We start from the raw sequence: 112677 nt of genomic DNA on the forward strand, positions 1-112677 counted from the left end.
AGACCGCCGCCGCGCTCAGCAACTGCGCGGTCCGGTTCTCCGACGGAAAGAAATGCGGTGCGAAATAGAGGGTAAAGGCGGAGTAGACATACCAGTCGAACCATTCGACCAGATTGCCGGTCGACCCCCCGATGATGGATTTCAGGCGATGCCGATTGGAATCGGCGGTGGCGCTGGACATGGTCTACTCCCCTTTTTTGTCTGGTCGTTCTTATCGCTTAGAAGCGGAAGCTCAACCATCCCGCCCAGAAATCCGAGCTTTTCAGGTTGGCCCGCTGCAAGACGGTGTCCGCCTTGAAGTGCTCGTAACGCCCCACGAACGACAGGCGCGGCGTGATCGTCCAGGTCGCCTGCAGGCGGGCGACCTCGGCCACCTTCTTGCCACGGACGTTCTGCGTGCCGGGCAGGGCGGTGCCGTTGGCGCGGTAGACCGCGTCGAACTCGTCCGGCCGCCAGGCAAAGCCGTACTCGGTCGCCAGGCGAAGGCCCCTGACCGGGGTGAAGGTGAAATTCGGCGCGGTGTACAGCAGGTTGGTCGGCGTCAGGAACAGGCCATAGCTGTAATAGATATTGTTGCCGAACAGGCCGTTGGTCGTGTTGAGCTCACCCGTCCGCTGATACGCGCCACCACCCGAGCCATAGTCGAAGTGGACGCCGACCCGTGGCGCATCCGGCTTCTTACCCAGGCGATAGCTCTGCGCGATGAAGGTCTGCCATGCCGAGATCGGCCGGTTGTTGAAGGTGCCCCGCTGGTTGTTGACGGTCCAGTCGATATTGACCGGTCCGGCATCGCCATAGGCATGCAGGCCCAGGAAATACCGCTCCTCGAGCGCGGTCGTCGGCCCCCATACGGCCCGGCGGTTGCGCAAGCGCCAGATGAAGGGATCGAGATACAGTTTCGAATTGCCGAACAATTTGGGCGACAGGCGAAAACCGAAGGTCGCACCCGAAAAGCGCACATCGGGGTTCGTCTTGTCGTCGCCGATGCCCTTGAAGCCATAGGTGACGTAGTTCAGGTCGAAGATATCGACCCGCGCGTCCTTGCCACGGGCATAGGCCCGGACACCGTCCAGGACGAAGAACAGCGTGTTGTTGTCGCGGCCGACGGTCAGCAGCTGCGGCCCGTCGAAGAATTCCTGACGGCCCGCACGCACGCCGACGTCCAGGTCCAGGACCTTGCCCTTCACTTCGGCGAAGAGCTGTTGCACCGCCAACTGGTTGCGCAGATTGCCGCCGGGGGCGCCCAGGTTGATGCCCTGGAGCTCGGCTCGGCCGAGTTCGCCGAACACGCGGAAATGATCGCCCAGATGGACGTCGGCACCGCCGACGATGCGGGCGATGTCCTGCCGCTGCTGTTGGACTTCACGCAGATTGGGATTGGTCGTGATGTTGACCCGGGTGCGCAGCTCGCCCGAGAAGGTGACATAGGACTTTCCATCCTGGGTAAGCTTCACGCACTTCAGCGCGTCGATGGGATCGTCGCGCTTGGCGGGATCGCAATATTTGCGCCAGTCCTCGGCCCAGCGCGACTGGTTGTAACCCGCAACGGTGTTGCCGTCTCCGGCGGCGCTGGTCGGGTAGGCGGTGCTGGCCGGGCTGGCGGGTTCCGCTGCGGCCTTGGGCGTCACGGTCTGCGCCGTGGCGGGCGCAACGGCCAGCCCCGACGCCGCCAGGGCCGTCCCGGCGAGCCAAATGCGTTTCATGATGGTAGTCCCCCTCAATCGTAACGTTCTGCAATCACGGCAGTGGCATATCACCCGATGGTAAACCAAATGCCCGGCCGATCGTCAAAAGATCGGCGGGGCATCGTTTCGGTTCAGGCGATGACGGGCTGTGCTGTCGCGGGAAGGGCGGGGCGACCGTCCAGAGCGGCGTTCAGGGCATCCTTGTCGAGGGCGCCTTCCCAGCGCGCGACCACGACCGTGGCGACCGCGTTGCCGATGAAGTTGGTCAGGCTGCGGCACTCGGACATGAAGCGATCGACACCCAGGATCAGCGCCATGCCCGCGACCGGCACGTCCGGCACGATCGAGAGGGTAGCGGCCAGCGTGATGAAGCCTGCGCCGGTGACGCCAGCTGCACCCTTGGACGAGAGCATCGCGACGAGGAGGAGGGCCAACTGCTGGCCCAGCGACAGATCAACGCCGCAGGCCTGGGCGATGAAGAGCGCGGCCAACGTCATGTAGATGTTGGTGCCGTCCAGGTTGAACGAGTAGCCGGTGGGGACGACCAGGCCGACGACCGACTTTTCACAACCCGCCTTTTCCATCTTCACGAGAAGGTTGGGCAGCGCGGCTTCGGAGGACGAGGTGCCGAGGACCAGCAGCAGCTCGGCCTTCAGGTGACGGATCAGCTTCAGGACCGAGAAGCCGTTGGCGCGGGCGATGGTGCCCAGGACGACGACGACGAACAGGATCGAGGTGAGGTAGAAGGTCGCGACCAGCGCGCCCAGATTGACCAGGCTGCCGACGCCGTACTTGCCGATGGTGAAGGCGATGGCACCGAAGGCACCGATCGGCGCGGCGCGCATCAGGATGCCGACCATGCGGAAGACGACAACGCTGATCCGCTCCAGGCTGTTGAGCAGCGGACGGGCAGGATCGCCGACCAGTGCCATGGAAATGCCGAACAGGATAGCGACCATCAGGACCTGCAGGATGTTGCCCTGGGTGAAGGCGCTGATCAGCGTGTCGGGGATTATGCCCAGCAGGAAGCCGGTGACGGTCGTGTCATGCGCCTTGGCGGTATATTCGGCGATCGACCCGACCTTCAACGTGGCGGGATCGATGTTCATGCCGGCACCCGGCTGAACGACGTTGGCGACGATCAGGCCGACGATCAGCGCAAAGGTCGAGACGGTGATGAAATAGAAAAAAGCCTTGCCCGCGACGCGGCCGACCGAACCGAGTTCGCGCATGCCCGCAATGCCGGTGACGACGGTCAGGAAGATCACGGGGGCGATGATCATCTTCACCAGCTTGATGAAGGCGTCGCCGATGGGCTTCAGCGATTCGCCGAAGCTGGGCCAGAGATGGCCGATGATCGCACCCAATGCGATCGCGACCAGCACCTGGACATAGAGATGGGACCAGACGCGTGCCCGCTTGGGCGCCTCGGCTACGGCATAATCTTGAGCAATCACGGCTTTCATCATCCTCTGCAAAAGGGTCGGACGCGGTAAGCCGCGTTCCGGGTTGCATGCAGTGTGCGGAAGTTCCCCATTCCGTACAAAGGATTCCTTGAGATGATCAAGACACTGAAAAAAACGACAAAATATAAAACATTCGCAATGGATAAGCGAAATTTCGCATAGCGTAGGCGCGATGGTTGCGATATTCCGCACACATGCTGCCCCCGTTCACCCTGACGCGCCGTTACCTGCGCCGCTATGCACTGCCGCTATTGTGCGTGGGGATACTGGCCTTTGCCGCGGCGGTGGGCTTGCGGCTTTATGCCCATCGTCAGGCGATGGCCGATCTTCGTGCCGATGCGTCGCGGATCGCGCGTCAGCAGGAGCGGCTGCTCAACAGCGAGTTGCAACGTTTCCGCCTGCTGCCCATCGTCCTGGTCGAATATCCCGATGTCGGCGAGGCGCTGCGCAACGGATCGGAACAGGCCGCACGGCGGCTGGACGACAAGCTGCGTGGCCTGGCGGAGCGGACGGGGGCACCGGTCATCTATGTGATCAATCAAAAGGGGCGGACGATCTCCGCATCGAACGCGGGCGAGCCCGACAGTTTCGTCGGCCGCGACTATGGCTTTCGCCCCTATTTCCGACAGGCGATGCACACCGGCACGTCTGAATATTTCGCGCTCGGCAATACCAGCCACCGGCCCGGCCTGTTCCTGGCGCGGCGTATCGGATCGGCCAGCGCGCCCGATGGGGTCGTCGTCGTGAAGGTGGAGTTCGACCGGATCGTCCAAGCTTGGACCAGTGATCCGGGCGCGACGCTGCTGGTCGACAATCACGGCGTGACCGCGGTCACGACCGACCCCCATGCCCGTTTCGGCCTGCTTCGTCCCGTCAGTCCGGCGCTGCGTGCCGCGATCGAGGAAAGCCAGCAGTTCGGCGTCCAGCCGCTGCGCCCCGGCCCCTATCGCGTCTCCGGCGACCGGGCGACGGATCGGGATGGCGCGGTGTTCGTGGTCGGCGATGCCCCGGCGCCGCTGCCCGGCTGGCGATTGCTGCATATCGTGCCGACCAAGCCCGCGCTGCGTGAGGCGGACGGCTGGGTCCGCTCGGCCACAGCACTTCTCGTCATCGGGCTGTTCGGCCTGAGCGTCGTCTTCATCTGGCGGCGGACCCGTGCCGAGCGCGCCGTTCTGGCGCGCGAAGCGCTAGAGGAAGAGGTCGCACGACGCACCGCCGAGCTGCGCGCGACCAATGATCGCCTGACCGTCGAGATCACCGAGCGTATTCGCGCCGACCAGCGCTTTCGTGCCGCGCGAGAGGAACTGGCGCAGGCCAATCGCCTGGGTTCGCTGGGCTCGATCACCGCGGGCGTCGCGCACGAGATCAACCAGCCGGTCGCCGCGATCCGTACGCTGGCCGACAATGCCCGCACCTTCCTGTCGCGGACCCAGCCGGACAAGGCGGCGGGCAATCTGGCGACCATCGTTGAGCTGACCGAGCGGATCGGCTCGATCGTTCAGGAGATGCGGCGCTTCGCCAGACGGGGCACGCACGGGTTGGGCCCGGTGTCGCTGGACGAAGTGCTGGACGGCACCATGCTGCTAATCGGTGACCGATTCCGCACGGCAGGCGTCGCACTGGAGAGGCCGAGCGGACAGCGCCTGCCGGTGGTCAAGGCCGGGCGGGTCCGGCTGGAGCAGGTGCTGGTCAACCTGCTCCAGAATGCACTCGACGCAGTGGCGGGTCGGCCGTCGCCGCGTGTTCGGTTGACCGTATCGGACGGGCCCGACGGCGTCGAGCTGACCGTAGAGGACAATGGGCCGGGACTGGATCCGGCGATCGCGACCGAGATCTTCACGCCCTTCGTGACCGGCAAGCCCGACGGCCTGGGCCTGGGGCTGGGGATCGCGCGCGACATCATGACGGAGTTTGGCGGTATGTTGGAGATCACCCCCTCGACCCTGGGCGGCGCGGGCTTTCGCATTCGGATGCGTCGGGCATGAGCGAGGCGATGCGCGTCTTGCTGGTCGATGACGACACCGTCCTGCGCCAGGCCCTGGCCCAGTCGTTCGAACTTGCCGGGATCGAAGTCGAGGCGCATGGCGATCCCCTGACCGCGCTGGAGGCAATCACCGCCGATTTCGCCGGGATGGTCGTGTCCGACATTCGGATGCCGGGGATCGACGGTATCGAGCTGGCCCGGCGGGTGGCGGCGGTCGATACCGAAATTCCGGTCATCCTGATGACCGGGCATGGCGACGTGCCGATGGCGGTTGCCGCGCTGAAACAGGGGGTGTTCGATTTCGTCGCCAAGCCCTTTGCCGCCGATCACCTGATCGCCAGCGCCGAGCGCGCGCTGGAGATGCGGCGGCTCGTCCTCGACAATCGCCGGTTGCGGCTGGCGGCGGAGGAGGCGCAGGGCGCATATCCGCTGATCGGCGATACTCCGGTGATGATGCGGCTGCGGGAGACGGTGCGGCAGGTCGCGCAGGCCGATGTCGATGTGCTGGTTGAGGGAGAGACGGGGACGGGCAAGGAGCTGGTCGCGCTGCTGCTCCACCGGTGGAGCAGTCGCCGCACCCGGCCGTTCGTCGCGGTCGACTGCGCCGCGCTGCCCGAGGCGATTGCCGAGGACGAACTGTTCGGCCAGGCGCATGGCCGCCATCAAGGGCGCATCGCGGCGGCACATCGCGGCACGCTGTTCCTGGACGAGGTGGACAGCATGGCCCCGGCGTTGCAGGGCCGCATGCTGCGGGTCGTCGAGGAGCGGGAAGTGCGCGCGATCGGGGCCGAGGATCCGCAGATGCTCGACCTGCGGATCGTCGCGACGGCGAAGTCCGATCTGGCGCGTGCAGTGGCCGAGGGCCGATTCCGCGCCGACCTGCTCTACCGCCTGGATGCCGTCCGGCTGCGCGTGCCGCCCCTGCGCGAGCGGCGCGCCGACGTGCCGCTGCTGTTCGCCCATTTCCTGCGCGAGGCGGCGGAGCGGTTCGGGCGACCGGTGCCGATGATCGACGGCGCGATCCAGGCGCGGCTCTTGTCGCACGACTGGCCCGGCAATGTGCGCGAGGTGCGCAATTACGCGAACCGCGTCGCGCTCGGCCTGTTCGGCGACAGCCCGGAAAACGGCGATCCGCTGCCGCTGCCCGAGCGCGTGGAGCAGTTCGAGGGGGCGACGATCCGCTCGGTCCTGGAGGAGGTCGCGGGCGACGTCCGGGCCGCGCTCGCGATCCTCGGCATTCCGCGCAAGACCTTTTACGACAAGGTGGCCCGGCATGGCATCGACCTGAACGCCTATCGCCCCAATCGGGCCTGACCGCTATGGTCCTGCCCCCAATTTCCTTGACGCGACCGGCGGGGCGGGGGAGCATGACCGCCACGACGCCGCCGACAGGTGCGGTGCGGGGATTGGAGAATGCCATGGAGGATGCCGCAGACCGTCTGGCGCGCGATCCGCGCTACATCGCGCTGATACGCAGGCGAGGACGGTTCACCACGATCCTGACGATCGTCATGCTGGCCGTCTATTTCGGCTTCGTCCTAACCATCGCCTTCGACAAGGCGCTGCTGGCCGGGTCGGTCAGCGGTGGCGCGACGAGCTGGGGCATCCCGATCGGACTGGGCGTCATCGCCCTCGCGATATGTCTGACCGGCCTTTATGTCTGGCGGGCCAATCGCGATTTTGATCCGGTCATCGATGCGCTGCGGGCGGAGTATGGTGCATGAGGGCGCGTATCGCGATGGCGGCCGTGCCACTTGCCCTGCTGCCATGGTCGGCGGCGCAGGCCCATGCCATCGGCCCGACGACACAACAGGCGACGAACTGGACCGCGATCGGCATGTTCGCGGCCTTTGTCGCGCTGACCCTGGCGATCACCCGCTGGGCGGCACGCCGGACGAAGACGGCATCGGACTTCTATACGGCGGGCGGTGGCATCACCGGCTTTCAGAACGGGCTGGCGATCGCTGGCGACTTCATGTCGGCGGCATCGTTCCTGGGCATTTCGGCGCAGATCTATGCGGATGGCTATGACGGCCTGATCTACTCGATCGGTTTCCTCGTCGGCTGGCCGATCCTGCTTTTCCTGATGGCGGAGCGGCTGCGCAACCTGGGCCGTTACACCTTTGCCGATGTGGCGTCCTTCCGCTTCGCCCAGACGCCGGTGCGCATGGTCGCGGCCTGTTCGACACTGCTGGTCGTCCTGTTCTACCTGATCGCGCAGATGGTCGGGGCGGGGCAGTTGATCCGGCTGCTGTTCGGCCTGCCTTATGGCTATGCGGTGGTCATCGTCGGCGTGCTCATGACGATGTACGTGCTGTTCGGGGGCATGACGGCGACCACCTGGGTTCAGATCGTCAAGGCCATGATGCTGCTCGGTGCGGCCAGCTTCATGGCGGTCGCCGTGCTGGCCCGTTTCGACTTCAGCCCCGAGGCGCTGTTCGCCCGTGCGATCGAGGTGAAGACGGCGCTTGCCGCGCTGGCAGGCGCGGGACCGGACGAAGCGGTGGCGAAGGGCCAGGCGATCATGGGACCGGGCGGGTTCATCAAGGACCCCATATCGGCCATCTCGATCGGGGCCGCGCTGATGTTCGGGACGGCGGGCCTTCCGCATATCCTGATGCGCTTCTTCACCGTGCCCAATGCCAAGGCGGCGCGCAGCTCGGTGCTGTGGGCGACGGGTTGGATCGGCTATTTCTATATCCTGACCTTCGTCATCGGCTTCGGCGCGATCGTGCTGGTGGCGACCGATCCGGGCTTCCTGGACGCCGACGGCGCCTTGCGCGGCGGCAGCAACATGGCTGCGATCCATCTGGCGCAGGCGGTCGGCGGCAACCTGTTCCTGGGCTTCATCTCGGCGGTGGCGTTCGCGACCATCCTGGCGGTCGTCGCCGGCCTGACCCTATCGGGCGCCTCGGCGGTCAGCCATGACCTCTATGCGACGGTCATCAAGAAGGGGAAAGCCGACTCCGCCTCCGAACTGCGGGTGTCGCGGATCACGGTGCTGGTTCTTGCCGTCGTGGCGATCCTGCTCGGCATCCTGTTCGAGAAACAGAATGTCGCCTTCATGGTCAGCCTGGCCTTCGCCCTGGCGGCGTCGGCCAACTTCCCGGTGCTGTTCCTGTCGCTGTTGTGGTCGGGCTGCACGACGCGGGGTGTCGTTGCCGGTGGGCTGGTCGGGCTGTTGACCGCGCTCGTGTTGACCATCCTGTCGCCGGCGATCTGGGTCGCGGTGCTGGGTCATGCGGCGCCGATCTTCCCTTACGGATCGCCGACCATCTTCTCGATGCCGCTGGCGTTCCTGACGATCTGGCTGGTGTCGTTCACCGACCGGACGGGCCGTGCGGCGGTCGATCGCGCAGGATATCGGGCGCAGCGCATCCGGTCCGAAACGGGGATCGGCGCTTCGTCTGCGCACCAGCACTGAGTTGTCGTACCCGCTGTCCCTAAACGGGGCGGCGGGTACAAACACCCGGCAAATCCCCGGATGCCGGAATGGTCAACGCGGCGTTAACATCGCGCCATGAAACGCCGCCTCGTCCTGACCAATGAAGCTGCCCGCCACCCCTTTCGGCGCTCGCTTCCCCCGCCCGTGCTTCCACGGAGCCGTCGGGACGACGATCAGGATATTCGCCTGTTCGTCCTCAGCTTCACCGCCTTCTTCGTGTGTTTCTACAGCTTCATCTTCTGATCAGGCGGGGCGGACACAACCGTCGTCGCACGCCCGGTGCAGGCGAAGCGCCAGCCATGCCGAGACGAGGCACATGCCCGCGACCACGAACAGCATGTCGGCGGGCGTGACCCCCGCCGCGCTGATCCCGAATACCGCGACCGAGCCGACCGTCATTGCAAAGCAGTTGACGATGTTGTTCGCCGCCACCGTGCGCGCCGTCTGGTCCTTTTCGACGGTGGTCGTCAGAAACGCATAGAGCGGCACCACGAACATCCCTCCCGTCGTCGCGATGGCGAGCAGTGCGGCAAGGATGCCGATCGCCCGCGGCTGCGCCAGGAAGGCCTGCCAGCTATAGAGGCCGCCATCGGGTGCCGGCGTCCAGTTGCGGCACAGCAGCGAGAACAGGACGACGAAGGCCCCCATGGCGATGACCGACATCGGCGAATAGCGCGCCGAGATCTCGCCCTTCAGCATGGTGTTGATGACCACCGACCCGATCGCGACCCCGACCGAGAAGATCGCGATGGCCAGGCTCGCCACCTCCTTGTCGGCGGTCAGGACATTCTTCACCAGCGGCGGGAAGATGATGATGAGGACCGCACCGATCGTCCAGAAGAAGCTGATCGCCACGATCGCCAGGAACAGGCGACGGATGTGCAGCGTGGCGGAGATCAGCTGCCACGACGCGGTAAAGGGGTTGTAGTTCAGCTTGATCGGCGGCCCTTCGCGCGGGGCGGGGGGCACTTGGCGGCCGGTGAACCAGCCCAGCACCGCCACGATCAGCACCCCGATCGCCGCGGCCTCGACCGGGATCCACCCCGCCGCGACGGTGCCGAGCAGGATCGCCAGATACGTCCCCGCCTCGACCAGCCCGGTGCCGCCGAGAATATCCTCGGGCTCCAGATGCTGGGGCAGGATCGCATATTTGATCGGCCCGAAGAATGTCGAGTGGATGCCCAGCGCCAGGACCGTGCCGAGCATCAGCGACAGCCCGGTCATCGTATAGCCCGCCTTGGCGATCAGCAGCCCGGCGGCGCCGATCATCATGATCCCGATCTCGACCGTCTTCACGATCCGCACGATCCGCGCCTTGTCATGTCCATCCGCCAGCTGTCCGGACATCGCCGAAAGGAATACGAAGGGGAGGATGGCCGCGGCGGTCGCGGCGGAGTTGAAATAGAATTCGGCTTGGGGATCGGTGAAGATCGCATAGGTCGCGAACAACACCATCGACGTCTTGAACAGATTGTCGTTGAACGCCCCGAGGAACTGGGTGGTGAACAGCGGCAGGAACCGGCGCCGCTTGAGAAGCCCGAGGGCATTGAGCATAACGAAAAATGGCCCGATCGTGGCAACAGGATGACGACAACATAACCATGCGCGTGCGTGACGCCAACCGGTTAAAGCGGTTTGTCATGGGCGAACGAGCGGTTAGAAGGCGACATGCTGACGCTGCCCAACCTCCTGACGCTTTCCCGAATCCTGGCCGTGCCGCTGCTGGCGGCGCTGCTGTGGCAGCCGGAGTGGGCACTGGGATATGGCATCGCCTTCGCCCTCTACTGCCTGATGGGCATCACCGATTATTTCGATGGCTATCTCGCCCGTGCCCAGGGTGCGGTGTCGAAGCTGGGCGTTTTTCTGGATCCCATCGCCGACAAGATCATGGTCGCATCGGTCATCCTGGTGCTGGTCGCGGTTCAGGTCCTGAGCGGGTGGAGCGTGATCGCCGGGCTGGTCATCCTGCTGCGCGAGATCGCGGTGTCGGGCCTGCGTGAATTCCTGGCGCAGTTGCAGGTTTCCGTGCCCGTGTCGCGACTGGCCAAGTGGAAGACGACGTTGCAGCTGATCTCGCTGGGCGGCCTGATCCTGGGCGGGGCGCTGCCCAACTGGCCGTGGCTGCACATCGCCGCGCTTGCTGCCCTGTGGGGCGCGGCGGTGCTGACCATCGTGACCGGTTGGGATTACCTGCGCGTCGGCCTAAAACATATGGATAGCTGATGTCGTTGACGATCCTGTACTTCGCCTGGGTCCGGGAACGGATCGGGCAGCCCGAGGAAGTGGTGACCCCACCGGCCGAGGTCGTGACGGTCGCGGACCTGATCGGCTGGCTGGCCAAACGCGGCGGCGGCTATGCCGAGGCGATGGCGGAACCAGAACGGCTGCGCGCAGCGGTCGACCAGAATTTCGTCGGCACCGACGCATCGATCGTCGGTGCGCGGGAGGTCGCGATCTTTCCGCCGGTGACGGGCGGATGATCCGCATCCTGGTGTCCCGCGATCCCATCGACCTCTCAGCCGAGACGGTCCGGGTAGAAGGCGGCAATGTCGGTGCCGTGGCCAGCTTTTGCGGCCTCGTCCGCGCCGATGACGGTGTCGATCAGCTGGAGCTTGAGCATTATCCCGGCGCTACCGAGGCCGCGCTGGATCGGATCGCCCGGACGGCATCGGAGCGGTGGTCGCTTCAGGCGGCCACGATCGTCCACCGCGTCGGCCCGATGCGGCCGGGTGAGCGGATCGTCCTGGTCCTCACTGCCGCACCGCATCGGCGGGATGCGCTGGACGCGTGCGCCTATCTGATCGACCGGTTGAAGACGGACGCGCCTTTCTGGAAGCGGGAAACGCGCGGCGATGATGCACGCTGGGTCGAGGTACGGGATAGCGACACGGCGGCGGCGGAGCGCTGGAGTTAGAGTTTGATCCACCTGACCTGAACTATCGTCCAGCCACCCCGGCGGAGGCCGGGCTCCAGTTGCGAAGGCCTCATCAATGGAGGGCGCTGGACCATTGTAAGCACGCGCCCAACTGGACTCCGGCCTCCGCTGGGGTGGTTGCTTCAGCTTGGCCGGATCAAACTGTACCGAAAAAGGCGGAGCCGAAGCCCCGCCTTTCCCTCATTCGCGATAACCGGTCGGTCAGCCGATCTTCGGCACGTTGATGCCGTTGGTGAGGTGGACAACGCCATTGGTCGCGTTGACGTCCGCCTTGTCGACATAGGCCTTCTGGCCGTTCACGTCGGTCAGCATGATGTTCCCGTTCGGGCCGATCTGCGCCGTCAGCGGCTGGCCCGCCAGCGTGGTCAGCGTGGCGGTGCCGTTGCCCGCCGTGATCTGCGACTTAAGCTGCTCGGCGGTCAGCTTGCCCGGAACGACATGATATTTCAGGATCGTGGCCAGGACCGGCTTGTTCTCCGGCTTGCTCAGATTGTCGATCGCGCCTGCGGGCATGCGGCTGAACGCCTCGTTGCTCGGGGCAAAGACGGTGAAGGGGCCGGGACCCGACAGATCGGCCGTCAGACCGGCGGTCGTCACCAGCTTGGCCAACGTGCTGCGATCGGGCGTCGCGGCCAGGATCTGGACGATGGTGCCGGTCGCGGCCGGGGTCACGGCGCCCGCCGGTGCCGCCGGGGCGGGCATCGTCTGCGGTGCTGCTGGCGCTGCCGGCGCGGGCGTCGTCTGCGCAACAGCGACACCGCTCATGGCCGTGACAGAGGCGAGGATGGCAAAGGTCTTCAACATGAAAGCATACTCCCGTTCTTCTGGAGGCGCGGCGTAATCACCTGGCGCCACATGGTGAAGGGCAGGACAACCGTTCGGCAACCGAAACGGCCGTCCTGCCGGGAGTAACGCACTTAATCCAATTTCGGCACCAATACACCATTGACAATGTGAACGACGCCGTTGGCCTGGGCCAGATCGCCTGCCTCGACATAGCTTTTGTTGCCGCCCGCATCGGTCAGCGTGATGACCGATTGGGTCATGGTGACGGTCAACGGCTCGCCCTGCACGGTCATCAACGTGGCGGTGCCGTTCCCCGCGGCGATCCGCCGTTGCAGCTCGGCGACGCCGACCGTGCCGGGCACCATGTGGAACCGGATCACCCGGACCAGCGAGTCCCGGTTGGCAGGCTGGAGCAGCTGGTTGAGCACGCCGGAGGCCAGGCGGCCAAAGGCTTCGTTCGACGGCGCGAAGACGGTGTAGGGGCCGGGGCTGGCCAGCGTCGTCGACAGGCCCGCCGCGCGCACCGCCGCGACGAAGGAGGATAGCGACGCCGTCGCCGCCGCATTGTCCAGGATGGTGCGGGTCGGTGCCATGGCCTGATCCATGGGGGCGGGGGCCGGTGCCTCGATGGGAGCGCTGGCGGTCGACGGTGTCGCCGGGGCCGCCCGCTCGTCGCGCCCGCGCCCGCAGCCGCCGAGCCCGACCAGTGCGACGATCGGCAGAAGCGCGATCATGCGCCGTGCGTTGAGGGTCATGGGCGAAATCTCCTTCGGATGGACGGGGTCACGGGACTAGACGCGCCCGGCCCGTCTCGGGTTGCGCGGGTGGGGCTCAGGCCGCTTCGGAAAGAACCTGGGCGAGCAGGCGGAAATCCTTTTCGCGCGGGCTGGCACGACGCCATACCAGCGCGATCTTGCGCATCGCGTTCTCCGCATCGAGGGGCCGCGCGGTGATGCTGGTATTGTTCAGAATACCAGCACGCAGCGCCATTTCCGGCAGCATCGTCATGCCCAGCCCATTGTCGACCATCTGGACGATCGTGTGGAGCGAGGTGCCCAGCATCGTCGCCTCGGCGCGCAACTCGGGGCGGTTGCATGCGGCCAGGGCGTGATCCTTCAGGCAATGGCCGTCCTCCAGCAGCAGCAGTCGCGCTTCGTCGATCGCGGAGGCGGGAATGGCGGCGGGCGGCGTGAGGTTCTCGGCGGTCGGAAAGGCGACGTACAGGCGATCGTCGAACAACGGCTCGGCGGTCACTTCGCCACAGGCATAGGGCAGCGCCAGCAACACGCAGTCGGTGCGACCATTGTGGAGGCGTTCGCAGGCGGGGCCGCTCGGCTCCTCGCGCAGGAACAGCTTCAGGTCCGGAAAATCGCGGCGCAGGCGGGGCAGGATATGCGGCAGCATGAAGGGTGCGATGGTCGGGATGACCGACATGCGCATCTCACCCGACAAGGGGCGCCCGGCGGCGCGCGCCATATCGCCCAGCTCGTCCGCCTCGCGCAGCACTCGTCGCGCCTTGTCCGCGATCCGCTCGCCCAGCGGCGTGAAGCGCACCACGCGCCGCGTCCGCTCGACCAGGGTGACGCCGATCAGCGTCTCCAACTCGCGCAGGCCCGCCGACAGGGTCGACTGCGTCACGAAGCACGCATCGGCGGCCCGGCCGAAATGGCCATGGTCCTGCAGCGCCACGAGATATTGCAGCTGCTTTAACGTCGGTAGGTAGGTTGCGGCCATTGATCGCCTCAGTCGATTGCGATCTGACAAATAGCTTGTTGGATCGCAGGCGCCAGTCCCCATATCCGTCACCGCTACGAATACAGGCGGTCCACCGCCGATGCCGGACGAGGATGGCTGAAGCCGACTTTTGGGAAGAAATGGAGGCTATTGCCATGTTGACCGTTGGAGACAAGCTCCCCGCATTCACCGTTCCCGTCCAGCAGGGGACGAACGCCCTCCCCGCGGGCGAGACGATCAGCGACACTTCCTATCCCGGCAAGTGGAAGGTTCTCTTCTACTGGCCGAAGGACTTCACCTTCGTGTGCCCGACCGAGATCGTCGGCTATTCCGAACTGAAGGGTGATTTCGAGGATCGCGACGCCGTGCTGATCGGCGCATCGACCGACACCGCGCATGTTCACTTGGCTTGGCGCAAGTCGGACCCGGATCTGGCCGCCGCCGATTTCCCCTGGATCGCGGACAATGGCCGCGTCCTGGCCGACGCGCTGGGCATCGTCGACAAGAACGAGCATGTCGCCTATCGCGCGACGTTCATCATCGATCCCGACAATGTCATCCAGCACGTCACGATTAACGGCCTGAACGTCGGCCGCAACCCGGCCGAGACGCTGCGCGTGCTCGACGCGCTGCAGACCGACGAGCTGTGCCCGTGCAACTGGAACAAGGGCGACGACGTCCTCCAGCTCGCCGCCGAGTAAGCCTTTGGTTCGGGGGCGGTGACGCCCCCGAACTCCCATATTTTCCGACGCCCCGGCGAGGGTTGCCGATTCTGATCGATCGGCGGCCCGGACTGGGGCGTCGTTCATCCGGAGCATTTATCCATGTCGCTCAAGGAATTTGCCGGGCAGTTGCCCGACTTCGCCAAGGATATCCGCCTGAACGTCGGCTCGCTGCTGAACGAGCAACTGCTTAATGATCAGCGCAAATACGGCCTGTTGCTGGCCTGTGCCCACGGCACTGGGCACAAGCCGCTGGTCGAGGCGGCGGAGGCCGAATGCGCCCCCAAGCTGTCCGCCGAGGCGGCCAATGCGGCGCGGGCAGCGGCGGCGGTCATGGCGATGAACAACGTCTATTATCGCTTCACGCACCTGGCCGGGAACCAGGAATATCGCAACCTGCCCGCCAAGCTGCGCATGAACGTGATCGCGGCGCCTGGGATCGACAAGGTCGATTTCGAGCTGTTCAGCCTGGCGGTCTCGGCGATCAACGGCTGCGGCATGTGCATCGACGCGCATGAGGCGGTGCTGAAGAAGGCCGGGGTCTCGGCCGAGATCATCCAGAGTTCGGTACGGATCGCAGCGGTTATGCAGGCGGTTGCGACCGTTCATTCGGCAATCGCTTGAAACCCGATCCTCCCCAGGCCTGGCTTGGGGAGGGCGGTGACGGAGGGGCGTCGCCACTGGCCGTGACACCCCTCCATCAGCCTTTCGGGCTGCCACCCCTCCCGACAGGGGAGGAACGAGTCAGGCGGTGATCGCCTGGTACAGCCCCCAAAGGCTCGTCAGCGTCAGGATCGTGCCCACCAGGGTCAGCAGCGTGCGGGCCGGAACCCGCTTGGCCAGGATCGCGCCAAAGGGTGCTGCCAGGACACCGCCGATCAACAGCCCCACCGTCGCCATGGTGAACGCGCCCCAGCCGAGCTGGGTGATGAACGTTGCCGAGATGGTGGCGGTCAGGAAGAATTCGGCGGTGTTCACCGTGCCGATTGTCGTGCGTGGTGCCGCACCCTGCGCCAGCAGGTTCGAGGTCACGACCGGCCCCCAGCCGCCGCCACCCGCCGCATCCAGGAACCCACCGATAAAGCCCAGCGGCTCGACCACCTTCGGCTCGCGCGCGTTCGTCTTGTGACGCCATGCACGGATCAGCAGGTAGAGGCCGATCGCCGTGAGATAGGCCAGGATGAAGGGCTTCACGACGGCGGCGTCGATGTTCGACAGCACATAGGCACCCAATGCGCCGCCGATGACGCCCGGGATCATCAGGCGCAGGAACAGTCGCCAGTTGACGTTGCGATGCACCGCATGGCTGATGCCCGACACGGCGGTCGTGAACGTCTCGACGCTGTGCACCCCCGCCGAGGCGGCGGCGGGTGGCACGCCCAGGCTGATGAGCAGGGTATTGGAAATCACGCCAAAGGCCATGCCCAGCGCACCATCGACGACCTGTGCGGCAAAGCCCACGCCCACGAAGGGGAGGATATGGATCAGTTCGGTACTCGTCGGGTCCATCGTCTCTCCTTACGTGTCCTTCGCGGCGGGCCATGCCGTGTCGACAGCAACGCTGCAACAAAGATAGAGTTTGTGGCGGGGAGCCGCCGAGCGCGACTATCTGGATTTCAAGCGATAGCATGCCTAAATGCTCCTATCGCATCTGGGGACTGCTCATGCCGAGCCGATTGGCCGCCTATCTTGATTCGATCCGGGCGCGCGACCCTGCGCCACATTCGCGCGCGGAGATCCTGCTATACCCTGGTGTCTGGGCGCTGGCCGGTCACCGGATCGCGCATCGCCTGTACAAGGGGCGGGCGTTCTTCCTGGCGCGGCTGGTCAATCACTTCACCCGCTTCCTGACCGCGATCGACATTCATCCCGGCGCCAAGATCGGCCGCAATTTCTTCATCGACCATGGTTTCGTGGTGATCGGCGAAACGGCCGAGATCGGCGACGACGTCACCATCTATCAGTGCGTGACGCTGGGCGGGACGAGCCCGGACAATGGTGTGGCGGGCAAGCGTCACCCGACGCTGATGGACGGGGCGATCGTCGGTTCGGGCGCGCAGGTGCTGGGCCCGATCATCGTCGGACCGCGCGCGCGCGTCGGTGCGAATGCGGTCGTCACGCGTGACGTGCCCGAAGGCGCGGTCATGGTCGGCATCCCCGCCCGCCCGACGGTGGTGGAAGGCGGCGCGGCCCCTGAGCGGCGCTTCGTGCCCTATGGCACGCCCTGTTCGGAAATGTTCGATCCGCAGACCCAGAAGATCGAGATGATGCGCTGCGAACTGGAGACGATGCGGCGTCGGCTGGACGCGGTGCTGGCCGAACAGGAAGAGCGGCGCGACCGGGCCTGATGGGAGTTCTGCCGTTTCCGAAGGCCCCCGGCCAGGTCGGCTTCGAGCGGGCCGAGTTGAACCGTATCCTCGACCTCTATGGCCGCATGGTGGCGGCGGGCCATTGGCGCGACTATGCGATGGACCTGGGCCGGGACGCGGCGATCTTTTCCGCCTTTCGACGGGCTGCCGAGCGACCCGAATATCGCATCGAAAAGCGACCGGCGCTGCGCAATCGTCAGGGCATGTGGGCGCTGATCGGGGAGGGCGGGGCCGTGCTGAAGCGGGGCCATGAATTGGGCCCCGTACTCGCCCCGGTCGAGCGGCGGCTGATGAAACTGGTCGACGAATAAGCCAATGAAAAGCGCCGGTCCCCTGGGTGGGAACCGGCGCCTTATTACAGCCGGGTGAGGGCCTTTGGCTTAATTGCCGCCACGCTGGCGGCACTGGTCATACTGACCCTTTTTGCAGATCGGATAGCTCTTCAGCGGAGCCGGGGCGGGATAGGCTTGTGAGGGGCTCGGTGCCTGCTGGAACACGATCTGTGCGCCGGGGGCGGGTGGTGCGGCCATCGGCGGCTGGGCAGGCTGGTAACCGCCAGCCGTCATCGTCGCAGCCGAGGCCGCCGCATTGGCCTGCATCGCGCCAGGGGTTGCAGTGTCGGTCGACGTGCCGGTCTGGGCCGTGGCGTCGGTCGACGTACCCGTCTGGGCACCCGCCTGGGCGGTGGTGTCGGTCTGGGTCGTGGTCTGAGCCAGGGCGGGCGTCGCCATCAGCGCGGTGGCGGCAAGAAAAACGAGCTTCATGCGAATCTCCTATTCAGAAGCGCAAGTGCGTTAGCGCGTGGAGGAAACGCCCAATGCCGCACTTGGCTCCCTCGTTTCGCAAGCGACCCAATCCTGACACGCTTTTCAGGTCGCTGGCTCAGCCCCCCGCATCCAGCGAATAGCCCGCCGAGCGGACGGTGCGGATGATGTCCGGCCGATCGCCGATATTGATCGCCTTGCGCAGACGGCGGATATGCACGTCGACCGTACGGCTCTCGATGTCGGAGTCATGCCCCCAGACCGCATCGAGCAGCCGCTCGCGCGAGAAGACCCAGCCGGGATGCTCGAGGAAATGCTTGAGCAGGCGGAATTCCGTCGGCCCGAGCGAAACGACCTCGCCTGCGCGGCGGACCTTGTGGCCGACCGTGTCCATCTCGATATCGGCATAGGTCAGCGCCTCGCCCGCCAGCGCCGGGCGGACACGCCGCAGCACCGCGCCGACGCGGGCGACCAGTTCGCGCGGAGAGAAAGGCTTGGTGACATAGTCGTCCGCGCCCGTCTCCAGCCCGCGCACCCGGTCCTCTTCCTCGCCGCGCGCGGTCAGCATGATGATGGGCACGTTGGCCGTCTCGGGCGAGCGGCGGAGGCGGCGGCAGACCTCGATCCCCGAAATCCCCTCGACCATCCAGTCGAGCAGGACGATGTCGGGCGTGCTCTCGCGCGCCAGCAGCAACGCCTCCTCGCCGTCCGGCGTGTGCGTGACCTCGAAATCCTCGCGCTTGAAGTGGAAGACGAGCAGTTCCGCCAGCGCGGCGTCGTCTTCGACCAGCAGCATTTTTACGCGTGCCATGATGCCTGTTCCCTCAAGAAGGCAGAGTGCCGCCGCGATCCCGCTCACCCATCTGGGTGCCGGTGGCAGCGAAATAGACCATCTCCGCGACGTTCGTCGCATGGTCCCCGATCCGTTCGAGATTCTTGGCGATGAACAGCAGGTGCGCGACCTGCCCGATCGTCTTGGGATTCTCGACCATATGGGTGACGAGCGTGCGGAAGATGGAATCGTAGAAATCGTCGAGCGCGTTGTCGCTGTCGCGGACCCGCACCGCCGCCTCGGCATCGCGCGCGGCAAAGGCGTCGAGCACGTCATGCACCATCGCCGAGGCGATCTTGGCCATGGCGGGCAGGATAGAGACGGGCTCGATCCGGTCCTCGCTCTCGATCATCGGCACGCGCTTGGCGATGTTCTTGGCATAATCGCCGATGCGCTCGACGACGCTGGCGATCTTCAGCGCCGCGACGACCTCGCGCAGGTCGTTGGCCATCGGCGCCCGCAGCGCGATGGTGCGCACCGCCAGCCGCTCGACCTCGGCCTCGATCAGGTCGATCGCCTTGTCGTCATCGCGCACCTTGCGCGCCAGTTCCAGGTCGGAGCGCTGCAACGCGCGGATCGCATTGGCGATCGCCTCCTCGGCCAATCCGCCCATCTGGCTGATCAGCCCGCGCAGGCGGCCTATGTCGTTGTCGAAGGCTTTTACGGTGTGGTCCATGATCCTCGTCCTCAGCCGTAACGGCCGGTAATATAGTCCTTCGTCCGCTCTTCCTTCGGGTTCGTGAAGATGTCGGACGTCTTGCCGTACTCGACCAGGGTGCCGAGATGGAAAAAGGCGGTACGCTGCGAGACGCGGGCGGCCTGCTGCATGTTGTGGGTGACGATCGCGATGGCGTAGCGGCCGCGCAGGTCGTGGATCAGCTCCTCGATCCGCGCGGTCGCGATCGGGTCGAGCGCGCTGCACGGCTCGTCCATCAGGATGACCTCGGGATCGACCGCGATGGCGCGGGCGATGCACAGTCGCTGCTGCTGGCCACCCGACAGCGCGGTGCCGCTTTCGGACAGGCGGTCCTTGACCTCGTTCCAGAGCCCGGCCCTCGTCAGCGAGCGCTCGACGATCATGTCCAGCTCGGCCCGCGACCCGGCCAGCCCGTGGATGCGCGGGCCATAGGCGACGTTTTCGTAGATCGACTTGGGGAAGGGATTGGGCTTCTGGAACACCATGCCGACGCGGGCGCGAAGCTGCACCACGTCCATCTCCGGCGCATAGATGTCCTGCCCGTCGATCCGCACATCGCCGGTGACGCGCGCCGAGGGGATGGTGTCGTTCATCCGGTTGAGCGTTCGCAGGAAGGTAGATTTGCCACAGCCCGACGGGCCGATGAACGCGATGACGTGATCCATGTCGACGTCGATCGAGATGTCGTGGATCGCCTGCTTGGCGCCATAGGACACGCTGACGTTGCGCGCGCTTATCTTGGGAATGCTCACCAGCGTGTCTCGAACCGATTGCGAAGGTAGATGGCCAGCCCGTTCATCGCGAGCAGGAAGACGAGAAGGACGATGATCGCGGCCGATGTCCGCTCGATAAAGCCGCGGTCCACCTGATCCGACCACAGGAAAATCTGGACCGGCAGGACGGTCGCCGGATCGGTCAGCCCATGCGGGGGTGCGGCGATGAAGGCGCGCATGCCGATCATCAACAGCGGCGCGGTCTCTCCCAACGCGCGCGCCATGCCGATGATCGTGCCGGTCATGATGCCCGGCAGCGCCAGCGGCAGGACGTGGTGAAAGATCACCTGTACCCGCGACGCCCCGATCGCCAGCGCGGCGTCGCGGATCGAGGGCGGCACCGCCTTGATCGCGTTGCGCGCGGCGATGACGATGACCGGCATGGTCATCAGCGCCAGCGTCAGGCCGCCGACCAGAGGGGCCGAGCGCGGCAGGCCGAAACTGCCCAGGAACACGGCAAGGCCCAGCAGGCCGAAGATTATCGACGGCACCGCCGCCAGATTGTTGATCGACACCTCGATGATGTCGGTCCACCGGTTCTTTGGCGCATATTCCTCGAGATAGAGGGCGGCCAACACGCCGATCGGGAAGGCGAGGACCAGCGTCACCAGCATGGTGAGGAGCGAACCCTTGGTCGCGCCCCAGATGCCGACGCCGGTCGGATCGGTCGCGTCGGCATCGCGCAGGAAACCCACATCCCAGCCGGTCGAGAGCACGCCCTTCGCCTTCAGCCGCGCGACCACCTCCTCCGCATCGGGGGCGCCGTTACCCTTGGCGGCGACGTCATAGCGGCTGGCGATCGGCAGCGAGAAACGGGTCGTCCGACGGAGCAGCGCCGGGTCGGCCTTCACCGCATCGCGCACGAGTATCCAGGCGCTTGGCGACAGCAGGTCCGCTCCGTCGGGGCCGAAGGCCATGGTCGCGGCGCTATCGACCGCGTCCTCCAGCCCCGATCCGGCCAGCGCCAGATCCGCGCCACGCCCCTTCAGGCGGGCGGGCTCGATCGGTAGTTGCGCGGCGGCCAGATCGACGGGCAGCGTGACCCGCGTCTCGGTAAAGCCGCGAAGCCCTTGCGCGAGCATGGTGACGAGCAGGAACGCCAGGAACGCGGCGGACAAGGCGACGGCCGCCGCACCCAGCCGCCTGAAACGGCGCTCGGCGGCATAGCGACGTCGCAACCGCCGGGCCATGGCCGGGCTGTCCCACTTTCGGGGTGCAGGCGGCGGTGCGCTATTCATAGCTTTCCCGGTACCGCTTCACCACGCTGAGCGCGACGATGTTGAGGAGAAGGGTAATGACGAACAGCGTCAGGCCGAGCGCGAAGGCGGCAAGCGTCTTCGGGCTGTCGAACTCCGCTTCGCCCGTCAGCAGATCGACAATCTGACGGGTGACGGTGGTCGTGCTGGCAAAGGGATTGGCGGTCAGGGTGGCGACGCCGCTCGCCGCCATGACGACGATCATGGTCTCGCCGATCGCACGACTGACGGCGAGCAGGACTCCGCCGACGACGCCGGGCAGGGCGGCGGGCAGCATGACGCGGGTGATCGTCTCCGACGGGGTCGCCCCCATCGCCAGGCTGCCGTCGCGCATGGCGCTGGGCACTGCCGCCAGGCTGTCGTCCGCCATGGACGAGACGAAGGGAATGATCATCACCCCCATGACGAGCCCAGCGGCCAGCGCGCTTTCGGACGAGGCCCAGTCGATGCCGATCGACACCGCGAACTGGCGAACGGCCGGGGCGACGGTCAGCGCGGCGAAATAGCCGTAGACGACCGTCGGTATGCCCGCGAGCACTTCGAGCACGGGTTTCATGATCCGGCGCGCGCGGGGGGCGGCATATTGGGTCAGGTAGATGGCGCTCATCAGCCCGAACGGAATGGCCACCGCCATGGCGATGATCGCACCGATGAAAAAGGTGCCCCAGAACAACGGCACCGCGCCCAGCGATGCACCGGGATCGCGCGGGTCGATCACCTGCGGGCTCCAATGTGTGCCGAACAGGAAGTCGGTGACCGGTACGACCGAGAAGAAGCGGCCCGCTTCATAAAGCAGCGAGGCGACGATCCCCGCCGTGGTCAGGATCGCGATCAACGACGCGCCGAGCAGCAGGCCAAGGACCACCCGTTCGATCCGCGTCCGGGCCGAAAAATCGGGACGCACGCGCAAGTAGGCATAGGCGCCGCTCGCCAGGGCTAGCAGGACGACGATGGCGGTCGCTATCCAGTCGAACCGGGCCTGCGCGCGGGCATAGGCCGGTGCCAGTACGCGGGACAGGGCATGGAAGGCGCCGTGTGCCCGTCCACTCGCCAAGGCGCGGGCCTCGGACAGAATGGCGGCGCGTTCGAACCCCGGCGGGGGCAAATGCGCCGCGGCGGGGGTGCCAAGCACCGTATCGGTCACGAGGGCGGGCGAGGTCGCCGCCCAGACCGCCAGGAACAGCAGCGGGGGAAGGACGGTCCACAGCGCGACATACCAGCCGTGATGGTGCGGCAGCGAACTGACCCGCGCGGCCGCGCCGTGCCGGAAGCCGAGCGCACGCATCCGGGTGGTCGCCCAGGCGATGACGCCCAGCCCGACGATCAGGATCAGGAGGATCGCACCGTTCATGACGGCAACGTCGCCGGGTCGAGCGGGATTTCCCGCATGATAATCGCCCGCGATCGCGCCTCGATCGCTGCGGGAGACGCGATCAGGCCACGCCGGACCAGCGGCCCGTCCTTGCCCCAATTCGCCGCATAGAGCCGCAGAAAGGCGCGCAGGCCCGGAATGGCGTCGAGATGCGCCTTCTTCACATAGACATAGAGCGGGCGGGAGCCGGGATAGCGATCGGCGGCGATGGCGGCATAGGTCGGCTTGACCCCGTCGATCGCAACCCCGTCCACGGTCTGGCGATTTTCCTCGAGATAGGAATAACCGAATACACCCAGTGCGTCCGGGTTGGCCTGGAGCTTCTGGACGATGAGATTGTCGTTCTCACCCGCGTCGATATACGCGCCATCCTCGCGCACGCGGGCGCAGAGCAGGCGGTGCGCATCGGGATCGCGGCGGCTGAGCGCGATGGCCCCCGGTTCCACCGCATCGCATCCTTTCATCAGGATCAGCTCGGCGAGCGCATCACGCGTGCCGCTGGTCGCTGGCGGGCCATAGACCTGGATCGGAATGGCGGGCAGCGCAGGGTTCACGTCGGCCCAGGTCCGTGCCTGATTGGGCTTGCCGCCCGGATGGGCCGACAGGGCGCGGTAGAGATCGACGGTAGTTAGCGCCATGCGCGGCCCGCGCTTCGATTCGGCGAAGGCGATGCCGTCGATGCCGATCTGGATCTCGAGCAGTTCAGGCGCGCCGTGCGCGGCGCACTCGCGATATTCGCTGGCCTTCATCCGACGCGACGCATCTTCCAGATCGGGATGCGCGGCGCCGATCCCGGCGCAGAACAGCTTCATGCCCGCGCCCGTGCCGGTCGACTCGATCACCGGCGCCTTGGCCTCCGGATCGGCGGCCACGAACCGTTCGGCAATGATCGTGGTGAAAGGATAGACGGTGGACGATCCGACCGCCGTGATCTGCTCACGCACGCCCGCGCCGCCGCCATTGGCCTGATCGTGGCAGGCCGCCAGCGCGAACATCGCGGCGAGAAGGCAGGGCAGGCGCATCATGTTCCTTGGAAGAGGGCGAACATCGTGGTTGCGAACCGGCGCTGCCATGCTCACCGGACCCCCGTGTGACATTTTTATTGTGGTTTTGTGACACTGCCCTCGGAAACGGGTCGGTCGGCGGTTTTGAGCGTCGGCAGACGCACCGTGAAGGTGGTGCCGACGCCGACTTCGCTGGCGATCTCCAGCTTGCCGCGATGCCGCTCGACGATGTGCTTGACGATCGCGAGGCCCAGCCCGGTGCCGCCGATGCTGCGGCTGCGCCCGGAGTCGACCCTGTAGAAGCGCTCGGTCAGGCGGGGGATGTGGCTGGCCGCGATGCCTTCGCCGCGATCCACGACGGCCAGCTTCAGCATGGGGCCGTCGCGTTCCAGGATCACGCGGACGGGCGTCTTCGCTCGACCATATTTCATCGCGTTGCCGATCAGATTGTGCAGCATCTGCGACAGTTGCGCCCGGTCTCCCGCAATCGGTGGCAGGTCGGGCGCCAGTTCGCACGCGATGTCATCGGCGCGGGGCGATCCGGAGTCGAGGAATTCGTCCCAGACATGTTCGACCAGATCGCTCATGTCGACGGGCTGGGCCGGCTGGCGATATTTGTCCGCCTCGATTCGGCTGAGCGAGATCAGATCCTCGACGAGGCGTTGCATCCGCCGCGCCTCGTCGAACATCACCTTCAAGAAGCGTGCACGGATCTCGGCATCCTCGCCCGCCTCGTCGCCCAGCGTTTCGATAAAGCCGAGGATCGAGGCGAGGGGGGTGCGCAGTTCGTGGCTGGCATTGGCGACGAAATCGACGCGCATCCGCTCGGCGACGTCGTGCGCGGTCTGGTCGATCAGATGGACGATGCGCTGGCCGCTGCTGGTATCCGCGATCCGCATTTCCCAGCGCTGCTCAAGCGAACCCAGCCCGACCAGCGAGATGGGATGATTGGGGTCGGTCATGCCATCCCGCGCGAGCAGGCGTTCCGCGGCGGCAGGGTGGCGGATGGCGACGCGGGCATCCTCGCCCACGATATGCCCGCCGAGCAGCGTCCGCGCGGAGTGGTTAGCCAGGATCACCCGGCCCTTTTCGATCAGCAGGACCGGCTCGACGATGGCGTCCAGGGCTTCCTCCAGCAGCGGCGGCAGGGCGGCGTCCTGCTCCGGCATGGGCTCGCCATCGGGTTCGTTCGGCACGCCTTCGCTGGCGACCAGGGCAGCGGCGATCCCGCCGACCAGCGTGATGATCGCTGGCCCCGGCCCCGCGCTCAGAAAGACGACCAGTGCGGCGATCACCACCACCACCACGGCCCATAAGGTGCGAATGCCGAATCCCATGAGGTGTCGATGTAACGGTCGTCGGGGCGTCTGTCTTCCTCCGCTCGCACGGCCGACCGGGGGTCGAAATTTCGATCCAGCTTTGGGAAGTCCCGGGCAGCGCACAGCTTCTTGTCGGCGGGCAGCGAATATGGGACATCGCATAGACATGGATGACATGCCTATCGATCAGGGCCAGCTGCCCGAGGAACCGGCCGCCAAGCCTGCCTCCGCGACGCCGTCGAGCGCGACGAGCCGCCGGACGCTGATGCTGGGCGCTGTCGGCGCGAGTGCGGTCGTCGCGATCCGTCCGGCGCTGGCGCAGACGACGGGATCGGTCCAGAACTGTCAGATCCCGGTGCCGGACCCCGGCAATTCGGGAAAATATATCGCCAGCGACGGCTCGCTCGCACCTCCGAGCCTGTTGGGGCCGATCACCGGGCTGGGCCCCTTTCCGCCACCCGCTCGCCCTTTTACGGGCGCGGAGGTGTCCCGAGCGATGTTCCAGGGCTCCAATCTGCCCGGTGCGACCGCAAACAGTACCAAGGCCTATCTGGCATATATCAAGAAGCTGAAAATGGGGCAGAGCGGCTATACCTGCTTCCTGTCCGTACAGAATCCCCGGCACTGACGCCGTGCCCGGTCCGCGCTACCGCGCGGCGGACGAGGCGCTGCTGATCGTCGAGCCGCTCGATATCTTCACGGCGGTTTTCCATCGTCCGTCGGGCATCACCCATCTGCTGAACGAGCCCGCGCCGCAGATTTTGGAGGCGCTGGCGGATGAACCGCTGGATGCAGCCGCATTGTTGGACCGGCTGGCCGGGCAATATGAACTCGACGCAGTCGAAGGGATCGAGATGTTGCAGGCGCGGCTGGACGAACTGGAGGCGGCAGGGCTCGTCGATCGCCTGTGAGGCACCAGATCTTCTTGCGGGTCGGTCCGGTCGGTTTCCGGATCGGATCGGACTGGCACGCGCCGATCGCGGCCCTCGATGCGCTTTACCGGGATTATCCGCGACCGGATTTCGCCGACTATACCGTCCGGCTGGAGGCGACGTCGCCCTTGCGGCGGTGGCTTCGGCCATCAGTGCGGACATTAGGTGACTATAACCTGCCAGACTCGGCTCCGCTGCCGTTGGCGCAGGGGCTGCTTGCGGCCGAGATGGGGATGAACCTTCAGGTCGCGTTGGGCCATCGCCGTCACCTCCTGCTCCATGCGGCGGTCGTTGCACGCGGCGACCGGGCCGTCCTGCTCAGCGGGGTGTCGGGCGCGGGCAAGTCGACGCTGGCACTGATGCTGTCGCAGCGTGGCTGGCGCTTTCTGGGGGATGAATTCGCATTGATCGACCCGGTCAGCGGCTGGGCCCATCCTTTCCCCCGACCGATCAGTTTGAAGAATGAGAGCCTCGGCGTCATTCCATCCGACAGCCTGACGGGGCCGCGCCAGTCCGGCACGCCCAAGGGCGAAGTCCGCCACGTCGCTCCCGACAGTGCGGCGATCGCAGCGATGGACGTGCCCGCGCGTCCCGCCCTGTTGATCTTTCCCCGGTTCGGCCAGCCATTGGCGCTCCACGGCATGGCCCCGACCGAGACGTTCGTCCGCCTGACCCAGGCATCGACCAACTATGTCGCGTTAGGTGAGGCCGGGTTCCGGGCGCTGACCAGGCTTCGGTCGGAGGTGCCCGCCGTTGCCCTGGACTACCCCGATGGCGAGAGCGGGGTCGCGGCGGTCGAATCGATCTGGAGCAGGCTGTGAACGCGGTCGAGGCTCTGATCGACCTGCTCCGCCACCCTGAGGGATCGGCAGCGATCCCCCTCGGCGCGTGGACGCAAATCCTGGCGGTCGCGCGCGCCGAGACGTTGCTGGGCACGCTGGCCTATCGACTGGACGGGCGGAGATTGCCCGCCGTCGTGGCGGCCGTCCTGGCGGATGCGAAGGACGAAGCCGAACAGGTCCGCCGTGCCGCCCTGTGGGAAGCGAACCGGATCGCCCTTACCCTGGCGCCGCTGGGCCATCCGGTGATCCTGCTCAAGGGCACGGCCTTCGTCGCGGCCGGACTTGCCGCCGGACGGGGGCGTGGGATCGGCGATTGCGATATCCTGTTGCCGCACGCCCTGCTCGATAGGGCCGAAGCCTATCTGCTCGATGCGGGTTGGGAGTGGCTGAAATCCGATCCCTATGACGACCTTTATTATCGGCGATGGATGCACGAATTGCCGCCACTGGTTCATGGCGAGCGGGGGCATATGGTCGATGTGCACCACACCATCCTGCCGCCGACGGCGCGCCCTAAGCCTGATGCCGAGGCGCTGATCGCCGATGCCGAGATGCTGGCGGGCGGATTGGCGACGCTATGCCATACCGATATGATCGTCCACGCCGCAGCCCATCTGTTCGCCGATGGCGAGTTGAGCGGGGGCCTGCGCAACCTCTGGGATATCCATGCGCTGATCGAGGAACGGGGGATGGCCGGACTGAAGGAGCGTGCCCGGCATCACGGCCTGTCGAGCGCGGTCGGCCGGGCTTTGCGGTTGAGCCATGCGCTCTACGGCACCGCCGTGCCGGATGCCTGGCACAAGCTGAACGCCACCGACAAGCTTTATCGGCGGCGGATGACGGCACGCGACGGTTGGGCGCGCGAGCGACGGCGACTGACGCGCACGGCTTTCTACATCCGTTCGCACGCCATCCGTATGCCGCTACCGCTTCTCGCCCGGCACCTGTGGATCAAGTGGCGGAAGGGGAAAGCCGCGCCAGCGTCGGAATGAGCGCGTCATAGCCGTCGATGACCGCATCGGCGCCGAGCGTCTCGACCGGCTGGCTTAGAAATCCGAAGGAGCAGGCGACGACGGGCAGTCCGGCGGCACGGGCCGCCTCGACATCGAAGATCGAGTCACCGACAAAGGCGGCCGTCCCGCCACCGCACTGCGCGACCAGCGCTTGGATAGGGATTGGCGATGGCTTGGCGACACCCAGCGTATCCCCCCCGATGATCGTATCGAACCGGGCCGTCAGCCCCAGCGAGTCCAGGATCGACCGTGCAAAACGCTCGAGCTTGTTCGTCATGATGCCGAGGCGGACACCACGCGCCGCCAATTCGTCCAGCGCGGCAAGTGCGCCGGGAAAGGGCGCGGTGTGCACCGCCAGATGGGCCTCGTAATAGGCGAGAAGCCGGTGGTGCAACGTGTCGAGCGTCGTCTCGTCATAACCGCCGGTCGCGTCCAGCCCGTGTTTCAGCATCGCCCGTGCGCCTCCGCCGATCATCGGCTTGACGGCCTCGACGCTCAACGCGGGGCGGCCGATCGAGGCGAGCGCGTGATTGACCGCTGCGGCAAGGTCGCCGCTGGTGTCGAGCAGCGTACCGTCCAGGTCGAACCCGATGATGGCGAAGGGAAAACCCTGCGATGAATTGACGTCCATGTCTCGTTCCGGTGCAGCCTCGCGCTGGCAATGGCCCGAATTTCATGGCAGGCGCAACCATCATGACGAGACCGATCGCCGCCATCATCCTTGCCGCGGGCAAGGGCACCCGCATGAAGTCGAACCTGCACAAGGTTCTTCACCCGATCGCCGGACGCGCGATGCTGCTTCACCTGATCGACAGCGTGAAGCAATTGTCGCCCGAGCGCATGGTCGTGGTCACCGGGGCCGGACGCGAGCAGGTCGAGGCAGCCGTCACGCCGCTCGGCGTAGGCACCGCGTTGCAAGCGGAACAGCTGGGCACGGGGCACGCCGTCGCCCAGGCGCGCGAGGCCTTGGCGGGTTTCGATGGCGATGTCCTGATCCTCTATGGCGACGTGCCGCTGGTCGAGGCACGGACGATGCAGGCGATGATCGGCCGACTCGGCCAGGACGATGCGCCTGCGGCCGTGGTGCTGGGCTTCCGCCCCGCCGATCCCGCCGCCTATGGCCGGGTCGTGGCCGACGCCAGCGGCCGGATCGACCGGATGGTCGAGTTCAAGGATGCCAGCAGCCAGGAGCGCGCGGTCACGCTGTGCAATTCCGGCCTGATGGCGGTCCGCTCTGCGGATCTCTTTGGCCTGCTCGACCGGGTCGGCAACGACAATGCGGCCGGGGAATATTATCTGCCCGATATCGTCATGCTGGCAGCGGCCGATGGCCGTCATTCGGCGGTGATCGAGACGGACGCGAGCGAGGTCGCGGGCGTCAACAGCCGCGCTGAACTGGCGGTGGTCGAGGGCGACTGGCAGGTCCGCCGCCGTGCGCTGGCCATGGCCGAGGGGGCGACGTTGATCGCGCCGGATACGGTATGGTTCGCGCATGATACGCGTATCGGGCGTGACGTGGTCATCGAGCCGCACGTCGTCTTCGGCCCCGGCGTCCATGTCGGCGATGGCGTGACCATCCACGCCTTCAGCCATCTGGAAGGAGCGACCGTCGCGACCGGTGCCGATATCGGCCCCTATGCCCGTCTGCGCCCTGGTGCCGACGTGCGCGAAGGCGCGCGGGTCGGCAACTTCGTCGAAATGAAGAAGGCCGTTCTCGGCCCCGGCGCGAAAGCCAATCACCTGACCTATCTGGGCGATGCCGAAGTGGGCGCGGGGGCCAATATCGGCGCAGGCACCATCACCTGCAACTATGACGGGTTCCTGAAGTACAAGACGGTGATCGGCGAGGGGGCCTTTATCGGATCCAACTCCGCGCTGGTCGCGCCGGTCACCATCGGTGCAGGTGCGATCGTGGGGGCAGGGGCCGTGGTGACGAGCGACGTCGAGGCGGACGCGCTCGCGCTGGTCCGCGCCGAACGCCAGACCAAGCCGGGCTGGGCGAAGCGTTTTCGAGACATGATGACGGCCAAGAAGGCCGCAAAGAAGGCTGGGGAGTAAGACTATGTGCGGTATCGTGGGAATCCTGGGCGGTGACGACGTTGCCGAGCGTCTGCTCGACGGGCTGCGTCGCCTGGAATATCGCGGCTATGACTCGGCCGGCATCGCGACGATCGACCATGGCGCGATCGAGCGTCGGCGTGCGTCGGGCAAATTGGTCAATCTGGCCAAGGAACTGGCGGCGCACCCGCTGCCCGGCTCGATCGGCATCGCGCATACGCGCTGGGCGACGCATGGTGGCCCGACGACCAACAATGCCCATCCGCATGCGACCGATCACGTCGCGGTCGTCCACAACGGTATCATCGAGAACTTCAAGGCGCTGCGCGACGAATTGATCGGCCGCGGCCGCGTCTTCACCAGCGAGACGGACACCGAGGTCGTGGCACACCTGGTCAGCGAAAAGGTGGAACAGGGCCTCGACCCCGTCGCCGCCGTTCGCGAGGTGCTGCCGCGCCTGCACGGTGCTTTCGCGCTGGCGATCCTGTTCCGTGATCGGCCCGACATGCTGATCGGCGCGCGGCTCGGTTCGCCGCTGGTCGTGGGGTACGGCGACGACGAGACCTATCTGGGCTCGGACGCGCTCGCCCTCGCGCCGCTGACCCAGCGTATCGCCTATCTGGACGAGGGCGACTGGGTCGTCTGCACCCGTGAGGGCGCGCAGGTCTATGACCGCGACAATACGCCTGTCGACCGGCCCGTCACCCTGTCGGGCGTCACTGGGGCGCTGATCGACAAGGGCAATCACCGCCATTTCATGCAGAAGGAAATCTACGAGCAGCCGATCGTCGTCGCCCAGACGCTCCGCTCGTATCTCCAGCGGCTGGAAGGCAAGGTCGTGTTGCCCATTCCCGACTTCGACCTGTCGGGTATCAAGCGGGTCACCATCGTCGCCTGCGGCACCAGCTTCTATGCGGGCATGGTCGCCAAATACTGGTTCGAGCAGTTTGCACGGGTTCCCGTCGATTTGGATGTGGCGTCCGAATTCCGCTACCGCGCGCCGGTCATGGAGCCGGGGGGCCTGATGATCGTCATCAGCCAGTCGGGCGAGACCGCCGATACGCTGGCCGCGTTGCGCCATGCCAAGGCCGAGGGGCAGACGATCGCCGCCGTGGTCAACGTACCGACCAGCTCGATGGCGCGTGAGGCCGACCTGCTGTTGCCGACCCATGCCGGGCCGGAGATCGGCGTCGCCTCGACCAAGGCCTTTACCTGCCAGCTCAGCGTTCTGGCCGCACTCGCCGCCAACCTCGCCAAGGCCAAGGGGCGGCTGTCGGTCGAGGAGGAGAAGCAGCTCGTCCGCCACCTCGCCGAAGCGCCCGCCGCTATCAACGGCGCGCTGGCTTATGACGAGGCGATTGAGGGCATGGCGGGCACGGTCGCCGGTGCGCGCGACGTGCTGTATCTCGGCCGTGGCACCGACTATCCGCTGGCGCTGGAAGGCGCGCTGAAGTTGAAGGAAATCAGCTACATCCACGCCGAAGGTTATGCGGCGGGCGAGATGAAGCACGGTCCGATCGCGCTGATCGACGAGCATGTCCCAGTCATCGTCATCGCCCCGTCGGGCCCCCTGTTCGAGAAGACCGTCTCAAACATGCAGGAGGTGCAGGCGCGCGGCGGCAAGGTTATCCTGATCTCCGACTATGACGGGATCGAGGCGGCGGGTGATGGCTGCATCGCCACCATCACCATGCCCAAGGTGCATCCGCTGATCGCGCCGATCGTCTATGCGGTGCCGGTCCAGCTGCTCGCCTATCATGTGGCGGTCGCCAAGGGCACGGATGTCGACCAGCCGCGCAACCTCGCCAAGAGCGTTACGGTCGAATAACTGTCCATTTACGTCACTTTAAGTATCTTCGGCCACTATCCTTCCAACGATTGCATGATGTTGGAATGATGGTGGCCGGATGCGTATTCTGATTGTTGACGACGAACCGGCCGTTCACGAAACCTATTCCTACTGTTTCTGGGATTGCACGACGGATCATCGCGATCCGGTCGAGCATGGCGGTGACACCCGTGCGTTTCGTCCGCATCACTGTTATCAGGGCGCGGAGGCCGTCGCAGCGGTCGAAAAGGCCATGTCGGAGGGCAATCCCTTCAAGGTCGCCTTTATCGATATTCGCATGCCGCCGGGGATCGATGGGCGTGAAACCGCGCGGCGTATTCGCGCGCTCGACCCCGACATCCATCTGGTCATCGTCACCGGCTATACTGACTTCTCGCCCGCCGATATCAGCCGGGTGGCCGGCCCCGCCGACAAGATCTTCTACATCGCCAAGCCGTTCCAGTTGGCCGAGGTCACGCAGATGGCGATCGCGCTGTGCCACCGCTGGGACAATGACCGCGAATTGGCGGCGGCGCGCGCGATGCTGGCGGCACAGGTGGTCACGCTTGAGGAAAAGACCGCCGAGCTGGCGGCCAATGAAAATCGCGCCATGCATATCGCGATGCACGACGCGCTGACCGATGCGCCCAACCGCGTGGCGTTTCTGCGCGGGCTGCAGGAGCGGGGACGGCGGCCGGGTCCATTCGTCACCGGCATGATCGATCTCGACCGGTTCAAGCTGGTCAACGACACGCTGGGCCATCTGGCGGGTGACGAACTGATCCGCGAGGTTTGCGCGATGATCCACCGCCACGCACCGCGCGACGCCCTGGTGGCCCGGCTGGGCGGTGATGAATTCGGCCTCTTCTTCGATGCGGAGAATGAGGAGCAGGCGATTACGGCCTGCGAGCGGATCGTGTCGGCCTGTGCGACCAGCTTCAACATTCTGGGCCATGCCGTCCGCTGTGGTGCTTCATGCGGACTGGTGATGAGCGGGGAGGGTGTCGAACGCGACCCGACCGATCTGGTGCGGCAGGCCGACATGGCCTTGAACGATGCCAAGCGTTCGGGGCGCGGGGTCGTCCGGGTATTTGACGAAGGGATGGACGAGAGCATCCGGGTCCGGCGGGGGATCGAGGCCGGATTGGCCAGTGCGATCGCGAACGACGAGCTTAGCCTGGCCTTCCAGCCGATCGTCGGGCGCGGCGATCTGGAAATTGCCGGGTTCGAGGCATTGGTGCGTTGGACGACGACGGATCATGGCCCCGTCAGTCCGGCGATCTTCATCCCGATCGCCGAGGAAAGCCACCTGATCCACGAACTGGGCGACTGGGTGCTGGACCATGCTCTAGCCGAGTTGCAGCATTGGCCGGGCCAATATGTATCGGTGAACTTCAGCCCGGTGCAATTCCGGCGCTCTCATTTCGTCGCGCATGTCATGGACAGCGTTCGTCGTGCCGGGGTCGAACCCGGCCGTGTCCAGATCGAGATAACCGAGACGGCCATTTTCGACGATGCCGAACGTGCCTCGCAGACGCTGTGCGCGTTGCGGAAGCTTGGCTTCCGTATTGCGCTCGACGACTTCGGCACGGGCTATTCCAGCCTCTATAACATCCGCAAGTTCGCCCTCGACTGCCTGAAGATCGACCGCAGCTTCATCGACGGCATGGGCCGCGAGCGCGAGTCTGCCGCGATCGTCCATTCGATCATCCATCTCGGCCGCGCGCTGGGACTGGGCGTGGTGGCCGAGGGGGTCGAGACGGAGGCCCAGGCCCAGGCGCTGCGCGTCGCAGGCGCCAGCCATCTGCAGGGTTTTCTATTTTCCTGCCCGGTTCCTGCGGTCGAAGCCCGCGAACTGGCGACGCGGCGCGTCCTGCCGCTGCCGGGCGGCGATCATACAGAGCCCGCACTGGCGGTCGGTGCGCGGTACTGAGCGAAAGCGATGATCGTCACAGTGGCAGTTCGGGCTGCCGCGGTACGTTCCGATCCTCCTCCTGCTCGACCAAGCCCGACATGGTCAGGCCGAGCAGCCTGACGCCGCCCGTGACCGGCAACTGCTGGTCGAGTAGGTCCAGACCGATCGCCAGGAACTGCGCGCGGTCGCCAACGGGCTGGCTCGTCGAGCGTGCCCGGGTGATGGTTCGAAAATCGCTGTATCGCAGCTTCAGCGTCACGGTGCGCCCCGACACACCATTGCGCGCGATACGTGTCCAGGCGGCATCGACGACGCGCTCCAACGCGGCGTGCAGCCCCTCGCGGTCCGACAGATCTTCCTCGAACGTCCGTTCGGCCCCGACCGACTTCGCGATGCGCTGGGCACGAACCGGCCGATGGTCGATCCCCCGCGCTGCGCCATACAGATAATCGGCATAGCTGCCGAAATGACGTTGCAGAAAGTCGAACGGTCGGTCCCGCAGGTCCTGGCCCGTCAGGATTCCCAACGCCTCCATCTTGCGGGCGGTCACTGGTCCAACACCGTGAAACCGCTTGACCGGCAATGCGGCGACGAAGGCCGCGCCATGTGCCGGGGGAATGACGCACAGGCCATCGGGCTTGTTCTGGTCGGAGGCCAGCTTGGCGATGAACTTGTTGTAGCTGACCCCGGCGGAGGCGGTGAGCCCCGTCTCGGCCTTGATCGCGGCGCGGATCGCCGCCGCGATAGCGGTTGCCGAGCCCAGCCTGGCGCGGTCTTCCGTCACATCGAGATAGGCCTCGTCGAGCGACAGCGGCTCGATCAAATCGGTGTAGCGGGCAAAGACCGTGCGGATCTGCCCCGATACTTCACGATACACATCGAAGCGCGGCGGCACGAAGACGATTTCGGGACAGCGGCGGGCGGCGGTGACAGATGGCATGGCCGAGCGCACCCCAAATGTTCGCGCCTCATAGCTGGCCGCCGCAACGACACCCCGCCGCCGCGATCCCCCCACCGCCACCGGTCGTCCGCGAAGACTGGGGTCATCCCGCTGTTCGACCGAAGCATAGAAGGCGTCCATATCGACATGGATGATCTTGCGTCCATCCTGAGTCGCCATCGCATTGGTCGGACTGGAATAGTTTGGCACCGGGGAGCCCATGACGGTCACATAGTCGCTTGCTGCACGCCGGTAAAACGAAACAGGAACAGGGCTTCATCGTCAACCCCTTGATCATGTGGGGCCGAGATGGCCGTTCCCATTAACTTGCCCTTATAGGATCTGTCTTATGGAAATGGGCAGGACGATTGTTTGACACATCTTCGATCCTTGGGTGCCGCGGCCCTCTTGCTCCTGATGTCGATCCTGCCGATGACGGCCGGGGCCGAGCGGAGCGATCCTTGGGCGGCATGGCAATGGGCCACCTTCTCCCGGTTGGGGGACGCGGTGAGCCTGCCGCACGTGACTACCACGGCGGTGGCCCGCGCGCGCGACGGCACCATGTGGATCGGCACGCGCGGCGGCCTGACCCGCTATGATGGGCAACGCGTGCGCAGCTACAAGCAGCGCCTGTCCGACCCCTACTCGCTGCCCGACAATTACGTACGATCGCTGATGGCGCTGCCGGATGGCGGGTTGCTGATCGGAACGAATGTCGGAGGCCTGGCGCGCTACGATTCGAGGACCGGACGCTTCCTGCGCCTGAGCGCGAAGGGCCAGCGCGCGGGAACGCGTATCTTTGGTTTCTCACCCGACGGTGCGGGCGGGGCCTTTGTCGCATCGGACGGCGGGGTGCATCATGTCGCCGCGGGTTCGGACCGGATCGATCCGATGGCCGCCCATGCGATCCGCAATCGCAAAGGCGAGGTTCAGACCGTTTTCGCCGTTTACCGTGACACGGACGGCCGCGTCTGGGCGGGGGCGGAGGAGGGGCTCTGGTCGCGTGCGCCGCATAGCCGCACCTTCGTCCGTATCGTCATGAACACCAAGGCGCCAGACCGCGACGTCTGGGCGATCCAGCGTGACCGGCAGGGGCGGCTTTGGGTCGGGACGGGTTCCGACGGCATCTACACGACCTCGGACCGGGGAGGAAATCCGCGCTTCACCCAGTTGCCGGGACTGGCCGGGCAATCGCCGCTGGTCGGGCATCGGACCATCCGCGCCTTGCTGGAGGACGGGCATGGACGGATATGGGCGGCGACCGACGGCAGTGGGATCCTGCTGATCGACCCGGCGCGAGGGTTCGCCATACTGCCGATCCGCCATCTGGCCGCCAATCCGCTATCGCTCGCGGGTGATACGGTTCGGGCGCTGGCGCTGGACGGGTCGGGCGGAATCTGGGCGGCGACCGAGATGGGCGCGGCACGGACACGCGGGCCGGGCGGCGGCGTGCTGCGGATCGGATCGGCGATGCCCGACCCGCGCAAGTCGCTGTCCGAGGACAATGTCCGCGGGATCATGGTCGATCGGCGGGGCCTGATCTGGCTGGGTTTCAGCAATGGGTCGATCGATGCCCTGGACCGTGAACGGGGCCTTGTCCGTCACCTGACCCTGCCGGGGCAGCATGGCGGGCAGGATATCAAGGCGCTGCTCGAATCGAGTGACGGCTCCATCCTGGTCGGCGCGCGTGGGGTCATGGCGGTCGATCCTCGGACGCTGGCGACACACGCCATCGACGTCCCCGGACTGGGCGACCTGCCGGTCATCTCGCTGGCCGAGACGCCGGGAGCGTTGCTGATCGGAACCTATAAGGGGCTGTTCGTCCGCGATCGGGTCACTGGGCAGGTGCGCGTGTTCCATCACGATGCCTCCGATCCGACCAGCCTGCCCAACAACGAAGTCATCAACATCGTCGTCCGATCGCCGACATCGGCGCTGGTCGCGACGCCCGCCGGATTGGGATTGCTCGACCTGCGCACCGGGCGTTTCGTCCATTTCTCCAGCAAGGTCGGTCAAGCCGCCAACCTGCCGCAGGATTATGCGGGTTCGATCGTCTCCATGGGCCGCGATATCTGGGTCGGGACCTATGGCGGCGTCGGTATCGGGCGCGCGGTCGCGAACGGCTGGCGCTTTCACGCGATCACCGAAGCGGATGGTCTGGCGGGGGACAACGTCGCCTCGCTGACGCTCGATGCCCGTCGTCGGATCTGGGTGGCGAGCGCGGGTGGTATTTCGGTGATCGATCCCGCCGGGCGCCGGGTGCGCGTCATGAGCCAGCGCGACGGCGGCGGCACCAGCGCGTTCAACCAGCGCGCGGCGGCGCGGACCGATGACGGCTCGCTGCTGTTCGGATCGCCCGACGGGCTGATGATCCTGCAGCCGGATGTGCTCCTGAGCCGCGACAACCGGGTCGGCACCGCATCGCTGATCGTCAGCGCGGCCGAGATCGATGGTCGCCCCGTCACGATCGATTCCGCCGCGTCGTCCTGGGGGCTGCGTCTCGGGCGTGACGGACGGACCCTGCGCGTCAGTTTTGCACTGACCGATTTCGCGGCGCCCGAGGAGGTCCGCTATGGCTATCGGCTGGAGGGCTTCGACCGGAGATGGATGAACGTGGCGCCGGGGACGCCGGCGGACGCGACCTATACCAACCTTCCCGCGGGCAATTACTGGCTGCTGCTCAGGGCAAGCGTGCCGGGCCTCGCCGCGCAGACCGTGACCCAGCGCATCCTGATCACGGTCGACCCGCAATGGTATGAGACGTGGCCCGCACGGCTCGGCTTTGTGGCTTTGGGCCTGATGGTGCTGGCATGCAGCTTCTGGGCGGTCACCACCGTCGTCCGCCGCCGCGCCAGGGTATTGGAGGCGATGGTCGAGGAGCGGACCGGCGAACTCCGCCGTGCCAACGAACAGCTCGACCGTCTGGCCAGCACCGATCCGCTGACCGGCCTGGCGAACCGCCGAACGCTGATGACCCGGCTGGAGGCGGCGCGCGGGCAGGCCGTCGATCATGGCGACGCCTTCACCTTTGCCTTGCTGGACGTCGATCACTTCAAGCGGATCAACGATCGCCACGGCCATAGCGTAGGCGACGAGGTTCTCGTCCAACTGTCGGCGCGCCTGCAACAGGGGGTTCGGGTCGACGATACCCTGTCGCGCTATGGCGGGGAGGAGATCGCGATCCTGCTCCCCGGCACCACGCTGGACATGGCGACGGCTATCATCGAGCGGGTGCGGCAAGCCATAGCCGAGCGACCAGTCACCGTCGGCGACCAGGCCGTCGCCGTCACCATCAGCGCGGGGATCGCGGAGTGGCAGCCGGACGAACCGGTCGGGGCGATGATCCAACGGGCCGACGCGGCGCTTTACGATGCCAAGCGTGGCGGTCGCGACCGGGTTGCGCGGGCGGCGTGATCGGCGGCACGGAACCGGCGGCGAAGGGCCGTGTTGCCATGCCTCATGACGCCTGACGTATCACCCGACACCCTCGTCACCCGCAGCGGCCGCCTGATCCGGCAAGGCGGCGCCTTCATCCTACAAGGTGATGACGGATCATTGACCGAATTGCGGTTAATGCGGGTCCCGGTCGACCATGTTGGAAAGTCCGTCACGGTTACGGGGCGGATGCTGGGCGCCGGACTGATCGAGGTGGAGGGCGTTCGGGGCGGTTGACTGCCCCAAACCCTCAGTGGCTGGCGCCGCGCCGGGGTATGAGGTGCAGGACACCGACGATGACTGCGCCGACGATCAACCCGATGATCGCGGAGCCGACCGCACCGACGAACCATGCGACGGCACCGCCCGCCACCGGCGTGGCTTCTCCGGCATGATGGGCGGTGTCGTGGATCAGATGGGGCAGGGTGGTGAAGCCGAATTCTTCCATGCCGTGGACGATGATGCCGCCGCCGACCCACACCATCGCAGCGGTGCCGACGATGGCCAGGACCTTCAGTACGACGGGCATAGCCTTGACCAGGCCACGGCCGACCGATTGCGACACACGTCCCTCGCGGGCGGCGAGGTGCAGGCCGATATCGTCCATCTTCACGATCGCGGCGACCACGCCGTAGACGCCGACCGTAATGGCGATACCGACCAGGGCCAGCGCGATCGCCTGGGTCCCGATCGCCATATCGGGCAGTTCGGACAGAGCGATCGCCATGATCTCCCCCGACAGGATCAGGTCGGTACGGATCGCCCCGGATACCTGGCGGTCTTCCAGCACCTTGGCATCGACCGGCGCGGCGTCGGCCGCTTCCTCATGCCCGCCCGTCAGCGTCTCGAGGATTTTCTCGCTCGCCTCGAAGCACAGGAAGGCACCGCCCGCCATCAGGATGGGCGTGATCGCCCAGGGCGCAAAGGCGCTGAGTAATAGGGCGGCGGGCAGCAGGAAGATCAGCTTGTTGCGCAGCGACCCCAACGCGATCTTGCCGATGATCGGCAATTCCCGCTGCGGCGCCAAGCCGACGACATAGCGCGGCGTTACCGCCGTATCGTCGATGACCACACCTGCCGCCTTGGCACCGGCACGGGCCGAAGCGCCCGCAACGTCGTCCAGCGATGCCGCCGCCAGCTTCGCGATTGCCGCCACATCGTCGAGCAATGCGACAAGACCCCCTGCCATCGAACCGCTACTCCCTATGATCCATTTGGCCCGTGCCTAGAGCCTGGGCCGTGGCGATGCACGGAAAAATGACGAAGTCGTCATGTCAGCCACGTCGCATCGCGCCACTGCCTGGTCAGATGGTCGAGCAGCGCCGGTACGGCCGCAGGTGCCCCGACAGGCGCGTGCAAGGCCCAGATACCGACCGCCACCGACCCTTCATAAGCGGGCAGCACCCGGACAAGCCGCCCGTCGGTCAACGCATCGGCCACGTCCCAGAGCGAACGCAGCGCGATGCCGCCGCCCGCCAGGGCGAGTTCGCGCACCATCTCGCTGCTATGCGTTTCGACCGCGCTCTCGCCGTTGATCGTCGCGCCGGTCAAACGCCATGGCAGTTGGCCCTTGGCAGCCAGCAACCGATGCTGGCGAAGCGCCGCGATCGTCTCGGGTGTGCTCGCGGCTGTCAGATAGGTCGGGCTGGCGCACAATATGCGGCGATTGTCGGCCAGCCGAAACGCCCCCAGCCCCGGCGGCGGTGTGGCCGTGATGCGGATCGCCAGGTCGATGCCGCCATCCAGCAGGTCGACGAAATCGTCGCTGAGCTCGATCTTCAGCCGGACATCGGGAAAGCGGTCAAGAAAGGCCGGCATGAAGGGTGCGATCCACAGGCGGCCGAACGAGGTCGGCGCGCTGACCGACAAGGGGCCGGCCGGGCTGCCGGCCGTCTGTACCATCCGGGCCTGCGCCGTCCGAAGGCTCGCGATCAGCGGGGCGACTTCGGCATGGAAGGCGGCCCCCGCTGGTGTCGGCGACAAACGACGGGTCGTCCGGTGAAGCAGCCGGACCCCCATCCGCGCCTCGAGCCGCGCGATGCGCTTCGAGACCATCGCAGGCGACAAGAGCCAGACGCGAGCGCCGCCCGCCAGGCTCCCTTCGCGGATCACGTCGACGAACAGCGCGATATCGGGATCCATTCGTTCCTCCAGCGATCGACAGTCCTGCGATCATGCGCTCTATGACCCGCAATGGCGATGCCCTATCGTCCCGCACACGCCATGAGGGAGAGACGCCATGATGCAACGCCACGGCCTGTCGGTCGCACCTGCGCTGGTGCGGTTCCTGGAGGATCGGGCACTTCCGGCGAGCGGCCTGTCCGTCGACTCATTCTGGGCGGGGGTTGCAGGTATTTTCGGGCGTTTCGCACCCCAAAATGCCGCCTTGCTGGCCAGGCGCGACGCGTTGCAGGGGCGGATCGATGACTGGTATCGGCAGGGCGGTGGATGCGACGGGGCCAGCCAACGCGCCTTTTTGACCGAGATCGGGTATCTGGTCCCGGAACCCGCGCCCTTTACCATCACCCCGCACGACGTCGATGCCGAGGTCGCCCTGCTGGCCGGTCCGCAACTGGTCGTGCCGATGCTCAACGCCCGCTTCCTGCTGAATGCGGCCAATGCGCGCTGGGGCAGCCTGTATGACGCCCTGTACGGCACCGATGCCATCGCGCCGCCGTCCTCGGCCAAGGGCTATGATCCCGAGCGCGGGGCCGCGGTCATCGCCTGGGCCCGCGCCTTTCTCGACGATGCCTTGCCGATCGAGGGCGGATGGAGCGGGGTGACTGACATGGCGCAGGCGGTGGCGGCCTTGCGCGATCCGGGGCAGTTTCGGGGGCGCAGCGCGACGGGGTGGCTGTTCCGCAACCATGGCCTGCATATCGAGATCGTCGTGGACCCGAGCCATCCCGTCGGACGGAGCGATGCCGCCGGGATTGCTGACATCGTCCTGGAGTCGGCGCTGACCACGATCTGCGACTTGGAGGACTCGATCGCGGCCGTCGATGCCGAGGACAAGGTCGCGGGCTATGCGCACTGGCTGGGCCTGATCGACGGTACGTTGACCGCGCCGGTCGAAAAAGGCGGCCAGACGATCACGCGCAAACTGGCATCCGACCGAAGCTATCATGCCCCCGACGGTACGTCCTTCACGCTGGCCGGGCGCAGCCTGTTATTCGTGCGCAATGTCGGCCACCTGATGACGACACCCGCGCTCCGGCTGGCCGACGGGTCCGAAGCGCCCGAGAGTATATTGGACGCCATCGTGACCAGCCTGATCGCGATGCGGCGTCCCGGCTCGATCTATATCGTGAAGCCCAAGATGCACGGGCCGGAAGAGGTCGGCTTTGCCGACCGTCTGTTCGATGCGGTCGAGGATCTGCTGGGGCTGGAGCGGCATCGTATCAAGATCGGCGTCATGGACGAGGAACGGCGCACCTCGGCCAACCTCGCGGCCTGCATCCATGCGGTGAAGGACCGCATCGTCTTCATCAACACCGGCTTCCTGGATCGTACCGGCGACGAGATCCACACCGCCATGCTGGCCGGGCCGATGGTGCGCAAAGCCGCGATGAAGGCATGCGACTGGATCGCCGCCTATGAGGATCGCAACGTCCAGATCGGGCTGGCCTGCGGCTTTGCGGGGCGTGCTCAGATCGGGAAGGGCATGTGGGCGGCACCCGATCGCATGGCCGATATGCTCGCCCAGAAAGGTGGGCACCCCGGAGCAGGCGCCAACACCGCCTGGGTTCCGTCGCCGACCGCTGCGACGCTCCATGCCACCCATTATCACCGGATCGACGTTGCCGCCCGCCAGCAGGAGCGTGCCGTCGAACCGATCGCCTCGCTCGATCGGCTGCTGGCACCGCCCGTCGCCTCCGCGCCGGACTGGAATGCCGAGGAAATCGCCGCCGAGCTCGACAACAATGCGCAAGGGCTGCTCGGCTATGTCGTCCGCTGGATCGACCAGGGGGTGGGCTGTTCCAAGGTTCCCGACCTGGACGATGTCGGGTTGATGGAGGACAGGGCAACCTTGCGCATCTCGTCGCAGCATATCGCGAACTGGCTGCATCACGGTATCGTCAGCGCCGAACAGGCGGAGGCCGCGCTGATGCGGATGGCGGCAAAGGTCGATGCGCAGAATGGCGGCGATCCGGCCTATCGACGGATGTCGGACGATCCGGCCGGCCTTGCCCTGACGGCGGCACGGGCGCTGATCTTTCAGGGAATGGACCAGCCCAACGGATATACCGAACCATTGCTTCATCGATATCGACAGGCCGCCAAGCAGCGGGCCGATCAGGCGGAGATGGCGTGATGCCGCTATACGGCATTGGGGATGACCGTCCCGAGGTACACGACACCGCCTGGATCGCGCCGTCCGCCGACGTGATCGGCCGGGCGGTGCTGGGCGAACAGGTCAGTCTGTGGTTCGGCGCGGTCCTGCGCGCGGATAACGGCGTCATCCATGTGGGCGCGCGAACGAACATTCAGGACGGCGCCGTGCTGCATTCCGATCCGGGCAGCCCGCTGACCATCGGTGCGGATTGCACGGTCGGGCACCGGGCGGTCCTGCACGGCTGCACGATCGGCGAGGGATGCCTGATCGGTATGGGAGCGACCGTGCTGAACGATGCGGTCATCGGGGCAGGCTCGCTGGTCGGGGCGGGGGCGCTGGTGACGGAAGGAAAGGTCTTCGCACCCGGCAGCCTGATCGTCGGAGCGCCTGCGCGAGCGGTGCGGATGCTGGAGCCCGGGGAGGTCGAACGGCTGCGTGGATCGGCCGACGGCTATGCCGCGCGCGCCGCACATTATGCCGCACATTTGCGTCCATTGGACAAGGATCGTTCCGACCCGATCGTTGACGGCGGCGTCACACCTGCCTAGCCAAGCGGGGTGACCCCGCCCACCATCCTGATCGTCGAGGACGATCCCGCCCTTCGCACCCTGACCGCTCGTGCGCTTCAGGAAAACGGCTTTGCCGTCAAGCTGGCCAACGCCGCCCCTGAAATGTGGCAGGCCCTGGACGTCGGGCAGATCGACCTGATCCTGCTCGACATCATGCTGCCCGGCACCAGCGGCATCGACCTGTGTCGGCAGGTCCGTCAGAAGAGCAGCGTCCCTATCATCTTCATCAGCGCCAAGGGGAGCGAGGTCGACCGGGTCGTCGGGCTGGAACTGGGGGCGGACGATTATCTGGCCAAGCCGTTCGGGACCCGCGAACTGGTGGCACGCATCCGCGCCGTCCTGCGTCGCGGCGGCCTGGAGAACTCACCCGGCGAGCGCGAGGCAGGCATATTGGGCTTCGACGGCTGGACCGCCAATCTGCCGCGTCGCGAGCTGATGTCGCCGTCGGGCGCACAGGTCGAGTTGACGGGGGCGGAGTTCGACCTGCTGGTCGCGTTTCTCGACAACGCCCAGCGCGTCGTGGCGCGCGAGCGCCTGATCGAGCTGTCACGTGCCCGGATCGGCGACAGCTCGGACCGCAGCATCGACGTGTTGGTCAGCCGTCTGCGCCGCAAATTGTCGGGCGCGGGTGGGGCGGCCCCGATCGTCACCGTCCGCGGCGTCGGCTATATGCTGAACGTGCCGGTGGAGCGGCGGTGATCCGCCCCTCGATCGGCCTGCTCGGCCGGATCGTCGCGATCCTGCTGCTGGCGGTGACGATCGAATTCGCCGTCTCCACCTATCTCTACGAGCGTGCCAGCCACGTCTCGGTCCGCGATGACGAGGCGCGGCGGCTGGCCGAGCATCTGATCGTGGCGCGCCGCGTCCTGAACGAGCGTCCCGCCGTCGAACGGCCCGAGGTGGCCGAGGAACTGACCACCGACCGTTATATCGTCAGCTGGTCGCCGTCCGCCTTGCCGCGTCCGACCATCGCCCCGGCGATGGACAGCATGCGCCGCCAGATCGTCGACTGGGAGCCGACACTGGCGGCCACCGACATCCATCTGCGACTGACCTCGCCGGGGCGGACCTCGGTCGTCTCGGGTGATTTGCGGCTGGACGACGGCACGCTGCTCAGCTTCCGGATGCGCGAAGGGGTACGGACCCTCGACCTGGCGCTGGGCCGCGTGCTGCTGGCGCTGATCCCGGCGATCGCGCTGATGCTGCTCAGTGGAGCGCTGATCGGGCGTATCCTTCAACCGCTGCGGATGCTGGCGCGCGCCGCCGACAAGCTCGGTCGAGGGCAGGGCGGGCAGGGTGCTCCGCTGATCGTACCGGAGCGGGGGCCGGGCGAGGTCCGCCACGTCACCCGCGCCTTCAACCGGATGCAGGCGCGTATCGGCCGTCTGATTGACGAGCGCACCCGCGCGCTGGCGGCGGTCGGCCACGACCTGCGCACCCCGCTCGCCCGCTTGCGTCTGCGCGCCGATGCCATCCATGACGACGAGGTGCGCGAGGCGATCGGGACCGATATCGAGGAGATGGAAGCCATGGTCGCCTCGCTCCTCGCCTTTCTGGGCGGGGACGGGGATGCCGAGCAGCCGGAATTGACCGACTTGGCGATCCTGTGCGCCAATCTGGCCGACGATGCCGTCGATCACGGCCGCGACGTGCGTTATGTCGGGCCGGACCATTTCGACTGCCGCCTGCGCCGTTTCGGGTTCAAGCGGGCGCTTACCAATCTGGTCGAGAACGCCCTGCACTATGGCGAGCATGCCATCATCACCCTGCACGCCGCACCCGGCGACGATGTGCGTATCCGTGTCGAGGATGACGGTCCGGGCATTCCCGAGGAGTCGCTCGAACTGGTGCTCGAGCCCTTTGTCCGGCTGGATACCGCACGGCGGCGCGATACGGTCGGCTTCGGCCTCGGCCTGTCGATCGTGGCGCGGGTGGTGGCGGCCGAGGGCGGCGAACTGACGCTTGCCAATCGTCCGGAGGGCGGGCTTTGCGCTGAAATACGTCTTCCGCACTGTCGGACATGATTTGTCACGCTCACGCTGCACGACAGCAAAACTAAATGCGTATTACAGTTGGTAGAGATTGGCGGCGTCACTCCACCCCTTCGTGACAAAGCCGGTCTCGCCAATTTGTCGTTCGTTCGGTCACCCCAAGGGGCGCAGGACGGGCAGCGCGTGTGAGCCACCAACTCGGGAGGTATCCGATGACGATGGAGTTCGATTTGACCGCACTGGAACTGCAGGGTGCCCTGCTGGTGCTGGCCGTGATTATCACTTTCGCCGCCATCGAAGGTTGGAAGGCCCGCTAACCCTCCCCACGGCATTTTACGTTTTCACGAGTTTCGCAAGGACTCCCCTGCCGCCCCCCTCCGGCATGAGTCCGACCGGAAAGGGGCAGACGGCCAGCCTTATCGCTGGGCCGTCTGCTCCATAACTTCCAACCGGCCCCGGATCGCGGCGATCAACTGTGTCGCCGAATAGGGTTTGGTCAGCAGCGCCGCGTCCAGTCTTGCGGCCTCCGGCGCCATACCGCCATCGCCCGTCGCAAACACGATCGACAGCGTCGGTCGCATCTGGCGCGCGCGTCCCGCGAGTTCCACGCCCGACTCGCCCGGCAGGTTCAGGTCGGTCACCAACACATCGATCTGCGCGGTCTGCAGCGCGGTCATCGCCTCCTCGGCGGTCACCGCATGGACGACCACGAAACCCGCATCCTGCAACGTTTCCGCGGTGTTGGCGCGGATCAGGTCGTCATCCTCGACCAGTAGGATCGTGCGGCCGTCGTGCAGCGGCTGGCTGCGCGGTTCCTCGACGGGTGCTTCCTCGCGCGCGGCCGGCGCACTGCCCGTCGCCATTCGCCGCTGGCGCTGGTTGGCGAGCACATGGCGGAATTTCCGGGCCAGCGCCTCGCGGGTATAGGGCTTGGACAAAAGCTCCACGCCCTTGTCCAGGCGTCCGCCATGGACGATCGAATTCTCGGTATAGCCCGAGGTGAACAGCACCGCGATATCGGGCAGCCGTTCGCGCGCCTTGCGGGCCAGCTCGGGGCTTTTCAGCGTGCCGGGCATGACGACGTCGGTGAACAGCATGTCGATCGGAATGCCGCTCTCGATGACGTTGAGCGCACTCTGCGCATCGACCGCCTTGAGCACTCGGTAGCCCAGGTCGGACAGCAGCTCGACCACGGTCGCGCGGACTTCGGCATCGTCCTCGACCACCAGAACCGTCTCGGTGCCGCCGGTGACCGGTCCGGTGTCGACCGACACCTCGACATCCTCGGCCTCCATGGCGCGGGGCAGATAGAGCTTGATCGTGGTGCCGTGGCCGACCTCGGAATAGATCTTCACATGGCCGCCCGACTGTTTGACGAAGCCGTACACCATCGACAGGCCCAGGCCCGACCCCTTGCCCTCGCCCTTGGTCGAGAAAAAGGGTTCGAAGACCTTCTGGATGATATCGTCGGACATGCCGCTGCCGGTGTCGGACACCGCGAGCATGACATATTGGCCGGGCGACACCTCGTCATGGATGCGCGCATAATCGTCGTCGAGATGCGCATTGCCCAGCTCGATGGTCAGCTTGCCCTGGCCCTCCATCGCGTCGCGCGCATTGATCGCCAGGTTCAGCAGCGCATTCTCGATCTGGGCGGGGTCGATGAACGTGTTCCAAAGCCCGCCGCCGACGATCGTCTCGATCTCGACACCCTCGCCGATCGCCCGGCGCAGCATGTCGTCCATGCCCTGGACGAAGCGCGTGACGTTGACGACCTTGGGCTCCAGCGCCTGCCGCCGGCCGAACGCCAGCAGTTGCGCGGCAAGCTTGGACCCGCGCGCGACGCCCGCCATCGCATTGGCGACGCGCTGCTCCGCTCGGCCATTGCCCGCAATATCCTTCGCCAGCAGCTGAAGATTGCCCGACACCACCTGCAGCAGGTTGTTGAAGTCGTGCGCGACGCCACCGGTCAGCTTGCCGATCGTCTCCATCTTCTGCGATTGGGCCAGCTTCATCTCGGCCTGCCGCCGCTCCGCGATCTCTTCGATCACGCGGCTTTCCAGCGTCTCGTTCAGCTGGCGCAGTTGCGCTTCCGCGCGCTCGCGGTGGTGGACCTGACGTGCCAGGACGCTGGCCTGGTCGCGCAGCGCCTGTTCGGCTGCGCGCTGTTCGGTGATGTCGGTATGGACGCCGACCCATTCGACCAGCTCGCCGTCCTCGCCGATGATGGGCAGGCCCCGGATCGCGAAGGTCCGCCACTCGCCGTCATGGCGGCGAACGCGGTGTTCGTGCACGAACATACCCTTGACGGCGACGGCCTCGTTCCAGGCGATGATGGTGGCCGCGGCGTCCTCCGGGTGGACCGCGCTGGCCCAGCCAAAGCCCTGATACTGCTCGGGCGTCTGGCCGGTAATCGCAGCCCAGCCGGGCTGTTCGCCGACCATGCGGCCATCGGCGCTGTTGGTCCACAACACGCCGTGCACCGCATCCATGGCGGCGCGAAACCGCCGGTTGCTCCGTTCGAGCGCGTCCGAATGACGCATCCGGTCGTCGACGTCGAATACCAGAATATGGAAGCCCAATATCGTCCCGTCCTGGCCACGCCGGGGAATATAGCGGGTCTCGGCCCGGCGACGCGTCCCGTCGCGATGGTGCATGTGCACGTCGGCGACAATCGTCTCACCCGCCAGCGCGCGTTCGATCAGCGGCCTGCGCTCGGCATAATCCTCTTCGGTCAGGACATCGCTGATCCGCTGGCCCAGCATGGCGTCCGGATCGATGCCCAGAAAGTCACGGTAATAGCTGTTGGCAAAACGATAGCGCTCGTCGCGATCGACCAGCGCGACCAGCACGGGCAGCGAGTCGGTGATGACCCGCAATTCCGCCTCGCTTTCGGCCAGCCGCCGCTCGGCCGCAACGCGACCGGTATTTTCGACGACGGTGCACATCACGCCGCCGACATGGCCACGCTCGCAATAGACGGGCGTGTAATAAAGATCGAAAACGACCTCTTCTTTCACGCCTGCACGCGTCACCACCAACGCCTGGTCGCGATAGGCAATGTCTTCGCCCTTGAAGCCGCGCTCCAGAATATCGCGGTTCCAGTCCCAGATTTCGGGCCAGACCTGCGACACCAGCCCACCAAAGGCCATCGGGTGGCGCGGGCCCGCAATGCTGCGATAGGCGTCGTTATAGATCATGACATGATCCGGTCCCCACATCAGGACCTTGGCGATCGGCGAGTGCACGATATTGGCCACGGTCGTGCGCAGGACGCTGGACCAGTCGTTGATCGGCCCCAAGGGGGTGTCAGACCAAGTGCGTTCACGCACCAACTGCCCACATTCGCCACCACCAACCAGCCAGACGTCGGGGTCCGCAAATGGCCCGTCGGCCCGCATCCGTTCGATCGCGGCGACCAGCAGTGTCTGTTCGTCGGAAAAGTCACCTACGTCGATCGCCTGGGCGATGTAATGCTCAAGCTGCGGCGGGAGCGAAATGGTGCGCGACTGGGGAGAAGTCATAGGTTGACGCATGAGAAAGCTACACCATCAAGTCAATCGGTGAAAAGCGACAAATGCGTGTCGTTCCACGGGGTTGCCCTAAACCGTTGTTCCTGAGCGACCGGTCAAGGGCTGCGGATGATGCGGCTCCAGGATCAATGTCGAGCCCTCGACCCGCCAGCTTTTCAGGCGCGACAGGAAATTCATGCCCAGCACGTCGGTTTCTCCAAAGGCCGAGGAGACGACCACCGGCACGGCATCGGCGCGGATCGTGCCGATGCGCAGCGAATCGATCTTCGCCGTCTCGGCCCGGATCATGCCGTTGGCGGTGTTCAGAATGACGGGAAAAGCCGGTGTCGTCGGGCGCAGTCCAACGGCTCGCGCGGTGCCGGTCGACAGCGCGGTCAGCGTCGCACCGCTATCGACGAGCATCCGGCGCGTCACGTCGCCGATCGTCACGCGGGCCCAGAAATGCCCGTCGGGCGCCATACGAATGCGGACGGTGTCGCCGACGACATTCTGATCCTGGAGGTTCAGGACCTGAAGAGCTCGTTGGATATAGGGATCGAATTGCTGGCGTTGCTGCAAAATGACCAGCAGCAGGCCGCCCAGGATAAGCCAACTCGCCAGGTTGAGGGCGACCCGCAGGATGGGCACACGCCGTGCCAGCATGAGCGCCAGAACGATCGCGACAGCGGCAACGGCGACGGGCATCGAAATGCCCAGATCGGGTATCATGAAACGGCTTTCCTTCCGCGACCCGATATGGGTTGCGCGAAGGGGCGATCATAGGGGCGGACAGCTGTATGATCGCTGACCGCACCCGGATAGATCAGGCCTGTTCGGGGACGCCGACTTCGTCCGCGCTGAACCGCCGACCGCCATACCAGCGCCGAAAGCTGCCGTCAGGTTGGCGGAAATAGCGGGCGCCGTCATAAAGCACCGGAGATCCCAGCGACCGGTATGCGGCCCAGACGCCATAGACCATGGCAACCACCGCCAGGACCTTGATCCACTCCATCGACTCGCCCTTTTGTTATTATTTGTCGAACGCTCGCGATAAAACTCATCAAGGGCAAGGAAAATAGTTGCTGCGGCGCAAGAGGAATGTCCGATTAATTGCGCTGCGACGCGGCAGGAGTGTCGGAAAAAGGGCGGCTCAACCATGGCGAATCGCGCAATCCGAAACGACGAGGCCGATCGGCAGCCTTGGTGATGCCGATCCTGGGGCCGGTGACGACCGGCACCTGGCGTTCGGCCATGGTCAAGCGAAATGGCGGGGCGTCCAGCGGCGCACCGTTCAACGCCAGATCGATGGCCAGTGCTGCGCAAAGGCGTCCCGGCCCGGCACAAAGCTGTCGCAACGGCCGGTCGACACCACGCCGTTCCCGCATTCGCGCCAGTCCATGCCGGGGCTCGATCGCCCGGATCAGGACGGCGCTGCCCGGCGATCCGCACACGATGTTGAGGCAATGGTGCAGCCCGTAGATGCGATAGACATAGGCATGGCCAACCGCGCCGAACATGGCGGCATTGCGCGTCGTGGCTCCGGCAAAACTGTGCGAGGCGGGGTCGGCGACGTCATAGGCCTCGGTTTCGACGATCGTCCCGCCCACACCATCGACAGTCAGGTCGACCCCGATCAGCGCGCGTGCCGCATCCTCCACGTCCTGCGTATAAAAGGCGGGCGGAAGCGGCGGCATCACTGGGCCTTATGCGCCGTTCTTCATCATCTCGAACCAGATGGGCGCGGCGCCGTCCATTTCGGCCAGACGCACGGTGCCGTTATGCGTCTCGACGACCGTATCACGCCAGTCGATCGTTCCATTCGCCTCGATCAGCGGCATCAGCCTGAGCCCGAAGATACACGTCAGCACCTGGTCGGCGTGACGTCGCTCGAAAGCAATCACGCGGTCGCGGCCATGTCCCGTGACGGAGAGGGGCGTGTAGGTGCCCTCCAGAAACAGTGCGGGATTGTCCCGCCGCAGCGCGAGCAAGTCGGCGATCAGCTTCTGCTTCGGACAGTCGGCATCGGCGAGTGCGTCTTCTCGTGCGGCATAGTCGACGGGGCGGCGATTGTCGGGATCGACCAGGCTCAGATCGGGGAACTCGGTGCCCTGATAACAATCGGGAACACCGGGCACCGTGTACCGCAATGCGACCTGTGCCAGCGAATTGGCCTGGGCGGCGGGGGCGATTTGCTTGAGAAGCGCCGAAAGACCATCGCGGAAGGGCGATCCTGCGGCTTCGTCGATCAGGGTCTTGGCGAGCGCGTTGCAGCGCGCCTCGTAATCGGTGTCGGGGTCTTCCCAGGACGAACGCAGCTTTGCCTCGCGCAGCGACTTTTCCTGCCAGCCGGCGATACGCTCGGCAAACCCATCGCGTTCGTCGTCTTCTGGCCAGGCGCCGAACAGGGTCTGGATCAGCATGTACCAGTCGGCGGGATCGACGCCTTCGGCCAGATGGACCGTCTGGTTCCACCACGCCTCGACCTGCTGGCGCCAGGCGTCTGGCATCGCGCTGGCCACCGCCAGACGGGCGCGCACATCTTCGCCCCGCTTGTGGTCGTGGGTTGCGGTGGTCAGCATCGCGTGCGGGAAGCGTGCCGCCCGGTCCTTCATCCGCTCATGGAAGGCGGCGATGGACAGGCTCATGCGGCCCGCATCGAAACCGACATCATTGCGGGAGAGCAAGACGGCGTGGCGGTAGAAGGCGGTATCCTCGACCGCCTTGGCCGCGATCGGCGCGGACAGTTGCTGAAAGCGCCGCACCGCCTCGGCCAGCAAGGCCCGATCGCCGGGACCTTCCCCGGCGAGCCACGAAAGGACCTGGTCGACGACGAACCCCTCACCGGGGGGAAGCAGCGGCTCCACCCGTTCACGCGCCTGTACCCGGATGGCGGCGTCGCTGGACAGTGCATCGGGGCCATAGGTGCGATAGACCGGAAAGACCCAAAGCAAACGCTCGATCGCGCGGCGAAGCATCGGCTTCGTCAGCGATCCCCGGAGGGTGTCGGCCGAGGCAGTAAGTTGGGCAAACGCCTCAACACACTGGTCCATCTGCCCCGCGAACTGCCAGGCGAGGAGATCCTGACGTGCCTGCAATTCCTCGGGCGCGAAATGGGCCGAGCGACCGCTCAGTTGCGCCCAGAGTTCGGCCAATGGCCGGGTTCCCTCAGGCGCGTGGAGCAAGGCGGATACCTCTTCCATGAAGTCGTAGCCACTGGTGCCGTCGACGCCCCAGCCGTCCCCCATCGGCTCGTCGGCGCCCAGGATCTTCTCGACCACGATATAGGCGCGATGGCCGTCCGCTCGCGGGATCGCATCGAACCGCTCGCGCAGGGTGCGACAATAGCCGATCGGATCGGTGAGGCCATCGACATGGTCGATCCGTACCCCGTCGATCAGCCCTTCGGCGTAGAGGCGGAAATAAAGTGCGTGGGTTTCCTCGAAGACATGCTCGTCCTCGACCCGCAAGCCCGCCAGGTCGTTGATCGTGAAGAAACGACGCCAGTTGAGTTCGTCGTTCGACACCCGCCACGACGCCAGCCGATAACGCTGGCGGTCGAGCAGGTCGCCAAGCGCGGCATCCTCGGCCCCGTCCTGATCCTCGTCACGCAGCGGCAGGCGATGCTCGCCATAGGCCACGATTTCCGCGCGACCATCGCGTCGCTCGACCGCGATCTGGCCATCGTCCAAGACCTTGTCCAGGGGATCGCCCAGGATCGGCAGGACCAGCTTGCGCGACCAGTCGATGTCGAAGAAGCGCGCATATTCACTGGCCTCGCCGTGCCGAAGCACGTCGTTCCACCAGGCGTTGCCGCCGCCCGCGACACCCATATGGTTCGGCACGATGTCGATGATGACGCCCAGGCCGTTTGCCCGCGCCGCCTTCGCCAACGAGCGAAACGCATCCTCGCCGCCCAGTTCCGGATTGATGCGGGTCGGATCGATCACGTCGTAACCGTGCATCGATCCGGCGGCGGCCGTGGTGATCGGCGAGGTGTAGACATGGCTGATCCCCAGCCGGTCGAGATAGGGGATCAGTGCTTCTCCTTTCGCGAAAGGGAAGTCCTTGTGGAATTGCAGGCGATAGGTGGCGCGCGGCGTCATGAACGGCGTCCTTCGAATGGGATCAACGGGCGTTGAGCTGGGCGATGCGGGAGGCGACCGCGTCGGTCCTCACGGCAGCGGCCAGCGTGTCGGGCAAGCGGCGGCGCCAATTCGGATGCTCGTCGATGGTGCCGGGCAAGTTCGGCTGTTCCTCCAGGCCCAGCAGATCCTCGAGCGGGACGATGGCGAGCGGGCAGGGGGTGTGGGCGACCGCCGCCACAGCGGCGTCGACCACGGCGGCGGGAGCGTCGGGCAGAGGTTTCTCTCCACCGATCGTGTCCCAGAGCGCCGCCTTCTCTTCGTCACGATGCGCGACTTCGTCTAGTTCGACCGACCGATCCGCAATGCGTGCCCTCCATTCAACGTCGCGGCCTTTCCACCAGCCCGCAACCGTCGGAATGTCATGGGTCGCGGTCATCGCGATGGCCTGCTGGTCCCACTGCTCCGGCGCAGTGAAGGCACCTTGCTCGTCGCGCTCGAAGGGGAGGACGCGCATCCCGAGCATTCCGACCCGCGCCATGGTATCGCGAAAGCCGGGCGGTACCGTGCCCAGATCCTCGCCGATGACGATCGCGCCGCGCCCGTCATCGGCACGCTGTGCCTCGATGCGCAGAATGCGCAGCATATCGGCAAAGGGCATGGACAGATACGCGCCTTGATCGGCCGCAGCTCCCTCGGGAATGACCCACAGGCGGCACAGGCCGAGCGCGTGGTCGATCCGGACCCCGCCCGCATGAGCGAACACGGCGCGAAGCGTTCGGATGAATGGTGCGAACGCCTCTCGACGCATGGCAAAGGGCGACAGGGCGGTGATGCCCCAATTCTGTCCGTCCGGACCCAAGGGATCGGGCGGTGCACCAATGGAAAGACCGGTTAACAGCTCATCACGGCGGCTCCAGCTGTCGGCACCGTCGGCGGCGACACCGATGGCGAGGTCGGTGATCAGGCCGACCGCCATGCCTGCCTGACGCGCTGCCACCGATGCTTCACCCAGCGCACGGTCCGCCCACCACTGGGCAAAGGCGTAGAAAGCGATTGCATCCTGATGTTCCGCGGCAAAGCGTTCGACCGCTGCTCCGGTCGGATCATGGAAGTCGGACGGCCAGTCCCGCCAGCCTTTCGCCCGATTCCGCCCATGGAAATAGGCGTGGAGTGCATCGAAGCGTGCCTGTGCCTCAAGGAGAAGGCCCTGATCGCGCCGCCATTTCGCGAAGGTGGCCCGCTCCGCATCCGTCAGGCGATCATAGACCAGACGAAGGTCGCGCAGGCGCTCGCTCGCAGCACCGGGCCAGTCGATCAGTGGAGAATGGTCGGCGACCGGCTCACCGGCGGGGGCCAGCCAGATGTTGCGGAACAGACGGCTCGACGGGGCATAGGGGCTGAACCGTGCACCATCGACGGGAAACAGCGCGTGGACCGGACTGATCGCGAGGGCTGTCGCCCCCGCTTCCCCAAGCGTATGTGCGGCCGTGGCGAGGCTGGCGAAATCGCCATAACCGCCGCCGCCTTCGCGTAAAGACGGGATCTGGACGGCACTGCCCCAGTGGAGCCCAGCCGGCGGGGCTGGGCATCGGGGCGGCGCAACCGCGACGGTCAGCGCGCGGTCGCCCTGCTCGAGCCGATGATACCCGTCGGTGGACATACCCGGAAGCTTTCCAGCATGGAGCGTAACCGATTGGATGGCGCCACTTTCCAGGGTCAGCCGGGCAGGGCCGTCGCGCCATCCATCGGGCAGGGAGATTCCTTCCCCCTGATCACCCGACACGAAGGTGACCTCGCCGCTATCGGTGTCGAGCCGATCCAGAATGGCGGTCAGCGCGGCGTCGGAGACGCATTGGGCCTGTCCCTTGGCATCTTGCCATTCGCGGGCCAGCCCCGCCGCCTCGGCGCGGGCGTGAAGGTCGCTCACGATGTGATCCACGCTGCGAAGCGGTCACCCTCGCGATAGAGCATCGTGCCCTCCTCTTGGTCGAGTGGTTCGGCTTGCTCGCCAAGGTCGATGAGGATGGTCAGCATCGCGCCGTCCGCCATACGCCAGCGAGCCTTGACCCGCGCAGGACCGGTCGCTTCGGCCGACACGCCCACCGTACCCTTCAGCCGAGGGGAGATATGCACTTGCCGCAGCGTCAGCAATTCGCGGTAAAGCGCCCGCCATTCCCCCGCCGCCGGTCCCGGCTCGGGGATCGAGGCATCGAACGTGCTGCGGGCATTGGGGTCCGGGATACGCTGTCGCGCTTCCTCGTCGGCAAAGGCGTCGAACTTGGCGAATTCGCGACGGCGACCTTCGCGAACGGCGTCGGCCAGTTCGTCGTGGAAATCGGTGAAGAACAGGAACGGGCTCTCGCTGCCCTCGTCCTCGCCCATGAACAGCAACGGGATCTGCGGGCCGAGCAGCAGCAAGGCGGTCGCAGCACGCAACCGCCCTCGATCGGTCAGCTTGATCAGCCGCTCGCCCATCGCGCGATTGCCAACTTGGTCATGGTTCTGCAGAAAGGCGACGAACGCGGTGCTGGGCAAGTCGCCGGATGGCTTGCCACGGGGCTTACCGTCATGATTGGGCGATCCCTCGCCCTGATAGATAAAGCCTTCCTTCAGGCAGCGCGCGAGCCGTTCCGCCGGGCGGTCGGCGAAGTCGCCATAATAGGCGCTCGTCTCGCCGGTCAGCATGACGTGCAGGACGTTGTGGAAATCGTCATTCCACTGCGCGTCATAACAACCGGCGCGCAGCCGCTCGGCGTCGTTCTTCTCATTCTCGAGCACGAGATGCACATGCCGCTCGGGCAGGGCACTTCGTATCTCGCTCGCCATGCGGTCGAGGAAATCGTCATTGGCGATGGCATGGACCGCATCGAACCGTAATCCGTCGATGCGATAGTCGCGCAGCCACATCAGCGCATTGTCGACGAAGAAACGATGGACTGGATCGGCATCGACGGCCACTGCGCCGCCCCATGGCGTATCGACCTCCGGATGGAAGAAGGCACCGGCATAGGCGTTCAGGTAATTCCCATCGGGCCCGAAGTGATTGTACACCACATCGAGGAAGACCGAGAGGCCCAGGCCATGCGCGGTGTCGACCAGTGTCTTGAGCTCGGCCGGCGAACCATAGGGTTCGGCCACGGCATAGGGCAGGACGCCGTCATAGCCCCAGTTGCGCGTGCCGCCAAAGGCGTTGACGGGCATCAGTTCGATCGCCGTGATGCCCGAGGCGGCAATGGCGGGCAATCGCTGTCGGATGCCCTCGAACCCGCCCAGCGTCCCGGCATGCATCTCGAGGATGACCATGTCCTCCCACGGGCGACCGCGCCATTCCGTCGCACTCCAGGCGAATGTCGGGTCGATCACCACGCTCCAGCCATGGACCCCGCCCGACTGAAGCCGTGACGCCGGATCGGGCACCGCCAAGTCCTCGTCCAGCCGGAACCGATAGCGGGTGCCGGCAGGGGCAGGGGACGAGACGGCGAACCAGCCGTCATCGGCGCGGACCATGGGGACAGAGGGCGCACCGTCGATCTCCAGCACCACCGCCTCGCGGTCCGGCGCCCAGAGGCGGAAGCGGGTGTCGGCGCCGTCGCGCCACTCGGGGCCCCAGTGCGTCATGCCTCGACCGCGTCACGCCAGGTCAGCAGGACCGCGCTCTGCGGTCCGACCTCATAGGTGCCGTCGATCTCGATCTCACCCTGCTCAGGCTTGGCACTGTCGATCAGGACGGTGCGCGCGGCATGGGGCGGGGGCAGGGTGAAGGTGATCGGATCGGCCGACGCGTTGAGCAGCAGCGACACCGCCTCCATCTGGCCATCCGTAGTCGCGCTTACCCGGCGCATCATCAGGGCGCGGCCCTCTGGGTTGTTCCAGTCTTCCGAACTCAACTGCTCGCCGCGTTCATCCCACCATTCGATGTCGTTGATGCCATGGCCCGGCGTATCCTGACCGTAGAGGAAGTGGGGAGAACGCAGGACCTGGAAACGGCGACGCAGGTCGGCCAGCCGCGTGGTATAGGCGATCATCGCCTCGCCTTCCTCCGACGCGGCGGCTTTCCAGTCGAGCCAGCTGATCTCGTTATCCTGGCAATAGGCATTGTTGTTGCCTTTCTGCGTCCGGCCGAACTCATCGCCCGCGACGATCATCGGCGTGCCCAGCGAGGCGAGCAGCGTGGTCATCATCGACCGCATCACCCGACCGCGCGCCTCCTTGATGCTGGCATCGTCGGTCGGCCCCTCGGCACCCCAGTTCCGCGAGTAGTTTTCGGAATGGCCGTCGCGATTGTCTTCCTTGTTCGCTTCGTTGTGGCGCTCTTCATACATGACGGTGTCGGCCAGGGTGTAGCCGTCATGCGCGGCCAGCATGTTGAGGCTGGCCCAGGGCCGCCGCGCGCGCCGGTCGAACAGGTCGCCCGAGCCGGACAGCCGTGCCGCAAGGTCGCCGCGCTGGCCCGGATCGCCGCGCCAGTATTTGCGGACGGTATCGCGGTACTTGTCGTTCCATTCGGAAAAGCCGGGCGGGAAACTGCCGAGCTGATAGCCGCCCGGTCCGACGTCCCACGGCTCGGTCAGCAGCTTCAGGCGGCCGAGGACCGGGTCCTGGCGTAGTACGTCGAAGAACGCCGAGCCGGGATCGAAGCCGTCCGCCTCGCGCCCCAGTGTCAGGCCAAGATCGAAACGGAACCCATCGATACCGAAGCTGGTCGCCCAGTAGCGGAGCGAGTCCGCCACCATCTGGATCACCCGCGCCTTGGACAGGTTCAGGGTGTTGCCCGTGCCGGTGTCGTTGATGGTATAGCGCGGCTGATCCTGAACCAGGCGATAATAGCTGGCATTGTCCAGCCCGCGCCAGGACAGCGTCGGCCCCTTTTCCGACCCCTCGCAGGTGTGGTTGTACACGACGTCCAGAATGACCTCGATTCCCGCCTTGTGCAGCTTGTGGACCGCGCGGCGGAGTTCGTCCTGGGTATCGGTGGCGAAATAGGCCTGTTCGGGTGCGAAGAAGCCGAGGGTATTATATCCCCAATAGTTGCGCAGGCCCTTTTCCTGCAGAAATCGGTCCTGCGTGAAGCTGTGGATCGGCAGCAATTCGATCGCGGTGACGCCGATCCGCTTCAGATGCTTGATGACTGCCGGATGGCCCAGGCCAGCATAGGTGCCGCGCTCGCGCGGGGGCACCAGCTCCATCAGCTTGGTCAGCCCCTTGACGTGCGCTTCGTAGATGACCGTGTCGGACCAGGGGGTATTGGGCTTCACGTCGCGCGACCAGTCGAAATGGTCGTCCACCACCACCGCCTTGGGCATGGCGGCGGCGCTGTCGCGCTTGTCGAAGCTGAGATCCTCTTTCTTCGAGCGAATCTGATAGCCGTGCAGGGCGTCGGTCCACTTGATCTCACCGTGCAGCTTGCGCGCATAGGGATCGAGCAGCAGCTTGTTGGGGTTGAAGCGATGCCCGGCCTCCGGCTCATAGGGCCCATGCGCGCGGTAGCCGTAGAGGAGCCCCGGCCCGACATCGGGCAGATAGCCGTGCCAAACCTCGTCGGTGCATTCGGGCAAGGTGTAACGCTTCAACTCGCGCTTGCCCTGCGAATCGAAGACGCACAGTTCGATACGGTCGGCATTGGCGGAGAAGACCGCGAAGTTCACGCCTTCGCCGTCGAAGCTGGCGCCCAGCGGATAGGCGGAACCGGGCAGGATCTGGTCGGGCAATTCGGTCAAGAAATCTCTCCGGCAAAAGTCGGGCGACTATGCGATGGGTCCGTGCAGCAATGATGGTGGGGCCCGCCGACCCCGGGCGAGGTCAGGCGGGCTTAGCAGCGCGGGGCTTGCGCGGCTTGGGCTTCGCCGCGCCCGCCGTTTCGGTTTTCGGCGCGGGAGCGGCCTTCTTCGTGGCGGGTGTCACGGGAGCGCTGGCTTGAGGTTGATCGCCCTTGGGTTCGGCCCCTTCGGGAATAGCCAGTTCGCGTTCGGCCATTTCCCAATGCTCGCGATCACGGCCATGCGGTTCGCCCTCGGCCTGCCAAATGTCGTAAGCACGCGCGCGAAGCTGTTCCAGCTTGTTATCCACCGTCGACTCCCTGACGTAACCCAATCTGTTACCGCCAGCGTAACGATTATGGGGAGGATTCCGCTCCCCAAAAATCGATTGATGCTGTCAATTTCCGGTTGGCGACTTTGCCTTGACCTGTTCGGGCGGGGTGACCGCGGACAGCGTCTGGCGCTGGCTCTCCGGATCGATCCGGCGGGTACGGGTGAACGGCGGCAGTTCGACCCGGCCGCCGGTTTTCAGCGCCTTGACGATGCCCTCGATCACACGCAGATCGGACAGGCCTTCCTCGGCGTCCGGCTCGGGATCGCGATCGTTCAGGATACAGTCCGAGAAGTAGCGCATCTCGCCACCGAACTGGTCGGTATGCTTGAACGTCTCATGGCTCTGCTTGTCGCCGATCGTGACGTTATGCTCGATCCCGGACTGAAAGCCATAGGCCGGGCTCATATGGATCGAACCCTTCATGCCCGCGACGATCAGGCTGTCGATATTGTTCATCGCATAGCTGACCGTGAAACTCGCCAGCTTGTCGCCCGGCATCCGCAGCACGACCGCGAACGTATCGTCCAGGTCACCCAGACCCGCGCTCGGCTGGCGGGTAGCAACCGCGCTCTCGATCGCGACGGGTTCAGCGCCAAACAGATAGCGGATGGCGTTGATCGGATAGGGTGCCATGTCGAACAGCGGACCGGCTTCCAGCCCATGCTTTGCGCGGTGGTTGTCCGGGTCGAGCTTCTGCCCGAAGCAGGACGTGAAACCGACAAGCTCACCCAGTTCGCCGTTTCGGATCTTCTCGATCGCATCGAGCGTGCCGGGCTCGAAGTGCAGGCGATAGGCGGTCATCAGTTTGGCTGAAGAACGACGCTCGGCATCCTGGATCGCGCGAGCCTTTTCGCTCGAAATCTCCAGCGGCTTTTCGCACAATACGTGGATGCCCGCCTCCAGTGCGGGGATGGCGAATTCGGCGTGACGCCAGTTGGGCGTGCCGAGATAGATCGCGTCGCAAACCCCGGCGGTCAGCAGCTTGTCGAACTCGTCATACGAATAGACATGTTCGACACCGTATTTCTTCGCCAGCGCCTGGCCCTTTTCCGCGTCGCCGGTCACGATCGCAGTCAACTCGGAATTGCCGGTATGCTTGATGCCGGGCAGCATTGCCGACTGGGTGATGTCGCCCGCGCCTACGACGGCGTAGCGAACCTTTTTCGTGCCGAAACCAAATGCCGATGCCAGGCTCATGGCGATGCTCCCAAATGACGTAACGGATGCTGCAACGCGCCAATCTGCGGAAGGTCCCACGGAGACTTAATGGTTCTGGCGAGTTTTTAGCGCTTAACCTGCATTATTCCCCGTCCATCGGAGCCCGCGCCACCGTGACCCTTGCCGATCAGCATGCCGATCCCCTGCGCGATGCAGAAGGGTTCCTGGACCTAGAAAACTATGCCGCGCTGGGCGACGGACGCAGCATCGCCCTGAGCGGTGCGGACGGCGCGATCGACTGGTGGTGCGTGCCCAATATGGATTCCGCGCCGTTGTTCGACCGGCTGCTGGACGGCGAGCGAGGCGGGACATTCACCATCATCCCGGTCGAACCGTTCACCGTCGAACGACGCTATCGCACGCACAGCAACGTATTGGAGACAATCTTCACGACCGCAAGCGGCAGGGCTAAACTGGTCGAGTCGCTCAACAGTGGGCCGGCGGGCCGATTGCCATGGGCCGAGCTGGCGCGCCGGGTCGAAGGGTTGGACGGCACCGTCCGCTTCGCCATCACGCTCCGCTTCAGCCGCCGGGCCGATACGGTCAGCCCGTATTTCGCGCCCGCTGGCGGCCACAACGTATTCCATGTCGACCGGGTGCTGGGCATCTTTCGCCACTGCGCGCACGTCACGATCGAGCATGTCGAAGACGGGCTGGTGACCGGCACCGCATCGGTCGGCCCCGGCGACCGGGCCCGGATCGCCATCATCGCGGGCGAGGACGAACCTCTGGTCTGCCAGGATATCGAACAGATCGACGCCCGCATCGACCTGTCCGACTTTGAGTGGCGCGAATGGGCGGCCGGGCTGAAGGTGCCGGATCTACACAAGGATCGCATCCTTCGCAGTGCCTTGGCGCTCAAGCTGCTGCTCTATTCACCGACCGGTGCGATCACGGCGGCCGCCACTACATCGTTGCCCGAAGGAATCGGGGGCGAGAAGAATTATGACTATCGCTATGCCTGGGTCCGCGACGCCGGATATACGATCAAGGCATTCCTGCGCATCGGCGCCCATGCCGAGGCCAAGGCCGCCTTTACCTGGCTGCTCAAGCGACTGGGAGAAGGCGATCCGCAGGTCTGCTATACGCTGAACGGCGCGCCCGTGCCTGAAGAACGGGAGATTGCGGTCAGCGGCTATCGCCATTCCAAGCCGGTACGCGTCGGCAATCTGGCGGGTGGCCAGCACCAGCACGGCATCTATGGGGACATCTTCGAAACGGCGAGCCGCTTCGTGGCGTGCGGCAACTTCCTGGACACGTCGAGCGCCGAGACACTGTCGCATCTGGCCGATGCCTGTGCCGATCGCTGGCGATTGCCCGATGCCGGCATCTGGGAATTGCCCGAAGAACGGCATTATACCATGTCAAAGATCAGCTGCTGGCAGGCGCTGGCGCGCGCGGTCGAATTGGCCGATGACGGACAGATCCCGACGACATGCCGCGACCGTTGGGCGCGCGAACGCGATCGGATCGAGGCGTGGATCGGCGAGCATTGCTGGTCGGAGAAGCGGGGCGCTTACCTGATGCACCCCGACAGCGATGCGTTGGACGCAAGCCTGGCGCTTGCGGTGCGGTTTCGTTTCGATGGTCAGGATCGGTTGGCCCGGACGCTCGACGCGCTGGACAAGGAACTGGGCAGCGGCGCTTTCCATTATCGCTATTCCGGCGTCCACAAGGAGGAGGGGTGTTTCCTCGCTTGCACCTTCTGGATGATCGAGGCGCGCGCGATCCTGGGACAGACCGAGGCGGCACAGGCGGCGTTCGACAAGGCGACGGTTGCGTTGGATAGCCGGGGTGCCGGGCTTTACGCCGAGATGATCGATCCCCGCACCGGTCATTATCTGGGCAACATGCCGCAGGGCCTGACCCATCTTGCGGTGATCCAGGCGGCGGCAACCCTGGCTGGCGAGGAATTGTGACGGTGGCGGTCGCGCGTTCGACTTGCTAGCAGGGCGGCGATGACCGTCCTGCTTTCCGATCCGCGACTGGCCTTTCTGGAAGGGGGAGGCGAAGCCACACGCCTGATCCTGGCGCGTGACTGGACGGGGCACCCGCTCGGGGCGCCGCAAGATTGGCCGGAGTCGTTTCGCGTGGCCCTCAGCCTGGTCCTCAACTCTCCAGAGTCGATGATCCTCGCCTGGGGCCCGGATCTCCACTTCTTCTTCAACGAGACCTATTTTCCACTGCTCGGCCCCCGACTGTCCTGGGCGATGGGCGCGCGATTCGACGAGGTGTGGGCCGATGCGCTGGAACAAGCGCGCCCGATCATCGACGATGCGCTGGCCGGGCGGACCCAGCGTTTCGTCGACCTGCCCTGGAAACTCGATACCGACCGGGGGGAGGCGCACACTTTCTGGTCCTTTTCCTATTCGCGTGTCCTGGATGGGCAAGGCGACGTCGCCGGCCTTTTTATCTTCACCAACGAGACGACCGCGCGGGTCCATGCCGACGCGGCACTGCGCGAAAGTCAGGCGCAGTTGTCCCACGCGCTGGAAGAGTTGCGCGCGCTGAACGTCACGCTCGAGCAGCGGATCATCGAGCGGACCGCCGAGCGGGACCGGATGTGGGACGTCTCCCCCGATCTGCTGGCCGTCATCGACGCCGATGGGGTGATCCATCGGTCCAATCCTGCTTGGCGGACGCTGCTGGGCTATGAGGCTTCTGCGCTGGTCGGGCGCTCGATCATGGATTTCATCCAGGCGGACCACCGCGACGCCGCTCGAGAAGCGCTGCGGACCTCGTTGGAGGGGGAATCGTCGCGGATCGAGCTGCGGATGCGCCATGCCGAGGGGCATGACGAGTGGATCGCCTGGGTCGGTGCGTCGAGCGCGCGCGAGGTGTTTGCGGTCGGCCGCCACATCACACAGCAAAAGGCCGCCGAAGAGGCGTTGCGCGCGACCGAAGAACAGCTTCGCCAGGCACAGAAGCTGGAGGCGATCGGCCAGCTGACCGGGAGCGTGGCGCATGATTTCAACAATCTGTTGACCGTCATTCGCGGATCGATCGACCTCCTGCGCCGTGCCGATTTCCCGCCCGAGCGTCGCCAGCGTCAAATGGACGCGATCGCCGATGCCGCCGACCGCGCGGCGAAGCTGACCGCCCAGTTGCTCGCCTTTGCCCGCCGCCAACCGCTCACGCCCGAGATCGTCGATGTCGGGGACAGCATCGTGACGCTGTCGGACATGATCATCACCTTGTGCGGACCCGGCATTCGGCTCGACATAGATCGGCCGGAGACGCCGTGCCGTGCGCATGTCGACCGCAGCCAACTCGACACCGCGATCGTCAACATGGCGGTCAATGCGCGTGACGCCATGGCCGGACAGGGACAGCTGACTATCAAAATTCGGGCCGTGGATGGCCCGGCCGACAAGCATGAGGTGCGGATCGCGATCACCGATACCGGTGAGGGCATACCATCCGAGCGGCTGGAGCAGATTTTCGAGCCGTTCTTCACGACCAAGCGATTGGGCGCAGGTACGGGCCTTGGTCTCAGCCAGGTCTTCGGTTTTGCCCGGCAGTCGGGCGGCGACGTCCATGTCGTCAGCGCGCCGGGGGAAGGGGCGACCTTCACGCTCGTCCTGCCGCGCGTTGATGGCGAACCGCTGAGCGATGCACGGCCGGGCAGCATGGCCGGTCGGCCGCTGACCGATCGCTGCGTGCTGGTTGTCGAGGACAATATCGAAGTGGGTCAGTTCGCGGTCGAGGCGCTCCGCACGCTCGGCTGTCGGACAGTAATCGCCACCAACGCCGCAGCGGCTCTCGAGGAATTGAAGGCCGGGGCGGAACGGTTCGATCTAGTGTTTTCGGACGTCATGATGCCCGGCCAATCCGGTATCGAGTTCGCCCATGACATCACGGCGCTTTACCCCGAGCTACGTATCCTGCTGACCAGTGGCTATAGCCAGGTCATCGCAGACGAAGGCAGTCATGGTTTCGCGCTGCTGCGCAAGCCCTACACCCTGGCCGAGCTTGCGCAGCAGATGAACCGGTTGTTCGACGGCTGATCACAGCCGTCGGGGTCAGTCGAGATCGTTCTCGCTGACCACGACCAGTGCTTGGGCCATGTCACGGCCCAGCGCGGTTTGGGCAGCTTCCAATATGTCGTCGGAATATCGCTCGAACAGCTCGACGGCGTCTCCTTCCGGCACATCGCCGCTGAGTGCCTCGAGAAGATCATACTGGACCGCGAACTGATATTCCTCGCCGTCCAGCTCTCCGACGAACTCGACCTGCCGGTCGGATACGTTGTCCTCGACCGTGCCCTTGATGATTGTCAGCGCTTCGTCCGCCATGGCGTTCCTTTCTGATACCGGGTCGGGGACGCCGGAAACGCGCGAGGGTTCCACGGCGTCGTCTTATTTGACGCGCCGCCAGCGCTGTTCGCGGCATCCCAACCGCCCCAAAAGGCATCCTTCGCCGACCAAGGTCCGCGCGTCGATCTGGGTGATGGTGCCTTCCACCTCGCGACCAATATCTGGAATGAAGACGGTGCCCGCCCAACGGCCGGGTTCCTCCTCCTCGAAATCGGTGAAAAGCTGCGTCCCGACCAGGCGGGGCGAGCCGCCACGCTCGGCATCGGCCTTGGCCTGCTCGCTGGCCCAGGTGACCGTCCCGCACATCAGTAGCGCATCGCGCCCCCGGCCACAGGGCGCGAAGCGAACCTGCACCGTGTTAGAGGGATTGGCCCAAATTCCCGCCGGAACTCGCGCATCCGCGCTGGTGGCAAACAGTCCACCGCCAAGCATCGCGATCATCAGCGCAGCACCGCGCCTATTGCCTTTCATCATATCGCCTCCTGCCGCGGCCTATACCGGGTCGAGATGAATGTAGGATGGCATGGTCCAAAGCCAAACGGCCGACGGGTCGCCCCGCCGGCCGTTTGGTTTCGTCATCACGGTTGCGGTATCAGGAGGCGCGCTTGGCGAGCTCCTTATTGATGCCCAGCGCGGCCAGCGTCGCGACCGCACCCGACAGCAGGTAGACGCCGACCGACAGCAGCCCGAAGTTGCTCGACAGCAACAGCGCCGCCAGTGGGGCAAAGCCCGCACCGAGCAGCCAGGCCAGATCCGAGGTGATCGCCGCGCCGGTGTAGCGGCGCATCGGCGAGAAGCCCGCATTGATGATGCCCGACGACTGGCCGAAGCCCAGGCCCAGCAACAGGAAGCCGAGGACGATATAGATCGTCTCGCCGGTGCCGCCCTGGCTCAGCAGCTGCGGGGCGAACCCGGCATAGGCGGCGATCGCGGCGGCCGAAGCGCCAAGCAGCGTACGACGACCGACACGGTCGGCGATCTTGCCCGAGGCCAGGATCGCGAACACGCCGACGATGCTGCCGATGATCTCGATCATCATGAAGTCCTGCGGGCGTTCGCGGTTGAACAGCACGACCCACGACAGCGGGAACACGGTGACAATGTGGAACATCGCGAAGCTGGCGAGCGGCGCGAACGCGCCGAGCAGCACGGTGCGACCTTCGGTGCGCATCGTCTCGCCGACCGGTGCGGGCTGGAGCTCGCGGGTTTCGAACAGGCGCTGGAATTCCGGTGTCGCCACGATACGCAGACGGGCGAACAGTGCCACGACGTTGATCGCGAAAGCGACGAAGAACGGATATCGCCAGCCCCAGTCGAGGAAGTCGGCGGTGCTCAGCGTCGTCAGGAAGAATGCGAACAGGCCGTTGGCGACCAGCAGGCCGAGCGGTGCGCCCAGCTGCGGGATCATCGCATACCAGCCGCGACGACGCTCAGGCGCGTTCAGCGACAGCAGCGAGGGCAGGCCGTCCCACGCGCCGCCCAGGGCCAGGCCCTGCATGATGCGGAAAATGCCGAGCAGCACGGCGGCCGAAGTGCCGATCTGCTGATAGCCGGGCAGGAAGGCGATCGCCATGGTCGACCCGCCGAGCAGGAACAGTGCGATGGTCAACTTGACGCCGCGACCCAGGTTGCGATCGACCGCCATGAAGATGAAGGTGCCGATCGGGCGCGCGATAAACGCCAGCGAGAACAGCGCGAACGAATAGATCGTGCCGGTCAGCGCGTCGACATACGGAAAGATCAGCGACGGGAACACCAGCACCGATGCGATGGCGTAGACGAAGAAGTCGAAGAACTCCGACGTGCGCCCGATGATGACGCCGATGGCGATATCGCCCGGCGCGACATGGTGCGGATCGCGGGCATTGATCAACCGCGCGTCCCGTTCAAGGGGCGTCGAGGTCGATGCGGTTAACTCTGCGCTCATCGGCTGCCAGTCCTGACTTCTTGCTATTCCCATGCGGCGTTCCGGCTGCGGTGCAAAAAGACCGCACAGGACCGCCATACTGCTGCGCCTATGCGCCTTTCGATCGGGCAGGGGGATTGGACAAACTGTCCAATGTGCGCAGGTGCAGCAAAGGCGTAGCGGCCCTCACATATGTCTCATACGTCGAGCCTTGCGCGCCTGCGCCCTCTTCGCTGGGCCGCCTTGCCCCTCCTGGCCTTACTGGGGGGATGCGACGCGGTCGTGCTCAACCCTGCCGGCGATGTCGCCGTGCAGCAACGCGATCTGGTGCTGATCGCGACGGCCCTGATGCTGCTCATCATCATTCCGGTGATGGCGCTGACGGTGCTGTTCGCGTGGCGCTATCGCAAGAGCAATACCGAGGCCGAGTACGATCCCGAGTTCGACCACTCGACCATGCTCGAGTTGGTGATCTGGTCGGCTCCGCTGCTCATCATCATCTGCCTCGGCGCGGTCACGTGGACGAGCACCCATCTGCTCGATCCGTATCGCCCGATCGAACGTACCGCGCCGGGTCAGCCGGTTGCGGCCGGGGTCAAGCCGCTCGAGGTGCAGGTCGTCGCCCTCGACTGGAAGTGGCTGTTCATCTATCCCGAACAGGGCATCGCCACGGTCAACGAGCTGGCGCTGCCGGTCGATCGTCCGGTCGAGTTCCGCCTGACCGGCACCTCAGTGATGAACGCCTTCTACATCCCCGCGATGGCGGGCATGATCTACACCATGCCCGGAATGGAGACGAAGCTGCACGCGGTCCTGAACCGCGAGGGCACGTTCAAGGGGCTGTCGTCGCACTATAGCGGTGCGGGCTTCTCGGGCATGCACTTCCCCGTCTACGCGCTGCAGGCGAACGGCTTCGACCAGTGGGTCGAGACGGTGCGCAAGTCGCAGGCGGGCCAGGCCAAGGGCAAGGGGCAGCTCGACCGCGCGACCTTCCTGACTATCGAGAAGCCCAGCGAGTACGTGCCCGCCATGTACTTCAACGGGGTTCAGGGCGGCCTGTTCGACCGCGTCGTCAATCGCTGCGTCGCCGACAACACGCCGTGCATGTCCGAGGTCATGATGCATGACCGCATGACCGGTGGCGGCGACCCGCACAAGATGAAGGTCGGCGAGGGCAATCCGCCCGTCAACAACACCGGCCCGATGCACGGCCAGCGGACCAAGGGCGCGCTCGAAAAGTCGCCCGAGGAAATCGAAGTCTCGCCGCACAACAGCAAGGAACCGCTGCCCTCCAACGGCAACCAGGAACCGGGTGAGATGAAGAACCGTCGCATGACCCTCCTTTCCATTCCGCAGACCCCCGGCCCGCAGACCTTTGGTCATGCCGGTGCGGGTCGCGGCTGAGGCACGCCATCATGGACAACATCATAAAGACCATCTTCGGACGGCTATCGATCGAGTCGCTACCGATCCACGAACCCATCGTCGTCGGCACCTTCCTGGGTGTCGCGGTCGGCGGCCTCGCGGTGCTGGCGCTCATCACCAAGTTCAAGCTGTGGGGCTATCTCTGGAAGGAGTGGTTCACCACGGTCGATCACAAGCGCATCGGGATCATGTACATGATCCTGGGCATCGTGATGCTGCTGCGCGGTTTTGCCGACGCGCTGATGATGCGCGGGCAGCAGGCGATCGCGTTCGGCGACAATCAGGGCTTCCTGAATTCGCACCACTATGATCAGGTGTTCACCGCCCACGGCGTCATCATGATCTTCTTCGTGGCGATGCCGATCATCACCGGCCTGATGAATTATGTGGTGCCGCTCCAGATCGGCGCGCGCGACGTGTCCTTCCCGTATCTCAACAATCTGAGCTTCTGGATGACCGCTGGCGGCGTCGTGCTGGTCATGGCCTCGCTGTTCATCGGCGAGTTCGCGCGGACCGGCTGGCTGGCCTTCCCACCGCTGTCGGAACTGGACTTCAGTCCCGATGTCGGTGTCGACTATTATATCTGGGCACTTCAGGTAGCCGGTGTCGGCACCACCCTGTCGGGCATCAACCTGATCGCGACCATCATCAAGATGCGCGCACCGGGCATGACCATGATGAAGCTGCCGGTCTTCTGCTGGACCTCGCTGTGCGCGAACGTGCTGATCGTCGCCAGCTTCCCCGTGCTGACCGCCACGCTCGTCCTGCTGTCGCTTGACCGTTATGTCGGCACAAACTTCTTCACGAACAATCTCGGCGGCAACCCGATGATGTACGTGAACCTGATCTGGATCTGGGGCCACCCGGAGGTGTACATCCTGATCCTGCCGCTGTTCGGCGTGTTCTCGGAAGTGACTTCCACCTTCTCGGGCAAGCGTCTGTTCGGCTATACCTCGATGGTCTACGCCACGATCGTCATCACGATCCTGTCGTACCTGGTCTGGCTGCACCACTTCTTCACCATGGGCTCGGGCGCCAGCGTCAACTCGTTCTTCGGCATCACTACCATGGTGATCTCGATCCCGACGGGGGCGAAGATCTTCAACTGGCTGTTCACCATGTACAAGGGGCGCATCCGGTTCGAGCTGCCGATGATGTGGACCATCGCGTTCATGCTGACCTTCACCATCGGTGGCATGACCGGCGTCCTGCTGGCCGTTCCGCCCGCCGACTTCGTGCTGCACAACTCGCTGTTCCTGATCGCGCACTTCCACAACGTGATCATCGGTGGCGTGCTGTTCGGTGCCTTTGCCGCGATCAACTACTGGTGGCCCAAGGCCTTCGGGTTCAAGCTCAACGAGTTCTGGGGCAAGGTATCGTTCTGGCTGTGGGTCATCGGCTTCTGGGTCGCCTTCACGCCGCTCTACATCATGGGCCTGATGGGCGTGACGCGTCGCCTCCATCACTTCGATGATCCGTCGCTGCAGATCTACTTCGTCGTTGCGCTCATGGGCGCGCTGATGATCGCGGGCGGCATCGGGGCCTTCCTGGTTCAGATCGGCGTGTCGATCTGGAAGAAGGAAGAGCTGCGCGACACCACGGGCGATCCCTGGGACGGCCGTACGCTGGAATGGGCGACCTCGTCGCCGCCGCCGGACTACAACTTCGCGTTCACGCCCGTCATTCACGAACTGGATGCCTGGTACGACATGAAGGACAAGAAGGCGCAGGCTCCGATCGACGGCTACCGGGCGATCCATATGCCGAAGAATACGGGCACCGGCGTCATCATCGCCGCCCTGTCGACGGCCGCTGGGTTCGGCATGATCTGGTACATGTGGTGGCTCGCCGCCTTTGGCCTGATCGGTGTCGTCGTCGTCGCCATCTGGCACACGTTCAACTATGACCGCGATTATTACATTCCCGTCGAGGAAGTCGTGGCAACGGAAAGCGAGCGGCGTCGCCTGCTCGGGCAGGGAGCCTGATCCATGTCGACCGATGTTCTGAGCGCCGATCCGGCCAAGAACCCGACCTATTATCTGGTCGAGGACGAGGATCACCATCACGAATCCGGTGGCTCGACCGCCATCGGGTTCTGGATGTACCTGATGAGCGACTGCCTCATCTTCGCGATCCTGTTCGCCACCTACGGCGTGCTGGGCACTAGCTATGCGGGCGGGCCGACCCCGCGGGAGATCTTCGAACTCCCGCTGGTCGCGCTCAACACCTCGATGCTGCTGCTGTCGTCGATCACCTATGGCTTTGCCATGATCGCGATGGAGAAGAGCCAGAAGTCGAACACGCTGATCTGGCTGGGCATCACCGGCCTGTTCGGTCTCGCCTTCCTGTCGATCGAACTCTACGAATTCGCCAACCTCATCCATGAGGGCGCGGGGCCGCAGCGTTCGGCCTTCCTTTCGTCCTTCTTCACGCTGGTCGGCACGCATGGTCTGCACGTCACCTTCGGCTCGATCTGGCTGGTCACGCTTATGGTGCAGGTCGGCCGCTTCGGCCTGATCGAGGCCAACAAGCGTCGCCTGATGTGCCTGTCGATGTTCTGGCACTTCCTGGACGTCGTCTGGATCGGCGTCTTCACCTTTGTCTATCTGCTGGGAGTTCTCCGTTGAGCGCTCATACCCCCCACGGTCACGACGACCACGGCCATGATGACTCCCATGGCGGCCATGGTTCGATGAAGGGCTACATGATCGGGTTCGTGCTGTCGGTCATCCTGACCGCCATCCCGTTCTGGGCGGTCATGACCGGCGCGCTGGGTGATACCCAGACGACCGCGCTGGTCATCATGGCTCTGGCCTTTGTCCAGATCGTCGTCCACATGATCTACTTCCTGCACATGAACACCAAGTCGGAAGGTGGCTGGACGATGATGGCGCTGGTCTTTACCGCCGTGCTGGTGGTGATTACGCTCAGCGGCTCGATCTGGGTCATGTATCACATGAACACCAACATGATGCCCGACATGGCCGCCCAAATGGGCGGTGGCATGTAATGACGGACGCTGGCGGAAGGGGCGGGCGGCACGGTCGCTCGCCGCTGACGCTGGCGATCCTTACCGCGATCGGCGTGGCGCTGATCGCGGCCTTTGTCAGCCTCGGCGTCTGGCAGTTGCAGCGCCGGGTCTGGAAGCTGGACCTGATCGCGACGGTCGAGGCGCGGTTGCACGCTCCACCCGTTGCCGCTCCCCCGTCCGCAGGCCAGGCGGACGCTTATCGCCGGGTCACCATCGAAGGTCGTTTTCTCAACGATCGCGAGACGTTCGTCCAGGCGGTGACCGAACGTGGGCCCGGTTTCTGGGTGCTGACACCGCTGCTCGGCCCCGACTTCACCATCCTCGTCAATCGTGGCTTCGTTCCCGCCGAGAAACGCCAGGACCATAGCCGTGCGGATGCACCGGTGCGTGTGACCGGATTGATCCGCGTCAGCGAGCCGGGTGGCGCATTCCTTCGGTCGAACGATCCGGTCGCGGACCGTTGGTATTCGCGCGACGTGGCGGCGATCGCGAAGGCCAAGCGACTGGGGCCGGTCGCTCCCTATTTCATCGACGCCGATGCGACGCCCAATCCCGGTGGTTATCCGGTCGGCGGGTTGACCGTGGTCGCGTTCCGCAACAGCCATCTGTCCTACGCCCTGACATGGTTTGCCCTCGCGATCCTGACGGTGGTCGGCGTCGTCATCCTGTGGCGGCGGGGCCGGGCATGAACGCGGGCGAGCCGCCCTTCCTGCCCTTCACCATGCGCCCGCGTGAGCCCGACGCGACGGCGGGCACGGCCAATATGCGCCAGCTCATCCATCTGCGCTGGATGGCGGTTGCGGGCCAATTGTTCACAATCCTGTTCGTCAACCGCGTGATGGGGGTTCAGCTGCCGATCCCCGCGATGATGGGCGTGCTGGTGATGGCTATTGCCATCAATCTGCTCAGCCATTTCCGGCTGCGCTTTCATCGCATCACGAACACCGAACTTCTCTTTGCGCTGATGTTCGACGTCGGCACATTGACGCTCCAGCTTTTCCTGGCGGGTGGTGCGACCAATCCGTTCATCTCGCTCTATCTGATCCAGGTGGTGCTCGGGGCGGTGCTACTCGAGACCTGGTCGGCCTGGGCGCTGGCGGGGATCACCGGGCTCTGCTTCGGCCTCTTGTCGCTGCACCATCGGCCGCTCACCTTTCCGTCCTGGCTGTTCGGCGACATCGCTGGGCTCCATACCCTGGGCAACTGGCTGGGCTTCGCGCTCGTGGCCGGGCTGCTGATCCTGTTCGTCACGCGGATCAGCCACAATCTTCGACGCAGCGCCGCGCGACTGGCCGATCTACGCCAGCAGGCGTCGGAGGAGGAACATATCGTTCGGATGGGCCTGCTTGCCTCGGGCGCCGCGCATGAGTTGGGCACGCCGCTCGCGAGCCTGTCGGTGATCCTGAGCGACTGGCGCCGCGTCCCCAAGCTGCGCGACGATGTCGAACTGATGGGAGAGATTGCCGAGATGCAGGCCGAGGTGCAGCGCTGCAAGGCGATCGTCACCCGTATCCTGCAATCGGCCGGCGAACCGCGCGGCGAGGCTGCGGAATTGTCGGAGGTCGGGCGCTTCATCGATACGATCGTCGAGGAATGGCGGCTGACCCATGCGCAGGTGGCGCTCGACTATCAGCGGACCGATGACGATGCCGCCATCGTATCCGACCCTGCCATCAAGCAGGCGGTGTTCAACGTGCTCGACAATGCCGCCGAAGCGTCGCCCCACTGGGTTGGCCTCAGCGTCGCGCGAGAGGGTGACGCCGTGGCGGTGCGCGTCACTGACGTCGGATCGGGCTTTACCCCCGCCACGCTGTCGCAGGTCGGACGACCGCAGCAATCGACCAAGGGCGAGGGACACGGTGTCGGCCTGTTCCTGGTGTCCAGCGTCGTGCGCAAGCTCGGGGGGCGGGTCGAGGCTGCGAACCGGCCCGAGGGTGGCGCACAGGTCACGCTGACCCTACCTTTGAGCATGATCGGCGTATCGGATCGGGATTAGAAATGGATGACCAACGTTCCCTGGTGATCGTCGAGGACGACGAGACCTTCGCTCGCACGCTCCAGCGTTCTTTCGAGCGGCGCGGCTACCGCGTCTGGGTGGCGGCGAACCCCGATGCGCTGGTCGCGGTCCTTCGTGAAACCACGCCGCGTTATGCGGTGGTCGACCTGAAGCTGGGTCAGGCATCGGGCCTTGCCTGTGTACAGACCTTGCACGCGCATGATCCGGCGATGCTGATCGTGGTGCTGACCGGTTTCGCCAGTATCGCGACGGCGGTCGAGGCGATCAAGCTGGGCGCGTGCCACTATCTCGCCAAGCCGTCCAATACCGACGATATCGAGGCCGCGTTCCACAAGGCTGGCGGCGACACGACGACGGCGATCACCGACCGTCCCAGCTCGATCAAGACGCTGGAATGGGAGCGGATCAACGAGACGCTGGCCGAGACGAACTTCAACATCTCGGAGACCGCACGGCGGCTGGGGATGCACCGCCGGACGCTCGCGAGAAAGCTGGAGAAGCGCCACGTTCCCTGACGCGGCGTTATCTTCCGCTCTTTCCTTACGACGGGACTGGTGGGACCGTCACTCTTCTGTAGCCAATCGACATTCACTCATTCCTCCCCTGCAAGGGGAGGGGGGCCATGCGCAGCATGGTGGAGGGGTGTCGCTGGTCGCGGAATGTGACCGGTCTCTGAGGCCGCCCCCCCGTCAGACCTTCGGCTTGACACCTCTCCTTACAGGGGAGGAATGAAATGAATGCCGACCGGCCCTCGCCTGCATTGTGACTTGGCAGACCGGATGCCGACTCCGCCAAGCGACGATCCGAATGTCAGCGGCGCTTCTCGGCCATGGTCCAGTCCGCAATCTTCTTTTCCAGCACCGGCATCGGCAGCGCGCCGGTGTCGAGCACCTCGGCATGGAAACGGCGCGGATCGAATTTCGCACCCAGCTCCGCCTTGGCCTGCGCCTTGAGGCGGCTGATCGTCAGCTGGCCAATCTTGTAGGCCAGTGCCTGCCCGGGAATGGCGATATAGCGTTCGACCTCGGCGGTCGCGTCGGTGCGTGCCATCGGCGAATTGGCGAGCATATACTCGATCGCCTGGTCGCGGGTCCAACCCTTGGCGTGGATGCCGGTATCGACGACCAGCCGCATTGCGCGCAGCATCTCGTCATTCAGGCCGCCCATGCGCTGATAGGGGTCGGTTTCCATGCCAAGTTCGGGCCATAGCGTCTCGGCGTAAAGCGCCCAGCCTTCGGCATAGGCGGTATTGCCGCCGAAGCGCATGAAGGCGGGGAGGGCGGTGTTCTCCTGCGCCAGGCTGATCTGGAAATGATGCCCCGGCACGGCTTCATGGAGATAGAGCGTCTCCATTTCCCACATATAGCGCGAGGGCAGGTCATAGGTGTTGTAATAGAACACACCCGGCCGCGTCCCGTCCGGCGTCCCGCCCTGATAGGAACCGCCGGCATCCGTCTTTTCCTTGAAGGCGGGTACGGGGCGGATTTCGAGAGCGGTCTTGGGGATCAGCGAGAACTGCTCGCGGATGCGCGCATCGACGCGGCGGCCGATCGCCTCGTAACCTTCGCGCAACTGCGCCGCGCTCTTGGGTGCAAAGCGCGGATCGGTACGCAGAAAGGTGAAGAAATCCGCCAGACTGCCCTTGTAGCCCACCGCCTGCTTCTGGACTTCCATCGCCTTCAGGATGCGCGCGACCTCGGATAGACCGAGTTGATGCACGTCCTCGGCCTTGAGCGGCAGGGTCGTGTTCTGCTCGATCAGATAGGCATAGAGCCGGTCGCCGCCCTCCATCCCGGACAGTCCGACGCTATCGCGTGCGGCGGGAAGATATGTATCGGCGAGGAAGGTTCGCATCCGTTGTTCGGCGGGCACGATCACGTCGCGAATCTGCGCGGCATAGGCGGTCTTCAACCGGGCTTGTTCTGCCGTGGGAATGGTCGCGGGCAAACGCTTGATTGGGCCATAAAAAGTCGACTCCTCGACCGGCACCCCGAGCAGATTATCGAATTGCGCGATCATGTTGCGCACGACCAGCTTCGGCTGGACGACGCCGCTCGCCATGCCTTGGCGGAAGCGGACGATCGCCTCGTCGAGCAGATGCGCATATTCGACATTGCGCTTCAGATTATTGTCATAGTCCGCCACCGTGTTGAACGGTGCCGCACCCTGACCCGAGGAGAATTCCGGGTAGAAGGTCTGGATGCCGTAGAAATGGTCCATCGGCCTGACGATGGTCAGCGCAACGATGGCGGGATCATAGCCCTTGAGTGTCGTCTCGGTCTGCTGCTTGAAGACATCATAGGCAACCTGATTAGTCGGGGTCAGCTTTGCCCGGTCGATCTGCGCGAGGTCTTTCAGGTCCTTTTCGGCCGCCGCACGCTCGGCCGCGATATAGGCGTCGGAGAAGATGTCGCCGATCCGGTCGGCACGGCGCATGTCACCCCGAAACAGCCCGCTGATCGGATTGCGCGCCAGGCTCGCTTCGTCGCTCGCGTGGAACAGTTGCTTAAGCCGGGCATCCGCCTTTCCTTCACCCGGTTGAGGCGCGGCGATCGGGGTGGCCTGAGCAAGAGCAACGGAAGGGGAGGCCGTGGCGGCCAGAACGATGGCAAGGGAAAGAAGGCGCAAGCGGATGTCCCGACGAGAGAAGCGATGCTGCCTTGGTAGAAAGCCAAACCTCCACCTGCAAGCCATGGTCTCAACGAGAAACGCCCTGCGATCCGTGATGGATCACAGGGCGTTACCCGATCATTTCGACACCTGATGTCAGGCGGTGGTCTTGTTGGTAGCGGCCTTGGCCGCCGCCGAACCGGCGTTTCCGGCCGCCTTCACGACATTGTCGAACAGTGAACGAGCGCGGTCCTTGGCGTTGTCCTTGGTCAGGCCTGCCTCTTCCAGTTCACGAAGCCCGGTTTCCCGTGCGGCCTGGGTCGCCTGGCGTACGGTCTCGCCCAGCTTCTTGCCGAGCGGCGTGAGCAGTTCCTTTTCCCGCGCCGAACGCGGGATCAGCGCGCCGACGATCACGCCGACGGCGAGGCCGCCGACGAGGATGCCGAGCGGATTGGTTTCGATCGTGCGCGCGGTCTTCTGCGCCAGCTCGCCTGCCTTGTCCTTGGCGTCGTGATAGGCCTGCGAAGCGGCTTCGCGACCATGGTCCAGCTTTTCGCGGAGGTGGTCGGTCTGCTGATTGTGATGGGTTTCGATCGTCATAGCGAACATCCTTCTGGGGCTATGCCGCCGGGGTTGCCGCCCCGGCGCGCCTAATCAGCGTTTGCGTTTGAACAGGCCGGCAATCCGGCGACGGTTGAGGATCAGCCCAAGTACGGCGACGCCGCCCGCAACGGCGGCTGGGTTGTTCTTGGCGGATTCTAGACCTGAACAGGCGGCCGACATGCCGGCTTCCTTAGCCTGGGCAGCCAGCGCCTTTGGCTCGAGCCTGGCCTGGATACGAGAGACGGTGTGGTTCATCCGCTCTCGCGCTTCGGCCGCGCGGGCTTCGGCTTCGGTAACGGTCATGCGCGGTCTCCCGACAAACGCGATTTGCCGACCATCGCCAGGATTCCGGCAACGACCAGCACCGCACCGACCACGATTAACGTCGCCGCAAAGGGCCCGGTCATTGGGGTCAACGCCATGATCAGGCCGACGAGTAACGCGATAAGGGCCGCGAGACCCAATATCGCGGCGATCCCGAAGAACGTTGCCGCGCTGCGATAGCGGCCGACCTTGTCGGTGGCACGTGCCTTGGCCAGATCGATTTCCGCCGTGATGAACGAGCGACCGTCATCAACCAGCTGCGACATCAATGCCGTCAGCGTCTCCGGTTCGGGCGTTACCGCCGACAGGGCTTCACCGACGCGGCTCACGCGACGCCGTCAACCGACGAGCGGGTTTCGATACCCGACTGAAGCACGCGAGCCAGAACGAAGCCCAGCGCCGCCGCAACGCCGATGGCGACCGCCGGGCTCTTGGTCACGAACGCACGGGCATCGTCGAGCAGCTCTTCGACATCCTTATCCTTGATCGCGCCCGACAGGGACGTGACCGTATCGGCCGCCGAACGCGCATATTGGCCATATTGCTGGCCCAGCTTTTCGTCGACCTGACCGGCCGCGTCGTTCAGCAGCTGCGCGACCTGATCAAGCGCCGAGCCAGCCTTGGCCTTGCCGTCTCCGGCCAGCGCCTGGATCTTGTCGACCGCCTGCTGCTGCACCTTGGTCGCCCCGTCCATCACCTGCTGCTTGGCGTCGGCGATGCTGGCCTTTGCCTTGGACGTATCGCCCTCGCTGACGAACGAGCCATCGGGCGTCGCCACGGCAGGTGCAACGGGTGCGTTCCCGGCAAAAGCGGGTGCGCCGGTGTTGGCAGCGGGGAAATTGCTGTCGGTGTCGGACATCGGAAAACCCTTTCCTGGATCGGCCCGGGTAAACGGGCGGTTTTGCCTTTTAACCCCGGCGATGGAACCCGGGTTCCATGCTTTCCCGCAATTGCCCTTCGCACAGTCACAGGGTAGAGCCGCGCCGAGACCTTCAAGGCTGATGTAGGAGCATCGTTACGTGACCGCAATCATCGACATCCACGCGCGTCAAATCCTGGACAGCCGGGGCAATCCTACCGTCGAGGTGGACGTGCTCCTCGAAGACGGCAGCTTCGGCCGCGCCGCCGTTCCCTCGGGCGCATCGACCGGCGCGCATGAGGCAGTCGAAAAGCGTGACGGCGACAAGAGCCGCTGGATGGGCAAGGGCGTCGAAGCGGCGGTCGAGGCGGTCAATGACGAGATCACCGACGCCATCCTGGGCATGGATGCCGAGGATCAGGCCGATCTCGACCGTGCCATGATCGAGTTGGACGGCACCGAGAACAAGGGCCGCCTTGGCGCGAATGCGATCTTGGGCGTCAGCCTGGCGGCGGCCAAGGCCGCGTCCGAGGCGCGTGGCCTGCCGCTGTACAAATATGTCGGTGGCGTCTCGGCGCATCTGCTGCCGGTGCCGATGATGAACATCATCAATGGCGGCGAGCATGCTGACAATCCTATCGATTTCCAAGAATTCATGATCATGCCGGTCGGTGCGGCGAACATCATGGAAGCGGTGCGCTGCGGTTCGGAAATCTTCCATACGCTGAAGAAGGCGCTGCACGAAAAGGGTCTGGCGACCGGCGTCGGCGACGAGGGCGGATTTGCCCCCAACATCGCCTCGACCACTGAGGCGCTGGACTTCATCATGGCTTCGGTCGAGAAGGCCGGGTACAAGCCGGGCGACGATGTCATGATCGCGCTCGATTGCGCCGCGACCGAGTTCTTCAAGGACGGCAAGTACAATATCTCGGGCGAGGGCAAGATCCTGTCCAGCCACGAGATGGCCGAGTATCTGGCGGACCTGACCCGCCAGTATCCGATCCTGTCGATCGAGGACGGCATGGCCGAGGACGATTGGGAAGGCTGGAAGGCGCTGACCGACCTGATCGGCGACAAGGTACAGCTGGTCGGCGACGATCTGTTCGTCACCAACCCCAAGCGCCTGAAGAAGGGCATCGAAGGCGGTTATGCCAATTCGCTGCTGGTGAAGGTCAACCAGATCGGCACGCTGACCGAAACGCTGGAAGCGGTGTCGCTGGCACAACGCTCGCGCTACACCGCCGTCATGTCGCACCGTTCGGGCGAAACCGAGGACGCGACCATCGCCGATCTGGCGGTCGCGACCAACTGCGGCCAGATCAAGACGGGCAGCCTCGCGCGCTCGGACCGGCTCGCCAAGTACAACCAGCTGATCCGTATCGAGGAAGAGCTGGGTGACTCGGCACGCTATGCCGGTCGCGATATTCTCATCCGCGCTTGAAATCGAAGGGCGCCGGTAACATTATGGCCAGTGTGACCAGAAAACCGTCGCCCTTCATCCGGACCATGCGGCGGGCCGCGCTGCCCGCCCTTGGTCTGACGATCGTTGCGTTCTTCGGCGCCTATGCGGTGCTGGGGCGCAATGGCCTGTTGGCTTACGGCGAATATCAGCGGCAGCTGGTGAAGCGTGAGCAGGACTATGCCATGCTCGACAAGCATCGCACGGTCTTGAAGAACCGCGTCGCGCTGCTCGATCCCGACCATGCGAACCCCGACATGGTTGACGAGATGGTGCGGAAGGAACTCAATGTCGCTCACCCGGACGAGGTGATCGTTCCCCTGAAATGAGAAGGGCGGCCCCGCGAGGCCGCCCTTTCCGTATCAACGACCCAGAAAGGTCAGCAGGTCGCTGGTCAGCCGGTCGCTATGCGTGACGTTCAGGCCGTGTGGCGCGCCGTCATATTCGACCAGCTGCGACTGGGCGATGCCCGCCGCTGCGGCACGCCCCGCCGCGTCGATCGGCACGGTCTGGTCACCGGTCCCGTGAATGACGAGCGTCGGCACGCGAAACGCGGAAAGGTCGGGCCGGAAATCGGTCTGGCTGAACGACTCCGCACAGGCCAAGGTGGGCTTCAGTCCCGCCTGCATCGCAACGCTGGTTGCCCAGTCGAGGACGTCGTCGCTGACCGGGCTGCTGATGAAACCGACGCCGAAGAACTGTTTGAAGAAGGTATGGCGCAGGAAGTGCGCGCGGTCGTCGCGCAGGCCCTGGCCGATCTGGTCGAATACGGACTGCTCGGTGCCGTCGGGATTATCCTCTGTCTTGAGCATATAGGGAACGACCGAAGCGATCAGTCCTGCCGCGATCACGCCCTTGCCGTCATGACGGCTCATGTAGCGCGCGACCTCGCCGCCACCCATCGAGAAACCGATGACGGCCGCATCCTGCGCGCCCGTCGCCTCCAGCACATCGGCCAGGTCGTCCGCCAGCGTGTCATAGTCATAGCCCGACCAGGGCTGGCCCGAACGGCCGAAGCCACGGCGGTCATAGGCGATTGCGCGAAAGCCCGCTTCGGCCAGCGCCATCATCTGGGCGTCCCACATATCGGCCGAAAGCGGCCAGCCATGCAGCAGGACGACCGGGCGGCCTTCGCCCCAATCCTTGACGTAGATGTCCGTGCCGTCGCGCGTCTTCAGATATGGCATCGTCTGCTCCTGCCCGTTTCTGCAATGATGGAACAGCCTGAACGGGCCGATGGATAGCCCGTTCCGTCCCATCGTGTCGGCATGGCGGTTGGGCGCGCGTCCTTCGTCGCGATGACCGGCGATAGGGCCGATGGCGGCGTCAATAATGACGCTGCCCCGGTTGCCAGGGGCGCGTGATGAAGTCACATTCCCCAGCATTCGGGATCGGTACGGAGTATGACGGAATGCGGGGATGGCGGCTATTGCTGGCGGGGACGATGCTGGCCGGACAGCTTGTGGCGGGGCCTGCCATGGCCCAGATGAGCCCGATGACCGAGAATGATCCCTATATCTGGCTGGAGGACAAGGACGGTGCCAAGGCGCTGGCCTGGGTAGAGGCGGAGAATGCCAAGACCCTGCCGCGGCTCCAGAACGATCCCCGCTACCAGACCTTCTATGGCGAGGCGCTGGCCATCGCATCGGCCAAGGACCGTATCCCGATGCCGGGCCAGCTTTATGGTCGCATCGTCAACTTCTGGCGCGATGCCGACCATCCCCAAGGCTTGTGGCGGTGGACGACCGAGGCGGACTATGCCTCGGCCAATCCCAAATGGACGACGCTGCTCGACCTCGACGCGCTGAGCAAGGCGGAGGGCAAGAAATGGGTCTGGAAGGGCCTGACCTGCCTCAGTCCCGAGGATCGACTGTGCCTGGTGGCGCTGTCCGAGGGCGGCGAGGATGCGATCGAGTATCGCGAATTCGATCTGGAGGCCGGACAGTTCGTGCCGGGCGGCTTCCGCCTGTCGACCTCGAAGCAGGGCGCGACGTGGCTGGACAAGGACACGCTGCTCGTCAGCCGCGACTGGGGGCAGGGGACCCTGACCAAGTCGAGCTATCCTTTCGTGGTGAAGATGGTGAAGCGCGGCCAGCCAGTCGAGCAGGCGCAGGAAATCTATCGCGGCGCGCCGACCGATGAACTGGGCACCTATGCCAGCGTCCTGACCGACGCGAAGGGCAATCGCGCGGTGGTGATCGAGCGTCGCAAGACGTTTTTCGGTGGCGACAAGCTGTTCTGGACACCGAGCGGTGGTGCCAAGCCGATCGCGATGCCGGCCCGTGCCTTTCCATCGGGGATGATCGATGGCCGGGTCATCTTCCAGACCAGCGACAATTGGGGCCAGCATCCGGCGGGTGCCGTCGTCTGGGCACCGCTTGCCGAACTGGAGGCCGGCGCGATCACGCCGCGTTCGCTCTTCACACCCAGTGATCGCCAGGCGGTCGAGGGCGTGTCGACGACCAAGAACCGCGTTGTCGTGACCTTCATCGACAATGTGCGCGGCCGGGCCAGCGTATTCGCGCCGACCGGCAGCGGCTGGACGGCATCGACGGTGCAGGTGCCCGACAATATGGCGGTGGACGTCGTCAGCACGAGCGATCGTTCGGACACCGTCTATCTCTCGACCGCGGGCTTTACGACGCCCACCGTGCTGTCGCGCTTCGACGCCAGCCGTCCGGCCAGCCCCCAGGTGTTGAAGACGCTGCCTGCCCGCTTCGACGCGAACGGGACGACCGTCCATCAATATGAGGCGACGTCGACCGACGGCACCAAGGTTCCGTACTTCGTGGTGTTGCCCAAGGGCGCGAAGCTGGACGGCACGACGCCCACGCTCATGACCGCCTATGGCGGGTTCGAACTGGCGCGCCTGCCCACCTATCTGGGTTCGACCGGCAAGATCTGGACCGAGCGGGGCGGTGCCTTCGTCCTCGCCAACATTCGGGGCGGCGGTGAGTTCGGGCCGAAATGGCATGATGCGGGCCGCAAGACCAAGCGGCAGGTCATCTATGACGACTTCGCCTCGGTCGCGAAGGACCTGTTCGCGCGGCACATCACCAATCCGCAGAAGCTGGGCATCTATGGCGGCTCGAACGGCGGGCTGTTGATGGGCGTCGAGCTGACCCAGCATCCCGAGCTGTGGAAGGCGGTGACGATCCAGGTGCCGCTGCTCGACATGGTCCGGTATCAGAAGATCGCGGCGGGGGATTCGTGGAAGGACGAATATGGCTCGATCGACGTGCCCGAGGAGGCCGCGTTCCTGCACAAGATCTCGCCCTATGCCAATATCCGCAAGGGCGTGGCCTATCCGGAACCCTATATCTGGACGACGACCAAGGACGACCGGGTTGGGCCGCAGCATGCGCGCAAATTCGCCGCGCGACTGGCCGAGTATGGCATCCCTTATCTGTTCTACGAGGATACGGCGGGCGGACATTCGGGTGATGCCGACATTGCCCAAGGCGCACGCCTGAGCGCACAGCAGATGGTCTATTTCTCGCAGAAGTTGATGGACCGGCCGACGCGGTAGGCGGATCCGGCCGGGCGGTTTCGCCGTCCGGCCGCATTTTGCATGACCACAGCGGCAATTATTATCTTGCTGCGGTGCGGCAGGATGGGCAAATGCAGGGCATGACCGATATGACGACGACCGAGCGCCGTCCGGCTGAGCCGGCGGCAGGCGCTCCCGCCATCATCTTCGAAGCGATCGTCAAGATGCAGGCGGTGTCCGCCCTGTACAATCGCGGCGAAGTGGTGCTGGCGCCGCACGTGATCTTCACGCGGCATGACGAGCTCTATGTCGATGCCACGACGATCGAGCGCGATGGCAAGCCCCCGCGCGAGGAGAAGATGGGCACGTTCAAGCTGGCGGGCCTCGGCGCGCTTCGCCTTACGCCCCGGCGCTTTACGGCGAGTGCCTTGTTCGAACGCGATGCCGAAAAATACCAGAATGCCGCGCTCATGATGATCGAACCGGCCTGAGCCGAACGGCGCCGCTCACCCCTGGAGGCGGGCGGCGCCCTTTTCGTCAGCGGCAGCGCACCTGGTTCTGGTCGATCGAACGACCGGCCAGCGCGCCACCCGCTGCACCGAGCAGTGTTGCGATCGTGCTGCTCCGCCCGCCGACCAGGTTGCCGAGTATGCCGCCCGCGGCGCCCCCGATGATCAGGCCGGTCGTGCCGTCCGAACGGCGGCAGTAATAGCGGCCATCGGTTCCGGCATAGACGCGGTCCTGCGGCTGCAGCACACGCTCGCGATACTGCGAACCATCGCGATAGTCGCCGACCGGGTCATAATAGGGCTCGGCATTGCGGTCATAGCCATCGGCCGGGATCGGCGGCGCGACTCGGTAGCCGCCCGGCCCGGATGCGGGGGGTGGCGGCGGTGCATAGCCGTCATCGCCATAACCGCCGCGCTCGCGCCGCGACAGGTACAGATCGACTTCCTGCCGATAGAGTTGATATTCGCGGTCGAACCGGGCCTGCGCGGCGCGAAACCGCGCATCGTCGCCTGCGCTCTGGGCGCTGGCCGGAATAGCCGTCACGCTAACAACGGCGGTGATCGCTGCGATGGTCAGATGACGAAAGCCCATCGATCCTGTCCCTCCAATGCCCGCACAATCGGGCGAGGCAACCGATACGGATGCGAATTGATATGGTTCCTGAACGGCTCGCCTTGCCCAACAGAGCCAAGGCGAGCCAAAGGTTTCACGCCTTGGTGACGAAGCTGTCCATCACCCGCTTGCGTCCGGCCTGCTCGAAATCGATTTCCAGCTTGTTGCCTTCGATCACCGCGATCGCGCCATAGCCGAATTTCTGGTGGAACACGCGGTCCCCGACGCTCAAATCGTCGCGGCCCTTCTGCCCCAAACCGACCGAAGGCGACCGGGACTCGACGATGCGCGCCGGGCGGGTGGGCGCAGCGTTCTGCACGGTCGCCGCCCGTTGCCAACCCGGTCCTCGCCCGGTCCCCCGCGCGACGTTGGCGAATGGATCGGCATGTTCGGACCAGTTGGCCCGCCACAGGCTTTCGCCACCGTTCATGCTGCTTTCGCTCTCGATATGTTCAGGCGGCAGTTCGGCGACGAAGCGGCTCGGCAAGCTGGAGGTCCACTGGCCATAGATGCGGCGATTGGCGGCGTGCAGGATGACCGCCTTGCGCCGTGCGCGCGTAATCGCGACATAGGCGAGGCGGCGCTCTTCTTCCAGGCTGCGCGTGCCGCCCTCGTCGATCGCCCGCTGCGACGGGAACAGCCCTTCCTCCCAACCCGCCAGGAAAACGGTATCGAACTCCAGCCCCTTGGCGGCGTGGATCGTCATGATCGTCACCTCGGGCTCGCGCTGGTCGCCGTCGCGGTCCATGACGAGCGAAACATGTTCCAGGAACGCGCCGAGCGACTCGTAATCCTCCATCGCACGGACGAGTTCGGACAGGTTTTCCAGGCGACCGGCGGCTTCGGCCGATTTTTCGTTCTGGTACATCGCGGTATAGCCGCTTTCGTCCAGCAGCTGACGCGCCAGTTCGGGATGGGGCAGGTCCCGCGCCATGTCGCGCCACCGGGCGATATCGCCGATCAGATTGCCCAGGCTCCGGCGCGCCTGCGGCGTCAGTTCGTCGGTGTCGAGGATCCGCGCCGACGCGATGGTCAGCGGCAGGCCTTCGGCACGGGCGAGCTGGTGGATCTTGGCCAGCGCCTTGTCGCCCAGCCCCCGCTTGGGCACGTTGACGATCCGCTCGAACGCCAGGTCGTCGGACGGCTGGTTGACAATCCGCAGATAGGCCAGCGCGTCACGGATTTCGGCGCGCTCATAGAAGCGAAAGCCGCCAACGATCCGGTAAGGCAAGCCGATCGCGATGAAGCGGTCTTCGAACTCACGCGTCTGATGCGACGCGCGCACCAGAATGGCGATATCACCGTACGAGGTGCCCGAACGTCGCGCGCCCTCAATTTCCTCGCCGACCCGGCGCGCTTCCTCCGGCCCGTCCCAGACGCCCAGCACCCGGACCTTCTCGCCCACATCCAGTTCGGTCCACAGCGTCTTGCCCAGACGCCCGCCGTTATGCGCGATCACGCCCGACGCCGCCCCCAGGATATGCGGGGTCGAACGATAATTCTGTTCCAGGCGGATCACCTTGGCACCGGGGAAATCCCGCTCGAAACGCAGGATGTTCTCCACTTGGGCGCCGCGCCAGGAATAGATGGACTGGTCGTCATCGCCGACGCACGCGATGTTCTTGCGCGCCTGGGCAAGCAGCCGCAGCCAGAGATACTGGACGCTGTTAGTGTCCTGATACTCGTCCACCATGATATAGCGGAAGCGCTGCTGATAATGCTCCAGCACGTCGCGATGCGTCTTCAGAATGGTCAGCATGTGGAGCAGCAAGTCGCCAAAGTCGCAGGCGTTCACGCTGCGCAGCCGCTCCTGATACTGGCGGTACAGGTCCGCGCCCTGGCCGTTCGCGTAACGCTCCGCCTCGCCCGCGTCGATATCGCCGGGAACCAGCCCCTTGTTCTTCCACTCGTCGATCAGTCCGCCGAGCGCACGGGCCGGAAAGCGCTTTTCGTCGATATCCGCCGCGACGATCAACTGCTTGAGCAGCCGGAGCTGGTCGTCGGTATCGAGGATGGTGAAGTTGGATTGCAGCCCGACCAGCTCGGCATGGCGGCGCAGCATCTTCGCGCCGATCGCGTGGAAGGTGCCCAGCCACGGCATCCCCTCCACCGCATCGCCGACCAGCCGCCCGACGCGCTCGCGCATTTCCTTGGCGGCCTTGTTGGTGAAGGTGACCGACAGGATTTCCGACGGCCAGGCCTTGCGCGTGTAGAGCAGATGCGCCAGCCGGGCGGTCAGTGCCGCAGTCTTGCCCGTTCCCGCACCCGCCAGGACCAGAACCGGACCATCGGTCGTCAGCACCGCCTCGCGCTGCGCCGGGTTCAGCGATCGCAGATAGGGATAGTCGGTCGGCGAAGCAGCGGGATCGAGGGGAGCGACGGTCATCGCGAACAGTTAGGGAACGTTTGCTGGCGGGGCAACCACCCGTGATGACCGGCAGCCGCTGTTTCATCGCGGGACGAGTCATCAGCCAGTCTTTTGTCCGACATGAAAGCGACATTTCCGCTGCCTAGAGGCGCGGCGTGCCGACGAGCAGCGGGGTGCCCTTCATGGGTGCCGACGCCGCCGTGACGGGCACGACCCGATGCAGGAGCACTATCCGATGAAGATCTTCACGGCAGCCGCCACAGCGGCCTCTCTTTTCGTGTCCGTCGCGGCGCAGGCTGAAGTTCGCGAGCCCGTGGTCGTTCGCGTCCGCCACGCCGACCTCGACCTGCGCCGCGCCGATCACCGTGTGCAGCTCGACGCCCGTATCCGCCGGGCCGCGCTGATCGCTTGTGGTCCGGCAACGATGGACCTGCGCCGCAATGCCGACTCCGCGCGCTGCCGCAAGGAAATGCTGGCTGACGCTGCGCCCAAGCTGGCGGCGCTGTCGCGGGCACCGATCGCGCTCGCCAGCAACAACTAATATCTGTCGAGGGAATGCAGCCGGACGCTCCGACAGGGCCTCGGCTGCATTTCCTCGCGGCGATAGCCACGCGGCCGTCGTCATCAAAATGTCACCGGAAAGGCGCAACGCGACTTCATTATGACAGCTCATGCGCTAACCGGTGGCCAATCCGAAACCCGCGTGCGAGGTCCACGCCTCGATTCCGGGCTCCATCCCATGGGCCGGTGGCTGTTCGCCGCGCTGCTCGTCGGCGGCCTGCTCTATGCGGGCTATAGCGTCGCGATCGATACCGCACGCGTCGGCGAGCCGATGGCGATCGGCGTCTTCGCCTTTCTCGGCCTCGCGCTGCTGATCGCGCTGGGGTTCGAATTCGTCAACGGGTTCCACGATACCGCCAACGCGGTCGCGACGGTCATCTACACGCATTCGATGCCTGCACCGCTGGCGGTCGTGTGGTCGGGCTTCTTCAATTTCCTCGGCGTCGTCACCTCCACCGGGGCTGTCGCCTATTCGATCATCACGCTGCTGCCGATCGACCTGATGCTGCACGTCGGCTCGGCGGGCGGATTTGCGATGATCTTCGCGCTGCTGCTGGCCGCTGTCCTGTGGAACCTGGCGACCTGGGCGGTCGGCCTGCCCAATTCGTCGAGCCATGCGCTGATCGGCTCGATTCTGGGTGTCGGGCTGGCCAACCAGCTGCTGTCGAACGTGCCCGGCACGTCGGGCGTCGACATGGCGCAGGTGCAGAAGGTCCTGACGGCCCTGCTGTTCAGCCCGCTGATCGGGTTCGTCGGCGCGTTGATGCTGCTGCTCGTCATGAAGCGTTTCCTGCGCGACAAGCAGTTGTACCGCGAGCCGGAGGGCGACACGCCGCCGCCGCGTGGCATCCGCGCGCTCCTGATCTTCACCTGCACCGCGGTCAGCTTCGCGCATGGCGGCAATGACGGACAGAAGGGCATGGGCCTGATCATGCTGATCCTGATCGGCTGTGCGCCGACCGCCTATGCGCTGAACCGGACGCTGCCCGAAAGCGCGATGCCCGCCTTCGTCCGTAGCGCGCAGGTCGCGGCCACCGCCTATGCCGCGCACGGTACGTCAGGCACGCCGTCAGTCGAACAGGCTCGCGCGGTGGTCGTCGAGGGCGTCCGCACCAAGGCGATCGACCGGCCGGAGGTCTATGCCGGACTGTCGGTCCTGTCGCGCGACATAGGCGAGCGGATCGAGGATTACGGAACGTTCAGCCGCGTGCCCGCCGCCGTCGTGCCGAACATGCGCAACGACATGTATCTGGTCCTCGATACCACCCGCATGGTGACCAAGAACGAGGGGGCCAAGCAGCGCTTCACCGCCGCCGAGATCGAATCGCTCGACGGCTATGCCGGGTCGCTCGAACGCGGCACCCGCTATATCCCGCTTTGGGTGAAGGTTACGGTTGCCCTGGCGCTGGGGCTTGGAACGATGGTCGGCTGGCGGCGGATCGTGATGACGGTCGGCGAGCGGATCGGCAAGACGCACCTGACCTATGGCATGGGGGCCGCCGCCGAGCTGATGACCGCCGCGACGATCTTCGGTGCCGAATATCTCGGCCGTCCGGTATCGACGACGCACATCCTGACCTCCGGCGTGGCCGGCGCGTCAGTGGCAAACGGCGCGGGGCTACAGTTTCGTACGATCCGCAACATGCTGCTCGCCTGGGTCCTGACCCTTCCGGCCGCCATGATATTGTCGGGAACGCTCTATTGGCTGCTGCTGCAACTGGCGGGCGCGATCGCAGGCTGATCGGCGATAATCGGGCGGCGGGGTCTTTACGCCGCCGCTTCGCTTCTGCACGGACGGTCCATGACCCCAGGATCGTCCGCAGCATCACCCCAGGCATCTCCGGTTTCGCACCGCCATATCCTGCTGGCGAGCCTGACGGGCACGGCGGTCGAGTTCTACGATTTCTATATCTATGCGACGGCAGCGGCGCTGGTGTTCGGGCCGCTCTTCTTCCCCGCATCATCCGCGACGGCGCAACTGCTGCTGTCCTATGCCAGTTTCGGCCTGGCGTTCGTCGCGCGACCAGTGGGGGCCATCGCCTTTGGCCATTTCGGCGATCGGGTAGGACGCAAGTCGACCCTGGTGGTCAGCCTGGTGCTGATGGGCGGCTCGACCGTCGCGATCGCCTTCCTGCCGACCTATGCGCAGGCCGGATGGATCGCACCGCTACTGTTGTGCATCGCCCGCCTGGGGCAGGGGCTGGGCCTGGGCGGAGAATGGGGCGGGGCCGCCCTGCTGGCGGTCGAGAATGCACCGCCTGGTAAACGTAACACCTGGGGCATGTTCCCGCCGCTCGGGGCACCGGTCGGCTTCATCCTGGCGAACGGCTTCTTCCTGATCCTGGGGCTGGTCCTGACCGACGCCCAGTTTCGGGCGTGGGGCTGGCGCCTGCCGTTCCTGGCTAGCGCGGTGCTGGTAATACTCGGCCTCTGGGTGCGGCTGCGGCTGACCGAGACGCCCGATTTCGCCGAGGCCAAGAAAAGCGACACGCTCCCAAGGGTGCCTATCGCCACCCTGCTCGGCGGTCATGGCCGTGCGCTGCTGGCGGGGACGAGCGGGGTCATTGCCTGTTTCGCGATCTTCTATCTCGCGACAGCCTTTGCGCTCGGTTACGGCACGACAGTGCTCGGCTATCCGCGCGAAGCGTTTTTGGGCGTGCAGCTGGCCGCGATCCTGTTCCTGGCGCTGGGCGTGATCGTCTCCAGCGTGTTGGCCGACCGGCGCGGCGCACCGGCGATGCTGCGCCTCGGCTTTGCGGGCTGTGTTCTGGTCGGAATCGTCATGGGGCCGATGCTGGGATCGGGCTCGCTCGCCATCGTGTTCGTCTGGCTGGCGCTGGCGCTGTTTGTGATGGGCTTTGCCTATGGCCCGCTCGGCGGGTGGTTGCCCGCGCTGTTTCCGGCAGGCGTGCGCTATACCGGCGTGTCGATGACCTTCAACCTGGGCGGCATCATCGGCGGCGCGCTGGCCCCGATCGCGGCGCAGGCCCTGACCGAGCGCGGCGGGCTGAACTTCGTCGGCGGCTATCTGGTCGCCGCGGGTCTGCTCAGCCTCGCCGGTTCGGCCCTGATGCGGGGCCGTGCGGTCTATCAGGCCTGACGCAACAGGGTGAGCCGTGCCTTGCCGTGGACGCGGGAGACGTCGACGGTGAAGCCCGCAATCTCGAGTTCCTCCTGCTTGGCGGTCTCGATGCTGATCCAAGTGCCCGCACCCACCCAGCCAAGCCGCGTCAGCTTGTCGAGGGCGACGCTGCCCGCGCCCGTTCCATAAGGCGGGTCCATCAGGATCAGGTCGAGCGGCGCGCGCGCAGGGCCCAGCGCCATGACCGACGATGCCCGCACGTCGCCCTGCGCCTCCAGCTTGGCCAGATTGGCGCGCAGCGCGTCCAGCGCGGCGCGATCCTGCTCGACGAACAGGCAGGACGCCGCCCCCCGCGACAGCGCCTCGATGCCGAGTGCACCCGATCCGGCGAAGAGGTCGCCGACCGCCAGCCCTTCGAAATCACCCAGCCTTGCGGTCAGCATCGAGAACAGCGCCTCCCGCGTCCGATCGGCGGTGGGACGGGTCACGTCCCCCTTGGGCGCGACCAGCGGGCGGCCGCGCCATTGTCCGGCGATCACGCGCATCAGCGATTACCCCCCGGACGGCCAGGACGCGAACCACCGCCACCGGGTCTCGGCCCGCGCGGCCCCGGCCGGGCCGGACCGCCGGAACGGCCGGGCGTACCCTGTCCGCCGTTTGGCGGGCGAGAAGGACGGCCGCCGCGCTCGTCGCTTCGGAACGGGCGGTCACGCGATGGGCCGGAGCGGTCACCGGCTGGCCCCTTTGCGAAGGGCTTGCTGTCTGTCCGACCACGATCACCGCGTTCGTCGCCGCGGAACGACCGCTCACGCGGCGCATTCGAGCGGTCACCGGCTGCGCTCTTGGCATAGGGTCGGTTATCACTGCGTGACGGGCGATCACCGGAACCGCCAAAGCGGTCGCCCGTCGGGCTTTTTGCGAAGGGCTTGTTCTCGGTCCGGTTACGGTCGCTGCGGAACGAGCGCTCACGTGGCGGACCCGAACGCTCGCTTGCTCCACCCTTGGCGAAGGACCGGCTGTCGCCGCGGGCCGGACGTTCCCCGGAGCCACCGAAGCGGTCGCCGGCGGGGCTTTTGCCATAAGGCTTGTTGTCCGACCGGGGACGGTCGCCATGCTCATTGCTACGGAATGGCCGATCGCGGGACGGGGTCGAACGATCGCTCGGCGCGCCCTTGCCAAAGGGACGGTCGGTTCGCTCGTCACGTCGCCCCGAACGGTCGCGCGACGGACCCGCGCGATCCGATACGGGACCCTTGGCATAGGGCCTGCCGTCAGCCTGTGGGCGTCCGGTGCGCGGGGCGGCGCCACGACCGAACCGCTCGCCCGATCCAGCGCGATCCTGCCGCTTCGGGGCGTCGCGCATGTCGGCGCCGGCTCGCGGACCCGAACGGGTCGTCGCGCCGGGGGAGTCGATCCGCGTCGGCGGCGTCCGGAAACCGGGCTTGACCTTGGCCGGGCGGATCGCATCGGCGGGGATGCCACCTTCCAGCGTCTTGCGAAATTCGACGATGTCGTAACCCTTGACCTCGCCAATCTCTCCCACCGGCAGGTCGTCGAGCAGGAACGGGCCATAGCGGAGTCGGATCAGGCGGCTGACTTGCAGACCCAGATATTCCAGCACGCGGCGAACCTCGCGGTTCTTGCCTTCGCGCAAGGTCATCTCGATCCAGACATTCGCGCCGGTGCGACGCTCCAGATTGGCGTCGATCTGGCCATAACGAATGCCGTCGATCTCGATCCCGTGGATCAACTCCTCCAGCTGGGCCTGGGTGATGTCGCCATAGGCGCGCGCGCGATAGGTCCGCTCGACCCCGGTCGCAGGAAGCTCCAGCTGACGCTTGAACCCGCCATCGGTGGTCAGCAGCAGCAGCCCCTCGGTGTTCAGATCGAGCCGCCCCACGGGCACCAGCCGGGGAAGCCCCTCGGGCAGGCGATCATAGATGGTCGGCCGCCCCGCCGGATCGTGCTCGGTCACGAGCAGGCCGGTGGGCTTGTGATAGAGGAACAGCCGGGTCGGCTCCGGCGCGGCGACGGGATCGCCATCGACGGTGATCCCGTCCAGGGTCGAAAGGAGGGTCGCCGGCGTGTCGATCGTCACGCCGTTCAGGGCAATCCGCCCCTCGGCGATCATCCGCTCGATCTCGCGGCGCGATGCGACTCCGGCTCGGGCCAGCAGCTTTGCGATACGTTGATCTGATGTCATGATCGACGCTGATACAGAGGGTGTGCGCCAAAGGAAATTAATTGCGTCGTTTCGCAGACCGGCGCGTTACGGCAGCAGTGCGGGGAACAGAAAGACGGGTCGTAACAGGGATGAGGCTCTTCGGACGAAAAAAGCGGCAACTCGTCAAGCTGCTCGTAGTGGAGGACGAGCCGCTGGTTGCGTTCGATAACGAGCATGCGTTGAGCGATGCCGACTACGAAATCGTGGCGACCGTCGACCGGGCGAGCAAGGCGGTGGCCCTGATCGAAAGCGGTGCGCTGATCGACCTCGTGCTGGCGGATGTGCGACTGGCGGATGGCAGCGGGGTCGATGTCGCTCGCGCGGCAAATGGCCGCGATATCCCTGTGCTGTTCATCACGGGCACGCCACCCGACGGTGCCGAGGACTTGGCCGAAGGCCTGTTGATGAAGCCTTACGGGTCGCGCGAACTGCTCGGCGCGATCGAGGTGATCGAGGAACGGCGGGGCGGCAAGACGCCGACCAGATTGCCTCCTGGGTTTCGCCTGTTCGCGCGTCTGGCCTCTCCACCTCGACCAGGCGCCGAAACCTGACGGTCGCCGCCGTTGCCCCTGGCGCGCAACCCCGATAGGGTCCGCGCTTTGGTGACGGGTGGGCGGATTGCATATGGCGAGTGGGCGTTGGGTGGATGGCGTGCGGCCCTATGTCGAACGGGCCCCGCTGGCCGCCCTCGCGCTGGGTGTCTCGTCGGCGTTTCCCTTGACCATGATCAACGCCACGCTGGCCAGCCGTCTGGCGGAGGCGGGGATCGAGAAGAAGAGCGTCACCGCCTTCGCGCTTGTCATCCTGGCCTATAATTTCAAATGGCTTTGGGCGTGGATCGTGGAGGGGGTGAAGATCCCGATCCTCCACCGGCTGGGCCAGCGCGTGTCGTGGCTGTTCGTCGTGGCGGCGCTCGTCTGCGTCGCCGCGGTCGGGCTGGGCCTGTCCGATCCGACGGTATCGTTGGCGCAGACCGCGATGGCGGCGATTGCGCTAGGTGTGGCGGGCGCGACCTTCGACATCGTGATCGACGCCTATCGCATCGAGCTGCTCGAGCCGCGCCAGCTGGGTGTGGGCGCCGGGATGAGCCAATATGGATGGCGCATCGGATCGGCGCTGGTGGCGTCGCTCTCGCTGGTCGTGGCGACCCGTGCGGGGTGGAGCGTCGCCTATATGGTCAGCTGCGCCTTCGCGCTTCCCGCGGTCCTGACCGCCATCATCATGGGCGAACCCGCGCGGCATAGCGAAATCACCGCAAAACGCTCGACCGAGGGACTGGTCCGTGCGGTCGTCGGTCCGTTCGCCGAATTCTTCCGGCGGCAGGGAGCGGGCATCATCCTGCTGTTCATCCTGGTTCACAAGATCGGCGATACCCTGGCCAATCTGACGTTCCGCCTGCTGTTCAACGATCTGGGGTTCAGCAAGGACGAGATCGCGCTCTACGATGTCGGCGTCGGTTTCTGGGCCTTGCTGATCGGCGTGTTCGTCGGCGGCGTGATCTACGCACGGCTCGGCATGAAGCGGTCGGTCATCATCAGCCTAGTGCTGATGGCGGTGTCCAACCTGTCCTTTGCCGGACTGGCGGCGCTGGGCCATTCCAACTGGGGCATGGCGGGCGCGATCGGGTTCGAGAATTTCTCGAGCGGCATCGGCGGCGTCACCGTGGTCGCCTATTTCTCGGCGCTGACCGACCTGCGCTTCACCGCCGCGCAATATGCACTGATTTCGGCGGCGGCCAGCATCGTCGGCCGGATTCTGAGCGGCACGACCGCCGGGGCCTTGGTCGAGCGGTTCGGCTATGTCGACTTCTACCTTCTGACCACCGTTGTCGCGTTGCCCGGCGTGGCGCTTTTCTGGTGGATGGCGCGCTCTGGCCTAGTCGATCGGTCGATCGGCAGTGCGGGCGTCGAGGGGGAAGGCGACGCCCGCACGGCCGATACTGGTCAGTAACGGATCGGGCGGCCTTCGTCGGCAAAGGCTGCGCTGACGGCGGCTGCACTGGCCAGCACGCCGTCGATCCGCCGTACGCCGAGCAGATCGGCCATCAGGAACCGCGCCTTGTCCGGCGCTGTCTCCATTTGCGCAAGGATGGTCATGAGCGCGGCTTCGGCAGCGGTCATGCGGCCGCAGCAGCACGGCGCAATCGCGATCTGACCTGAGGCGTGTACGGCAAGGTCGGCCATCAGGGTGCGTAGCAGGACCAACGGCCGCCGGAAATCCTGCCCGAAGACGGTGAACAGCGTATGTGCGGCGCGCGCATCGGCCAGCCCGTGCGCGCCCATGCGACGAACAGCGAACAAAGCGATACGGGCATGAGAACAGGCCGGAAGCAGGTGCGGAAGCGCAGCGGCAAGGGTCTGGGTTTCGGCCATCGACGGGGACTCCATGATTACGAGCCCCATGCTAATTGTTCGCTATTGATAGTCAATCGCAAATAATGCGGTGACGACAGGCCGTTCGCCGCGTCAGTCCGGCGCCTCGTCGTTTGCCTCCAGTACCTGCCCGGCCAGATAGAGCGATCCCGCGATCAGCACCTGCACGGGCTGACCAAAGCGAGCGCCGATCATCGTCAGCGCCTCGACAGGATCGGCCGCGTGGCGTGCTTCGATACCCAGGGCCTGCGCCTGCTCGGCCAGATGCTCGGGTGCGTGACACGCATGGTTCGGCACCGGCACCGTGACGACCAGATCGACCATCGCGCCGAGCCGCTCGAGCACCGGGGCGACCTCCTTATTGGCCAACATGCCAAGGACGAGAGCAGTAGGTCCCCGGGAGCGCCACGAGGCCATTGCGCGCGCAACCGGCGTAGCGGCCGAAGGATTGTGCGCTCCGTCCAGCCAGCAGCGGCTGCCCGCCGGCAGATGCGCGGTAAGGGGGCCATGCTTCAGCTGCTGCATGCGCGCGGGCCACCCGGCCTGGGTCGCTGCCGCCAGAAGCGCATCGTCGGGCACGGCCACCGCCGATTGATGACGGATCATGGCCACGGCCAGCGCCAGATTGCGGGACTGATGCGCGCCGGGCAGCGTCGGGCGGGGCAGGGCAAGCGTGCAGTGACGGTCTCGATAGGAAAGTCCCGTCCGCGTCGCCTGGCTCGACCAGTCCCGGCCACGTGCCAGAACGGGGGCGCCAGCCTCGACTGCGACCGACGCGATGGCGTCGCGCAGCGGCCTGGCATAATCCATCGTGACGAGTGGCGTGCCGGGTTTGGCGATGCCTGCCTTTTCGCGGGCGATCCCGGTCAGGCTGCGCCCAAGGAATGCCTCATGATCAATGCCCAGCGCTGCGATACCGCAAATGGCGGGGGGCGGCAGGACGTTGGTCGCGTCGAGCCGTCCGCCAAGCCCGACTTCGATGATCGTCGCGGCGGCAGGCGTACGGGCAAAGCATAGAAACGCGGCGGCCGTCGTGACCTCGAAGAAACTCGCCCCGATCCCGTCGGCCTGCGCAAGCACTTCGTCCAGGATCGCGGCCAGCGCATCGTCGTCGATCAGCCGTCCGGCGATCCGGATCCGCTCGTTGAAGCGAACGAGGTGTGGGCTGGAATAGACATGGACGTGTTGCCCCGACGCGTCGAACGCCGCACGCAGGAAGGCGCAGGTCGACCCCTTGCCGTTGGTGCCTGCGACATGAAAAACGGGCGGCAGGTGGTTTTGCGGGTCACCGAGCCGGGCGAGAAGCGCCGTGATCCGCCCCAGGCCAAGGACGTCCGCGCCAGGCGACAGGGCCCAGAGCCGGTCGAGTTGCTCCTGGACGGCCGGATGATCGGAACGGGCATGGTCTGGCATCGGCCGGTCTCGTGGAAGCGGATGTGAAAAGAGGCGGACCTCTCGGCCCGCCCCCTTACTGCGATCGTCCGGGAAAGGCGATGGTTCAAGCTGCCCGGCGCGATCCCGTCAGATAGCCGATGACGGTCGCCAGGCGCTCGCGCAGGTCGCGGCGATGGACGACCATGTCGAGCATCCCGTGGTCGAGATAATATTCCGACGTCTGGAAATCGTCAGGCAGCTTTTCGCGGATCGTGCTCTCGATCACGCGGCGGCCGGTAAAGGCCAGGGTCGCCTTGGGCTCGGCGATCTGGACATCGCCCAGCATGGCATAGGCCGCCATGACGCCGCCCGATGTCGGATCGGTCAACACGACGATATAGGGCAGGCCCGCATCATGGAGCATCTGGATCGCGACGGTCGTACGCGGCATCTGCATCAGGCTGAGAATACCCTCCTGCATGCGCGCGCCGCCCGACGCGGTGAAGATGACATAGGGGCAGTGGTCGGCGATCGCCGCCTCGACGCCGCGCACGAACGCTTCACCCACGGCCAGCCCCATCGAGCCGCCCATGAAGGCGAAGTCCTGCACGCCGACCACGACCTTGTGGCCCAGGATCGTGCCGCGCGCATTGACCAGCGCGTCGGTTTCCGCCGCATTGGTGCGGGCGGCCTTCAGCCGGTCGGCATAACGCTTCGAATCGCGGAACTTGAGCGGATCCTCGGGCACCTTGGGCGCGGGCAGTTCGTTGCAGCTGCCCTCATCCAGCAGGTGGCGGAACCGAACCTTCGGTCCGATGCGATCGTGATGATCGCATTTCGGGCAGACGTTCAGATTGTCTTCCAGCTCCTTGGTGAACACCATCTGCCCGCAACCCTTGCACTTGTGCCAGAGATTGTCGGGCGTCTCCTTCTTGACGACGAAGGGGATGACGTTGCGAACGCTGTTGAGCCAGCTCATGCGAGTTCCTTGCGCGCGTCGACCAGCGCCGACGATAGAGTTTCAATATAGGCGCGAACCGGCTCCGCGGCCTGCGTGCCATGTTCACCGACCAGGTCGACGATGGCCGAACCGACGACGACGCCGTCCGCCACGCGACCGATGGCCGCTGCCTGCTCGGGCGTGCGTACACCGAAGCCCACGGCAACCGGCAGTTCGGTCGAGGCCTTCAGCCGGGCGACGGCCTCCTCGATCGAGGATTGCACCGCCTGCTGCTGCCCTGTGATGCCAGCGACCGACACGTAATACAGGAAACCATCGGCGCCCGTCAAAATCGTCGGCAGGCGCGCCGCGTCGCTGGTCGGCGTGGCGAGGCGGATCGACGCCACGCCCTTTTCACGAAGCGCCACACCCAGGGCATCGTCTTCCTCGGCGGGAACGTCGACGCAGATCACGCCGTCGACGCCGGCTTCGGCCGCTGCCGATGCGAACCATTCCGGCCCGCGCACCGTCATCGGATTGGCATAGCCCATCAGGACCAGCGGCACATCGGTATGACGCGCACGAAACGCCGTGGCGATGGCGAGTACGTCGGCGGTGCGGGTTCCAGCGCCCAGGCTGCGGATATTGGCCTTCTGGATCGCGGGGCCATCGGCCATCGGATCGGTGAAGGGCATACCCAGTTCGATCACGTCCGCGCCCCCCTCGACCAGCGCGTCGAGGATCGCGGCGGTCGCGTTCGGGGTCGGGTCGCCTGCCGTTACGAAGGTGACGAGCGCGGCGCGACCGGCATCGGCACAGGCGGCAAAGGTGTCGGCGATGCGGCTCACATCTTCACTCCCATGGCGTCGGCGACGGTGAAGATGTCCTTGTCGCCACGACCCGAAATGTTGATCAGGATGATCTGGTCACGATCCATCGTCGGCGCACGCTTCATCAGGCCGGCAAGCGCATGGGCGCATTCCAGCGCGGGGATGATCCCCTCCACCCGGCAGCATAGCTGGAACGCGTCGAGCGCCTCGGTGTCGGTGATGCCTTCATAGACGACACGGCCGGTATCGTTCAGCCAGCTATGCTCAGGGCCGATGCCCGGATAGTCGAGTCCGGCCGAGATGGAATGCGCCTCGGCGATCTGACCATCCTCGTCCTGGAGCAGATAGGTCTTGTTGCCGTGCAGGATACCGGGCTTGCCGCCGGTCAGGCTGGCGGCATGCTGCGTGGTGCTGAGGCCATGGCCTGCCGCCTCGATGCCCAGCATCGCGACCTCGGCATCGTCGAGGAACGGGTGGAACAGGCCGATGGCGTTGGACCCGCCGCCGACCGAGGCGATCAGCAGGTCGGGCAGGCGGCCCTCGGCCTCCATGATCTGCGCCTTCGATTCCGTGCCGATCACCGATTGGAAATCGCGGACCATTTCCGGGTATGGATGCGGGCCCGCCGCCGTGCCGATGATGTAGAAGGTGTCGTGGACGTTGGCGACCCAGTCGCGCAGCGCCTCGTTCATCGCATCTTTCAGCGTCTGCGCGCCCGAGGTGACGGGCCGGACTTCGGCACCGAGCAGCTTCATGCGGAAGACGTTGGGGGCCTGCCGCTCGATATCGCGCGCGCCCATGAAGATGGTGCAGGGCAGGCCGAAGCGCGCCGCGACCGTCGCGGTCGCCACCCCATGCTGTCCCGCGCCCGTCTCCGCGATGATCCGGGTCTTGCCCATCCGCTTGGCCAGCAGGATCTGGCCGATGCAGTTGTTGATCTTGTGCGCGCCGGTGTGGTTCAGTTCTTCGCGCTTGAAATAGATTTTCGGCCCCTTGCCCTCGGGCGCGCTGTTGCGCAGCGTCTCGGTCAGGCGCTCGGCATAATACATCGGGCTGGGACGACCGACATAATGGGTCATCAGCCCGTCGAACTCGGCCTTGAAGGCCGGGTCCTTCTGGGCCGCGCGATATTCGCGTTCCAGGTCGAGGATGAGCGGCATCAGCGTCTCGGCGACATAGCGGCCGCCATAGTCGCCGAAATGGCCACGCTCATCGGGTTGCGCGCGGAAGGAGTTGGGGGCGTTCATCATCTATTCCTTGAGCGTTGCCGGGGCGAGCCCTGCGAACGTTCCTGTCACCGATTTGTCGCAACGGCTTTAAGGAAGCCTGCGATCTTGTCCATATCCTTGACGCCCGGTGCGCTCTCGACGCCCGACGACACATCGACCAAAGGTGCCCCGGTGCGGCGGATCGCCTCGCTGACATTCCCGGCATCCAGTCCACCGGACAGGGCCCAGCGCAGCGGATGGCGAACACCGTCCAGCAAGCTCCAGTCGAAACGCAGGCCCATGCCGCCGGGCAGCGACGCCTCGTCCGGGGTCTTGGCGTCATAGAGGATCAGCGTCGCGGCCCCCGCATAGTCGCGCGCCTTGTCGACATCGCCGCGCGCCTTGATCGCGACGGCGACCCAGACCTCGCGGTCGAACTTCGCGCGGATCGCGGCAACGCGGGCGGGGGCGGTGCGGTGGAGCTGGATCGCGTCCAGCATTCCGGCGCGCACGGCGGCCTCGAGCAACTGGTCATCGGGATCGACGAAGACGCCGACCCGCTGGACCCGCTCGGGAACCCGGCCGGCCAGCCCCGCCGCGACGTCGAAGGTCAGGTGGCGGGGCGAGGCGGGAAAGAAGACGAACCCGACATGGCTCGCCCCATCGCCCAGCGCAGCATCCAGCGTGGCGGGCGTCGTCAGTCCGCAGATCTTGGCAGTGGTCGGCATGATCGTTTCCCGAATGGGAGGGGTCGAAAAACGGGTCAGAGCGTGGCGGCGATCGCCCTTGCGGCAGCGTCGGGGTCTTCGGCCTGGGTGATCGGGCGACCGATGACCAGGATGGAGGCGCCCGCATCGACCGCCGCACGCGGCGTTACGACGCGCTTCTGGTCGCCGATCACGCCGTTCGAGGGTCGGACACCCGGCACCACGAAGAAGCCCTTGGGCCATGCCTTCCTGACCGCCGCGACCTCTTCGCCCGAGCAGACGATGCCGTCGACGCCGGACTCGGCCGCCAGATCGGCCAGACGGCGGACATGGTCGGCGGGGGAGCCGATGACGCCGGTGTCGGAGAGGTCGTTGCTGTCCAGGCTGGTCAGCATGGTCACCGCCACGACCTTGGTGCCGACCGGTGCCGCCGCCTTGGCATCCTCCAGCATCGCACGGCCGCCGCTGGCATGGACGGTCAGGATCGCAGGCGCCAGCGGACCGAGTGACTGAACCGCCTTGGCCACCGTATTGGGAATATCGTGCAGCTTCAGGTCGAGAAAGATCGGCAGGCCGATATGCGCCATCTCCCGCACGCCGCCCGCGCCGTGGGCGCAGAAGAACTCCAGGCCCAGCTTCAGTCCGCCGACATGGTGGCGGACCTTGTTTGCCAGCGCCTGGGCGCGGGCGAGGTCGGGGGTGTCGATGGCGACGTAGATGCGGTTGCTCATGGCGATATCAGACCAGGGGCTGGGTGGTGGCGGTGACGGGCGGGACGACGGGGGCATAGGCACCCGTTTCGGCCGAGACGGCGGCGAGCGAACGCTCCGCCGCGCTCAGCCGCTGGCGAAGCCGCCAGCGGGCCGCATGCTGCCAGATCAGCGTCGGGACCAGGCCCAGCAGGAAGGTCAGGAACAGCAGCAGCGGGAGGTTGACGTCCGCGACCAGGCCGCCGACCAGCCGGATCGGCACGGTCGTCCAATTCCCCAGCGTGAAGGCTGCGGCCAGAAAGGCCAGCAGGCACCAGAACAGCATTTTCAGGAACTGCATGCGCTTCTCCGCGTAACCCGGTCCGCCACCTCCCTGACGAGGTGGCCGGACGTCGCTCAGGGCTGGCGGTCTAGCGGCCTTGGTCCGGCATGACCAGCCTTCAGCCGATCTCGCGGCGAAGCGAGGCGATCAGCGGCGCCACGGCGGTCAGGCGATCCTGTTCCTCGTCCAGGATCGCCAGGAACGCGCGGCGCTTGAACGCCGCCACCGCACCGGGCTTGAGGCGGATCGTCGAAGGCAGGGTGGACACGACGATGTCGATCATCCGCTCGGCCCCGTGAAGGCGCCCCCACAGATAGTCGTTCTCGCGGTAGCTGCGGCTGAAGAACGCGCCGAAGGTCAGGAACTGGATGCCCTTGAGGGTCGCCTCCGCACCCCCCGCCCGGATCGCGGTGGCATCGTCGGGGGAGATGCGATCGACCTTGATCGGATCGAACTCGTCCAGTCCCTCGCCCTGCAGCAGCGGCAGCGTCGCCACATCGAAATACGGAAAACCCAGATAGGTCAGCAGCAGGGTTCGCCGGGCGCTGCGCGGCAGTCCGGCAAAGGCGGTCGCCAGCCGGGCATCGGTTTCTCCGTCGAGCCGGATCAGATCGAGCCTTGCTTCCAACCGGTCGAGTAATGGTCCGCCATCGTCGCGATGGTCACGGATATCATCGGTCATCTCGCTATGGGCGCTGCCGTGCTGACGCTCGAGAAATGCGGCCAGCGAATCGTAGATAGCGTCGCGTACCGGGGCGAGCTCCGTCTCGCTATGGTCGCCTTCCAGCTCCGTCAGTCGGCGGGCGAGCAGGCGCAGGCGACGGATGCGATAGCCGAGGTCGAAGGCGCGCAGGAAATTGCGCGCACCGCCGCTCGACCCACCGTTGAAGTGGATTGCCTCCGCGCCGGTGTAGCGGGTACCCACGGTTCGCTCGATCATGGCGCGCAGGCGTCCGCGTCGCTGCTGGCCGTCATCGCCGACCGCCTCGGCAAAGATGCCGGCCATGGCATCGATGACATTGGCGAATTTCAGATGGCCATAGGCGGCATAGCTGAACCCCGCCTTCGCGGCCGAGGCGGCCTGCGCTCGGACCCGCCACGATGCCAGGCGCGCCGCCGTGGGGCGATCGAGGAAGAAGGTCCCGCCGAACAGCTGTTCGATCTCCTGTTCGACATCCTCGCGGATCGCGGCGACGATCGCCTGCATCCGGTCGATCCGCCCCGATCGTGCGGCGATCGCTTCCAGATTGTCGCGGATCGGTTGCTGGCGTGGCAGTTCGCTGACTGCGCCAATGATGGTCTGAAAGAAACCGGGATGGCCGCCGCCGCCGGGCAGGCGGAAATGCATACCTGGATAGGGATCGATATAGACGAACCGGCGATCGACCTGGCGTCGTGCCGGGCGGCGGCCCAGGGCTTCGATGGCCGGACGGAAAGGGGCGTTGACCAGCACCGAGCCGTCGATCAGCACGGCCTTGTCTGCGGCGCCTGCGGCATGATGTCGGGGCAGGACGCGGCGAAGGAATTCGTCGCGGCTGTTCCAGCTCTTGTCCCTGTCCGCCAGAACGCGGTCGAGTTCGGCGACCGTGAAGGGCGGGAACGCTCCGGGAAAGCTCGACGTGGCGCGCGCCGCGAACACTAGTTCGGGGATCGCCGCCAGCCGACCGCCGCCGCTGTCGGTGAAGTCGACCACCATGCGATGCTCGGTCTCCACCACCTCGCCGGGCGAATGCAGCTTGAGGCGTTGGGGTTGGCCGGTAAAATCGGTGACGGTGACGAACAGGTCGAGCGGCTGGCCGGGCGGAAGCAGGCGCTTGCCCGCCGGTGCGGCCGCCATCCGGTCGAATGCCTCGAGGAGCCGTCCGGTGAAGGCATCGGCATCGAACGGCGCCTCGAACCAGCGGGAGCGAACGAGATGGCCGAGCTTGAAACGGACCTCGTCACGCGTTTCCTCGTCCAGCGCCTCGATCTTGTCGCCGCTCCGCCCCGCCGCCATCCATGCGATCGGCAGGGCCCACATCTTGGAAAAGCGCGAGGTCGGGGCGGCTGCCGGGGCGATCAGCGACTCGATGTCGGCCGCTTCCAGCCACAGGTCGGTCAGCGGGTCGAGCGATTGGCCGGTCGACAGCGCCTGGCCCAGGAAGATGCCGTTGATCCCGCCCGCGCTGGCGCCTGCGATGATATCGGCGAGCACCCGCACGCGCACGCCGCCACGTTCGGCCATCTCGTCCAGCAATTCGTGATAGACGGCGTCGACCGCCGAGGCGGGCACATCGCCCTCATGCGAGGCTCGGCTGGCCCGCACGACCCGCCAGATCTCCTTGGTGATGCCGTGCATGTAAACCGCCAGGCTGATCCCGCCATAGCAGACCAGCGCCAACCGCAGTTCCTTTTCACGCATCAGCGGGGCGCCACCATCGCCCAGATGGGCAAATGGTCGGAGGCCTTGCGCGACATCGGCGTGGCGTGCACACCGCAGGTGTCGATACGAAGGTCGGGCGAGACCATGATCCGGTCGAGCCGCCCGATGGGACGCCTGGCATGGAAGCTGGGGCCGGTATCCGCGATCGCGAAGTCGCGGGTGAAGTCGCGCAGACACCCGGCCGCGCGGGTCCATTCGTTCAGGTCGCCCATCATGACAGTGGGTCGCGCATGGATGCAACTGGACAGATGCGCGAGGATCGCCGCCGCCTGTCGTCGCCGCCACAGGCCCGACAGGTCCAGATGCATGCCGACGACCCGGATGCAGCCGCTTTGTGTCCGCAGATCCGCCATGACCGCGCCACGCGGCTCGAGCGAGGGCAGGTGGATCGCCTCGAAATCCAGGACCTGTACGGTCTTGCGCACCAGGATCGTGTTGCCGTGCCAGCCCATCGAACGGGCCTTCATGCCATAGACGATCGGCTTCCAATCGCTATGGTCGTCCAGCAGGTGAAGCGGGATCACGCCCTCGCGCTCGCCAAAGCGACGGTCGGCTTCCTGAAGGGCGATGACATCGGCGTCGACCTCTCGCAGCACATCCAGGATACGGTCGGGGTTGCGCCGCCGGTCGGCGCCGATCCCTTTTCGGATATTGTAGCTGGCGACCTTTATCATTCCGCATCTGTAACGCCGAAACTGGCGTTTGGTGCCAAGCGCGGCGCGGGCAAAAGATGGGAAATGGTGCCGGATGAGGGGATCGAACCCCCGACCTTCGGTTTACAAAACCGCTGCACTACCGCTGTGCTAATCCGGCAATGCCGATCCCCCTAGCGTCAAGAGACGCCGAAGGTCCAGCCCTCCGTTTGGGCAACCTGTGGGGTAAGCCCCGCCGGACGCCACAAATCCGCCCGGTCCGCGACCGTGCGCAGCCAGGCGGAGGTCAGGATCGCATCGGTGCTGTGATCGTCATAGCGCGACAGCGGCCGATGCCGATCGCTGCCCAGATGGGCCAGGGCGTCATCCAGCGCTTCGCCACTGCGCATCTTGCTGCGGCCACGCGGTCGCCCGGCATCGCGCGCGGCGATCGTCGTATAGATTTCGACGACAAGCATCCCACCCGCTGGAACCGCGTCGAACGGCCAGATCGCGATCCGGCCGTCCAGCCGCCGCAGCATCCGCATCCCGGCAAAACTGGCCTTGGCAACCTGGGATGCGCCAATCGCGTCATAGACGGTCGATGGCTTGCGTCCGCCATCGGCGGCGACTTCGCAGCGCCGCCAATGCAGGAAGTCCGCCTTTCGCCCGTCGGCCGCGCCGAAATAGAAATGCCGCCCGCGCCGCGCGTCCAGAAAGCTGCGTGCTCCCAGATCGGGGTCGTCGCAGCTGTCGTCGACATGCGCCCATAGCGACCTTGCATCGGGTGTCGGCGTGTCGCCGGGCAAATGTGCACCGCGCTCGACAAAGGGGGCCGAGAAACTGAAATCGAACCCCACCAGCAGTGGCTCGTCCGCTCGTGCCAGCAGCCAGTCCGCCACGCCCTGCCGCGACCATGCCCGGCCCGGCCGCGGCACGAGGACCGGCGCGGACCGACCGTTCGCGCAATATGCCATGCGGATACCCGGATGCGCCGTGCCATGCGCGCCCGACCAGTCGATCGCGACGAAACCGGTGAAGCGGTCAGCCATCGCCATCCTGCAAGGCCCGCCGCCGCTCGTCCCACCAGGCCATGCGCTCGGCGATGCGCTTCTCCAGGCCACGCCCCGACGGTGTGTAGAATTCCTGCGGCGGCAATTCGTCGGGCCAGTAATTCGCTCCCGAAAAGCCACCCTCGGCATCATGGTCATATTCGTAATTCGCGCCGTAACCGATCTGCTTCATCAGCTTGGTCGGCGCGTTCAGGATGTTGGCGGGCGGCATCAGCGACCCGGTTTCTTTCGCAATGCGCCACGCCTGCTTCTGTGCCTTGTACACCGCATTCGATTTGGGCGCGGTCGCGAGATAGAGGCAGGCCTGCGCGATCGCCAGCTCTCCCTCGGGCGAGCCGAGAAAGTCATAGGCATCCTTCGCCGCGAGGCACTGGGCCAGCGCCTGCGGGTCGGCCAAGCCGATATCCTCGACGGCGGCGCGGGTCAGGCGGCGGAGCAGGTAGAGCGGTTCCTCGCCAGCGGTCAGCATCCGCGCGAGATAATAGAGCGCGGCCTGCGGGTCCGAGCCGCGGATCGATTTGTGCAGCGCCGAGATCAGGTTGTAATGACCCTCGCGATCCTTGTCATAGACCGCGACCCGGCGCTGGAGAAAAGCCGATAGACCGGCCGGGTCCAGTGGCTGGGGCAGGTCGACCGCGAACAATGTCTCCGCCTGGTTGAGCAGGAAACGGCCATCCCCGTCCGCGCTGGCGATCAGGGCATCGCGCGCCGCGACATCCAGCGGCAGCGGACGGCCCATCTCGACCTCGGCACGGTCGAGCAATTGTTCGAGTGCGGCCTGACCCAGACGGTGCAGGATCAGGACCTGCGCACGGCTCAGCAAGGCGGCGTTGAGTTCGAACGACGGGTTCTCGGTCGTGGCGCCGACCAGCGTCACCGTCCCATCCTCGACATAGGGCAGGAAGCCGTCCTGCTGCGCCCGGTTGAAACGGTGGATCTCGTCCACGAACATCAATGTCCGCTGACCCAGCCGCGCATGGTCGCGCGCCTCCGCAAAAACCTTTTTCAGGTCCGCCACCCCGGAGAAGACCGCGGAAATGGCGGCATAGCGCAGGCCGACTTCGGCCGCGAGCAGGCGCGCGATGGTCGTCTTGCCCGTGCCCGGCGGCCCCCACAGGATCATCGAGGACAGACGACCGGCGGCGACCATGCGACCGATCGCGCCGCTCGGCCCGGTCAGATGATCCTGGCCCACGACATCGACCAGTTGCAACGGTCTTAGCCGATCGGCCAGCGGCGCGTCCGGGGAAAGTTGCGGGGTGGCGGGGGCGGGGTCCATTCCCGCAAACAAATCAGCCATGCCCGGCATGTAGGGCGTGCGGCCTCCCACGTCATCCGGTCATTCAAAGATATATCGTAATGCATCTTGACGAAGCAATCTGGAGATATATCTTGGGAGCATCTTGAGACACGAGGATATGATGAGACACCACCATGAAGCCCCCGGATATCGGGGCGTGACAGACGCCGAACACATGTTCCACGGCCCGCGCGGTGGCCGGCGAGGGCCGTTCGGCGGCGACTGGCACGGCGCAGGCGAGCGCCCGGGCCGCGGCCGCAGGGAGCGGATGTTCGACGGCAGCGAGCTTCGGCTCGTCCTATTGAAGTTGATCGCCGACGAACCGCGTCACGGCTATGACCTGATTCGCGAGATCGAGGCCCTGACAGGCGGCGCCTATGCTCCCAGTCCCGGCGTCATCTATCCGACGCTGGCGCTATTGGACGAGATGGGGCTGATCGAGGGGCAGCAGGCCGAGGGATCGAAGAAGCGGTTCGCCGTGACCGGGACTGGCCAAGAGCATCTCGCCGAACATGCCGAAAGGGTCGAAGCACTCTTTGCGCGACTGCGGGCGCTGGCCGAGCATAGCGAACGGGTCGATGCGGCACCGATCCGTCGCGCCATGGGCAACCTGCGCGTGGCGCTGGGCGAGCGTTTCGGCCGCGGCGATATCTCGCAGGACACTTTGCACGACGTGGCCGCGATGATCGACGAACTCACCCAGAAAGTGGAGCGCCTGAAATGAGCATGTCCGTCGCCCGCGTGCCGACGCTGTCGGCAAGCCGCTATCTCCAGCAGCTTGCCAAGCATTGGAGCCACAAGATGGAGGTGTCCTTCACCGCCGAGGAGGGGACGATCCGCTTTCCCAACGGATCGACGCTCGCCATGCGCGCCGATAGCGACACGCTCGACATCGTCCTGACGGTGCCCGAAGACGGCGATATGGCCCAGATGCGGCAGGTCGTCGCCAGCCATCTCGACCGCTTCGCCTTTCGCGAGGCACCGCTGACCTTCGATTGGCGTGAGGGTTAAGCGAACATCGCGCGATAGGCGTCGAGCACCGCGTCGTTGACCTTGTCCCATCGATAGTCGGCGACGCGGTCGCAGCCTGCGACGCTGAACCGGTGGCGGAGTGCGGGGTCCGTCGCAATCCGCTCCAGGGCGTTGGCGTAACCGTTGATGTCGCGCGGCGCGACCAGATAGCCGGTCTCGCCATCGGCCACCAGGTCCATGGCACCGGTCGCGTTCGCCGCGACCACGGGAACACCCGCCGCCATCGCCTCGGTGGTGACATTGCCGAACGTCTCGGTGACGCTGGGATTGAAGAAGATGTCCATCGACGCGACCGCGCGGCCCAGATCGTCACCGGTCTGGTATCCGGCAAACACCGCATCCGGCGTCGCCTTGGCGAACCAGTCTTTTGCCGGCCCCTTGCCGACGACGAGTACCTTGTGCGGCACGCCGCGTCGCCGCAACTCGGCCAGAACCTCGGCAAAGACGTCCAAGCCCTTTTCCTTGACCAGCCGGCCTAGAAAACCGATCGCGACCTCGCCATCGGCGATGCCGAGCGAGCGCCGCCATTCCAGGCTGCGGCGCGATGGCTGGAACCGGCCATGGTCGATGCCACGCGACCAGATGCTCATCGGCGGCGTCACGCCCCACTGGCGCAGCAACGTGATCATGCTGGGGCTGGGTGCGACGATCCGGTCGAACTTGTTGTAGAACCGCGTCAACAGACGGATGATCGCGGGCTCCAGAAAGCCCAGGCCGTAATAAGCCGGATAGGTTTCGAACCGGGTATGGACCGACGCCAGCGAGGCGATGCCCTTCTCCCTTGCCCAACGCACCGCCGAATGGCCCAGAAATTCCGGTGCCGAGACATGCACGATATTGGGTGCGAAGGCTTCCAGGTCGGTGCGCACCTTGGCAGGCAGACCGCGCGCAAGCTTGTAGTCGGCACGGAAGGGCAGCGGAATGGCGGGCACGTCGACCAGGTCGCCGACCGGCGGAAATGCCGGGGTCGAGGATGTTGGCGAATAGACACGTACCGCGACACCCCGATCCAGCAGATGGCCGACGAGCCGGTTGAGTGTCTGGTTCGCGCCGTCGCGCGTGTAATTGTAGTTGCCGCTGAACAGGGCAACACGAAACTGGTCTGGCGTCATGAAGGCCGCGCCATAGCCCGATGCCGCCGTAAAGGCCACTCCCGCCCCGCGCATCAAATCCGTTCCATTTTCGTTCCGCGCGCGGTAGAGCGTCGGCATGGCCAAGATCCAGAAGCGTTATGTCTGCCAATCCTGCGGATCGGTGCAGTCCCGCTGGCAGGGGCAATGCCCCGACTGTTCGGAATGGAACACCATGCTGGAGGAAGGACCGGTCCAGCAGACCCCCTTCGCCGCGAAGCATAATCTCCAAGGCGGCGGGCGAGCGATCCAGCTTGTCGGGCTGGACGCGGACATTCCGCTGCCCGATCGCATGTCGACCGGTATCGCCGAACTCGACCGGGCACTCGGCGGCGGTTTCGTCGAGGGGTCGGCGACGCTGATCGGCGGTGATCCCGGGATCGGCAAGTCGACGCTGCTGCTCCAGGCGGCAGCCAAGCTCGCCATGGCAGGCAAGCCGGTCGCCTATGTCTCGGGCGAAGAGGCGGCGGATCAGGTCCGCCTGCGCGCGCGACGGCTGGGGCTGGGCCAGGCACCGGTCCGATTGGCGGCGGCGACGTCGGTTCGCGACATACTGACCACCCTGTCGATCAGCACGCCGCCCGCGCTCCTGATCATCGACTCGATCCAGACGATGCATTCGGACCTGATCGAAGGGGCTCCCGGCACGGTCAGCCAGGTGCGCGCCTCGGGTCAGGAACTGATCCGCTTCGCCAAGGAACGTGGCACCGCCGTCGTGCTCGTCGGCCATGTCACCAAGGATGGCTCGATCGCGGGGCCCCGCGTGCTGGAGCACATGGTGGACACCGTATTGGCGTTCGAAGGCGAGCGCAGTCACCAGTACCGCATCCTGCGCGCGATCAAGAACCGGTTCGGGGGGACCGACGAGATCGGCGTCTTCTCGATGCAGACCGAGGGGCTGACCGAAGTCGGCAACCCGTCGTCGCTGTTCCTGACGAACCGGGATGAAGGGGTGACGGGCGCGACGGTGTTCCCCGCGCTGGAGGGCACGCGCCCGGTGCTGGTCGAGATCCAGGCCCTGACGGTTCGCCTGGCATCGGGCGCCACCCCGCGGCGCGCGGTCGTCGGCTGGGACACTGGGCGACTGGCGATGATCCTGGCGGTGCTGGAAGCGCGCTGCGGGCTGAGCTTTTCTTCGGCCGAAGTCTATCTCAACATCGCCGGGGGATACCGGGTGCAGGACCCGGCCGCCGATCTGGCGGTCGCGGCGGCGTTGGTCTCGGCATTGTCCGAACGACCGGTGCCGGCCGACGCGATCGTCTTCGGCGAAATTGCGTTGTCAGGGGAAATTCGCACCGTCGCGCATGGTGCGCTACGGCTGAAAGAGGCGGGCAAGCTGGGCTTTGAAAAGGCGATGGTCCCGCGCGCCATGACGTCCGAGGAAAGCCCCCTGCGCCTGACGGGCTTTCGGACGCTCGCCGACTTCGTTGACCATATGCTGGGTCGCGGGTAGCGAAGAGCGCGGGGTCGCCCGACCCGTTCTCGCCCCATGGCGGGCCGGGCTCGACAGGCCGCCATGTGTGGGCATGGGTGAGACATTGGACCGGACGCATTGACAGCGCTTGATATTCTTGTCCTGATTGCCGTCTTCGGTGCCGCGATCCAGGGATTCCTGCGCGGCTTCGTGACCGAGGTGCTGGCGCTGTTCGCATGGGTGGCGATCGTCGCTGCCCTCAAGCTGTTCCATATTCCGCTTGCCCAGGCGCTGCTCGGTGTCGTCGGCACCGTGTCCGGCTCGGCGGTGCTGGCCTTCGCCCTGATCGTCGGCGTGACCTATATCGGCGGACGGCTGGTGGCGCGGGCCATCGGTAGCCGGACGCGGACATCGATCCTGGGGCCTGTCGACCGCGCCTTGGGTTTCGGCTTCGGCGCGCTGAAGGGGCTGATCCTAGCCAGCCTGGTCTTCCTGGTCGTGGCCTTGATGGTCGACACGGTCGGCGGCGGCCCGGCGCGGCGGCCCGAATGGATGGTCAAGAGCCGGACCTACAAGCTGCTCAACGCTACGAGCGCCGGCATCGCCGATTTCGTCGATCGCCGCCGGCGCGGCCTCCCGGTATTCGGCGCACCTGCGCCGAATACCGGCGACACCCCCAGAACTAGCGAGACGCCGTCATGACCGCCCCCCTCTACAATGCCGAGATCCTGCGGCTGACCACCGCGATTTCGCATGACCAGCGACTGGCCGACCCGATGGCCAGCGTCGAGAAGCGATCCCCGATTTGCGGCAGCCGGGTGACGGTGGACGTCAATCTGGACGAGGCGGGGCGCGTATCGGAATTGGGGATGCTGGTGCGAGCCTGTGCACTGGGCCAGGCATCGGCCGCATTGCTGTCCCAGCATGTCGTCGGGCGCAGCGTCGGCGAACTGACGGCGGCGCAAGAAGCTCTGACCGCTTGGTTGGCGGCGGGGCAGGGGGATGCCCCCGACTGGCCCGGCCTGCATGTCTTCTCGCCCGCGCTCGCCTATACCGCGCGCCACCCCTCGATCCGGCTGGCGTTCGAGGCGGCCGCGGAGGCGGCGAAACAGGCTGCGGCAAAGGGGCCCCGCTGATGCACGGCGAAGTCTCGCTGCTGCGCGACGGGGCGATCCTGCTCGGCTTCGGCCTGGCGTTCGTGCTCGTCTTCCGGCGGTTGGGGCTAGGCGCCACGCTGGGCTTTCTGGTCGCAGGCGCGGTGGTGGGGCCGCATATCCTGGGACTGGTCGGCGACGCCGAGTCGAAGCTGGGCATCGCCGAGATCGGCATCACGCTGCTGCTGTTCATCGTCGGGCTGGAACTGAACCCGGCGCGACTGTGGCGGATGAAGCATGAGATTTTCGGGCTAGGGCTGATCCAGGTCGCAGCCTGCGGGCTGGCGATCACCGGGATCGTGTGGCTGGCGAGCTTTTCGCCCGAGGCCGCACTCGCGCTCGGCCTGCCGCTCGCGCTGTCATCCACCGCGCAGGTTTTGCCGATGCTGCAATCCTCGGGGCGGATGCGCACGCCTTTTGGCGAGCGGGCCTTTTCGATCCTGCTGTTCCAGGATCTGTCGATCGTCCCGCTGATCACGATCGTCGCCGCCATGTCGCGCAATCCGGCCGACCATACCGGCCCGCCGGGCTGGATCCTGGCGCTGGAGACGATCGCGGCGATCGTTGGCCTGATCCTGGCCGGGCGCTTCCTGCTGCGCCCACTGTTCCGCCTGATCGGCAATATGGGCGAGCGCGAGATGTTCGTCTTTGCCGGGCTATTCACCGTCATCGCCAGCGCGGCCGTCATGGAGCTGCTCGGCCTGTCGACGGCGCTGGGAGCTTTCATCGCGGGCGTGATGCTGGCGGACAGCCCGTATCGCCACGAACTGGAGGCCGATGTCGAGCCGTTCCGCTCGATCCTGCTCGGGCTGTTCTTCCTGGCGGTCGGCATGATGCTGAACCTGCCCGCCATCGCCGAGCGGCCCTTGTTCGTGGCGGTGATGGCGCTGGCGTTGATCGCGACCAAGACGCTGGTCATCACCCTGATCGGCCTGGCGTTCCGGATGACCTGGCGCGCCGCCTTCGCGCTCGGCTTGTTGATGAGCCAGGGCGGCGAGTTCGGCTTCGTGCTGTTCGCGCAGGCGCAGGCGGGCTATCTGATCGCTCCAGAGGCGGCCAGCCTGTTCGGGGCCATCATCACCGTGTCGATGGCGACCACGCCGTTCCTGATGGCCGCGACCCGCCGCATCCGGGAGGAGCCGGTCATCACGCGCGGCGATCAGCGCGAAGGCCCCGTGACCGACGGCGCCAACGCCCTGATCGTCGGCTATGGGCGTTTCGGCCAGACTGTGGCCCAGATGCTGATTGCCAGCGACGTGCCGGTCACCCTGATCGACCGCGACATCGAGATGATCGACATCGCTGCCTCCTTCGGCGCCAAGGTCTATTATGGCGACGGGACCCGCCTGGACCTCTTGCGTCAGGCGGGCGCGGCGGAGGCCGAGTTGATCATGTTCTGCCTGGACGAGGACCAGATCACGCTGGAACTGCTGGAGGGCGTCCATGCCGCCTTCCCCAATGCATCGCTCTTCGTACGCGCCTATGACCGTCGCGCCGTCCTGCGGCTGAAGGGTGGACCAGCGTCCTATGTGGTGCGCGAAGTGCTGGAATCGGCGGTCAAGATGGCACGGCTGGCGCTGGGCAGCCTGAAGGTCGAGAATGCCGAGATCGATCGGATCGAGTCCATGTACCGCGCCCGGGACAAGGAACGTCTGGCCGCACAGGCAGCGGCCGGCAGCCTGCATGCCGCAGTGGACCGGATCATCACGCAAGACGAGCGGAAAGGCTGAACCATGGGACTGGTGGCGATACTTGCGGCACTTTCCGGCGCGATCGCGATCGCGGCAGGTGCCTTTGGCGCCCACCGTGCCGAGGGGGCGGCGGTCGAATGGCTGCGAACCGGTGGCCAGTATCAGCTGATCCATGCCGTTGCCGCCCTGGTCGCGCTTCGTATGGAGGCGAGGGGGGTGGCCTGGACCTTCGTGATCGGAGCGGCGATTTTTGCGGGCACGCTGTATGCGATGGCCTTCGGCGCGCCGCGCTGGTTCGGTGCCATCACACCGATCGGCGGATCGCTGCTGATCATTGGCTGGCTCTGGCTGGCTTGGTCGCTTCGCGGCTGAGACCGGAGACGTGTCGGCCGGGCTTCACCTGCGCGAGGGGATGTTCTAGGGACCGGCTATGGCCGATCCATTCTATATCACCACCGCCATCCACTATCCCAATGGCCGCCCGCATATCGGCCATGCCTATGAGATGGTGGCGGCTGACGTCATCGCCCGGTTCCAGCGTCAGGCGGGCCGCGATGTCCTTTTCCAGACCGGCACCGACGAGCATGGGCTGAAAATGGCCCAGGCGGCGCGCGCGCGGGGCATTTCGACCCGTGAGTTCGCGGATGAAATGTCCAGCCATTTCCATGTGATGGCTGACCGACTTGATATCTCGTACGACCGTTTCATTCGCACTGTCGACACCGATCATTATGCCGCGAGCCAGGCGATCTGGAAGGCGATGCAGGCCAAGGGTGATCTGTATCTGGACCGCTATGAAGGCTGGTACTCGGTCCGCGACGAAGCCTTTTACGACGAGAGCGAACTGACCACCGGCGAGGACGGCACCAAGCTGTCGCCGCAAGGAACGCCCGTCGAGTGGACGGCCGAGGAAACCTGGTTCTTCCGCCTGTCGAAGTACCAGCAGCCACTGCTCGACCTGTACCGCGACAACCCGGACTTCATCCGCCCGGAAAGCCGCCGGAACGAGGTGATGCGATTCGTCGAGGGCGGGCTTTCCGACCTGTCGGTATCGCGCACCAG

At 65.7% G+C, this 112677-nt stretch carries 107 protein-coding genes and 1 tRNA gene (2 of these 108 cut by a window edge); 51 read left to right on the top strand and 57 right to left on the bottom strand.

Annotated elements, in window-relative coordinates; all coding sequences use genetic code 11:
• From SOM26_RS01250 to SOM26_RS01260, 3 genes are all read right to left on the bottom strand, one after another.
• A protein-coding gene (locus SOM26_RS01250; protein WP_320450915.1) for an MFS transporter crosses the window boundary here: on the bottom strand, positions 1-181 show its beginning. The gene continues 1112 nt to the left of window position 1, outside the view; 181 of the gene's 1293 nt are visible here — the first part of the coding sequence; the start codon lies at positions 179-181; its stop codon lies beyond the left edge, outside the window.
• 37 nt (positions 182-218) lie between these two features.
• On the bottom strand, positions 219-1703 hold the full coding sequence (locus SOM26_RS01255; RefSeq protein WP_320450916.1) for an alginate export family protein: 1485 nt from the start codon (positions 1701-1703) through the stop codon (positions 219-221).
• A gap of 113 nt (positions 1704-1816) precedes the next feature.
• Positions 1817-3142 (bottom strand): dicarboxylate/amino acid:cation symporter, encoded by a 1326-nt coding sequence (locus tag SOM26_RS01260; RefSeq protein WP_320450917.1) that lies wholly within the window; start codon positions 3140-3142, stop codon positions 1817-1819.
• A gap of 203 nt (positions 3143-3345) precedes the next feature.
• Between SOM26_RS01260 and SOM26_RS01265 the strand changes: the two genes are divergently transcribed.
• The 5 genes from SOM26_RS01265 (at position 3346) to SOM26_RS01285 (ending at position 8823) form a co-directional block, all read left to right on the top strand.
• Positions 3346-5136 (top strand): sensor histidine kinase, encoded by a 1791-nt coding sequence (locus SOM26_RS01265; protein ID WP_320450918.1) that lies wholly within the window; start codon positions 3346-3348, stop codon positions 5134-5136.
• Positions 5133-6449 carry a sigma-54-dependent transcriptional regulator gene (locus tag SOM26_RS01270; RefSeq protein ID WP_320450919.1) on the top strand — a complete coding sequence of 439 codons (1317 nt, stop codon included), beginning with the start codon at positions 5133-5135 and terminating at the stop codon, positions 6447-6449. Before SOM26_RS01265 ends, SOM26_RS01270 begins: the two co-directional genes overlap by 4 nt.
• 53 nt (positions 6450-6502) lie before the next feature.
• Positions 6503-6859, top strand: coding sequence for a DUF485 domain-containing protein (locus SOM26_RS01275; RefSeq protein ID WP_320450920.1), 357 nt, complete (start codon positions 6503-6505; stop codon positions 6857-6859).
• The gene (locus SOM26_RS01280; RefSeq protein ID WP_320450921.1) at positions 6856-8559 is read left to right on the top strand and encodes a cation acetate symporter; all 1704 of its coding nucleotides are present in this window, start codon (positions 6856-6858) and stop codon (positions 8557-8559) included. The genes SOM26_RS01275 and SOM26_RS01280 overlap by 4 nt, the downstream gene beginning before the upstream one ends.
• A gap of 96 nt (positions 8560-8655) precedes the next feature.
• Positions 8656-8823 carry a hypothetical protein gene (locus SOM26_RS01285; RefSeq protein WP_320450922.1) on the top strand — a complete coding sequence of 56 codons (168 nt, stop codon included), beginning with the start codon at positions 8656-8658 and terminating at the stop codon, positions 8821-8823.
• Here SOM26_RS01285 and SOM26_RS01290 read toward each other — a convergent pair whose 3' ends face one another.
• The gene (locus tag SOM26_RS01290) at positions 8824-10134 is read right to left on the bottom strand and encodes an MFS transporter (RefSeq protein ID WP_320450923.1); all 1311 of its coding nucleotides are present in this window, start codon (positions 10132-10134) and stop codon (positions 8824-8826) included. It abuts the gene before it with no gap.
• Between the two features lie 114 nt (positions 10135-10248).
• On the opposite strand from SOM26_RS01290, the gene pgsA reads away from it, so the two are divergent.
• From pgsA to SOM26_RS01305, 3 genes are read left to right on the top strand one after another with little or no spacing between them, the layout of a single operon-like run.
• Positions 10249-10803 (top strand): CDP-diacylglycerol--glycerol-3-phosphate 3-phosphatidyltransferase, encoded by a 555-nt coding sequence (gene pgsA, locus SOM26_RS01295; RefSeq protein WP_320450924.1) that lies wholly within the window; start codon positions 10249-10251, stop codon positions 10801-10803.
• Entirely contained in the window at positions 10803-11060 is a 258-nt protein-coding gene (moaD, locus tag SOM26_RS01300; protein WP_320450925.1) for a molybdopterin converting factor subunit 1, read from the top strand. The genes pgsA and moaD overlap by 1 nt, the downstream gene beginning before the upstream one ends.
• On the top strand, positions 11057-11494 hold the full coding sequence (locus SOM26_RS01305) for a molybdenum cofactor biosynthesis protein MoaE (protein ID WP_320450926.1): 438 nt from the start codon (positions 11057-11059) through the stop codon (positions 11492-11494). The genes moaD and SOM26_RS01305 overlap by 4 nt, the downstream gene beginning before the upstream one ends.
• Before the next feature lie 222 nt (positions 11495-11716).
• On the opposite strand, the gene SOM26_RS01310 is transcribed toward SOM26_RS01305, so the two are convergent.
• The 3 genes from SOM26_RS01310 to SOM26_RS01320 form a co-directional block, all read right to left on the bottom strand.
• Positions 11717-12280, bottom strand: a complete 564-nt coding sequence (locus SOM26_RS01310; RefSeq protein ID WP_320450927.1) for a fasciclin domain-containing protein — start codon at positions 12278-12280, stop codon at positions 11717-11719.
• A 152-nt stretch (positions 12281-12432) separates the two neighbouring features.
• Entirely contained in the window at positions 12433-13056 is a 624-nt protein-coding gene (locus SOM26_RS01315; protein ID WP_320450928.1) for a fasciclin domain-containing protein, read from the bottom strand.
• Between the two features lie 76 nt (positions 13057-13132).
• A complete protein-coding gene (locus SOM26_RS01320) occupies positions 13133-14035 on the bottom strand; it encodes a hydrogen peroxide-inducible genes activator (RefSeq protein ID WP_320450929.1) in 903 nt (300 codons plus the stop codon).
• A gap of 155 nt (positions 14036-14190) precedes the next feature.
• On the opposite strand from SOM26_RS01320, the gene SOM26_RS01325 reads away from it, so the two are divergent.
• Both SOM26_RS01325 and ahpD read left to right on the top strand, forming a co-directional pair.
• Positions 14191-14736 (top strand): peroxiredoxin, encoded by a 546-nt coding sequence (locus tag SOM26_RS01325; RefSeq protein ID WP_320450930.1) that lies wholly within the window; start codon positions 14191-14193, stop codon positions 14734-14736.
• A gap of 123 nt (positions 14737-14859) precedes the next feature.
• Positions 14860-15381: an alkylhydroperoxidase, AhpD family gene (gene ahpD, locus SOM26_RS01330; protein ID WP_320450931.1), complete on the top strand. Its 522-nt coding sequence runs from the start codon at positions 14860-14862 to the stop codon at positions 15379-15381.
• A 120-nt stretch (positions 15382-15501) separates the two neighbouring features.
• Here the strand turns inward: ahpD and SOM26_RS01335 are convergent, their stop codons facing one another.
• Positions 15502-16266: a sulfite exporter TauE/SafE family protein gene (locus SOM26_RS01335; RefSeq protein ID WP_320450932.1), complete on the bottom strand. Its 765-nt coding sequence runs from the start codon at positions 16264-16266 to the stop codon at positions 15502-15504.
• Between the two features lie 155 nt (positions 16267-16421).
• Between SOM26_RS01335 and epsC the strand changes: the two genes are divergently transcribed.
• The gene (gene epsC / locus SOM26_RS01340; RefSeq protein ID WP_320450933.1) at positions 16422-17105 is read left to right on the top strand and encodes a serine O-acetyltransferase EpsC; all 684 of its coding nucleotides are present in this window, start codon (positions 16422-16424) and stop codon (positions 17103-17105) included.
• Positions 17105-17437 carry a DUF2794 domain-containing protein gene (locus SOM26_RS01345; RefSeq protein ID WP_320450934.1) on the top strand — a complete coding sequence of 111 codons (333 nt, stop codon included), beginning with the start codon at positions 17105-17107 and terminating at the stop codon, positions 17435-17437. The genes epsC and SOM26_RS01345 overlap by 1 nt, the downstream gene beginning before the upstream one ends.
• Positions 17438-17506: 69 nt before the next feature.
• Here the strand turns inward: SOM26_RS01345 and SOM26_RS01350 are convergent, their stop codons facing one another.
• The 8 genes from SOM26_RS01350 to SOM26_RS01385 all read right to left on the bottom strand — a co-directional run bounded on the left by SOM26_RS01350 (position 17507) and on the right by SOM26_RS01385 (position 25161).
• Positions 17507-17890 carry a hypothetical protein gene (locus SOM26_RS01350; RefSeq protein ID WP_320450935.1) on the bottom strand — a complete coding sequence of 128 codons (384 nt, stop codon included), beginning with the start codon at positions 17888-17890 and terminating at the stop codon, positions 17507-17509.
• A 118-nt stretch (positions 17891-18008) separates the two neighbouring features.
• Positions 18009-18701, bottom strand: coding sequence for a phosphate regulon transcriptional regulator PhoB (gene phoB / locus SOM26_RS01355; RefSeq protein WP_058715109.1), 693 nt, complete (start codon positions 18699-18701; stop codon positions 18009-18011).
• Positions 18702-18714: 13 nt separating this feature from the next.
• Complete coding sequence (gene phoU, locus SOM26_RS01360; protein ID WP_320450936.1) at positions 18715-19398, bottom strand: phosphate signaling complex protein PhoU; 684 nt, start codon at positions 19396-19398, stop codon at positions 18715-18717.
• 11 nt (positions 19399-19409) lie between these two features.
• Positions 19410-20174 (bottom strand): phosphate ABC transporter ATP-binding protein PstB, encoded by a 765-nt coding sequence (gene pstB / locus SOM26_RS01365; RefSeq protein ID WP_320451260.1) that lies wholly within the window; start codon positions 20172-20174, stop codon positions 19410-19412.
• Positions 20168-21382 (bottom strand): phosphate ABC transporter permease PstA, encoded by a 1215-nt coding sequence (gene pstA, locus SOM26_RS01370; RefSeq protein ID WP_320450937.1) that lies wholly within the window; start codon positions 21380-21382, stop codon positions 20168-20170. Before pstA ends, pstB begins: the two co-directional genes overlap by 7 nt.
• Before the next feature lie 40 nt (positions 21383-21422).
• Positions 21423-22799, bottom strand: coding sequence for a phosphate ABC transporter permease subunit PstC (pstC, locus tag SOM26_RS01375; protein ID WP_320450938.1), 1377 nt, complete (start codon positions 22797-22799; stop codon positions 21423-21425).
• A complete protein-coding gene (locus SOM26_RS01380; RefSeq protein ID WP_320451261.1) occupies positions 22796-23842 on the bottom strand; it encodes a substrate-binding domain-containing protein in 1047 nt (348 codons plus the stop codon). The genes pstC and SOM26_RS01380 overlap by 4 nt, the downstream gene beginning before the upstream one ends.
• Before the next feature lie 77 nt (positions 23843-23919).
• Complete coding sequence (locus SOM26_RS01385; RefSeq protein WP_320450939.1) at positions 23920-25161, bottom strand: sensor histidine kinase; 1242 nt, start codon at positions 25159-25161, stop codon at positions 23920-23922.
• Between the two features lie 148 nt (positions 25162-25309).
• Between SOM26_RS01385 and SOM26_RS01390 the strand changes: the two genes are divergently transcribed.
• From SOM26_RS01390 to SOM26_RS01405, 4 genes are read left to right on the top strand one after another with little or no spacing between them, the layout of a single operon-like run.
• Positions 25310-25771, top strand: coding sequence for a hypothetical protein (locus SOM26_RS01390; protein WP_320450940.1), 462 nt, complete (start codon positions 25310-25312; stop codon positions 25769-25771).
• Positions 25772-25775: 4 nt separating this feature from the next.
• Entirely contained in the window at positions 25776-26054 is a 279-nt protein-coding gene (locus SOM26_RS01395; RefSeq protein WP_320450941.1) for an HPr-rel-A system PqqD family peptide chaperone, read from the top strand.
• Positions 26051-26896, top strand: a complete 846-nt coding sequence (locus SOM26_RS01400) for an HprK-related kinase A (protein WP_320450942.1) — start codon at positions 26051-26053, stop codon at positions 26894-26896. The genes SOM26_RS01395 and SOM26_RS01400 overlap by 4 nt, the downstream gene beginning before the upstream one ends.
• On the top strand, positions 26893-27909 hold the full coding sequence (locus SOM26_RS01405; protein WP_320450943.1) for a nucleotidyltransferase domain-containing protein: 1017 nt from the start codon (positions 26893-26895) through the stop codon (positions 27907-27909). Before SOM26_RS01400 ends, SOM26_RS01405 begins: the two co-directional genes overlap by 4 nt.
• Here SOM26_RS01405 and SOM26_RS01410 read toward each other — a convergent pair.
• Entirely contained in the window at positions 27869-28561 is a 693-nt protein-coding gene (locus SOM26_RS01410; protein ID WP_320450944.1) for an HAD-IA family hydrolase, read from the bottom strand. The two genes, SOM26_RS01405 and SOM26_RS01410, sit on opposite strands and share 41 nt — an antisense overlap.
• A gap of 62 nt (positions 28562-28623) precedes the next feature.
• On the opposite strand from SOM26_RS01410, the gene glmU reads away from it, so the two are divergent.
• From glmU to SOM26_RS01425, 3 genes are all read left to right on the top strand, one after another.
• The gene (gene glmU / locus SOM26_RS01415) at positions 28624-29988 is read left to right on the top strand and encodes a bifunctional UDP-N-acetylglucosamine diphosphorylase/glucosamine-1-phosphate N-acetyltransferase GlmU (protein WP_320450945.1); all 1365 of its coding nucleotides are present in this window, start codon (positions 28624-28626) and stop codon (positions 29986-29988) included.
• A gap of 4 nt (positions 29989-29992) precedes the next feature.
• Positions 29993-31816, top strand: a complete 1824-nt coding sequence (gene glmS / locus SOM26_RS01420) for a glutamine--fructose-6-phosphate transaminase (isomerizing) (RefSeq protein WP_320450946.1) — start codon at positions 29993-29995, stop codon at positions 31814-31816.
• 79 nt (positions 31817-31895) lie between these two features.
• A complete protein-coding gene (locus SOM26_RS01425; RefSeq protein WP_320450947.1) occupies positions 31896-33749 on the top strand; it encodes an EAL domain-containing protein in 1854 nt (617 codons plus the stop codon).
• 16 nt (positions 33750-33765) lie between these two features.
• Here SOM26_RS01425 and dinB read toward each other — a convergent pair whose 3' ends face one another.
• Complete coding sequence (gene dinB, locus SOM26_RS01430) at positions 33766-34851, bottom strand: DNA polymerase IV (RefSeq protein ID WP_320451262.1); 1086 nt, start codon at positions 34849-34851, stop codon at positions 33766-33768.
• Between the two features lie 237 nt (positions 34852-35088).
• Here dinB and SOM26_RS01435 point away from each other — a divergent pair, with 237 nt between their 5' ends.
• Positions 35089-38085 (top strand): diguanylate cyclase, encoded by a 2997-nt coding sequence (locus tag SOM26_RS01435; protein WP_320451263.1) that lies wholly within the window; start codon positions 35089-35091, stop codon positions 38083-38085.
• Positions 38086-38130: 45 nt separating this feature from the next.
• Positions 38131-38343 carry a DUF5818 domain-containing protein gene (locus SOM26_RS01440; RefSeq protein ID WP_320450948.1) on the top strand — a complete coding sequence of 71 codons (213 nt, stop codon included), beginning with the start codon at positions 38131-38133 and terminating at the stop codon, positions 38341-38343.
• 13 nt (positions 38344-38356) lie between these two features.
• Here the strand turns inward: SOM26_RS01440 and SOM26_RS01445 are convergent, their stop codons facing one another.
• Positions 38357-39295 carry a DUF808 domain-containing protein gene (locus SOM26_RS01445; protein WP_320450949.1) on the bottom strand — a complete coding sequence of 313 codons (939 nt, stop codon included), beginning with the start codon at positions 39293-39295 and terminating at the stop codon, positions 38357-38359.
• Between the two features lie 80 nt (positions 39296-39375).
• Positions 39376-40248, bottom strand: coding sequence for a LysR family transcriptional regulator (locus SOM26_RS01450; RefSeq protein ID WP_320450950.1), 873 nt, complete (start codon positions 40246-40248; stop codon positions 39376-39378).
• 97 nt (positions 40249-40345) lie between these two features.
• On the opposite strand from SOM26_RS01450, the gene SOM26_RS01455 reads away from it, so the two are divergent.
• From SOM26_RS01455 to SOM26_RS01470, 4 genes are read left to right on the top strand one after another with little or no spacing between them, the layout of a single operon-like run.
• Positions 40346-42421 (top strand): malate synthase G, encoded by a 2076-nt coding sequence (locus SOM26_RS01455; protein ID WP_320450951.1) that lies wholly within the window; start codon positions 40346-40348, stop codon positions 42419-42421.
• A complete protein-coding gene (locus SOM26_RS01460; protein WP_320451264.1) occupies positions 42421-42990 on the top strand; it encodes a gamma carbonic anhydrase family protein in 570 nt (189 codons plus the stop codon). The genes SOM26_RS01455 and SOM26_RS01460 overlap by 1 nt, the downstream gene beginning before the upstream one ends.
• Positions 42991-42999: 9 nt before the next feature.
• Positions 43000-43710 (top strand): response regulator, encoded by a 711-nt coding sequence (locus SOM26_RS01465; RefSeq protein ID WP_320450952.1) that lies wholly within the window; start codon positions 43000-43002, stop codon positions 43708-43710.
• Positions 43707-45035, top strand: a complete 1329-nt coding sequence (locus SOM26_RS01470) for an ATP-binding protein (protein ID WP_320450953.1) — start codon at positions 43707-43709, stop codon at positions 45033-45035. Before SOM26_RS01465 ends, SOM26_RS01470 begins: the two co-directional genes overlap by 4 nt.
• 383 nt (positions 45036-45418) lie before the next feature.
• Here the strand turns inward: SOM26_RS01470 and SOM26_RS01475 are convergent, their stop codons facing one another.
• From SOM26_RS01475 to SOM26_RS01520, 10 genes are all read right to left on the bottom strand, one after another.
• On the bottom strand, positions 45419-48526 hold the full coding sequence (locus SOM26_RS01475) for a response regulator (RefSeq protein ID WP_320450954.1): 3108 nt from the start codon (positions 48524-48526) through the stop codon (positions 45419-45421).
• Positions 48527-48604: 78 nt separating this feature from the next.
• On the bottom strand, positions 48605-49243 hold the full coding sequence (locus SOM26_RS01480) for a retropepsin-like aspartic protease family protein (protein WP_320450955.1): 639 nt from the start codon (positions 49241-49243) through the stop codon (positions 48605-48607).
• Positions 49244-49337: 94 nt separating this feature from the next.
• On the bottom strand, positions 49338-49526 hold the full coding sequence (locus tag SOM26_RS01485; RefSeq protein ID WP_320450956.1) for a hypothetical protein: 189 nt from the start codon (positions 49524-49526) through the stop codon (positions 49338-49340).
• Between the two features lie 94 nt (positions 49527-49620).
• On the bottom strand, positions 49621-50208 hold the full coding sequence (locus SOM26_RS01490) for a DNA-3-methyladenine glycosylase (protein ID WP_320450957.1): 588 nt from the start codon (positions 50206-50208) through the stop codon (positions 49621-49623).
• Positions 50209-50217: 9 nt separating this feature from the next.
• On the bottom strand, positions 50218-52617 hold the full coding sequence (gene treY / locus SOM26_RS01495) for a malto-oligosyltrehalose synthase (RefSeq protein ID WP_320450958.1): 2400 nt from the start codon (positions 52615-52617) through the stop codon (positions 50218-50220).
• A gap of 22 nt (positions 52618-52639) precedes the next feature.
• Entirely contained in the window at positions 52640-54526 is a 1887-nt protein-coding gene (malQ, locus tag SOM26_RS01500; protein ID WP_320450959.1) for a 4-alpha-glucanotransferase, read from the bottom strand.
• Positions 54523-56217 carry a malto-oligosyltrehalose trehalohydrolase gene (gene treZ / locus SOM26_RS01505; RefSeq protein ID WP_320450960.1) on the bottom strand — a complete coding sequence of 565 codons (1695 nt, stop codon included), beginning with the start codon at positions 56215-56217 and terminating at the stop codon, positions 54523-54525. The genes malQ and treZ overlap by 4 nt, the downstream gene beginning before the upstream one ends.
• Positions 56214-58316 carry a glycogen debranching protein GlgX gene (glgX, locus tag SOM26_RS01510; protein WP_320450961.1) on the bottom strand — a complete coding sequence of 701 codons (2103 nt, stop codon included), beginning with the start codon at positions 58314-58316 and terminating at the stop codon, positions 56214-56216. The genes treZ and glgX overlap by 4 nt, the downstream gene beginning before the upstream one ends.
• An 82-nt stretch (positions 58317-58398) precedes the next feature.
• Positions 58399-58665 carry a DUF2934 domain-containing protein gene (locus tag SOM26_RS01515; protein ID WP_320450962.1) on the bottom strand — a complete coding sequence of 89 codons (267 nt, stop codon included), beginning with the start codon at positions 58663-58665 and terminating at the stop codon, positions 58399-58401.
• Between the two features lie 87 nt (positions 58666-58752).
• Positions 58753-59886, bottom strand: a complete 1134-nt coding sequence (locus SOM26_RS01520; RefSeq protein WP_320450963.1) for a Gfo/Idh/MocA family protein — start codon at positions 59884-59886, stop codon at positions 58753-58755.
• A 134-nt stretch (positions 59887-60020) separates the two neighbouring features.
• On the opposite strand from SOM26_RS01520, the gene SOM26_RS01525 reads away from it, so the two are divergent.
• Together SOM26_RS01525 and SOM26_RS01530 are read left to right on the top strand one after the other, a co-directional pair.
• The gene (locus SOM26_RS01525) at positions 60021-61826 is read left to right on the top strand and encodes a glycoside hydrolase family 15 protein (RefSeq protein ID WP_320450964.1); all 1806 of its coding nucleotides are present in this window, start codon (positions 60021-60023) and stop codon (positions 61824-61826) included.
• 39 nt (positions 61827-61865) lie between these two features.
• Positions 61866-63914, top strand: coding sequence for an ATP-binding protein (locus tag SOM26_RS01530; protein WP_320450965.1), 2049 nt, complete (start codon positions 61866-61868; stop codon positions 63912-63914).
• Between the two features lie 15 nt (positions 63915-63929).
• Here the strand turns inward: SOM26_RS01530 and SOM26_RS01535 are convergent, their stop codons facing one another.
• From SOM26_RS01535 to SOM26_RS01545, 3 genes are all read right to left on the bottom strand, one after another.
• Entirely contained in the window at positions 63930-64202 is a 273-nt protein-coding gene (locus tag SOM26_RS01535) for a DUF1488 family protein (protein WP_320450966.1), read from the bottom strand.
• A 63-nt stretch (positions 64203-64265) separates the two neighbouring features.
• The gene (locus SOM26_RS01540) at positions 64266-64697 is read right to left on the bottom strand and encodes a DUF2147 domain-containing protein (RefSeq protein ID WP_320450967.1); all 432 of its coding nucleotides are present in this window, start codon (positions 64695-64697) and stop codon (positions 64266-64268) included.
• A 118-nt stretch (positions 64698-64815) separates the two neighbouring features.
• A complete protein-coding gene (locus SOM26_RS01545; RefSeq protein ID WP_320450968.1) occupies positions 64816-66150 on the bottom strand; it encodes an MFS transporter in 1335 nt (444 codons plus the stop codon).
• Positions 66151-66321: 171 nt separating this feature from the next.
• Between SOM26_RS01545 and cyoA the strand changes: the two genes are divergently transcribed.
• From cyoA to SOM26_RS01580, 7 genes are read left to right on the top strand one after another with little or no spacing between them, the layout of a single operon-like run.
• Positions 66322-67533, top strand: a complete 1212-nt coding sequence (cyoA, locus tag SOM26_RS01550) for a ubiquinol oxidase subunit II (RefSeq protein ID WP_320450969.1) — start codon at positions 66322-66324, stop codon at positions 67531-67533.
• Positions 67534-67544: 11 nt separating this feature from the next.
• Positions 67545-69539: a cytochrome o ubiquinol oxidase subunit I gene (cyoB, locus tag SOM26_RS01555; RefSeq protein WP_320450970.1), complete on the top strand. Its 1995-nt coding sequence runs from the start codon at positions 67545-67547 to the stop codon at positions 69537-69539.
• A 3-nt stretch (positions 69540-69542) separates the two neighbouring features.
• A complete protein-coding gene (gene cyoC / locus SOM26_RS01560) occupies positions 69543-70181 on the top strand; it encodes a cytochrome o ubiquinol oxidase subunit III (RefSeq protein WP_320450971.1) in 639 nt (212 codons plus the stop codon).
• A complete protein-coding gene (gene cyoD / locus SOM26_RS01565) occupies positions 70178-70564 on the top strand; it encodes a cytochrome o ubiquinol oxidase subunit IV (protein WP_320450972.1) in 387 nt (128 codons plus the stop codon). Before cyoC ends, cyoD begins: the two co-directional genes overlap by 4 nt.
• The gene (locus SOM26_RS01570) at positions 70564-71274 is read left to right on the top strand and encodes an SURF1 family protein (RefSeq protein WP_320450973.1); all 711 of its coding nucleotides are present in this window, start codon (positions 70564-70566) and stop codon (positions 71272-71274) included. The genes cyoD and SOM26_RS01570 overlap by 1 nt, the downstream gene beginning before the upstream one ends.
• Positions 71271-72581, top strand: coding sequence for an ATP-binding protein (locus SOM26_RS01575; protein WP_320450974.1), 1311 nt, complete (start codon positions 71271-71273; stop codon positions 72579-72581). Before SOM26_RS01570 ends, SOM26_RS01575 begins: the two co-directional genes overlap by 4 nt.
• 2 nt (positions 72582-72583) lie before the next feature.
• Positions 72584-73117, top strand: a complete 534-nt coding sequence (locus SOM26_RS01580; RefSeq protein WP_320450975.1) for a response regulator transcription factor — start codon at positions 72584-72586, stop codon at positions 73115-73117.
• Between the two features lie 295 nt (positions 73118-73412).
• Here SOM26_RS01580 and SOM26_RS01585 read toward each other — a convergent pair whose 3' ends face one another.
• The 5 genes from SOM26_RS01585 to SOM26_RS01605 form a co-directional block, all read right to left on the bottom strand.
• Positions 73413-75230, bottom strand: a complete 1818-nt coding sequence (locus SOM26_RS01585; protein ID WP_320450976.1) for a DUF885 domain-containing protein — start codon at positions 75228-75230, stop codon at positions 73413-73415.
• A gap of 138 nt (positions 75231-75368) precedes the next feature.
• Positions 75369-75812 (bottom strand): hypothetical protein, encoded by a 444-nt coding sequence (locus SOM26_RS01590; protein ID WP_320450977.1) that lies wholly within the window; start codon positions 75810-75812, stop codon positions 75369-75371.
• Positions 75813-75866: 54 nt separating this feature from the next.
• Entirely contained in the window at positions 75867-76118 is a 252-nt protein-coding gene (locus tag SOM26_RS01595) for a DUF3618 domain-containing protein (RefSeq protein ID WP_320450978.1), read from the bottom strand.
• Positions 76115-76468, bottom strand: coding sequence for a phage holin family protein (locus SOM26_RS01600; protein ID WP_320450979.1), 354 nt, complete (start codon positions 76466-76468; stop codon positions 76115-76117). Before SOM26_RS01600 ends, SOM26_RS01595 begins: the two co-directional genes overlap by 4 nt.
• On the bottom strand, positions 76465-76998 hold the full coding sequence (locus SOM26_RS01605) for a hypothetical protein (protein ID WP_320450980.1): 534 nt from the start codon (positions 76996-76998) through the stop codon (positions 76465-76467). The genes SOM26_RS01600 and SOM26_RS01605 overlap by 4 nt, the downstream gene beginning before the upstream one ends.
• A 160-nt stretch (positions 76999-77158) precedes the next feature.
• Here SOM26_RS01605 and eno point away from each other — a divergent pair, with 160 nt between their 5' ends.
• Complete coding sequence (gene eno / locus SOM26_RS01610) at positions 77159-78439, top strand: phosphopyruvate hydratase (protein WP_320450981.1); 1281 nt, start codon at positions 77159-77161, stop codon at positions 78437-78439.
• Positions 78440-78462: 23 nt separating this feature from the next.
• Complete coding sequence (locus tag SOM26_RS01615) at positions 78463-78786, top strand: FtsB family cell division protein (RefSeq protein WP_320450982.1); 324 nt, start codon at positions 78463-78465, stop codon at positions 78784-78786.
• Positions 78787-78819: 33 nt separating this feature from the next.
• Here SOM26_RS01615 and SOM26_RS01620 read toward each other — a convergent pair whose 3' ends face one another.
• The gene (locus SOM26_RS01620) at positions 78820-79644 is read right to left on the bottom strand and encodes an alpha/beta fold hydrolase (RefSeq protein WP_320450983.1); all 825 of its coding nucleotides are present in this window, start codon (positions 79642-79644) and stop codon (positions 78820-78822) included.
• Positions 79645-79868: 224 nt separating this feature from the next.
• On the opposite strand from SOM26_RS01620, the gene SOM26_RS01625 reads away from it, so the two are divergent.
• Entirely contained in the window at positions 79869-81986 is a 2118-nt protein-coding gene (locus SOM26_RS01625) for a prolyl oligopeptidase family serine peptidase (RefSeq protein ID WP_320451265.1), read from the top strand.
• A gap of 101 nt (positions 81987-82087) precedes the next feature.
• Positions 82088-82438, top strand: coding sequence for a hypothetical protein (locus SOM26_RS01630; protein ID WP_414711998.1), 351 nt, complete (start codon positions 82088-82090; stop codon positions 82436-82438).
• A gap of 46 nt (positions 82439-82484) precedes the next feature.
• Here SOM26_RS01630 and SOM26_RS01635 read toward each other — a convergent pair whose 3' ends face one another.
• Both SOM26_RS01635 and SOM26_RS01640 read right to left on the bottom strand, forming a co-directional pair.
• Entirely contained in the window at positions 82485-83048 is a 564-nt protein-coding gene (locus SOM26_RS01635) for a glycine zipper 2TM domain-containing protein (protein WP_320450984.1), read from the bottom strand.
• A 115-nt stretch (positions 83049-83163) separates the two neighbouring features.
• Positions 83164-85455 (bottom strand): ATP-dependent helicase, encoded by a 2292-nt coding sequence (locus SOM26_RS01640; RefSeq protein ID WP_320450985.1) that lies wholly within the window; start codon positions 85453-85455, stop codon positions 83164-83166.
• 217 nt (positions 85456-85672) lie between these two features.
• On the opposite strand from SOM26_RS01640, the gene SOM26_RS01645 reads away from it, so the two are divergent.
• The 3 genes from SOM26_RS01645 (at position 85673) to SOM26_RS01655 (ending at position 89098) form a co-directional block, all read left to right on the top strand.
• Positions 85673-85978, top strand: a complete 306-nt coding sequence (locus SOM26_RS01645; RefSeq protein ID WP_320450986.1) for a UrcA family protein — start codon at positions 85673-85675, stop codon at positions 85976-85978.
• Positions 85979-86176: 198 nt separating this feature from the next.
• Positions 86177-87739: an inorganic phosphate transporter gene (locus SOM26_RS01650; RefSeq protein ID WP_320450987.1), complete on the top strand. Its 1563-nt coding sequence runs from the start codon at positions 86177-86179 to the stop codon at positions 87737-87739.
• 60 nt (positions 87740-87799) lie between these two features.
• Positions 87800-89098, top strand: coding sequence for an MFS transporter (locus tag SOM26_RS01655; RefSeq protein ID WP_320450988.1), 1299 nt, complete (start codon positions 87800-87802; stop codon positions 89096-89098).
• Here the strand turns inward: SOM26_RS01655 and rsmD are convergent.
• A complete protein-coding gene (gene rsmD / locus SOM26_RS01660; RefSeq protein WP_320450989.1) occupies positions 89089-89625 on the bottom strand; it encodes a 16S rRNA (guanine(966)-N(2))-methyltransferase RsmD in 537 nt (178 codons plus the stop codon). The two genes, SOM26_RS01655 and rsmD, sit on opposite strands and share 10 nt — an antisense overlap.
• On the bottom strand, positions 89625-91283 hold the full coding sequence (locus SOM26_RS01665) for a pseudouridine synthase (protein WP_320450990.1): 1659 nt from the start codon (positions 91281-91283) through the stop codon (positions 89625-89627). Before SOM26_RS01665 ends, rsmD begins: the two co-directional genes overlap by 1 nt.
• A gap of 41 nt (positions 91284-91324) precedes the next feature.
• On the opposite strand from SOM26_RS01665, the gene SOM26_RS01670 reads away from it, so the two are divergent.
• Positions 91325-91855 (top strand): response regulator, encoded by a 531-nt coding sequence (locus tag SOM26_RS01670; protein WP_320450991.1) that lies wholly within the window; start codon positions 91325-91327, stop codon positions 91853-91855.
• A gap of 73 nt (positions 91856-91928) precedes the next feature.
• Complete coding sequence (locus SOM26_RS01675) at positions 91929-93254, top strand: AmpG family muropeptide MFS transporter (RefSeq protein ID WP_320450992.1); 1326 nt, start codon at positions 91929-91931, stop codon at positions 93252-93254.
• Here the strand turns inward: SOM26_RS01675 and SOM26_RS01680 are convergent.
• From SOM26_RS01680 to SOM26_RS01740, 13 genes are all read right to left on the bottom strand, one after another.
• Positions 93248-93676, bottom strand: coding sequence for a DUF6628 family protein (locus tag SOM26_RS01680; RefSeq protein ID WP_320450993.1), 429 nt, complete (start codon positions 93674-93676; stop codon positions 93248-93250). The genes SOM26_RS01675 and SOM26_RS01680 overlap by 7 nt on opposite strands.
• Before the next feature lie 93 nt (positions 93677-93769).
• Entirely contained in the window at positions 93770-95089 is a 1320-nt protein-coding gene (locus tag SOM26_RS01685) for a bifunctional folylpolyglutamate synthase/dihydrofolate synthase (RefSeq protein ID WP_320450994.1), read from the bottom strand.
• Positions 95090-95174: 85 nt separating this feature from the next.
• Positions 95175-96029: an acetyl-CoA carboxylase, carboxyltransferase subunit beta gene (gene accD, locus SOM26_RS01690; protein ID WP_320450995.1), complete on the bottom strand. Its 855-nt coding sequence runs from the start codon at positions 96027-96029 to the stop codon at positions 95175-95177.
• Positions 96026-96838 carry a tryptophan synthase subunit alpha gene (trpA, locus tag SOM26_RS01695; protein WP_320450996.1) on the bottom strand — a complete coding sequence of 271 codons (813 nt, stop codon included), beginning with the start codon at positions 96836-96838 and terminating at the stop codon, positions 96026-96028. Before trpA ends, accD begins: the two co-directional genes overlap by 4 nt.
• Complete coding sequence (gene trpB / locus SOM26_RS01700; RefSeq protein WP_320451267.1) at positions 96835-98067, bottom strand: tryptophan synthase subunit beta; 1233 nt, start codon at positions 98065-98067, stop codon at positions 96835-96837. The genes trpA and trpB overlap by 4 nt, the downstream gene beginning before the upstream one ends.
• Positions 98068-98114: 47 nt before the next feature.
• Complete coding sequence (locus tag SOM26_RS01705; RefSeq protein WP_320450997.1) at positions 98115-98756, bottom strand: phosphoribosylanthranilate isomerase; 642 nt, start codon at positions 98754-98756, stop codon at positions 98115-98117.
• A gap of 35 nt (positions 98757-98791) precedes the next feature.
• A complete protein-coding gene (gene pyrF / locus SOM26_RS01710) occupies positions 98792-99466 on the bottom strand; it encodes an orotidine-5'-phosphate decarboxylase (RefSeq protein ID WP_320450998.1) in 675 nt (224 codons plus the stop codon).
• A 7-nt stretch (positions 99467-99473) separates the two neighbouring features.
• A complete protein-coding gene (locus SOM26_RS01715) occupies positions 99474-99785 on the bottom strand; it encodes a hypothetical protein (protein WP_320450999.1) in 312 nt (103 codons plus the stop codon).
• Positions 99786-99885: 100 nt separating this feature from the next.
• Positions 99886-102168: a patatin-like protein gene (locus SOM26_RS01720; RefSeq protein ID WP_320451000.1), complete on the bottom strand. Its 2283-nt coding sequence runs from the start codon at positions 102166-102168 to the stop codon at positions 99886-99888.
• Positions 102168-102863, bottom strand: a complete 696-nt coding sequence (locus tag SOM26_RS01725) for an endonuclease/exonuclease/phosphatase family protein (protein ID WP_320451001.1) — start codon at positions 102861-102863, stop codon at positions 102168-102170. The genes SOM26_RS01720 and SOM26_RS01725 overlap by 1 nt, the downstream gene beginning before the upstream one ends.
• A 64-nt stretch (positions 102864-102927) precedes the next feature.
• A tRNA-Thr gene (locus SOM26_RS01730) sits at positions 102928-103002 on the bottom strand.
• Positions 103003-103021: 19 nt separating this feature from the next.
• Positions 103022-103873, bottom strand: coding sequence for a hypothetical protein (locus SOM26_RS01735; RefSeq protein ID WP_320451002.1), 852 nt, complete (start codon positions 103871-103873; stop codon positions 103022-103024).
• Positions 103866-105194 (bottom strand): replication-associated recombination protein A, encoded by a 1329-nt coding sequence (locus tag SOM26_RS01740; RefSeq protein ID WP_320451003.1) that lies wholly within the window; start codon positions 105192-105194, stop codon positions 103866-103868. Before SOM26_RS01740 ends, SOM26_RS01735 begins: the two co-directional genes overlap by 8 nt.
• A 175-nt stretch (positions 105195-105369) precedes the next feature.
• Here SOM26_RS01740 and SOM26_RS01745 point away from each other — a divergent pair, with 175 nt between their 5' ends.
• Both SOM26_RS01745 and SOM26_RS01750 read left to right on the top strand, forming a co-directional pair.
• Positions 105370-105918, top strand: coding sequence for a PadR family transcriptional regulator (locus SOM26_RS01745; RefSeq protein WP_320451268.1), 549 nt, complete (start codon positions 105370-105372; stop codon positions 105916-105918).
• Positions 105915-106205 carry a DUF2218 domain-containing protein gene (locus SOM26_RS01750; protein WP_320451004.1) on the top strand — a complete coding sequence of 97 codons (291 nt, stop codon included), beginning with the start codon at positions 105915-105917 and terminating at the stop codon, positions 106203-106205. Before SOM26_RS01745 ends, SOM26_RS01750 begins: the two co-directional genes overlap by 4 nt.
• Here the strand turns inward: SOM26_RS01750 and SOM26_RS01755 are convergent.
• The gene (locus SOM26_RS01755; protein ID WP_320451269.1) at positions 106202-107338 is read right to left on the bottom strand and encodes a glycosyltransferase family 4 protein; all 1137 of its coding nucleotides are present in this window, start codon (positions 107336-107338) and stop codon (positions 106202-106204) included. The genes SOM26_RS01750 and SOM26_RS01755 overlap by 4 nt on opposite strands.
• A gap of 97 nt (positions 107339-107435) precedes the next feature.
• On the opposite strand from SOM26_RS01755, the gene radA reads away from it, so the two are divergent.
• The 6 genes from radA to metG all read left to right on the top strand — a co-directional run.
• The gene (gene radA, locus SOM26_RS01760) at positions 107436-108809 is read left to right on the top strand and encodes a DNA repair protein RadA (RefSeq protein WP_320451005.1); all 1374 of its coding nucleotides are present in this window, start codon (positions 107436-107438) and stop codon (positions 108807-108809) included.
• A gap of 99 nt (positions 108810-108908) precedes the next feature.
• Positions 108909-109472, top strand: a complete 564-nt coding sequence (locus SOM26_RS01765; protein WP_320451006.1) for a CvpA family protein — start codon at positions 108909-108911, stop codon at positions 109470-109472.
• On the top strand, positions 109469-109906 hold the full coding sequence (locus SOM26_RS01770; protein WP_320451007.1) for an iron-sulfur cluster assembly scaffold protein: 438 nt from the start codon (positions 109469-109471) through the stop codon (positions 109904-109906). Before SOM26_RS01765 ends, SOM26_RS01770 begins: the two co-directional genes overlap by 4 nt.
• Positions 109906-111654 (top strand): cation:proton antiporter domain-containing protein, encoded by a 1749-nt coding sequence (locus tag SOM26_RS01775; protein ID WP_320451008.1) that lies wholly within the window; start codon positions 109906-109908, stop codon positions 111652-111654. The genes SOM26_RS01770 and SOM26_RS01775 overlap by 1 nt, the downstream gene beginning before the upstream one ends.
• 3 nt (positions 111655-111657) lie before the next feature.
• Positions 111658-111987, top strand: coding sequence for a DUF423 domain-containing protein (locus SOM26_RS01780; protein WP_320451009.1), 330 nt, complete (start codon positions 111658-111660; stop codon positions 111985-111987).
• Between the two features lie 58 nt (positions 111988-112045).
• Positions 112046-112677: the 5' end (the start) of a methionine--tRNA ligase gene (gene metG / locus SOM26_RS01785; protein WP_320451010.1), read on the top strand. 925 nt of this gene lie beyond the right edge of the window; only the first 632 of its 1557 coding nucleotides appear in the window; it begins with the start codon at positions 112046-112048; its stop codon lies off the right edge, out of view.

It is taken from the genome of Sphingomonas sp. CFBP8993 (assembly GCF_034044895.1).
Classification (GTDB): Bacteria; Pseudomonadota; Alphaproteobacteria; order Sphingomonadales; family Sphingomonadaceae; genus Sphingomonas.

What these genes read in the sequence shown, in the direction of transcription:
- SOM26_RS01675 (WP_320450992.1), top strand. Translation starts at nt 91,929, where the DNA reads ATGGCGAGTGGGCGTTGGGTGGATGGCGTGCGGCCCTATGTCGAACGG.
- SOM26_RS01665 (WP_320450990.1), bottom strand. Translation starts at nt 91,283, where the DNA reads ATGACATCAGATCAACGTATCGCAAAGCTGCTGGCCCGAGCCGGAGTC.
- SOM26_RS01680 (WP_320450993.1), bottom strand. Translation starts at nt 93,676, where the DNA reads ATGGCCGAAACCCAGACCCTTGCCGCTGCGCTTCCGCACCTGCTTCCG.
- SOM26_RS01450 (WP_320450950.1), bottom strand. Translation starts at nt 40,248, where the DNA reads ATGGATCCCGATATCGCGCTGTTCGTCGACGTGATCCGCGAAGGGAGC.
- SOM26_RS01540 (WP_320450967.1), bottom strand. Translation starts at nt 64,697, where the DNA reads ATGATGAAAGGCAATAGGCGCGGTGCTGCGCTGATGATCGCGATGCTT.
- SOM26_RS01335 (WP_320450932.1), bottom strand. Translation starts at nt 16,266, where the DNA reads ATGGACCCGACGAGTACCGAACTGATCCATATCCTCCCCTTCGTGGGC.
- SOM26_RS01755 (WP_320451269.1), bottom strand. Translation starts at nt 107,338, where the DNA reads ATGACGCCAGACCAGTTTCGTGTTGCCCTGTTCAGCGGCAACTACAAT.
- SOM26_RS01445 (WP_320450949.1), bottom strand. Translation starts at nt 39,295, where the DNA reads ATGGCAGGGGGTCTTGTCGCATTGCTCGACGATGTGGCGGCAATCGCG.
- SOM26_RS01570 (WP_320450973.1), top strand. Translation starts at nt 70,564, where the DNA reads ATGACGGACGCTGGCGGAAGGGGCGGGCGGCACGGTCGCTCGCCGCTG.
- SOM26_RS01390 (WP_320450940.1), top strand. Translation starts at nt 25,310, where the DNA reads ATGGATGACATGCCTATCGATCAGGGCCAGCTGCCCGAGGAACCGGCC.
- SOM26_RS01685 (WP_320450994.1), bottom strand. Translation starts at nt 95,089, where the DNA reads ATGCCAGACCATGCCCGTTCCGATCATCCGGCCGTCCAGGAGCAACTC.
- trpB (WP_320451267.1), bottom strand. Translation starts at nt 98,067, where the DNA reads ATGAACGCCCCCAACTCCTTCCGCGCGCAACCCGATGAGCGTGGCCAT.
- SOM26_RS01350 (WP_320450935.1), bottom strand. Translation starts at nt 17,890, where the DNA reads ATGAAGCTCGTTTTTCTTGCCGCCACCGCGCTGATGGCGACGCCCGCC.
- SOM26_RS01625 (WP_320451265.1), top strand. Translation starts at nt 79,869, where the DNA reads ATGCGGGGATGGCGGCTATTGCTGGCGGGGACGATGCTGGCCGGACAG.
- SOM26_RS01315 (WP_320450928.1), bottom strand. Translation starts at nt 13,056, where the DNA reads ATGACCCTCAACGCACGGCGCATGATCGCGCTTCTGCCGATCGTCGCA.
- pgsA (WP_320450924.1), top strand. Translation starts at nt 10,249, where the DNA reads ATGCTGACGCTGCCCAACCTCCTGACGCTTTCCCGAATCCTGGCCGTG.
- SOM26_RS01630 (WP_414711998.1), top strand. Translation starts at nt 82,088, where the DNA reads ATGACCGATATGACGACGACCGAGCGCCGTCCGGCTGAGCCGGCGGCA.
- SOM26_RS01590 (WP_320450977.1), bottom strand. Translation starts at nt 75,812, where the DNA reads ATGACGATCGAAACCCATCACAATCAGCAGACCGACCACCTCCGCGAA.
- rsmD (WP_320450989.1), bottom strand. Translation starts at nt 89,625, where the DNA reads ATGCGCGTGATCGCCGGACAATGGCGCGGCCGCCCGCTGGTCGCGCCC.
- SOM26_RS01650 (WP_320450987.1), top strand. Translation starts at nt 86,177, where the DNA reads ATGGGCCGGTGGCTGTTCGCCGCGCTGCTCGTCGGCGGCCTGCTCTAT.
- SOM26_RS01750 (WP_320451004.1), top strand. Translation starts at nt 105,915, where the DNA reads ATGAGCATGTCCGTCGCCCGCGTGCCGACGCTGTCGGCAAGCCGCTAT.
- SOM26_RS01255 (WP_320450916.1), bottom strand. Translation starts at nt 1,703, where the DNA reads ATGAAACGCATTTGGCTCGCCGGGACGGCCCTGGCGGCGTCGGGGCTG.
- SOM26_RS01655 (WP_320450988.1), top strand. Translation starts at nt 87,800, where the DNA reads ATGACCCCAGGATCGTCCGCAGCATCACCCCAGGCATCTCCGGTTTCG.
- accD (WP_320450995.1), bottom strand. Translation starts at nt 96,029, where the DNA reads ATGAGCTGGCTCAACAGCGTTCGCAACGTCATCCCCTTCGTCGTCAAG.
- SOM26_RS01385 (WP_320450939.1), bottom strand. Translation starts at nt 25,161, where the DNA reads ATGGGATTCGGCATTCGCACCTTATGGGCCGTGGTGGTGGTGGTGATC.
- pstC (WP_320450938.1), bottom strand. Translation starts at nt 22,799, where the DNA reads ATGAACGGTGCGATCCTCCTGATCCTGATCGTCGGGCTGGGCGTCATC.
- SOM26_RS01280 (WP_320450921.1), top strand. Translation starts at nt 6,856, where the DNA reads ATGAGGGCGCGTATCGCGATGGCGGCCGTGCCACTTGCCCTGCTGCCA.
- SOM26_RS01595 (WP_320450978.1), bottom strand. Translation starts at nt 76,118, where the DNA reads ATGACCGTTACCGAAGCCGAAGCCCGCGCGGCCGAAGCGCGAGAGCGG.
- SOM26_RS01480 (WP_320450955.1), bottom strand. Translation starts at nt 49,243, where the DNA reads ATGATACCCGATCTGGGCATTTCGATGCCCGTCGCCGTTGCCGCTGTC.
- SOM26_RS01770 (WP_320451007.1), top strand. Translation starts at nt 109,469, where the DNA reads ATGACCGCCCCCCTCTACAATGCCGAGATCCTGCGGCTGACCACCGCG.
- SOM26_RS01580 (WP_320450975.1), top strand. Translation starts at nt 72,584, where the DNA reads ATGGATGACCAACGTTCCCTGGTGATCGTCGAGGACGACGAGACCTTC.
- SOM26_RS01635 (WP_320450984.1), bottom strand. Translation starts at nt 83,048, where the DNA reads ATGGGCTTTCGTCATCTGACCATCGCAGCGATCACCGCCGTTGTTAGC.
- SOM26_RS01725 (WP_320451001.1), bottom strand. Translation starts at nt 102,863, where the DNA reads ATGATAAAGGTCGCCAGCTACAATATCCGAAAAGGGATCGGCGCCGAC.
- SOM26_RS01520 (WP_320450963.1), bottom strand. Translation starts at nt 59,886, where the DNA reads ATGAGCCTGGCATCGGCATTTGGTTTCGGCACGAAAAAGGTTCGCTAC.
- SOM26_RS01455 (WP_320450951.1), top strand. Translation starts at nt 40,346, where the DNA reads ATGATGCAACGCCACGGCCTGTCGGTCGCACCTGCGCTGGTGCGGTTC.
- SOM26_RS01605 (WP_320450980.1), bottom strand. Translation starts at nt 76,998, where the DNA reads ATGTCCGACACCGACAGCAATTTCCCCGCTGCCAACACCGGCGCACCC.
- SOM26_RS01740 (WP_320451003.1), bottom strand. Translation starts at nt 105,194, where the DNA reads ATGGCTGATTTGTTTGCGGGAATGGACCCCGCCCCCGCCACCCCGCAA.
- epsC (WP_320450933.1), top strand. Translation starts at nt 16,422, where the DNA reads ATGCCGAGCCGATTGGCCGCCTATCTTGATTCGATCCGGGCGCGCGAC.
- SOM26_RS01265 (WP_320450918.1), top strand. Translation starts at nt 3,346, where the DNA reads ATGCTGCCCCCGTTCACCCTGACGCGCCGTTACCTGCGCCGCTATGCA.
- SOM26_RS01410 (WP_320450944.1), bottom strand. Translation starts at nt 28,561, where the DNA reads ATGGACGTCAATTCATCGCAGGGTTTTCCCTTCGCCATCATCGGGTTC.
- SOM26_RS01310 (WP_320450927.1), bottom strand. Translation starts at nt 12,280, where the DNA reads ATGAGCGGTGTCGCTGTTGCGCAGACGACGCCCGCGCCGGCAGCGCCA.
- SOM26_RS01285 (WP_320450922.1), top strand. Translation starts at nt 8,656, where the DNA reads ATGAAACGCCGCCTCGTCCTGACCAATGAAGCTGCCCGCCACCCCTTT.
- SOM26_RS01715 (WP_320450999.1), bottom strand. Translation starts at nt 99,785, where the DNA reads ATGCAGTTCCTGAAAATGCTGTTCTGGTGCCTGCTGGCCTTTCTGGCC.
- SOM26_RS01705 (WP_320450997.1), bottom strand. Translation starts at nt 98,756, where the DNA reads ATGCCGACCACTGCCAAGATCTGCGGACTGACGACGCCCGCCACGCTG.
- SOM26_RS01345 (WP_320450934.1), top strand. Translation starts at nt 17,105, where the DNA reads ATGGGAGTTCTGCCGTTTCCGAAGGCCCCCGGCCAGGTCGGCTTCGAG.
- SOM26_RS01485 (WP_320450956.1), bottom strand. Translation starts at nt 49,526, where the DNA reads ATGGAGTGGATCAAGGTCCTGGCGGTGGTTGCCATGGTCTATGGCGTC.
- dinB (WP_320451262.1), bottom strand. Translation starts at nt 34,851, where the DNA reads ATGGCGACTCAGGATGGACGCAAGATCATCCATGTCGATATGGACGCC.
- SOM26_RS01475 (WP_320450954.1), bottom strand. Translation starts at nt 48,526, where the DNA reads ATGACTTCTCCCCAGTCGCGCACCATTTCGCTCCCGCCGCAGCTTGAG.
- cyoC (WP_320450971.1), top strand. Translation starts at nt 69,543, where the DNA reads ATGTCGACCGATGTTCTGAGCGCCGATCCGGCCAAGAACCCGACCTAT.
- SOM26_RS01490 (WP_320450957.1), bottom strand. Translation starts at nt 50,208, where the DNA reads ATGCCGCCGCTTCCGCCCGCCTTTTATACGCAGGACGTGGAGGATGCG.
- SOM26_RS01775 (WP_320451008.1), top strand. Translation starts at nt 109,906, where the DNA reads ATGCACGGCGAAGTCTCGCTGCTGCGCGACGGGGCGATCCTGCTCGGC.
- SOM26_RS01270 (WP_320450919.1), top strand. Translation starts at nt 5,133, where the DNA reads ATGAGCGAGGCGATGCGCGTCTTGCTGGTCGATGACGACACCGTCCTG.
- SOM26_RS01460 (WP_320451264.1), top strand. Translation starts at nt 42,421, where the DNA reads ATGCCGCTATACGGCATTGGGGATGACCGTCCCGAGGTACACGACACC.
- SOM26_RS01290 (WP_320450923.1), bottom strand. Translation starts at nt 10,134, where the DNA reads ATGCTCAATGCCCTCGGGCTTCTCAAGCGGCGCCGGTTCCTGCCGCTG.
- SOM26_RS01615 (WP_320450982.1), top strand. Translation starts at nt 78,463, where the DNA reads ATGGCCAGTGTGACCAGAAAACCGTCGCCCTTCATCCGGACCATGCGG.
- glmS (WP_320450946.1), top strand. Translation starts at nt 29,993, where the DNA reads ATGTGCGGTATCGTGGGAATCCTGGGCGGTGACGACGTTGCCGAGCGT.
- SOM26_RS01320 (WP_320450929.1), bottom strand. Translation starts at nt 14,035, where the DNA reads ATGGCCGCAACCTACCTACCGACGTTAAAGCAGCTGCAATATCTCGTG.
- ahpD (WP_320450931.1), top strand. Translation starts at nt 14,860, where the DNA reads ATGTCGCTCAAGGAATTTGCCGGGCAGTTGCCCGACTTCGCCAAGGAT.
- SOM26_RS01425 (WP_320450947.1), top strand. Translation starts at nt 31,896, where the DNA reads ATGCGTATTCTGATTGTTGACGACGAACCGGCCGTTCACGAAACCTAT.
- SOM26_RS01575 (WP_320450974.1), top strand. Translation starts at nt 71,271, where the DNA reads ATGAACGCGGGCGAGCCGCCCTTCCTGCCCTTCACCATGCGCCCGCGT.
- pyrF (WP_320450998.1), bottom strand. Translation starts at nt 99,466, where the DNA reads ATGAGCAACCGCATCTACGTCGCCATCGACACCCCCGACCTCGCCCGC.
- SOM26_RS01780 (WP_320451009.1), top strand. Translation starts at nt 111,658, where the DNA reads ATGGGACTGGTGGCGATACTTGCGGCACTTTCCGGCGCGATCGCGATC.
- SOM26_RS01440 (WP_320450948.1), top strand. Translation starts at nt 38,131, where the DNA reads ATGACGCCTGACGTATCACCCGACACCCTCGTCACCCGCAGCGGCCGC.
- SOM26_RS01745 (WP_320451268.1), top strand. Translation starts at nt 105,370, where the DNA reads ATGTTCCACGGCCCGCGCGGTGGCCGGCGAGGGCCGTTCGGCGGCGAC.
- SOM26_RS01305 (WP_320450926.1), top strand. Translation starts at nt 11,057, where the DNA reads ATGATCCGCATCCTGGTGTCCCGCGATCCCATCGACCTCTCAGCCGAG.
- cyoB (WP_320450970.1), top strand. Translation starts at nt 67,545, where the DNA reads ATGGACAACATCATAAAGACCATCTTCGGACGGCTATCGATCGAGTCG.
- SOM26_RS01620 (WP_320450983.1), bottom strand. Translation starts at nt 79,644, where the DNA reads ATGCCATATCTGAAGACGCGCGACGGCACGGACATCTACGTCAAGGAT.
- SOM26_RS01535 (WP_320450966.1), bottom strand. Translation starts at nt 64,202, where the DNA reads ATGGCGGACGAAGCGCTGACAATCATCAAGGGCACGGTCGAGGACAAC.
- SOM26_RS01530 (WP_320450965.1), top strand. Translation starts at nt 61,866, where the DNA reads ATGACCGTCCTGCTTTCCGATCCGCGACTGGCCTTTCTGGAAGGGGGA.
- pstA (WP_320450937.1), bottom strand. Translation starts at nt 21,382, where the DNA reads ATGGCCCGGCGGTTGCGACGTCGCTATGCCGCCGAGCGCCGTTTCAGG.
- SOM26_RS01720 (WP_320451000.1), bottom strand. Translation starts at nt 102,168, where the DNA reads ATGCGTGAAAAGGAACTGCGGTTGGCGCTGGTCTGCTATGGCGGGATC.
- radA (WP_320451005.1), top strand. Translation starts at nt 107,436, where the DNA reads ATGGCCAAGATCCAGAAGCGTTATGTCTGCCAATCCTGCGGATCGGTG.
- SOM26_RS01645 (WP_320450986.1), top strand. Translation starts at nt 85,673, where the DNA reads ATGAAGATCTTCACGGCAGCCGCCACAGCGGCCTCTCTTTTCGTGTCC.
- cyoA (WP_320450969.1), top strand. Translation starts at nt 66,322, where the DNA reads ATGTCTCATACGTCGAGCCTTGCGCGCCTGCGCCCTCTTCGCTGGGCC.
- SOM26_RS01545 (WP_320450968.1), bottom strand. Translation starts at nt 66,150, where the DNA reads ATGAGCGCAGAGTTAACCGCATCGACCTCGACGCCCCTTGAACGGGAC.
- SOM26_RS01275 (WP_320450920.1), top strand. Translation starts at nt 6,503, where the DNA reads ATGACCGCCACGACGCCGCCGACAGGTGCGGTGCGGGGATTGGAGAAT.
- SOM26_RS01735 (WP_320451002.1), bottom strand. Translation starts at nt 103,873, where the DNA reads ATGGCTGACCGCTTCACCGGTTTCGTCGCGATCGACTGGTCGGGCGCG.
- moaD (WP_320450925.1), top strand. Translation starts at nt 10,803, where the DNA reads ATGTCGTTGACGATCCTGTACTTCGCCTGGGTCCGGGAACGGATCGGG.
- treY (WP_320450958.1), bottom strand. Translation starts at nt 52,617, where the DNA reads ATGACGCCGCGCGCCACCTATCGCCTGCAATTCCACAAGGACTTCCCT.
- glmU (WP_320450945.1), top strand. Translation starts at nt 28,624, where the DNA reads ATGACGAGACCGATCGCCGCCATCATCCTTGCCGCGGGCAAGGGCACC.
- treZ (WP_320450960.1), bottom strand. Translation starts at nt 56,217, where the DNA reads ATGACGCACTGGGGCCCCGAGTGGCGCGACGGCGCCGACACCCGCTTC.
- SOM26_RS01640 (WP_320450985.1), bottom strand. Translation starts at nt 85,455, where the DNA reads ATGACCGTCGCTCCCCTCGATCCCGCTGCTTCGCCGACCGACTATCCC.
- SOM26_RS01380 (WP_320451261.1), bottom strand. Translation starts at nt 23,842, where the DNA reads ATGCGCCTGCCCTGCCTTCTCGCCGCGATGTTCGCGCTGGCGGCCTGC.
- SOM26_RS01325 (WP_320450930.1), top strand. Translation starts at nt 14,191, where the DNA reads ATGTTGACCGTTGGAGACAAGCTCCCCGCATTCACCGTTCCCGTCCAG.
- phoB (WP_058715109.1), bottom strand. Translation starts at nt 18,701, where the DNA reads ATGGCACGCGTAAAAATGCTGCTGGTCGAAGACGACGCCGCGCTGGCG.
- SOM26_RS01435 (WP_320451263.1), top strand. Translation starts at nt 35,089, where the DNA reads ATGTCGATCCTGCCGATGACGGCCGGGGCCGAGCGGAGCGATCCTTGG.
- phoU (WP_320450936.1), bottom strand. Translation starts at nt 19,398, where the DNA reads ATGGACCACACCGTAAAAGCCTTCGACAACGACATAGGCCGCCTGCGC.